The organism is Ancylobacter lacus, assembly GCF_018390635.1.
In the GTDB taxonomy this organism is placed as follows: Bacteria; Pseudomonadota; Alphaproteobacteria; order Rhizobiales; family Xanthobacteraceae; genus Ancylobacter; species Ancylobacter lacus.
In genome coordinates this window covers 374,769-487,380 of sequence record NZ_JAHBGE010000044.1, presented here as the reverse complement: position 1 = coordinate 487,380, position 112,612 = coordinate 374,769, and the positions used below count along the sequence as shown (strand labels likewise).

104 protein-coding genes and 1 pseudogene are annotated in these 112,612 nt (G+C 70.7%); 47 read left to right on the top strand and 58 right to left on the bottom strand.

Annotated features, from left to right (window positions below):
• Positions 1-106: 106 nt before the first annotated feature.
• From KHC27_RS11150 to KHC27_RS11135, 4 genes are all read left to right on the top strand, one after another.
• A complete protein-coding gene (locus KHC27_RS11150) occupies positions 107-1,387 on the top strand; it encodes a winged helix-turn-helix domain-containing protein (protein ID WP_213338905.1) in 1,281 nt (426 codons plus the stop codon).
• Between the two features lie 377 nt (positions 1,388-1,764).
• Entirely contained in the window at positions 1,765-2,604 is an 840-nt protein-coding gene (locus KHC27_RS11145) for an EamA family transporter (RefSeq protein WP_213338902.1), read from the top strand.
• A gap of 42 nt (positions 2,605-2,646) precedes the next feature.
• On the top strand, positions 2,647-4,074 hold the full coding sequence (locus KHC27_RS11140) for an ATP-dependent DNA helicase (protein WP_213338901.1): 1,428 nt from the start codon (positions 2,647-2,649) through the stop codon (positions 4,072-4,074).
• 95 nt (positions 4,075-4,169) lie between these two features.
• Positions 4,170-4,319 (top strand): hypothetical protein, encoded by a 150-nt coding sequence (locus KHC27_RS11135; RefSeq protein ID WP_213338899.1) that lies wholly within the window; start codon positions 4,170-4,172, stop codon positions 4,317-4,319.
• Between the two features lie 91 nt (positions 4,320-4,410).
• Here KHC27_RS11135 and KHC27_RS11130 read toward each other — a convergent pair whose 3' ends face one another.
• Complete coding sequence (locus KHC27_RS11130) at positions 4,411-5,640, bottom strand: acyl-CoA dehydrogenase (RefSeq protein WP_213338898.1); 1,230 nt, start codon at positions 5,638-5,640, stop codon at positions 4,411-4,413.
• A gap of 282 nt (positions 5,641-5,922) precedes the next feature.
• Between KHC27_RS11130 and KHC27_RS11125 the strand changes: the two genes are divergently transcribed.
• From KHC27_RS11125 to KHC27_RS11100, 6 genes are all read left to right on the top strand, one after another.
• The gene (locus tag KHC27_RS11125; protein ID WP_213338897.1) at positions 5,923-7,515 is read left to right on the top strand and encodes an ABC transporter substrate-binding protein; all 1,593 of its coding nucleotides are present in this window, start codon (positions 5,923-5,925) and stop codon (positions 7,513-7,515) included.
• 265 nt (positions 7,516-7,780) lie between these two features.
• On the top strand, positions 7,781-8,791 hold the full coding sequence (locus KHC27_RS11120; protein ID WP_213338895.1) for an ABC transporter permease subunit: 1,011 nt from the start codon (positions 7,781-7,783) through the stop codon (positions 8,789-8,791).
• An 88-nt stretch (positions 8,792-8,879) separates the two neighbouring features.
• Positions 8,880-9,800, top strand: a complete 921-nt coding sequence (locus KHC27_RS11115) for an ABC transporter permease subunit (protein WP_213339040.1) — start codon at positions 8,880-8,882, stop codon at positions 9,798-9,800.
• Positions 9,801-9,805: 5 nt separating this feature from the next.
• Positions 9,806-10,744 (top strand): hypothetical protein, encoded by a 939-nt coding sequence (locus KHC27_RS11110; RefSeq protein ID WP_213338893.1) that lies wholly within the window; start codon positions 9,806-9,808, stop codon positions 10,742-10,744.
• 76 nt (positions 10,745-10,820) lie between these two features.
• Positions 10,821-11,810, top strand: a complete 990-nt coding sequence (locus KHC27_RS11105; RefSeq protein ID WP_213338891.1) for an ABC transporter ATP-binding protein — start codon at positions 10,821-10,823, stop codon at positions 11,808-11,810.
• Positions 11,811-11,819: 9 nt separating this feature from the next.
• Positions 11,820-12,827 (top strand): dipeptide ABC transporter ATP-binding protein, encoded by a 1,008-nt coding sequence (locus tag KHC27_RS11100; RefSeq protein WP_213338889.1) that lies wholly within the window; start codon positions 11,820-11,822, stop codon positions 12,825-12,827.
• A gap of 67 nt (positions 12,828-12,894) precedes the next feature.
• Here KHC27_RS11100 and KHC27_RS11095 read toward each other — a convergent pair whose 3' ends face one another.
• From KHC27_RS11095 to KHC27_RS11080, 4 genes are all read right to left on the bottom strand, one after another.
• On the bottom strand, positions 12,895-13,797 hold the full coding sequence (locus KHC27_RS11095; protein WP_213338887.1) for an energy transducer TonB: 903 nt from the start codon (positions 13,795-13,797) through the stop codon (positions 12,895-12,897).
• Positions 13,794-14,267, bottom strand: a complete 474-nt coding sequence (exbD, locus tag KHC27_RS11090) for a TonB system transport protein ExbD (protein ID WP_213338884.1) — start codon at positions 14,265-14,267, stop codon at positions 13,794-13,796. The genes KHC27_RS11095 and exbD overlap by 4 nt, the downstream gene beginning before the upstream one ends.
• Before the next feature lie 24 nt (positions 14,268-14,291).
• Complete coding sequence (exbB, locus tag KHC27_RS11085) at positions 14,292-15,428, bottom strand: tonB-system energizer ExbB (RefSeq protein WP_213338881.1); 1,137 nt, start codon at positions 15,426-15,428, stop codon at positions 14,292-14,294.
• A 199-nt stretch (positions 15,429-15,627) separates the two neighbouring features.
• A complete protein-coding gene (locus tag KHC27_RS11080; RefSeq protein WP_213339038.1) occupies positions 15,628-17,058 on the bottom strand; it encodes an FAD-binding oxidoreductase in 1,431 nt (476 codons plus the stop codon).
• Positions 17,059-17,239: 181 nt separating this feature from the next.
• On the opposite strand from KHC27_RS11080, the gene KHC27_RS11075 reads away from it, so the two are divergent.
• The 4 genes from KHC27_RS11075 to KHC27_RS11060 all read left to right on the top strand — a co-directional run bounded on the left by KHC27_RS11075 (position 17,240) and on the right by KHC27_RS11060 (position 21,284).
• Positions 17,240-17,641 carry a VOC family protein gene (locus KHC27_RS11075; protein WP_213338880.1) on the top strand — a complete coding sequence of 134 codons (402 nt, stop codon included), beginning with the start codon at positions 17,240-17,242 and terminating at the stop codon, positions 17,639-17,641.
• A 125-nt stretch (positions 17,642-17,766) separates the two neighbouring features.
• Positions 17,767-19,581, top strand: a complete 1,815-nt coding sequence (locus KHC27_RS11070) for an ABC-F family ATP-binding cassette domain-containing protein (RefSeq protein ID WP_213338878.1) — start codon at positions 17,767-17,769, stop codon at positions 19,579-19,581.
• Positions 19,578-20,390 (top strand): TrmH family RNA methyltransferase, encoded by an 813-nt coding sequence (locus KHC27_RS11065; RefSeq protein WP_343210892.1) that lies wholly within the window; start codon positions 19,578-19,580, stop codon positions 20,388-20,390. Before KHC27_RS11070 ends, KHC27_RS11065 begins: the two co-directional genes overlap by 4 nt.
• Before the next feature lie 63 nt (positions 20,391-20,453).
• On the top strand, positions 20,454-21,284 hold the full coding sequence (locus KHC27_RS11060; protein ID WP_213338873.1) for a quinoprotein dehydrogenase-associated SoxYZ-like carrier: 831 nt from the start codon (positions 20,454-20,456) through the stop codon (positions 21,282-21,284).
• A 92-nt stretch (positions 21,285-21,376) separates the two neighbouring features.
• Here the strand turns inward: KHC27_RS11060 and KHC27_RS11055 are convergent, their stop codons facing one another.
• The 11 genes and pseudogenes from KHC27_RS11055 to KHC27_RS11000 all read right to left on the bottom strand — a co-directional run bounded on the left by KHC27_RS11055 (position 21,377) and on the right by KHC27_RS11000 (position 29,980).
• On the bottom strand, positions 21,377-21,670 hold the full coding sequence (locus KHC27_RS11055) for a hypothetical protein (RefSeq protein ID WP_246519866.1): 294 nt from the start codon (positions 21,668-21,670) through the stop codon (positions 21,377-21,379).
• A 278-nt stretch (positions 21,671-21,948) separates the two neighbouring features.
• Complete coding sequence (locus tag KHC27_RS11050) at positions 21,949-22,632, bottom strand: hypothetical protein (RefSeq protein ID WP_213338871.1); 684 nt, start codon at positions 22,630-22,632, stop codon at positions 21,949-21,951.
• A 22-nt stretch (positions 22,633-22,654) separates the two neighbouring features.
• Positions 22,655-23,803: a pyrroloquinoline quinone biosynthesis protein PqqE gene (gene pqqE / locus KHC27_RS11045; RefSeq protein ID WP_213338869.1), complete on the bottom strand. Its 1,149-nt coding sequence runs from the start codon at positions 23,801-23,803 to the stop codon at positions 22,655-22,657.
• Positions 23,800-24,846 (bottom strand): annotated as a pseudogene (gene pqqC, locus KHC27_RS11035) (pyrroloquinoline-quinone synthase PqqC). Before pqqC ends, pqqE begins: the two are co-directional and overlap by 4 nt.
• Positions 24,843-25,760: a pyrroloquinoline quinone biosynthesis protein PqqB gene (gene pqqB / locus KHC27_RS11030; protein ID WP_213339034.1), complete on the bottom strand. Its 918-nt coding sequence runs from the start codon at positions 25,758-25,760 to the stop codon at positions 24,843-24,845. Before pqqB ends, pqqC begins: the two are co-directional and overlap by 4 nt.
• A 51-nt stretch (positions 25,761-25,811) precedes the next feature.
• The gene (gene pqqA / locus KHC27_RS11025; protein WP_213339033.1) at positions 25,812-25,889 is read right to left on the bottom strand and encodes a pyrroloquinoline quinone precursor peptide PqqA; all 78 of its coding nucleotides are present in this window, start codon (positions 25,887-25,889) and stop codon (positions 25,812-25,814) included.
• A 198-nt stretch (positions 25,890-26,087) separates the two neighbouring features.
• Positions 26,088-26,777, bottom strand: coding sequence for a response regulator transcription factor (locus KHC27_RS11020; protein WP_213338861.1), 690 nt, complete (start codon positions 26,775-26,777; stop codon positions 26,088-26,090).
• Positions 26,774-28,405: a sensor histidine kinase gene (locus tag KHC27_RS11015; protein WP_246519806.1), complete on the bottom strand. Its 1,632-nt coding sequence runs from the start codon at positions 28,403-28,405 to the stop codon at positions 26,774-26,776. Before KHC27_RS11015 ends, KHC27_RS11020 begins: the two co-directional genes overlap by 4 nt.
• Positions 28,406-28,526: 121 nt before the next feature.
• Positions 28,527-28,778 carry a histidine kinase gene (locus tag KHC27_RS11010; protein ID WP_213338860.1) on the bottom strand — a complete coding sequence of 84 codons (252 nt, stop codon included), beginning with the start codon at positions 28,776-28,778 and terminating at the stop codon, positions 28,527-28,529.
• Positions 28,779-28,960: 182 nt separating this feature from the next.
• Complete coding sequence (locus KHC27_RS11005; RefSeq protein WP_425514873.1) at positions 28,961-29,416, bottom strand: cupredoxin domain-containing protein; 456 nt, start codon at positions 29,414-29,416, stop codon at positions 28,961-28,963.
• 354 nt (positions 29,417-29,770) lie between these two features.
• Complete coding sequence (locus KHC27_RS11000) at positions 29,771-29,980, bottom strand: hypothetical protein (protein ID WP_213338859.1); 210 nt, start codon at positions 29,978-29,980, stop codon at positions 29,771-29,773.
• Between the two features lie 525 nt (positions 29,981-30,505).
• On the opposite strand from KHC27_RS11000, the gene fae (KHC27_RS10995) reads away from it, so the two are divergent.
• Positions 30,506-31,012: a formaldehyde-activating enzyme gene (fae, locus tag KHC27_RS10995; RefSeq protein ID WP_213338857.1), complete on the top strand. Its 507-nt coding sequence runs from the start codon at positions 30,506-30,508 to the stop codon at positions 31,010-31,012.
• A gap of 246 nt (positions 31,013-31,258) precedes the next feature.
• Here the strand turns inward: fae (KHC27_RS10995) and KHC27_RS10990 are convergent, their stop codons facing one another.
• The 4 genes from KHC27_RS10990 to KHC27_RS10975 are packed head-to-tail and all read right to left on the bottom strand — an operon-like array spanning position 31,259 to position 34,389.
• Positions 31,259-31,978 (bottom strand): ABC transporter ATP-binding protein, encoded by a 720-nt coding sequence (locus KHC27_RS10990; protein WP_213339029.1) that lies wholly within the window; start codon positions 31,976-31,978, stop codon positions 31,259-31,261.
• Positions 31,966-32,787 carry an ABC transporter permease gene (locus tag KHC27_RS10985; RefSeq protein WP_213338852.1) on the bottom strand — a complete coding sequence of 274 codons (822 nt, stop codon included), beginning with the start codon at positions 32,785-32,787 and terminating at the stop codon, positions 31,966-31,968. The genes KHC27_RS10990 and KHC27_RS10985 overlap by 13 nt, the downstream gene beginning before the upstream one ends.
• A gap of 4 nt (positions 32,788-32,791) precedes the next feature.
• Entirely contained in the window at positions 32,792-33,820 is a 1,029-nt protein-coding gene (locus tag KHC27_RS10980; protein WP_213338846.1) for an ABC transporter substrate-binding protein, read from the bottom strand.
• Between the two features lie 8 nt (positions 33,821-33,828).
• Positions 33,829-34,389, bottom strand: coding sequence for a DUF3280 domain-containing protein (locus KHC27_RS10975; RefSeq protein WP_213338845.1), 561 nt, complete (start codon positions 34,387-34,389; stop codon positions 33,829-33,831).
• A 259-nt stretch (positions 34,390-34,648) separates the two neighbouring features.
• Between KHC27_RS10975 and KHC27_RS10970 the strand changes: the two genes are divergently transcribed.
• The 5 genes from KHC27_RS10970 to KHC27_RS10950 all read left to right on the top strand — a co-directional run bounded on the left by KHC27_RS10970 (position 34,649) and on the right by KHC27_RS10950 (position 39,529).
• Positions 34,649-35,887 (top strand): ABC transporter substrate-binding protein, encoded by a 1,239-nt coding sequence (locus tag KHC27_RS10970; RefSeq protein WP_213338844.1) that lies wholly within the window; start codon positions 34,649-34,651, stop codon positions 35,885-35,887.
• A gap of 117 nt (positions 35,888-36,004) precedes the next feature.
• Positions 36,005-36,991 carry a PQQ-dependent catabolism-associated beta-propeller protein gene (locus KHC27_RS10965; RefSeq protein ID WP_213338843.1) on the top strand — a complete coding sequence of 329 codons (987 nt, stop codon included), beginning with the start codon at positions 36,005-36,007 and terminating at the stop codon, positions 36,989-36,991.
• 122 nt (positions 36,992-37,113) lie between these two features.
• On the top strand, positions 37,114-37,926 hold the full coding sequence (locus KHC27_RS10960) for an ABC transporter ATP-binding protein (RefSeq protein ID WP_213339028.1): 813 nt from the start codon (positions 37,114-37,116) through the stop codon (positions 37,924-37,926).
• Positions 37,923-38,771: an ABC transporter permease gene (locus KHC27_RS10955; protein WP_213338841.1), complete on the top strand. Its 849-nt coding sequence runs from the start codon at positions 37,923-37,925 to the stop codon at positions 38,769-38,771. Before KHC27_RS10960 ends, KHC27_RS10955 begins: the two co-directional genes overlap by 4 nt.
• A 23-nt stretch (positions 38,772-38,794) precedes the next feature.
• Positions 38,795-39,529, top strand: a complete 735-nt coding sequence (locus KHC27_RS10950; RefSeq protein WP_246519804.1) for a hypothetical protein — start codon at positions 38,795-38,797, stop codon at positions 39,527-39,529.
• A gap of 4 nt (positions 39,530-39,533) precedes the next feature.
• Here KHC27_RS10950 and KHC27_RS10945 read toward each other — a convergent pair whose 3' ends face one another.
• From KHC27_RS10945 to KHC27_RS10915, 7 genes are all read right to left on the bottom strand, one after another.
• Complete coding sequence (locus KHC27_RS10945; protein ID WP_213338839.1) at positions 39,534-40,133, bottom strand: HXXEE domain-containing protein; 600 nt, start codon at positions 40,131-40,133, stop codon at positions 39,534-39,536.
• A gap of 319 nt (positions 40,134-40,452) precedes the next feature.
• Positions 40,453-40,986, bottom strand: coding sequence for a PQQ-dependent catabolism-associated CXXCW motif protein (locus KHC27_RS22105; RefSeq protein WP_213339026.1), 534 nt, complete (start codon positions 40,984-40,986; stop codon positions 40,453-40,455).
• A 633-nt stretch (positions 40,987-41,619) separates the two neighbouring features.
• Positions 41,620-42,498: a substrate-binding domain-containing protein gene (locus KHC27_RS10935; protein ID WP_213338836.1), complete on the bottom strand. Its 879-nt coding sequence runs from the start codon at positions 42,496-42,498 to the stop codon at positions 41,620-41,622.
• Positions 42,467-43,102: a c-type cytochrome, methanol metabolism-related gene (locus tag KHC27_RS10930; RefSeq protein WP_213338835.1), complete on the bottom strand. Its 636-nt coding sequence runs from the start codon at positions 43,100-43,102 to the stop codon at positions 42,467-42,469. Before KHC27_RS10930 ends, KHC27_RS10935 begins: the two co-directional genes overlap by 32 nt.
• A 266-nt stretch (positions 43,103-43,368) precedes the next feature.
• A complete protein-coding gene (xoxF5, locus tag KHC27_RS10925; RefSeq protein ID WP_213338833.1) occupies positions 43,369-45,174 on the bottom strand; it encodes a lanthanide-dependent methanol dehydrogenase XoxF5 in 1,806 nt (601 codons plus the stop codon).
• Positions 45,175-45,564: 390 nt separating this feature from the next.
• A complete protein-coding gene (locus KHC27_RS10920) occupies positions 45,565-46,542 on the bottom strand; it encodes a quinoprotein relay system zinc metallohydrolase 2 (protein ID WP_213338832.1) in 978 nt (325 codons plus the stop codon).
• Between the two features lie 233 nt (positions 46,543-46,775).
• Positions 46,776-47,174, bottom strand: coding sequence for a c-type cytochrome (locus KHC27_RS10915; protein ID WP_213338831.1), 399 nt, complete (start codon positions 47,172-47,174; stop codon positions 46,776-46,778).
• 267 nt (positions 47,175-47,441) lie between these two features.
• Here KHC27_RS10915 and KHC27_RS10910 point away from each other — a divergent pair, with 267 nt between their 5' ends.
• The 7 genes from KHC27_RS10910 (at position 47,442) to mgtE (ending at position 54,287) form a co-directional block, all read left to right on the top strand.
• Positions 47,442-48,068, top strand: a complete 627-nt coding sequence (locus tag KHC27_RS10910) for an amino acid kinase family protein (RefSeq protein ID WP_213338829.1) — start codon at positions 47,442-47,444, stop codon at positions 48,066-48,068.
• A gap of 10 nt (positions 48,069-48,078) precedes the next feature.
• Positions 48,079-48,645, top strand: coding sequence for a flavoprotein (locus KHC27_RS10905; RefSeq protein ID WP_213338828.1), 567 nt, complete (start codon positions 48,079-48,081; stop codon positions 48,643-48,645).
• A complete protein-coding gene (locus tag KHC27_RS10900; protein WP_213338827.1) occupies positions 48,645-50,090 on the top strand; it encodes a DUF6513 domain-containing protein in 1,446 nt (481 codons plus the stop codon). The genes KHC27_RS10905 and KHC27_RS10900 overlap by 1 nt, the downstream gene beginning before the upstream one ends.
• Entirely contained in the window at positions 50,087-50,653 is a 567-nt protein-coding gene (locus KHC27_RS10895) for a DUF447 domain-containing protein (protein WP_213338826.1), read from the top strand. The genes KHC27_RS10900 and KHC27_RS10895 overlap by 4 nt, the downstream gene beginning before the upstream one ends.
• Positions 50,650-51,366, top strand: a complete 717-nt coding sequence (locus KHC27_RS10890; RefSeq protein WP_343210890.1) for a (5-formylfuran-3-yl)methyl phosphate synthase — start codon at positions 50,650-50,652, stop codon at positions 51,364-51,366. Before KHC27_RS10895 ends, KHC27_RS10890 begins: the two co-directional genes overlap by 4 nt.
• Before the next feature lie 187 nt (positions 51,367-51,553).
• Entirely contained in the window at positions 51,554-52,615 is a 1,062-nt protein-coding gene (locus tag KHC27_RS10885) for an LLM class flavin-dependent oxidoreductase (protein WP_213338821.1), read from the top strand.
• A 280-nt stretch (positions 52,616-52,895) separates the two neighbouring features.
• Entirely contained in the window at positions 52,896-54,287 is a 1,392-nt protein-coding gene (gene mgtE, locus KHC27_RS10880) for a magnesium transporter (RefSeq protein WP_213338820.1), read from the top strand.
• Positions 54,288-54,363: 76 nt separating this feature from the next.
• On the opposite strand, the gene KHC27_RS10875 is transcribed toward mgtE, so the two are convergent.
• The 5 genes from KHC27_RS10875 to KHC27_RS10855 form a co-directional block, all read right to left on the bottom strand.
• Positions 54,364-55,161: a formylmethanofuran dehydrogenase subunit C gene (locus tag KHC27_RS10875; RefSeq protein ID WP_213338819.1), complete on the bottom strand. Its 798-nt coding sequence runs from the start codon at positions 55,159-55,161 to the stop codon at positions 54,364-54,366.
• Positions 55,161-56,084 carry a formylmethanofuran--tetrahydromethanopterin N-formyltransferase gene (fhcD, locus tag KHC27_RS10870; RefSeq protein WP_213338818.1) on the bottom strand — a complete coding sequence of 308 codons (924 nt, stop codon included), beginning with the start codon at positions 56,082-56,084 and terminating at the stop codon, positions 55,161-55,163. The genes KHC27_RS10875 and fhcD overlap by 1 nt, the downstream gene beginning before the upstream one ends.
• A 64-nt stretch (positions 56,085-56,148) precedes the next feature.
• The gene (locus KHC27_RS10865) at positions 56,149-57,813 is read right to left on the bottom strand and encodes a formylmethanofuran dehydrogenase subunit A (protein WP_213338816.1); all 1,665 of its coding nucleotides are present in this window, start codon (positions 57,811-57,813) and stop codon (positions 56,149-56,151) included.
• Positions 57,810-59,063, bottom strand: coding sequence for a molybdopterin-binding domain-containing protein (locus KHC27_RS10860; protein ID WP_213338809.1), 1,254 nt, complete (start codon positions 59,061-59,063; stop codon positions 57,810-57,812). Before KHC27_RS10860 ends, KHC27_RS10865 begins: the two co-directional genes overlap by 4 nt.
• A 5-nt stretch (positions 59,064-59,068) precedes the next feature.
• Positions 59,069-59,449 (bottom strand): 4a-hydroxytetrahydrobiopterin dehydratase, encoded by a 381-nt coding sequence (locus tag KHC27_RS10855; protein WP_213338807.1) that lies wholly within the window; start codon positions 59,447-59,449, stop codon positions 59,069-59,071.
• Between the two features lie 164 nt (positions 59,450-59,613).
• On the opposite strand from KHC27_RS10855, the gene KHC27_RS10850 reads away from it, so the two are divergent.
• The 6 genes from KHC27_RS10850 (at position 59,614) to KHC27_RS10825 (ending at position 65,505) form a co-directional block, all read left to right on the top strand.
• A complete protein-coding gene (locus tag KHC27_RS10850; RefSeq protein WP_343210889.1) occupies positions 59,614-60,642 on the top strand; it encodes a beta-ribofuranosylaminobenzene 5'-phosphate synthase family protein in 1,029 nt (342 codons plus the stop codon).
• 88 nt (positions 60,643-60,730) lie between these two features.
• Complete coding sequence (locus KHC27_RS10845; RefSeq protein WP_213338805.1) at positions 60,731-61,630, top strand: NAD(P)-dependent methylenetetrahydromethanopterin dehydrogenase; 900 nt, start codon at positions 60,731-60,733, stop codon at positions 61,628-61,630.
• A 196-nt stretch (positions 61,631-61,826) separates the two neighbouring features.
• Positions 61,827-62,783: an ATP-grasp domain-containing protein gene (locus KHC27_RS10840; protein WP_246519803.1), complete on the top strand. Its 957-nt coding sequence runs from the start codon at positions 61,827-61,829 to the stop codon at positions 62,781-62,783.
• A gap of 3 nt (positions 62,784-62,786) precedes the next feature.
• Positions 62,787-63,743, top strand: coding sequence for a methenyltetrahydromethanopterin cyclohydrolase (mch, locus tag KHC27_RS10835; RefSeq protein ID WP_213338800.1), 957 nt, complete (start codon positions 62,787-62,789; stop codon positions 63,741-63,743).
• Positions 63,740-64,663 (top strand): RimK family alpha-L-glutamate ligase, encoded by a 924-nt coding sequence (locus KHC27_RS10830; protein ID WP_213338798.1) that lies wholly within the window; start codon positions 63,740-63,742, stop codon positions 64,661-64,663. Before mch ends, KHC27_RS10830 begins: the two co-directional genes overlap by 4 nt.
• Before the next feature lie 17 nt (positions 64,664-64,680).
• Positions 64,681-65,505, top strand: a complete 825-nt coding sequence (locus tag KHC27_RS10825) for a triphosphoribosyl-dephospho-CoA synthase (RefSeq protein WP_213338797.1) — start codon at positions 64,681-64,683, stop codon at positions 65,503-65,505.
• Here KHC27_RS10825 and KHC27_RS10820 read toward each other — a convergent pair.
• A complete protein-coding gene (locus KHC27_RS10820) occupies positions 65,495-66,193 on the bottom strand; it encodes a HisA/HisF-related TIM barrel protein (protein ID WP_213338796.1) in 699 nt (232 codons plus the stop codon). The two genes, KHC27_RS10825 and KHC27_RS10820, sit on opposite strands and share 11 nt — an antisense overlap.
• 32 nt (positions 66,194-66,225) lie before the next feature.
• Between KHC27_RS10820 and KHC27_RS10815 the strand changes: the two genes are divergently transcribed.
• The 3 genes from KHC27_RS10815 to folB are packed head-to-tail and all read left to right on the top strand — an operon-like array spanning position 66,226 to position 68,610.
• Positions 66,226-67,185: an ATP-grasp domain-containing protein gene (locus KHC27_RS10815; protein ID WP_213338795.1), complete on the top strand. Its 960-nt coding sequence runs from the start codon at positions 66,226-66,228 to the stop codon at positions 67,183-67,185.
• Positions 67,182-68,222, top strand: coding sequence for a hydantoinase/oxoprolinase family protein (locus KHC27_RS10810; RefSeq protein WP_213338794.1), 1,041 nt, complete (start codon positions 67,182-67,184; stop codon positions 68,220-68,222). Before KHC27_RS10815 ends, KHC27_RS10810 begins: the two co-directional genes overlap by 4 nt.
• Before the next feature lie 22 nt (positions 68,223-68,244).
• Positions 68,245-68,610, top strand: coding sequence for a dihydroneopterin aldolase (gene folB, locus KHC27_RS10805; RefSeq protein WP_213338793.1), 366 nt, complete (start codon positions 68,245-68,247; stop codon positions 68,608-68,610).
• A 24-nt stretch (positions 68,611-68,634) separates the two neighbouring features.
• Here the strand turns inward: folB and KHC27_RS10800 are convergent, their stop codons facing one another.
• A complete protein-coding gene (locus KHC27_RS10800) occupies positions 68,635-69,621 on the bottom strand; it encodes a LysR family transcriptional regulator (protein ID WP_213338792.1) in 987 nt (328 codons plus the stop codon).
• A 175-nt stretch (positions 69,622-69,796) separates the two neighbouring features.
• On the opposite strand from KHC27_RS10800, the gene KHC27_RS10795 reads away from it, so the two are divergent.
• From KHC27_RS10795 to KHC27_RS10755, 9 genes are all read left to right on the top strand, one after another.
• Positions 69,797-70,822 (top strand): class 1 fructose-bisphosphatase, encoded by a 1,026-nt coding sequence (locus tag KHC27_RS10795; protein ID WP_213338791.1) that lies wholly within the window; start codon positions 69,797-69,799, stop codon positions 70,820-70,822.
• A gap of 13 nt (positions 70,823-70,835) precedes the next feature.
• Positions 70,836-71,711 carry a phosphoribulokinase gene (locus KHC27_RS10790; RefSeq protein ID WP_213338789.1) on the top strand — a complete coding sequence of 292 codons (876 nt, stop codon included), beginning with the start codon at positions 70,836-70,838 and terminating at the stop codon, positions 71,709-71,711.
• Between the two features lie 83 nt (positions 71,712-71,794).
• Complete coding sequence (tkt, locus tag KHC27_RS10785; protein WP_213339022.1) at positions 71,795-73,750, top strand: transketolase; 1,956 nt, start codon at positions 71,795-71,797, stop codon at positions 73,748-73,750.
• Positions 73,751-73,761: 11 nt separating this feature from the next.
• Positions 73,762-74,847, top strand: a complete 1,086-nt coding sequence (gene fba, locus KHC27_RS10780; protein ID WP_213338788.1) for a class II fructose-bisphosphate aldolase — start codon at positions 73,762-73,764, stop codon at positions 74,845-74,847.
• Between the two features lie 109 nt (positions 74,848-74,956).
• Positions 74,957-76,429, top strand: coding sequence for a form I ribulose bisphosphate carboxylase large subunit (locus KHC27_RS10775; RefSeq protein ID WP_213338783.1), 1,473 nt, complete (start codon positions 74,957-74,959; stop codon positions 76,427-76,429).
• Between the two features lie 119 nt (positions 76,430-76,548).
• Positions 76,549-76,971 carry a ribulose bisphosphate carboxylase small subunit gene (locus tag KHC27_RS10770; protein ID WP_213338781.1) on the top strand — a complete coding sequence of 141 codons (423 nt, stop codon included), beginning with the start codon at positions 76,549-76,551 and terminating at the stop codon, positions 76,969-76,971.
• Positions 76,972-77,119: 148 nt separating this feature from the next.
• Positions 77,120-78,049: a CbbX protein gene (gene cbbX / locus KHC27_RS10765; protein ID WP_213338778.1), complete on the top strand. Its 930-nt coding sequence runs from the start codon at positions 77,120-77,122 to the stop codon at positions 78,047-78,049.
• A complete protein-coding gene (rpe, locus tag KHC27_RS10760) occupies positions 78,046-78,726 on the top strand; it encodes a ribulose-phosphate 3-epimerase (RefSeq protein ID WP_213338776.1) in 681 nt (226 codons plus the stop codon). The genes cbbX and rpe overlap by 4 nt, the downstream gene beginning before the upstream one ends.
• A 2-nt stretch (positions 78,727-78,728) precedes the next feature.
• The gene (locus tag KHC27_RS10755) at positions 78,729-79,445 is read left to right on the top strand and encodes an HAD family hydrolase (RefSeq protein ID WP_213338774.1); all 717 of its coding nucleotides are present in this window, start codon (positions 78,729-78,731) and stop codon (positions 79,443-79,445) included.
• 24 nt (positions 79,446-79,469) lie between these two features.
• Here KHC27_RS10755 and KHC27_RS10750 read toward each other — a convergent pair whose 3' ends face one another.
• On the bottom strand, positions 79,470-80,705 hold the full coding sequence (locus KHC27_RS10750) for an acyltransferase family protein (RefSeq protein WP_213338772.1): 1,236 nt from the start codon (positions 80,703-80,705) through the stop codon (positions 79,470-79,472).
• A gap of 261 nt (positions 80,706-80,966) precedes the next feature.
• Between KHC27_RS10750 and pepN the strand changes: the two genes are divergently transcribed.
• Positions 80,967-83,624, top strand: a complete 2,658-nt coding sequence (gene pepN / locus KHC27_RS10745) for an aminopeptidase N (protein WP_213338770.1) — start codon at positions 80,967-80,969, stop codon at positions 83,622-83,624.
• A gap of 67 nt (positions 83,625-83,691) precedes the next feature.
• On the opposite strand, the gene fae (KHC27_RS10740) is transcribed toward pepN, so the two are convergent.
• Positions 83,692-84,231, bottom strand: a complete 540-nt coding sequence (fae, locus tag KHC27_RS10740; RefSeq protein WP_213338764.1) for a formaldehyde-activating enzyme — start codon at positions 84,229-84,231, stop codon at positions 83,692-83,694.
• Between the two features lie 310 nt (positions 84,232-84,541).
• Here fae (KHC27_RS10740) and KHC27_RS10735 point away from each other — a divergent pair, with 310 nt between their 5' ends.
• The gene (locus KHC27_RS10735; RefSeq protein ID WP_213338762.1) at positions 84,542-86,854 is read left to right on the top strand and encodes a PAS domain-containing sensor histidine kinase; all 2,313 of its coding nucleotides are present in this window, start codon (positions 84,542-84,544) and stop codon (positions 86,852-86,854) included.
• A 5-nt stretch (positions 86,855-86,859) separates the two neighbouring features.
• Here the strand turns inward: KHC27_RS10735 and KHC27_RS10730 are convergent, their stop codons facing one another.
• The 22 genes from KHC27_RS10730 to KHC27_RS10625 form a co-directional block, all read right to left on the bottom strand.
• Positions 86,860-89,901, bottom strand: coding sequence for a bifunctional [glutamine synthetase] adenylyltransferase/[glutamine synthetase]-adenylyl-L-tyrosine phosphorylase (locus KHC27_RS10730; protein ID WP_213338760.1), 3,042 nt, complete (start codon positions 89,899-89,901; stop codon positions 86,860-86,862).
• An 88-nt stretch (positions 89,902-89,989) separates the two neighbouring features.
• The gene (locus tag KHC27_RS10725) at positions 89,990-91,390 is read right to left on the bottom strand and encodes a sensor histidine kinase (RefSeq protein ID WP_213338758.1); all 1,401 of its coding nucleotides are present in this window, start codon (positions 91,388-91,390) and stop codon (positions 89,990-89,992) included.
• Positions 91,374-92,054: a response regulator transcription factor gene (locus KHC27_RS10720; RefSeq protein WP_213339021.1), complete on the bottom strand. Its 681-nt coding sequence runs from the start codon at positions 92,052-92,054 to the stop codon at positions 91,374-91,376. Before KHC27_RS10720 ends, KHC27_RS10725 begins: the two co-directional genes overlap by 17 nt.
• A 394-nt stretch (positions 92,055-92,448) precedes the next feature.
• A complete protein-coding gene (locus KHC27_RS10715) occupies positions 92,449-94,020 on the bottom strand; it encodes a Do family serine endopeptidase (RefSeq protein ID WP_213339020.1) in 1,572 nt (523 codons plus the stop codon).
• A gap of 95 nt (positions 94,021-94,115) precedes the next feature.
• Positions 94,116-94,670 carry a cytochrome c-type biogenesis protein gene (locus KHC27_RS10710; protein WP_425514872.1) on the bottom strand — a complete coding sequence of 185 codons (555 nt, stop codon included), beginning with the start codon at positions 94,668-94,670 and terminating at the stop codon, positions 94,116-94,118.
• Between the two features lie 7 nt (positions 94,671-94,677).
• Positions 94,678-96,666 (bottom strand): heme lyase CcmF/NrfE family subunit, encoded by a 1,989-nt coding sequence (locus tag KHC27_RS10705; RefSeq protein ID WP_213338756.1) that lies wholly within the window; start codon positions 96,664-96,666, stop codon positions 94,678-94,680.
• Between the two features lie 10 nt (positions 96,667-96,676).
• Positions 96,677-97,186, bottom strand: a complete 510-nt coding sequence (ccmE, locus tag KHC27_RS10700; RefSeq protein ID WP_213338754.1) for a cytochrome c maturation protein CcmE — start codon at positions 97,184-97,186, stop codon at positions 96,677-96,679.
• A 2-nt stretch (positions 97,187-97,188) separates the two neighbouring features.
• Entirely contained in the window at positions 97,189-98,385 is a 1,197-nt protein-coding gene (ccmI, locus tag KHC27_RS10695) for a c-type cytochrome biogenesis protein CcmI (protein ID WP_213338752.1), read from the bottom strand.
• Between the two features lie 214 nt (positions 98,386-98,599).
• Complete coding sequence (locus KHC27_RS10690) at positions 98,600-99,073, bottom strand: glycine zipper domain-containing protein (RefSeq protein WP_213338747.1); 474 nt, start codon at positions 99,071-99,073, stop codon at positions 98,600-98,602.
• A gap of 83 nt (positions 99,074-99,156) precedes the next feature.
• Complete coding sequence (locus KHC27_RS10685; RefSeq protein ID WP_213338746.1) at positions 99,157-100,533, bottom strand: ATP-binding protein; 1,377 nt, start codon at positions 100,531-100,533, stop codon at positions 99,157-99,159.
• A 6-nt stretch (positions 100,534-100,539) separates the two neighbouring features.
• Positions 100,540-101,211 carry a response regulator transcription factor gene (locus KHC27_RS10680; protein WP_213338744.1) on the bottom strand — a complete coding sequence of 224 codons (672 nt, stop codon included), beginning with the start codon at positions 101,209-101,211 and terminating at the stop codon, positions 100,540-100,542.
• Between the two features lie 62 nt (positions 101,212-101,273).
• Entirely contained in the window at positions 101,274-101,786 is a 513-nt protein-coding gene (locus tag KHC27_RS10675) for a hypothetical protein (protein ID WP_213338743.1), read from the bottom strand.
• Between the two features lie 248 nt (positions 101,787-102,034).
• Complete coding sequence (locus KHC27_RS10670) at positions 102,035-102,733, bottom strand: lysozyme (protein ID WP_213338741.1); 699 nt, start codon at positions 102,731-102,733, stop codon at positions 102,035-102,037.
• A 301-nt stretch (positions 102,734-103,034) separates the two neighbouring features.
• Complete coding sequence (locus tag KHC27_RS10665; protein ID WP_213338740.1) at positions 103,035-104,951, bottom strand: SGNH/GDSL hydrolase family protein; 1,917 nt, start codon at positions 104,949-104,951, stop codon at positions 103,035-103,037.
• 1 nt (position 104,952) lies between these two features.
• Positions 104,953-105,096 carry a hypothetical protein gene (locus KHC27_RS10660; RefSeq protein ID WP_213338739.1) on the bottom strand — a complete coding sequence of 48 codons (144 nt, stop codon included), beginning with the start codon at positions 105,094-105,096 and terminating at the stop codon, positions 104,953-104,955.
• A 22-nt stretch (positions 105,097-105,118) separates the two neighbouring features.
• Complete coding sequence (locus KHC27_RS10655) at positions 105,119-105,301, bottom strand: hypothetical protein (protein WP_213338737.1); 183 nt, start codon at positions 105,299-105,301, stop codon at positions 105,119-105,121.
• A 127-nt stretch (positions 105,302-105,428) separates the two neighbouring features.
• Positions 105,429-105,731, bottom strand: coding sequence for a spike base protein, RCAP_Rcc01079 family (locus KHC27_RS10650; RefSeq protein WP_213338735.1), 303 nt, complete (start codon positions 105,729-105,731; stop codon positions 105,429-105,431).
• A gap of 74 nt (positions 105,732-105,805) precedes the next feature.
• On the bottom strand, positions 105,806-106,507 hold the full coding sequence (locus KHC27_RS10645) for a DUF2793 domain-containing protein (protein WP_213338733.1): 702 nt from the start codon (positions 106,505-106,507) through the stop codon (positions 105,806-105,808).
• A gap of 31 nt (positions 106,508-106,538) precedes the next feature.
• On the bottom strand, positions 106,539-110,456 hold the full coding sequence (locus KHC27_RS10640; protein ID WP_213338731.1) for a baseplate multidomain protein megatron: 3,918 nt from the start codon (positions 110,454-110,456) through the stop codon (positions 106,539-106,541).
• Between the two features lie 23 nt (positions 110,457-110,479).
• Positions 110,480-110,962, bottom strand: coding sequence for an NlpC/P60 family protein (locus KHC27_RS10635; protein WP_213338729.1), 483 nt, complete (start codon positions 110,960-110,962; stop codon positions 110,480-110,482).
• A 3-nt stretch (positions 110,963-110,965) separates the two neighbouring features.
• The gene (locus KHC27_RS10630) at positions 110,966-111,829 is read right to left on the bottom strand and encodes a DUF2163 domain-containing protein (protein WP_213338728.1); all 864 of its coding nucleotides are present in this window, start codon (positions 111,827-111,829) and stop codon (positions 110,966-110,968) included.
• Positions 111,826-112,464 (bottom strand): DUF2460 domain-containing protein, encoded by a 639-nt coding sequence (locus KHC27_RS10625; RefSeq protein WP_213338726.1) that lies wholly within the window; start codon positions 112,462-112,464, stop codon positions 111,826-111,828. The genes KHC27_RS10630 and KHC27_RS10625 overlap by 4 nt, the downstream gene beginning before the upstream one ends.
• Positions 112,465-112,612: the final 148 nt, after the last annotated feature.

The window sequence follows — 112,612 nt, the reverse complement described above, 5'->3', positions numbered from 1 at the left end:
TCTGTGCCCCCCGCCGGCGCCCTGATCGCCAGCGGCCGGGCGCGCCGGCCTTGATGGCGGCGGCCGACTCCCCTCATGCTGCCGGCCCCCGAACCCCGCGGTGCCCATGAGCGATGCCGAAGCCCCCGCCCTGCCGCCGCCGCGCGAAAAACTCTCCGCCCGTGAAGCCCGGCGCGTGGCGCTGGCGGCGCAGGGCTTCGGCAGCGGCCATGCCGGGGCGGGCCGGGTCGCGGAGCCCGCCGGCCACCCTGCCATGCGCCGCATGGTGGAACGGCTCGGCCTGCTGCAGATCGATTCCGTCAACGTGCTGGTGCGCTCGCACTATCTCCCGCTGTTCTCCCGGCTCGGCCCCTACCCCGTGGAGCGGCTCGACGCCGCCACCCGGGGCCGGCGGCGGACGCTGTTCGAATATTGGGGCCACGAGGCCTCGCTGCTGCCGGTGACGCTGTACCCGCTGATGCGCTGGCGGATGGAGCGGGCGGCGCGCGGCGAGGGCATCTATGGCGGCCTCGCCCGCTTCGCCCGCGAGCGGCCGGACTATGTCCGCGCCGTGCTGGAGGAGGTGCGCGCCCGCGGCCCGCTCGCCGCCGGCGAGCTCACCGAAGGCGGCCGGGTCGACGGCGGCAAGGGCGAAGGCGGCTGGTGGGGCTGGAGCGCGGGCAAGCAGGCGCTGGAATATCTGTTCTGGGCCGGCGCGGTGACCACCGCCGAGCGGCGCGGCTTCGAGCGGCTCTACGACCTGCCGGAGCGGGTGCTGCCGGCCGACGCTCTCGCCGCGCCGGTACCGGGCCCGGCGGAGGCGCAGCGCCGGCTGCTGCTCGGCGCCGCCCGGGCGCTCGGCGTCGCCAGCGAGCCGTGCCTGCGCGATTATTATCGGCTCGACGCCGCCGAATCCAGGGCCCGTGTGGCCGAGCTGGTGGAGGATGGCGCGCTGCTGCCGGTGGCGGTGGAAGGGTGGAGCCGCCCCGGCTATCTCGCCGCCGACGCCCGCATCCCGCGCCGGATCGCGGCACGGGCGCTGCTCTCGCCGTTCGACTCGCTGGTGTTCGAGCGGCGCCGCACCCACGAGCTGTTCGGCTTCCACTACCGCCTCGCCTTCTACACCCCGGCCGACCAGCGCGCGCATGGCTACTACGTCATGCCCTTCCTGCTCGGCGACCGGCTGGTGGCGCGGGTCGACGTGAAGGCGGAGCGCGCCGCCGGGGTGCTCGCCGTGCCGGCGGCGCATCTGGAAGCCGACGCCGCCGCCGGGCCGGTGGCCGAGGCGCTGGCCGCCGAGCTGCGGCTGCTGGCGGGCTGGCTGGGGCTCGGCGGGGTGCGGGCCGGCGAGAAGGGCGACCTCGCCGCGCCGCTCCGGGCGGCGCTGGGCGAGGGGTCGTCGGGCTGAGCCGGAACGCGCGCCTCGACGCCGGCGCATAACCGCCGCGGCTAGCGGAAGCCGCCCTCGGCCGGGGTCTCGCTCCATATCCACGGGCCGGCGAGCGGACCGCGCGCCCGCGCCCATCGAGCGGCATTGGCGCGCTCGTTCCGGCGAAGGGTCGTATCCGTGCGGGCGATGTCCGGTCATGAGGCCCCCGGGACGTGCAGCGCGGTTGAGGGCCTGCCGGCCGTCACAGACGCGGCCACATCCCGGCGCTCCAACGCCCAGAAGCCCCGCCTCCCACGCCCGCCTCTTGAGGCCGCACGTCGCCGCCGGGCTTCGGCGCTTGGCGCGGGCGGGGAAATCGACTACGCCGGCACCAGCTTTGTGACAGTTCGGCGACAATGGATTTCACCGTATTCCTGGCGGTCATCGCCGCGGCGGCGATGCACGCCGGCTGGAACGCCATCCTCAAGATACGGCTGGACCCCTTCCTCGCCGTGGTGCTGGTGAATGCGGCCTGCGGCGTCATCGCGCTGCCGGCGGCGCTGTGGCTGGGGCCGCCGGCGCTCCATGTGTGGCCGTGGATCGGCGCCTCCATCGCCATCCACCTGTTCTACTACCTCACCCTGAGCGGGGCCTATCGGCTGGCCGACATGGGGCAGGTCTACCCGGTGGCACGCGGCAGCGCGCCGCTGATGACGACGCTGATCTCGCTCGCCGTGCTGGGCGAGCCGATCGACGCTCAGGGCTTCGCCGGGGTGGCGCTGCTCGCGGTCGGCATCGTCGCCATTGCGTGGCGGGGACAGGGCACCCGGTTCGACCCGAAGGCGCTGCGGCTGGCGCTGGCCTGCGGCGCCAGCATCACCGCCTATACGCTGGTGGACGGGCTGGGCGCCCGGGCGACGGGCAACCCGCATGTCTATTCCGCCTGGCTGTTCGTGATGGACAGCGCGCTCATCACCCTGTTCGGTCTGGTGTGGAAGGGGCCGGCGGCGCTGCGGCCGGCGCTCGCCTTCGTCGGGCCCGGCCTTGCCGGCGGGGCGATGTCGCTGTCGGCCTACTGGATCTCGATCTGGGCGATGACGCGGGCGCCGATCGGGCTGGTGGCGGCGGTGCGGGAATCGAGCGTGCTGTTCGGGGCGGTGATCGCCGTCGTCGTGCTGCACGAGCCGCTGCGGGCAAACCGCCTCGTCGCCGCGGCGCTGATCGTCGGCGGGCTGGTGCTCATCAAGCTGCACTGACCCCGCTCGCAGGCGCGCCGCGGCTGTGCTTCCCTGTCGCCCATGAGCCGATCCGTTCCGAATCAGGGTGCCCGGCCGCCGGCGGATGCCGCCGCGGCGCGCAAGGCCGCCGCCATCCGCAAGGCCCATGCGAGCCTCGAGGCCGCACACGCCGCCGCCCGCGACACCCCCCTGCCCGGCGTGCCGGAGGGCGCCTTCGCCGCGCCGCTGGAACGGCTGAAGCGCGGCACCCCGGTGGTCATGGTGCTCGGCGGCGCGGGCACCGGGAAGACCACCTTCCTCCAGGCGGTGCGGCGGCTCGGTGAGGGCAAGCAGGCCTTCCTCGCCCCCACCGGCGTGGCCGCGCTCCAGCTCGGCGGGCAGACCATCCATTCCTTCTTCGGCCTGCCGCCGCGCCTCATCGACCCCGCCGAGGCCAAGCCCAAGGCGCAGCGCCGGGCGGTGATGAAGCGGCTGGAGCGGCTGGTCATCGACGAGATTTCCATGGTGCGGGCCGACGTGCTGGACGCGGTGGACCGCTGCCTGCGCCTCGCCCGCGAGGACCCCCGCCCGTTCGGCGGGGTGCAGATGGTGCTGGTGGGCGATTTCCTGCAGCTGCCGCCGGTGGTGCCCACGGTGGAGCGGGAGATGCTGGGCCGGCTCGGCTATGACGGCCCCTTCGCCTTCGACGCCCAGGTGCTGCGCGAGGCGGAGGTGGACCGGCTGGCCTTCACCCAGGTGTACCGCCAGGTCGACACCACCTTCATTGCCCATCTCGCCAATCTGCGCGGCGGCCGGCAGGTGGCGGAGGCGGTGGAGGCAATCAACGCCGCCTGCCACCGCGAGCATCGCGACGGCCGGGTGCCGGTGGTGCTGGCGCCCACAAATGCCCGGGTGGACGCCTACAACCAGCGCGGCATGGACGCGCTGCACGATGCCGGCCGCTCCTATGGCGGGGTGAGCGAGGGGGAATTCGACCTCCAGAACGACCGCCTGCCGGTGCCGGAGGCGCTGACCCTGAAGGTCGGCGCCCGGGTGATGGCGGTGCGCAACGACCCGGCGCGGCAATGGGTGAACGGCTCGGTCGGCACGGTGGTGGGGCTCTCGCCGACCAGCGCCTATGTGCGCTTCGACGCCACCGGCCAGCTCTGCGAGATCGAGGCGACGAGCTGGGAGCGCATCCGCTACGACTGGGACGAAACCGGCGGCAAGATCGCCACCAAGGTGGTCGGCTCCTATTCCCAGCTTCCGCTGGTGCCGGCCTGGGCGGTGACGGTGCACAAGGCGCAGGGCCTGACCCTTGACGATGTGCGGATCGACTTCGACGCCGGCACCTTCGCCGCCGGACAGGCCTATGTCGCGCTCTCCCGCGCCCGCTCGCTGGCCGGCCTCTCGCTGGCACGGCCGCTGCGCATCGCCGACATCCGGGTCGACCGCCGCGTCGCCGGCTTCACCCAGGCCTTCGAGCGCGAGGCCGCGGAGAGCGAATAACGTAGACCTTATGTGAAACCTCGGTTTCCACAACCGACGCTTTACATTGATCCATCATCCCGGTAGATTAAGCCGATCTTCACGGGATGCTCGCCATGCGCTCCACCCTTGCCCGCTATCGCGACCGGATCCTGTTCGCGCTCGCCTATGGCATCATCGCGGCGACGGTGGTGTTCGGACACCCGTTCTCCGGCCGGCTGGAAATGCCGTCCCAGCCCGCCGCCAGCACCGTCGCTGCCGAGTGAGCGGGCCGCGCCCGACGCCGCCCGCCCTTCCCTTTTCATCCCGCGCGTAAACGGCTGCGCCGCTCTCAGACCGCACAAGCGGCCGCGCCGCTCAGAAGAAGGCCTGATGCCCGGTGATGGCGCGGCCGAGGATCAGCGCGTGGATGTCGTGGGTGCCCTCATAGGTGTTCACCGTTTCGAGGTTCACCATGTGGCGCATCACCGGGTATTCCGCCGAGATGCCGTTGCCGCCATGCATGTCGCGGGCGAGCCGGGCGATGTCGAGCGCCTTGCCGCAATTGTTGCGCTTCATGATGGAGATGGCCTCCGGCGGCAGCCGGCCTTCCTCGAACAGCCGGCCGATGCGCAGCGCGCCCTGCAGGCCGAGCCCGATCTCGGTGAGCATGTCCGCCAGCTTCTTCTGCACGAGCTGGGTGGCGGCCAGCGGCTTGTCGAACTGCTTGCGGTCGAGCGTGTAGCTGCGGGCGGCGTGGAAGCAGGCCTCCGCCGCGCCCATCACGCCCCAGGCGATGCCGTAGCGGGCGCGGTTGAGGCAGCCGAACGGACCCTTGAGGCCGGCGACGTTGGGCAGCAGCGCGCTCTCCGGCACCTCGACGCCATCCATCACGATCTCGCCGGTGATGGAGGCGCGCAGGCTCAGCTTGTTCTCGATCTTCGGGGTGGAGAGCCCCTTCATGCCGCGCTCCAGCACGAAGCCGCGAATGGCGTCGCCATGCGCGGCCGACTTCGCCCACACCACCATGACGTCGGCGATCGGCGCGTTGGTGATCCACATCTTGGCGCCGGTCAGGCGGTAGCCGCCGTCGATCTTCTCGGCGCGGGTGCGCATGCCGGCGGGATCGGAGCCGGCGTCGGGCTCGGTGAGGCCGAAGCAGCCGACGATCTCGCCGGTGGCGAGACGCGGCAGGTAGGCCCGGCGCTGGCTCTCGTCGCCATAGGCATAGATCGGGTGCATCACCAGCGAGGACTGCACGCTCATCGCCGAGCGGTAGCCCGAATCGACCCGTTCCACCTCACGGGCGACGAGGCCATAGGCGACATAGCCGAGGCCGGCGCCGCCATATTCCTCCGGGATGGTGGGGCCGAGCAGGCCGAGCGCGCCCATCTCGGTCATGATCTCGCGGTCGAAACGCTCGTCGCGGTAGGCGCTGGCGACGCGGGGGGCGAGCTGCTCCTGAGCATAGTCGCGCGCGGTGTCGCGGACCATGCGCTCCTCTTCGGTGAGCTGCCCGTCAAGGTCGAACGGATCGGCCCAGTCGAAGGGCGGCACGCTGCGGGCGGAACGTTCCGGGCTCGCGGCGGCGGAGGGGCTGGCGGTCATGTCGCGGTCTCCCGGCGGATGCCGCGTCGTGGGCGCGGCTGTTGTTGGCTGCCGCGGTTGTAGCCGATCGCCGGCATCGGTGCAGCCCCCTCGGGCCGCCCGCCCGCCTTGCGGGGTTGCCGGTAATCGGGCCGGAACGGCGCGGCTTTAAGACTTTTGTCGGGGGCAGACATATTATTGCGCTGCGACGACGTCCGTGTTTCAGTCGTCAGGGTTGATGCTCCCGCCGGTTAAAACCTGGCCTAAGCCACCGCGGGATCGTCGTTAGAGGGGAATCCGCACATGTCGTTCCTGAAGGCGAAGTTCGCCGCCGCCGCGATTCTGTCGGTGCTGGCGGTGCCGGCCTACGCAAACACCCTGGTCTACTGCTCCGAAGGCAGCCCGGAGAACTTCACCCCGGCCCTGAACACCACCGGCACCAGCTTCGACGCCGCGCGCCCGGTCTACAACCAGCTCGTCGAGTTCGAGCGCGGCACCACCAAGGTGGTCCCCGGTCTCGCCGAGAGCTGGACCGTGAGCCCCGACGGCAAGGAGATCGTCTTCAAACTGCGCAAGGGCGTGAAGTTCCACTCCGGCGTGAACGGCTTCACCCCGACCCGCGACTTCAACGCCGACGACGTGCTGTTCTCCTTCGAGCGCCAGTGGAAGCCGGACAACCCGTATTTCAAGGTGACCGGCGGCGCCTATGACTACTTCAACGACATGAGCATGCCCGACCTGCTCAAGAGCATCGACAAGGTCGACGACTACACGGTGAAGTTCACGCTCAACGAGCCGAACGCGCCGATGCTCGCCAATCTCGCGATGGACTTCGGCACCATCCATTCCAAGGAATATGCCGACTTCCTGCTGAAGAAGGGCACGCCCGAGCAGTTCGACCAGATTCCCGTCGGCACCGGGCCGTTCAGCTTCGTCGCCTACCAGAAGGACGCGGTGATCCGCTACAAGGCCTTCCCGGCCTATTACGAGGGCAAGGCCAAGATCGACAATCTGGTCTTCGCCATCACCCCGGACCCCACCGCCCGCTACGCCAAGGTGAAGAAGGGCGAGTGCCACGTGATGATCGCGCCGAACCCGGCCGACATCACCGCGATGAAGACCGACCCGGCCATCAACCTGCTCTCGCAGCCGGGCCTCAACATCGCCTACTGGGCCTTCAACGTGCAGAAGCCGCCCTTCGACAAGAAGGAGGTCCGCCAGGCCTTCAACATGGCGATCGACAAGGCCGCGATCATCAAGGACGTCTACCAGGGCGCCGGCCAGGCCGCGATCAACCCGATCCCGCCGACCATCTGGTCCTACAACACCGCGGTGAAGGACTACGCCTACGATCCCGAGAAGGCCAAGAAGATGCTGGCCGACGCCGGGGTGACCACGCCGCTCGACATCGACCTGTGGTGGATGCCGGTGCAGCGGCCCTACAACCCCAACGCCAAGCGTATCGCCGAGATGATGCAGGCCGACCTCGCCAAGATCGGCGTGAACGCCAAGCTGGTGTCCTATGAGTGGGGCGAATACCGCAAGCGCATGCAGCAGGGCGAGCACATCACCGGCCAGCTCGGCTGGACCGGCGACAATGGCGACCCCGACAACTTCTTCTTCCTGCTCGGCTGCCCCGCCGCCCGCCAGGGTGGCCAGAACCTCGCCAAGTGGTGCAACAAGGAGTTCGACGACCTCATCAACAAGGCCCGGGTCTCCTCCGACCTCGCCGAGCGCACCAAGCTCTACGAGCAGGCCCAGGTGATCGTGAAGGAGGAGGCGCCGTGGTTCACCATCGCCCACTCCGTGGTCTATGAGCCCATCCGCAAGGAAGTGGTGGACTACAAGGTCAGCCCGTTCGGCCGCCACGAGTTCTACGGCGTCGAGCTGAAGTGACCGCGGCCGGCGCCGGCGGAGAGGGAGCGCTCCGCCGGCGCCGTGCCTTATCGAAACGCCGCCGGCCGCCGCCGCGCTGGAGAGCGTGACGGGAACGCCGGCCGGCGGGTTGCGACCCTATGCCGTCCCATGCCGTGCACGGCCGCCGCCGTGCCGGTCCGACGCCACGAACACCGATCCGCAAAGCCGCACCGCTGCGTCGTCCCGGCATGGTCGCCTGCCGGGCGCCGGGGCCGGCCGAGGCGCATCGCCACCCGGGATGACCATGCTCCGTTTCGTGATCCGCCGCGTCGCGCTGACGCTGCCGACCTTCGTGGCGCTGATGTTCGTCACCTTCATCGCGGTCCGGCTGGTGCCGGGCGACCCGATCGAGGTGCGCACCGGCGAGCGCGGGATCTCGCCCGAGCGCCTCGCCCAGTTCCGCCACGAGCTCGGGCTCGACCGCCCGGTGTGGCAGCAGTTCCTCGATTACGCCAACGGGCTGGTCCATGGCGATTTCGGCGTCTCCATCGTGACCAAGACGCCGGTCCTGCACGAATTCCTCACGCTGTTTCCGGCAACGCTGGAACTCTCGCTCTGCGCGCTGCTGCTGGCCGTGGTCATCGGCGTGCCGGTCGGCGTGCTGGCGGCGGTGAAGCGGGGCGGCGTGCTCGACCATGCGGTGATGGCGGTGGCGCTGACCGGCTATTCCATGCCGATCTTCTGGTGGGGCCTTCTGCTCATCATGCTGGTGTCGGAGAGCTGGGGCCTCACCCCGGTCTCGGGCCGTGTCGACCTCATCAACTACTATTTCGAGCCGGTCACCGGCTTCATGCTGATCGACAGCCTGCTGTCGGACCAGGAAGGCGCGTTCTGGTCGGCGGCGCAGCACCTGATCCTGCCCTCGATCGTGCTCGGCACCATTCCGCTGGCGGTGATCGCCCGCATGACCCGGTCATCCATGCTGGAGGTGCTGAGCGAGGACTATGTCCGCACCGCGCGGGCCAAGGGTCTCTCGCCGCTGCGGGTGGTGGGGCTGCACGCGCTGCGCAACGCGCTGATCCCGGTCGTCACGGTCATCGGCCTGCAGACCGGCACGCTGCTCGCGGGCGCGGTGCTGACGGAGCACATCTTCGCCTGGCCCGGCGTGGGCAAGTGGCTGATCGAATCGATCGCCCGGCGCGACTACCCCGCCCTGCAGGGCGGCATCATGCTCATCTCCGGCATCGTCATTGTGGTGAACCTGCTGGTCGACCTCGCCTATGTCGCCATCAACCCGAGGATCCGCCATGGTTGATGCGCGCACCCCCGCCCCGCTGCCCGCCCACACCCCCTCGCTGGCCGACGAGCGGGTGAACACCGACGACACCGTCGATGCCTCGGGCATGATCCTGCCGCTGGAGGCGGATGCCGGGGCTTCTCCGGTGGAGAGCGTGCCGGCGGAACGCTCCGCCCTCGCCAGCTTCTGGGCCGCCTTCCGGGAGAACCGCGGCGCAGTGGCCGGGCTCGCGGTGGTGGTGGCCATCGCCCTGCTGGCGGTGTTCGCGCCGCTGGTCGCCCCCCATGTGCCGACCGAGCAGTTCCGCGCCCATGTGCAGCAGCCGCCGGTGTGGGCGGCGGGCGGAAGCTGGGCCTTCCCGCTCGGCACCGACGCGCTCGGCCGCGACCTGCTCTCGCGGCTGATCTATGGCGCGCGCATCTCGCTCGGCATCGGCATTTCGGTGATGCTGGTGTCGGTCGCGGTCGGCATCGTGCTCGGCCTCGCCGCCGCTTTCCTGCGCGGCCTCGTCGACACGGTGGTGATGCGGGTGATGGACGTCATCACCGCCATTCCCAGCCTCGTGCTGGCGATCCTGGTGGTGGCGGTGCTGGGGCCGAGCCTGCTCAACACCATCGTGGCGGTGACGGTGGTCTACCTGCCCCGCTATGTCCGCATCGTGCGGGCGGCGGCCCTGTCGGAACTGTCGAAGGAATATGTGGTGGCGGCGCAGGTCGCCGGCGTCGGCCGGCTGCGGCTGATGTTCGTCACCGTGCTGCCGAACTGCCTCGCCCCGCTCATCGTGCAGGCCGCGCTCGGCGTTTCCGACGCCATTCTGGAGGCGGCGGCGCTGGGCTTCCTCGGCCTCGGTGCCCAGCCGCCGACGCCGGAATGGGGCGCCATGCTGGCCGACAGCCGCGAGTTCATCCGCGCCGCGCCCTGGATCGTCACCCTGCCCGGCCTCGCCATCCTCATCACCGTGGTGGCGATCAACCTGATGGGCGACGGCCTGCGCGACGCGCTCGACCCGAAGCTGCGGCGGAGCTGACCGCGATGGCCGCCCCGCGCCCGCCCACGCCGGACGACCCGCGCCAAGGAACGGTGCCGTCTTTCCTGCGCTGGGCGCGGCGGACGACGCGGCGCCTGTGGGACGACAGCCCGGAATGGTACCGTGCCGCCGCGGTGGTGATCGCCGGCCTCTTCCTGGCACTGGTGGTCCTGTTCGCCTTGCTCACCGCGCTCGGCCTGTCCCGCGACACGGCGACCGCGTGGGGCGCGCTGTTCGTGGCCGGCACGACGCTCGCCACCTTCTTCCTCGGCCGGCTGGCGCAGGAGCTGGAGCGGCGCGACCAGCGCGCGGAGGCGCGCATCGATCTCGCCATCGCGCTCTATGCCGAGATTTCGTCGAACCTGCGCCAGCAGCGCCGGGCGCTCACCGCCGCCAGCGTGAGGAAGAAGATCGCGGCCGAATTCGAGGAGCCGCAGCCGCCCGCCGACACCGACGCCGCCCCGCCCGGCCCCGCCGCCAAGGCCGACACGTCCGATCCGATCTTCGCCCAGGCGGTCGAGCACTATGACCGCATCCCGCACGACCGCATCTTCGACGTGGTGCGGTACTACAATCTGAACGGCATGCTGAACACCTCCGGCGACGCGGTCGGCGCCGGGGCGCTGAAGGGCCTGTCGAAGGGCAAGAAGGCGCAGCTTCTGGCGGGCTACTACGAACTCGCCAATGCGACGGACAGCGCCGGCATGGCGGCGCTGGCGAGGCTGCGCCAGTTCGTCGAAGCCCCGGAGGGGCCGCGACGCGCGGTCTGGCTGCCGCCGCTGGAGGCGCCCGCGTTCGAATTCAGGGTGACGGACTTCGCGGCTCTCACCGTGGCGCTGGCCGACACGCCGCCGGACAGCGCGACAACGGCGCGCACGGCCACCGGCTCCCCGGCGCCGGAGAGCGCTGCGGCGACTACCGACCCACCACGATCGGGAGAATAGGGCCTCGCATGAGAACCTCCTGTGTGAAGCAGCCTTCCACGTCATCCTCCATATAGCACGAGAGGTCCCGGATTTCATGACCCTCCTCTCCATCCGCAACCTCACCGTCTCCTTCGCCACCTCGCGCGGGCCGTTCCGCGCGGTGGACGGGGTGGACCTCGATGTCGCCGCGGGCGAGCTGGTCGCCATCGTCGGGGAGTCCGGCTCGGGCAAATCGGTCGCCATGCTGGCGGTGATGGGCCTGCTGCCGTGGACTGCGACCGTGACCGCCGACCGGCTGATGTTCGACGGCAAGGACCTCGCCGCGATGACCCCGCGCGAGCGGCGCCGGATCATCGGGCGCGACCTCGCCATGATCTTCCAGGAGCCGATGTCGAGCCTCAACCCCTGCTTCACCGTGGGCTTCCAGATCGGCGAGGCGCTGAAGACCCATCTCGGCCTCGGCCGGGCGGCACGGCGGGACCGCGCCATCGCGCTGCTGAACGAGGTCGGCATCCCCGAGCCCGAGCGGCGGCTCCGGGCCTTCCCCCACCAGCTCTCCGGCGGCATGAGCCAGCGCGTGATGATCGCGATGGCGCTGGCCTGCCGGCCCAAGCTCATCATCGCCGACGAGCCCACCACCGCGCTCGACGTCACCATCCAGGCCCAGATCCTCGACCTGCTGGTGCGGCTGCAGCGCGAGAACGGGGTGGGGCTGGTGCTCATCACCCACGACATGGGAGTGGTGGCGGAAACCTCGCAGCGGGTCTGCGTGCACTATGCCGGCCAGCAGGTGGAGATGCAGCCGACCGAGGGCCTGTTCCGCGACCCGCACCACCCCTACACCGCCGCCCTGCTCGCCGCGCTGCCGGAGCGGGCGAGCGGGCGCCTGCTGCCCTCCATCCCCGGCGTGGTGCCGGGCCTCGCCGACCGGCCCAAGGGCTGCCTCTTCTCCCCGCGCTGCCGCTTCGCCACCGAGCGCTGCCGCACCGTGCCGCCGCCGCGCGCCGGCGCCGAGCTTGGGCTCGCGCTGTGCCACACCCCGCTGGTCCAGGGCGTGCCGCAGCGCGCCCCGGCCGCGGCCTAGGAGACGACGATGACCCAGCCCGTGCTCGAGGCGGTGAACCTCGCCCAGTCCTATGAGGTCTCCCGCGGCTTCCTCTCCGCCCCCGCGACCGTGAAGGCGGTGGCCGGCATCAGCTTCCGCCTCGCCCCGCGCTCGACGCTGGCGGTGGTGGGGGAATCCGGCTCCGGCAAGTCGACGCTGGCCCGCATGCTGACGATGATCGAGGCGCCGGGCGCGGGCTCGCTCTTCCTCAACGGGGTCGACGTCGCCGAGGCCGATGCCGCCACCCGCCGCCGCTACCGTGGCGAGGTGCAGATGGTGTTCCAGAACCCCTATGGCTCGCTGAACCCGCGCCAGACCATCGGTGCCGCCATCGAGGAGCCGCTGCTGGTCAACACCCCGCTGCCCGCGGCGGAGCGGCGCGCCCGCGCCCTCGACATGATGGCGCGGGTCGGGCTGCGGCCGGAGCACCATGGCCGCTACCCCCACATGTTCTCCGGCGGCCAGCGCCAGCGCATCGCCATCGCCCGCGCGCTGGTGCTGAAGCCGAAGATCCTGGTGCTGGACGAGCCGGTCTCGGCGCTGGACGTCTCGGTGCGGGCGCAGGTGCTGAACCTGCTGGTGGAACTGCAGGAGGGCCTCGGCGTCGCCTATGTCTTCGTCAGCCACGACCTCGGCGTGGTGCGCCACATGGCCGACGAGGTGATGGTGATGTATCTCGGCCGCGCCGTGGAGCATGGCCCGCGCGACGCCATCTTCAGCGCGGCCAAGCACCCCTACACCCGCGCCCTGATGTCGGCGACGCCGATGGCCGACCCCGGCGCGAAGAAGGACCGCATCGTGCTGGAAGGGGAACTGCCCTCCCCGTTCAACCCGCCGACCGGCTGCCCCTTCAACCCGCGCTGCCCGCTGGTGATGGCGCGCTGCCGCAGCGAGATGCCTCCGCTGGAGACCAAGGCCGGCCGCCTCGTCGCCTGCTGGGCGGCGCAGGACACACCCGGCCCCACCCCGATGCGGCGCGAGGCGGCGGCGGCCTGAGGCGCGGCCGGCGCCGCGCCGGCCAGTGACGGCACCCGCGCCGGCCCTGACGGCACACCCAGCCGGCTCAACGCATGGAAAAATTCACCGGCACGGTGAAGGTGAACGGCCCGCCCGCCACCTCCGGCGGCGCCGGCGGGAAGGGCGAGGCCCGCCGCACCATGGCCAGCGCCTCCTCGTCCAGCGAGCCGCTGCCGGAGCCGCCGACCAGCCGCGCGCCCAGCACCCGGCCGCTGCGGTCGATGGTGAAGGCGACGCGGGGCTGGCCCTGCTCCCCCCGCGCCCGCGCCTCGCCGGGATAGCGCTTGTTACGGTTGAGGTGGGCCAGCAGCCGGCTGCGCCAGCTCGCGGCGGTGGCGCGGGCGGAGGAACTGACGCCGGCATTCGGCGCAGCGGCGACATCGGCCCGCGGCGCGTCGATCGAGGCGGCGGCGGAGGTGCGCGGCGCCGGCGGCTTGTCGGCGATCACCTTGGGCTTCTGCTTCGGCTTCTGCGCCGGCTTGGGCCGCGGCTTCGGCCGTTCAACGGGCTTCTCCTCCGGCGCCTCCCTCGGCGGCGTCAGTTCGGCGGCGAGCGGCATGGGCGGGGGCAGCGGCACCTCGATGTTCTCCGCCGGGGTGGGATCCACCTTGGGCAGCGGCTCCTCCACCGGCGGGGTCGGCTCGGGCGGCGGGGCATCCTCGGCCTCGGCCAGCGGGTCCGGCGGCACCTCCTCCGGCGCCTCGTCGGCCTGCTCCATCTGCGGGCCAGGCGGCAGCTCCACCGGCTCGGCGGCGGGCGCCACCGGCAGTTCCGCCAGCTCGATCATGATGGGGGCGGAGGCCTCCGCCGGCATCTCCAGCGGCCGGCTGCCGAGATAGCCGACCACGCCGGCGTGGAGCCCGAGGATCACCACCCCGCAGCCGAGCCAGCGCCCGCCCTCGGCCAGCCGATGGCGCCGGCCCTCCGCCTGCAGCAGCAGGACGCTCATGGCGCCGCCGGGGCGGGACTGCCCGGGCTGGCGGCAGCGGCCGGCGCGCCGGGCACGGCCTCCAGCCCGACCAGCGCGATCTTGAGATAGCCGGCCCCGCGCAGCAGATTCATCACCTCCATCAGGTCGCCATACGGCACCGCCTTGTCGGCGCGCAGGAAGATGCGGGTGTCCCTGTTGCCGGCGGTGGCGGCGGCGAGGGCGGCGGCGAGGCCATCGCGCGGCACGTCCTCATTGCCCAGCGCGAGGCCGAGGTCGCCCTTCACGGTGAAATAGACCGGCTTGTCCGGCCGCGGGTGCGGTTGGGCGGTGGAGGCCGGCAGATCGACCGCCACATCGACGGTGGAAAGCGGCGCCGCCACCATGAAAATGATGAGCAGCACGAGAATGACGTCGATGAAGGGGGTGACGTTGATCTCGTGGTTTTCCGGCAGGTCGTCGCCATCCCCGGTGTGGAGCTTCGCGGCCATGGGTGGGCTCCTTGCTGTGCCGGCCTATTCCGCCGCGGCGGCGCGTAGCCGCTTCTGCACGGCCTGCGCCGTGGTCTCGCGCGCGTCGCGCTCGCGGACCTCGCGCTCCTGCCGCGCCGTCTCTTGCCGCGCCGTGTCCTGCCGCGCCGCGCGCGCCACATCGCGGCGGTCGAGGTCGCGCGAGAGCAGGCGGAGCATCTCGGCGGAGGTGTCGCCGAGCAGCGCGCGATAGCCCGACACCTGCCGGCTGAAATGGTTGTAGATGATCACCGCCGGAATGGCGGCGACGAGGCCGATGGCGGTGGCGAGCAGCGCCTCGGCGATGCCCGGCGCCACCACGGCGAGGTTGGTGGTCTGGGTTTTCGCGATGCCGATGAAGGAATTCATGATGCCCCACACCGTGCCGAACAGGCCGACAAAGGGTGCGGTGGCGCCGATCGTCGCGAGAATGCCGGTGCCGCGGGTGATGCGCCGGCCGGCGCCGGCCTCGATGCGGCCGAGCGAGATGGCGACGCGCTCCTTGATGCCCTCGGCCGGCAGCTCGCCGGAGCGCTGAAGCTCCAGCTCCGTCACCCGCACCATGGCGGTCGCCGGTCCGGCGGCCTCGCCGGTGGCGCGATGGCCGGCCTCCAGCGTGGCCGAGGCCAGCAGGCCGCGCAGCGCCCGGCGCAGGCGGCGCGAGGCGACCATCAGTTCGAGCGACTTGGCGAGCCAGATGGTCCAGGTGACGACCGAGGCGAAGGCGAGGCCGAGCATGACCGCCTTCACCACCCAGTCCGCCGCCATGAACATGCCCCAGGGCGACAGATCATGCGGCAGGGCGATGCCGGGTGTCGCAGCGGCGGGCGCCGGCTCCATCGGCATCGCCGCATCGGCCGGGGCCGGCGCAACCTCCCCGGCGGACCCGGGCGCGGCAGCCGCAGCAGGCGTGGCCGGCACGGAAAGCGCGGGGGGCGCGACGACCTCGGGCGGCACGGAGGCTCCCGGCGTAGCCACCGGGGCGGGCGCGACCGGCCGTGTGGCGGCCGGGGCCGCCGGCGCGGGCGGCTCCGCCTGCGCCAGCGCGACCTGCCCCAGCCCGATCAGCGCCGCCACGGCGAGGATCGCGAGGCCGGGCAAAGGCGAGGAGACGAGCCGCGAGGGCCGGCGGAGCTTGCGCATGAGGATATCCCGTTCCGGGCGTCCGGTGCGCGATCGCGTGCATCAGCGGGCAGCAGGTCGTGCACCGGCACTGTCCAAGTGTCGTGCATCCTTAAACCCGTCCGCCGGGCTGCGACAATATAAAATGCCAGGATTCGATAAATGTAGAATCGTTGAAAAGAACAGAACCTCGCCAAGTACTACATTTTAATTCTTCCAATCATGAGGAAGACTGTTCCTCGGTAAGGATGACCTTTCCGGGATTGAGCAATCCCATGGGATCCATCGCCTGCTTCAGCCGGTGCATCAGCTCCAGCGCAAGCGGATCGGCGTAGTGGGCGAGTTCGTCGCGCTTCAGCCGGCCAATGCCGTGCTCGGCGGCGATGGAGCCGTCCATGTCGGCCACGATGTCGTGGACGATGCGGTTGAAATCCTCCCACAGCGCGAGGAAGGCGGCCTTGTCCATGCCCACCGGCTGGCTGAGGTTGAAATGGATGTTGCCGTCGCCGACATGGCCGAAGGGGCACGGCCGCAGGCCCGGCAGCCGGGCCTCCACCGCCGGCAGCGCCCGCTCCAGGAATTCCGGCACACGGGACACCGGCACCGAGACGTCGTGCTTCACCGAGCCGCCCTCGTGCTTCTGCGCCTCCGACATGTCCTCGCGCAGCCGCCACAGCGCCGCCGCCTGCGCCTCGCTGGCGGCGATCGTGGCGTCCAGCACCTCGCCCGCCTCGAAGGCGGCGCCGAGCCCGGCCTCCATCAGCGCGCCGAGATCGAAGGCGCGGGTCGGCGCCGACAGCTCGGCCAGCACATACCAGGGATACGCCGCGCCGAGCGGGCGCACCGTGCCGCTCATGTGCTTCAGCACGGTTTCCAGCCCGAAGCTCGCCATCAGCTCGAAGGTGGTGAGGGCGTCGCCGGCCTCCTCGCGCAGGCGCTTCATCAGCGCCAGCGCCGCGCGCGGGTCCGGCACGCCGGCGAAGGCGGTGACCCGCTGGGCCGGCCGCGGGAACAGCTTGAGCACGGCGGCGGTGATGATGCCGAGCGTGCCTTCCGTGCCGAGAAAGAGCTGGCGCAGGTCGTAGCCCGCATTGTTCTTGCGCAGGCGCTTCAGCCCGTTCCACACCCGCCCGTCCGCCAGCACCACCTCCAGCCCGAGCACCAGCTCCTTGGCGTTGCCATAGCGCAGCACGGCGGTGCCGCCGGCATTGGTGGCAAGGTTGCCGCCGATGCGGCAGGAACCCTGCGAGGCGATGTGGAGCGGGAACAGGCAGCCCTCGCCCTCGGCGGCGCGGTGGATGTCCTCCAGGATGCAGCCGGCCTCGACCGTCATGGTCATGTCCACCGGGTCCACCGCGCGGATGCGGTCGAGCCGGGTCAGCGACAGCAGCACCTCGCCGAACGGCATCTGCCCGCCGACAAGGCCGGTATTGCCGCCCTGCGGCACGATCGGCACGCCCGCCTCCGCGCAGGCCGCCACAACGAAGGCCACCTCCTCGGTGGAGCCCGGCTTCACCACCGCCGGGGTGCGCCCGGCATAGAGCCCCCGCTCCTCCCGCAGGTGCAGGGCGATGTCCTCCGGCGCGGTGAGCACATGCGCCGGGCCAAGGCGGGCGGCAAGGCGGGCGACAAGCCCCTCGACCGCGCGCATCGCATCGGGCGCAGGGGCGGCAGGCGCAGCGGCGGGCACGGCAGACATGGGGGCATCCGGCATTCGTGGCGACAGGGTTGCGCAGCTTAGGGCCAGCGCGGGCCGAAGTCAGGTGCGCAGGGGAGTTTACGCCGGCGGCCGGGCGGGGAACGATGGGGCCCCCACCGCTTCCGAGGCAGCCATGTCGCTCATCCTCTACACCACCCTCGGCGTCGCCGATCTCGCCCGCGCCACCACCTTCTACGATGCGCTGCTGGCGCCGCTCGGCCATGCCCGCCGCGGCGACGCCGTGCCCGGCTTCGAAGGCTATGGCGCCGACTATGACGACGGGGTCAGCCTGTGGCTGTGCCAGCCCTTCGACGGTGGGGCGCCCTCGGGCGGCAATGGCACCATGGTCGCGTTCCGCGCCCCGGACAGCGCCGCGGTGGACGCCTTCCACCGCACGGCGCTGGCCCTTGGCGGCCGGGATGAGGGCGCGCCCGGCCTGCGGCCGCACTACGGCCCCGGCTTCTATGCCGCCTATGTCCGCGACCCCGACGGCAACAAGCTCGCCTGCGTGTTCCACCGCCACGGGGAAAGCTGAAGGGCGCTCCCCGGCGCGGCCGGAGGCACCACGCGACGGGCGCGGAGGCGTGTTTCCGGGCGCTGCCGCCCGGCCGCCGCGCGCGCCCCCTTGCCCCGGCGCGGCTTTGCCCCTATCCCCCCGCCATGGCTCCTCCCCTTCTGCTTCTCCAGAACATCGCCCTCACCTTCGGCGGCACGCCGCTGCTCGAATCGGCGGAGCTTTCCGTCTCGCAGGGCGAGCGGCTCGGCCTCGTCGGCCGCAACGGCTCGGGCAAGTCGACGCTGCTGAAGATCGCGGCCGGCCTCGTATCACAGGACAGCGGCACCCGCTTCGCCCAGCCCGGGGCCACGGTGCGCTACCTCCCCCAGGAGCCCGACCTTTCCGGCTTCGCCACGACGCTGGCCTATGTCGAGGCGGGCATGGGGCCGGGCGACCCGGAATACCGCGCGCTCTACCTGCTGAACGAGCTCGGCCTCACCGGCGAGGAAAACCCGGCCAACCTCTCCGGCGGCGAGGCCCGCCGCGCGGCGCTGGCCCGCGTGCTGGCGCCCGAGCCCGACATCCTGCTGCTCGACGAGCCGACCAACCATCTCGACCTGCCCGCCATCGAATGGCTGGAGAGCGAGATCACCTCGATGCGCTCGGCGCTGGTGCTCATCAGCCATGACCGCCGCTTCCTGCAGGACCTGACCCGCGCCACCGTGTGGCTCGACCGCGGCCGCACCAAGCGGATGGAGCGCGGCTTCGCCTTCTTCGAGGAGTGGCGCGACCAGGTGCTGGAGGAGGAGGAGCGCGACCAGCAGAAGCTCGCCCGCAAGATCGTCGCGGAAGAGCACTGGATGCGCTACGGCGTCACCGCCCGGCGCAAGCGCAACATGCGCCGCGTCGGCGAGCTGGCGGATCTGCGCGCCCAGTTCCGCGACCACCGCCGCGCGGTCGGCACCATCGCCGTCACCGCCACCGAGGCCGATGTCTCCGGCAAGCTGGTGATGGAAGCCGAGCACATCGCCAAGAGCTATGGCGACCGCGTCATCGTGCGCGATCTCTCCATCCGCATCCAGCGCGGCGATCGCATCGGCATCGTCGGGCCGAACGGCGCGGGCAAGACCACGCTGCTGAAGATGCTCACCGGCGAACTCGCCCCCGACAGCGGCAAGGCCAAGCTCGGCACCAATATCGAGATGGCGACGCTGGACCAGCGCCGCGCCGCGCTCGACCCCAATCGCTCGGTGCGCGACACGCTGACCGACGGGCGCGGCGACCAGGTGTTCATCGGCGGCAACCCGCGCCATGTCATCGGCTACATGAAGGACTTCCTGTTCACCCCCGAACAGGCCGGCACCGCGGTGTCGAAGCTCTCGGGCGGGGAGCGCGGCCGGCTGCTGCTGGCCTGCGCGCTTGCCCAGGCCTCCAACCTGATGGTGCTGGACGAGCCGACCAACGACCTCGACCTCGAAACGCTCGACCTGCTGGAAGAGATGATCGACGACTACGCCGGGACCGTGCTGCTGGTGAGCCACGACCGCGACTTCCTCGACCGCACCGTCACCGCCATCATCGCCTTCGAGGGCGACGGCAACTGGACGGTCTATGCCGGCGGCTATTCCGACATGGTGGCCCAGCGCGGCCATGGGGTGAAGGCCCGGGCGATCGAGGAGAAGGCCGAGCGGGCGGACAAGCCGGCCCCGGCGAGCGCTCCCGCCGCCAGGCCGGCGTCCCGGCGCAAGCTCTCCTTCAAGGAGAAGCACGCGCTGGAGCAGCTTCCCAAGCGCATCGCCCAGCTCGAATCCGACGTCGCCCGGCTCGGCAACACGCTGCACACGCCGAACTTCTACACCCGTGATCCCGCCGGCTTCCAGAAGGCGACCGCCGAGCTGACCCGCACCCAGGCCGAGCTCGCCAAGGCCGAGGAGGAATGGCTGGCGCTGGAGATGCTGCGCGAGGAGCTGGAGGGGTGAGGCCGCTCATCCCCATCGCCTCGCCCGACGATCCGCGCATCGACGCCTACCACGCCATCCGCGAGCGCGACCTCGTCGGGCGGGCCGGCCGCTTCATCGTCGAAGGCCGCACCGTGCTCGACGTCGCGCTGTCGCCGCGCAACCGCTTTCCGCTCGATTCGCTGCTGCTGGCGGAAAGCCGGGTCGAAGCGCTGGCCCCGCTGCTGGCGCAGGCGCCGCAGGACCTGCCGGTCTACACCGCCGGGCAGGCCGTGCTCGACGGCATCACCGGCTTCCACATCCACCGCGGGCTACTCGGCATCGGCCGGCGCGGCGCGGAGGCCGACGCCGACGCCCTGCTGGCCGGGTTGCCGGCGGCGGCGACCCTGCTCGTGGTCTCGGGCGTCTCCAACCACGACAATATCGGCGGCATCTTCCGCAACGCAGCGGCCTTCGGCGTCGATGCCGTGCTGCTCGACACCGCCTCCTGCGATCCGCTCTACCGCAAGGCGATCCGGGTATCGGTCGGCGGGGCGCTGATGGTGCCGTTCGCCCGCGGCGGCGCGGTCGACGCGCTGCTCGATCTCGTGGTGGCGCATGGCTTCACCCCGCTGGCCCTGACGCCCGCGGGCACGCAGGCCCTGTCCGACTGCCGCCCCCCGGCCCGCACCGCCCTGCTGCTCGGTGCGGAAGGGCCGGGCCTGCCGGCGCGCATCATGGAGCGGGCCCTGACGGTGCGCATTCCGATGCGGGGCCATTTCGATTCGCTGAACGTCGCCACCGCGGCCGGCATCGCTCTGCATCATGTGACTGCAATCCACGCGGGATGAGCGTATGATCCGATGGTCAGCGCCCGGCGATCAACGACCGGCGGCGAGGCACCGGAGGACGTCATGCACTACGCCAAGGCCGTTCTGGCCAGCTCTATCCTGGCTCTCACCCTGTTCGCCGGGGTCGGGACCGCCGCCGCCGGCGAGGAAGCCGCCTCCGGCCAGACCTGGCAGGAACTGAAGCCGGACGTGTTCGGCGACCGGCCCATCGCCGACAAGAGCCCGCTGCTGACACTGACCGCCCCCACCCGGGCCGAGGACGCCGCCATGGTGCCGGTCGACGTCGTGGTGGCGCTTCCGGCCGGCGACAGCCGCACGGTGAAGAAGCTCACCCTTATCGTCGACGAGAACCCCGCCCCCGTCGCCGCCACCTTCAGCTTCGGCGGCGAGCGGCGCGACCTCAGCCTCGGCACCCGGCTGCGGGTCAACTCCTATTCCTATATCCGCGCCGTCGCCGAGCTTTCCGACGGCTCGCTGCAGATGACGGAGCGCTTCGTGAAGGCCTCGGGCGGCTGCTCCGCCCCGGCGATGAAGGACGAGGAAGCCGCGCTGCGGAACATCGGCCAGATGAAGCTGAAAGTGGTGGAGAACGGCCAGCAGGGCGACGCCACCCAGGCCACCCGGCTCTCGCGGGTGCAGCTCATGATCCGCCACCCCAACTATTCCGGGCTGCAGATGGACCAGGTGACCCGGCTCTATATCCCCGCGCAATATGTCGACCGCATCGAGGTGAAGCAGGGCGACGAGCTGATCCTCTCCATGACCGGCGGCATCTCGCTGAGCGAGGACCCTGCCCTGCAGTTCTCCTACGAGCCCACCGGCAAGCAGATCCGGGTCGATGCCGCCGACACCACCGGGCGCAACTTCGAGAGCGAACTGAAGCCGGGGAGCTGACGCGCAAGGCGCGCGCCGCGCGCCCGCGACGGGGTGGATGTGGGGCACCCCGCGCGGCGGGCGCGGCGCGCCCGGCCGCGTCCGGCCGGCGCTCAGTAGAAGCAGGTGACTTCTGCCTCCGCCTGCGCCCGGCGCAGATCGGCCACCATGTCGCGGAACATGCCGGTGGCGCGGAACACCTCGGCCTGCTGCCCCGCCACCTGCCCGACCGAGAGGATGGTCTCCGCCTCGACATATTTCTCATAGGGCAGGATGGTCGCGATGGTGTCGATGGAGCAGGAGCACTTCTCCAGCGACAGCCGGGTCTGGCCATTGGCGGCCATACAGGCGAAGACATAGTCCGCCCGGGCGACGGTGGGATAGTCGTTCACCAGCCCTGCCGGCATGGTGACCTGCTGCGCCGGCCGGCTCACCCCCACCGGCAGCGGCTGGCCGGTGGCGGGGTTTGTGGTCGCCAGCGTCGCCGGCGAGGGCGAAGACGACGCCGCTGACGAGGCGCTCGCGCCGCTGTCGCCGGTTCCCGTGGCGGCCGTCTGCGCCAGCGCGCCCCCGGAACTGCCGAGCACCAGCGCGCCAGCGACGATGAGACCCGCGATCCTGCGCATGGACGTTCTCCCTGTTGCTGCCGTCCTTCGCGCCGCCGGGGCGCGGGCGGCGTTTCGTGTTACGGCGCCGGGGCTGCGGTGGTGCTGCCGGAGAGCGTCACCACCGTTTCGATCATCGCGCCGGACTTGTCGGCCTTGGGGGTGACCACCTTCACCTCATAGAGCCCGCCGGGCACCGCCTCGGAGAAGACGAAGCTGTAGCGGCGATTGGCGATCTCCAGCAGCTGCTCCTTGTGCGGGTCGGTGGCGAAGGGCGCGATGTCCAGCTTCCAGGCCGGCACGTCCTTGCCGGCGTAGGAAATGCGGATGTCCTCCGCCGTGCCGTTCATCAGTGCCTCCTTCATCCGGTTGCGGATGTAGAAGGGGCTGCCCTTGGTGAGCTGGGCGATCTCCTTCGCCTCCCGCTCCAGCAGCACGAGCGCCAGCGGATTGCCGAGCGCGACCGGGAAGGGCCCGGCCTCGCGATGCTGGCTTCCCCGGAAGATGTCGACATCGGCGACCCGCTTGGCGGCGTCCTCCGGCGCGGCTTCGATCTTCATCTCCATCTTCTCGTCGAAGCTCTCGCCGAGCGAGGGGTCTGAGGTGGTGTGGCGGTAGCTGTAGGAAAGCGTCGTTCCCGCCGGCAGGGCCGCGAGGAAGGGGGTCTCGAAGAACAGCGCGGCGCCGGTCGGCGCGGCCAGGGCCGCCGCGCCGGAGAGGGAGACGCTGGCCACCACGGCGAGACGGGCGAGAAGGCGACGCATGACGTGAGCTCCGGTCGGCACGTCACGAAGCCCGGTCGGGCTGCAGGTAACGGCGATAGTCGAAAGGCTGCTCCTGCCGGGCGGCGTCCTCCTCGGCGAGCGCGAGAAGATGGGCGTGGAGCGGGGACTTATGGCAGGCGGGATCGGTCTCGGCGGCGTCCCCGGCAATAGCCATCGCCTGGCAGCGGCAGCCGCCCCAGTCGATTTCCTTGCGCTCGCAGCCCTGGCACAGCGGCGGCATCCAGTCCGTGCCGCGATAGGCGTTGAAAGCCGGCGAATCCTGCCAGATCTCCGGCAGGCTGTGGTCCCGCACGTTCCAGAAGTCGAGGCCGGGAATGGTCTCGGCGGCGTGGCAGGGCAGCACCTTGCCGGAGGGGGTGACGTTGAGCGACTGCTTGCCCCAGCCATTCATGCAGGGCTTGGGGTATTTGGCGTAATAATCCGGCACCACCGCGTCGATGGTGAGCACGCCGCGCAGCCGCTCGCGCGCCTTCTCGACGATCTCCAGCGCCCAGAACACCTGCTCGCGGGTCGGCATCAGCGCCGCCCGGTTGCGCAGCGCCCAGCCGTAATATTGCGAATGGGCGATCTCCACCCGCTTGGCGCCGAGCGTCAGCGCCAGCTCGATGAAATCCGGGATCTGGTGGATATTGGCCCGGTGAACCACCGAATTGACGGTGAGCGGCAGGCCGAGGCGCCGCACCTGCGCGGCGAAGGCGAGCTTGCGCTCATGGGCGCCACGGAAATTCGAGACGAGATCGGTGGTCGCCGCGTCCGCCCCCTGGAACGAGAGCTGGACGTGGTCGACGCCGGCGTCGGAGATCGCCTGCAGCCGCTCCGGGGTGATGCCGACGCCGGCGGTGATGAGGTTGGTGTAGAGCCCCACCTTGACGCAGTGCCGGATCATCTCCTCAAGGTCGCGCCGGGAGGTGGGCTCGCCGCCGGACAGATGCACCTGCAGCACCCCGAGCCGCGCCGCCTCGGAGAACACCCGCAGCCAGGTCTGCGTGTCGAGCTCGGCGTTGCGGCGGTCCAGCTCGACCGGGTTCGAGCAATAGGGGCACTGCAGCGGGCAGCGGTGGGTCAGCTCCGCCAGCATGCCGTAGGGCGGCGGCACCGGCGGGCGGGCCAGCGGCGCGGCACCGGTGTCCGGAAGGGTCGCCACGTTCATGTCGCCACCTCCACCATGCCCTTCAAGGCCAGATTGGCCAGGAAGGCGTCCACATCGCCCGCCACCCGCTCGCGGTCGATGGCGAAGGCGAGAATCAGGTCGTCGACGATCGCGTCGATGGTGCGGGCGCCATCCACCCGCCGCAGAATCTCCACCGCCACCGGATCGGGATGCAGCACGCGCTCGGGCGCGAGCAGCACCCACTGCCCGCGCGCCTCGTCATGGCGCAGCCGCACCCCGCGGGCGAGCCGCGGGATGCCGGCGGGGGCGAGTGCGGGCGCCACTCAGGCGCCCTCTCGGGTCGGCGGCGAGGCCGCGCTCGGCACGAACGCTCCGGGATAGGCCATCTTCGGCTCCACATAGGCGAAATACAGTGCGTCGAGTTGCACCCACAGCACGTCGCACTTGAACTCCAGCGCCCGGATTGCCGCATCCTGCTGTTCCGGGGTACGGGCGTGGCGCTTCACATAGTCCAGCGCGAAATCGGCATCGCGCGGCGCCTCGGTCAGGCGCTTGTCGAAATAGGCCAGCGTCTCCTTGGAGACGAAATCATAGTTCTTCAGCATGCCGGCGACACGCTCGCCGATGATGCCGGGCGAGAACATCTCCGTGAGCGAGGAGGCGATGGCTTCCAGCAGGGACTTCTCGCGCACGAAATGGACATAGGCGTCCACCGCGAAGCGGGTGGCCGGCAGCAGGCCGTGCAGCGAGGTGACATAGTCGCGGTCGAGGCCGAGGCCGTCGGTCAGCTTGATCCAGCGGGCGATGCCCCCCTCGCCTTCCCGGTCGCCGTCATGGTCGATGATGCGCTGGCGCCAGGCCCGGCGCAGCTCCGGCTCCTCCATCCGGGCGAGGATGGACGAATCCTTCACAGGGATCATCGCCTGGTAGTAATAGCGGTTCAGCGCCCAGGCCTGGACCTGGCCGAAATCCAGCTCGCCATTATGCAGCAGCTTATGAAACGGGTGAAGGCTGTGGTACCGGCGCTTGCCGACGTCCCGCAGCCGCGCTTCCAGCTCTTCCGGCGAAAGCAATGTTGTCATGGCGTGATCTCCATCCCATCTTCGGCAACTTCCCAACCCGCAGCTTCGACTGCGAGGCGCTCCGGCGATCCTTCGACAAGCGCCGGATTGGTGTTGTTTATGTGTACGAAGATCTTCCGTTTTACTTTGATCTGAGACAAGGCCGCAAGCGAACCCTCGGGGCCGGACATCGCCATGTGGCCCATGCGCGCGCCGGTCTTGGTGCCCACCCCGGCGGCCACCATCTCGTCGTCGCGCCAGACCGTGCCGTCGAACAGAACGGCGTCGGCGCCTTCAAGACGGGCGCGCAGCGCCTCGGTCATGACCGCGCAGCCGGGAATGAACAGCACCCGCGCCGCGCCGTCGCTCAGCTCGACCCCGACCGTCTGCTCGCCCTCGACCGTGGTGGCCACCGCGCCGGAGGCTTCGATCTCGCCACGCTCCAGATAGAGCGCGATCTTGCCGGGCACCGGGAAAATCTCGGCGGTGATGCCGGCGACCACCTCGAACGGGTCGCCAAAGCCGACCGTGCGCCGCTCCACATGCTCGGGCGCCAGAACATCGAACGCGCTGTTGGCGGCCAGCACGCCATGAATGGCGGCAGTGGCATGCAGCCGGAAAGGCTGCGATTCCCGCAGGCTCAGCAGGCCGGCGATGTGGTCGATATCGGCATTGGTGAGAAGAACGGAGGCCACCGGCGAATGTCGGCGGCCATTACGCGGATGCAGGGCCGGGACGGCCTGAATCTGGTGCAGGATCTCGGGCGCGCAATTGACCAGTGCCCAGCGCTCGCCGTCCACGCTGACCGCGACGGATGTCTGGGTCCGCCGCCGAACACGCGGATCACCCTCCCAGGCGAGCGCGCACACCGGGCAACGGCAGTTCCATTGGGGAAATCCCCCGCCGGCTGCCGAGCCGAGCACGAGAAGACGCAGGCGGGGCGTGGAAGCGGGCATGATGCCTTACCAAACGCCCCGCCTCACGCCTCAGAAGTCGGCGGGCATATAGGCGTTGACTTCCATGCCGACGCAGACTTCGACGATGCAGGGGGTCGACCAGGCCATTGTGCTTCCTCCGGTTTGAATGTCTCAGGACCTTACTAAGAAGATCATAAGAGACTGATATCGCCATCGAATTTAATGGGCGACAGTTTTACATTGGTCATTCCGACCGTTCGCGTCAAGAACACCGATGTAATTCTTTTAGGTCCACATTATGCCAGATGCCAATACCGCAGCGCACAAACAACGTGGTGCCGCAGCCTAGGCTACCGGGGCTTCGAACATGAAGCCGCGGCCGCGAACGGTGACGATGAGCTGCTCGCCGCTGCCGACGACCTCGGCCAGCTTGTGGCGGAGATAGCCGACATAGACATCCACCACGTTGAGGGACGCTCCGCCATGACCCGCCCACAGCGCCGCGAAGATGTCGCCGCGGGCCAGCGGCTCTCCGGCGTGGCGCATCAGCAGCGCCAGAAGCTCGACTTCCCGCTCGGTGAGGCGAACCTTCGCATCCCCGACATGGGCCTGGCGGACATCGAGATCAAGGGTCAGGGGGCCGACCGTGAGCTGGCGCACCTCCTCCTCGCCGGTGCTGCGGCGGAGCGCCTGCACCTTCACCCGCGCCAGCAGCTCCTCGAAGGCGAACGGCTTCACGATGTAGTCATCCGCCCCCGCCAGCAGCCCTTCGGTGCGCTCGGTGACGCTGGAACGGGCCGACAGCATGATGATCGGCGCGGTCTGGCCGGCGGCGCGGAGCGCCTTGCACACCTCGATGCCGGAGCGCCCCGGCAGCATCACATCGAGGATGATCGCCTCCAGCGCCTTGCCGTTGGCGGCCTTCAGCGCCTGCTCGCCATCGCCCACCAGCTCGACCTGATAGCTCTCCGAGGAGAAGCCGCGCCGCAGCAGCGAGCCGATATCGGCGTCGTCCTCGACGATCAGGATGGTCATTGGGCAGCCTCCAGCGTGGCATGCGGGATGAGGGCGGGCAGCCGCACCGAGACGCAGGTTCCGGGCACCGGCCCGCCGGGCGCCCCCTCCGCCGCGGCCTCCTGGGCGGTGCGGCTTTCGACGGCGATGGTGCCGCCGTGGCGCTCCACCACCCATTTCGCGAGCGCGAGACCGATGCCGAAGCCGCTGCCCTGACGGGTACCCGAAGCCCCCCTCCAGAACCTTTCGAAGACGTGCGGCAGCTCGTCGCGGGCGATGCCGTCGCCCTCGTCACGCACCGTGATCAGCGCCTCGGCGCCCTCCAGCCCGGCGGTGAGCCGGATGGTGGAACCGGCGGCGGAGTGGCGCAGGGCATTGGCGACCAGCCCCTCCAGCACCTGGCGCAGCCATTCCCGGTCCGCCTCCACCGCGAGGCCCGGCTCGTCCGCCACCGCGAGCGTGATGCCGCGCGCCCGCGCCAGCGGGGCGGTGTCGTCCACCACATCCCCCAGCAGCGTGCCGACCGCGACTTCCCGGCGCTCCAGTTCGATCTGGCCGCTTTCGGAGCGGGCGATCCGCAGCAGGTCCTCGACCCGGCGGTGCAGCCGGCGGGCGCGCGACTGGATGACGACCAGCGCGGCGCGCAGGTCCTCCGGCGTCGGGGTGCCGCGCAGCGTGATCTCCGCCTCGCCGAGAATCACCGTCAGCGGGGTGCGCAGTTCGTGGCTGACATCGGTGAAGAAGCGGCGGCGGGACTGGTCCACCAGCTCAAGCCGTTCATTGGCACCGCGCAGCTCGGCGGTTCGGGCGTCGACGATCTCCTGCAGCCGGCGCTGGTCGGCCATCAGCCGCGCCTCGCGGCGGGCGAGGTGCAGCGCCATGCGGTTGAAGCGGGCCATGGCGAGGCTGAGCTCGTCATGCCCGGTCACGGTGAGGCGGGTGTCGGTGCGCCCGCGGGAAATCTCGGAGGCCGCGGCGGAGACCTCCGCCACCCGGTTGATGAGGGAACGCCCAAGCCGATGATAGACCAGCGCGGAAAGCACCAGCGCGAACAGCACGCCGGCGAGGCTCCAGCGGATAGTGCGCTCCCGCAGCTCGCGCACCGCGGCCTGCGCGCTCTGCGCCTCGGTCCGCTCCTCCTCCATGGCAAGGCCCAGCGGCGGGCCGAAGCCGGCGGCGAACACGTCGAGCGCCACCCGCACCCCGATCTGGCGCTGGGGCGAGATCATCGCCGACTGGACCTGGCGGTCCAGCACCTCGAACTGCGCCCGCAGCCGGGCCAGCGTGCGGCTGCGGGCCGCCATCAAGGTCTGCGGCTCCTCGCCGGACAGCCGCATGACATCCCGGCGCAGCGTTTCCTCGAAGCGCTGGAACGATTCCCGCGCCCGGTCGCGGGCTTTCGGCAGGTTGCCCAGCCCGTCCGGCTGCTGCGACGCCTGCAGCGCGATCAGCGCGTAGTCGCCGATGCGGCCGGACAGGCTGGAGAGCAGTTCCAGCCGCGTCTGCGCCGAGGCAAGACGGTCGACCTCCGCATTGGCGCGGCCGAGCACGCCGATGAGCGCCGCCGCCGACACCGCCGTGACCAGCACGGCGACCGCCAGCAGCAGCGCCATGCGGCCCCGCAAGGAAGAAAGATAGTTGCGCAGCATGCGAACGCGGTCCCGCCCCGCCTCCCCGGCGGGAGGCGATGATTTCACGTCCCGCCCGGCCGCGCACGCTGCACCGCAGCACGAAACGGCCGGCTGGAGGAGGCGGGCGGCCGGGGCGGGCTCAGCCCGAGACCGCCTTCTTGCCGTCGTTCACATAGTCGATGCACTCGTCATATTCCTTCTCGCCCAGCTCCCGCTCCGCGCCTTTCAGCGCCTTCTTGATCTTGTCGAGCGTGGCCTTGGGCGGATTCTTGGCGGCCTCGGCCTTCAGGAACGTGATGCCGTCGCTGCACTGCTTGGCGTCGTCGGCGAAGGCCGCCGTTCCGAGGCCGAGAACGAGGACGGCGGCGGCCGTGGCGAGCGTGCGTGTCATGGGTTTCCTCCGGTGCCCGGCTTCGCCGGTGCGCGTGATGTCCGGCGATGCCGGTGTCGGACGCCCGCGCCCGGCGCCATGACCGGGGGAGCCGGGCGCGCCAGGCAGGGCCTTTTCGGGATGTCGGCGGGGCACCGCGCGGGCGCCGGCACGGCGGCCGGCTCCTGCCGTGCCCCCTCAGGTCACTTCACGGTCAGGGTGCCGACCATGCCCTTCTCTTCGAGGCCCTCGATCCACCATTTGAAGGTGCCGGTGCGGATCGGCACGAACTCGACCGAGATCGTGCCGGCATCGTCGAACTCGAGGTGATGCGGCGCGCCGTAGGGATGTATTTCCAGATGATTGACGACGATCTGGTTGAGCCAGACGTTCCGGAAGAACTCCGGCGCCATGAACTTGTATTCCTTGCCGCCATTCGAGGTGATGTTCAGGCGGTAGGACTTGCCGCCCTCCATGGTGATGTCCTTCACCGGAACGGCGAAGTCATTGCCATTGGTGTCGCCGAGCACGATTTCCGGCAGGTCCTGCCGTCCCTTGGCGAGGTCGATGGCGTGCGAGGGCGCGCCGAACATCAGGGCGGCGCCCAGCAGGGCCGTGAAGATCAGGCCCGTGCGAAGACGGTGATGGCCTCTCGTCATGCGCTTCTCCTTGGCGTCTGTCGGCGTCTTGTCTGACGTCTTGCCGGTGGACGGCGCGCGATCCCGGGCAAACACCGGGAACATGCCGTTCCACGCCGGGAATTATTCCCGACAAAAGCCTAGGTGGACCGTAATATCGTGTCTAGCGAATTGATTCTTATGAATATTTTATCATTTCCGGGCGGATCGCGCGCGAGAGGCGCACGCCGCTGCGGAAGACCCGCGCCACAGGCCGGCGCGGCCCGGCCCGGCGCGGCACCGGGTCGCGGGCGGCAGGGAGTCGGGGCCGGACCGGCCACCGCTCCGTCAGGATCCATGACCGGGGACGCGACACGAAGTCCCGAGAGGGTGGGATCAGATGTCCTTGCCGGCGTCGCCCGGCCGGCCGCAGCGCCACCGCGTGACCCGCCATTTGGGGTGGCTTTCGGACCATTCCGCAATGATGGGCTGGGCACCCATCAGGCACTGCACCGGCAGGCCGACCTGCTCGATGTTGAGGGAGACCGCCTCCTCCTTGCATACGCCGGGAGAGGCAATCAGGCAGATAGACAGGATAAGCTCCATGGCTGGATCCTTTTAGAGTGGACCTGGCTACCCGAGCGTTCTTCCCTAGACGAACGGATGAGAGCAATTGGTATGCCAAGCCGCCACCCCCGTTACGGCGCGGCGGGGGCGCCGGATCGACCGTCCCCGCGGGTTTCGGGCCGGGCGGGGCGGGACTCCATGACGGCACTGCAACATGGAAAGCCGAGCGCCGGTTAAGGAATAGGCGCGCGCTCCGGCCGCATGACTACCGCGTGACCACCGCGCCAAGCCGCGGCCGAACGTCGCGAAGCCGTTCCGATACCGCCGGGGGGCGCCGCCGGGGCTTCATCGAAACCGTGAAGAACGCCGACAAAAGCAGCGCTCGCAACGAAGATTCCCTTGCAGGGAGCCGTGAACCGGAACTAGTCTCCCGCCCGTGACGTGTCGGTCGAGCTATCGGGCCAACCGGTTTGGTGCTTCAAACGCTGCAACAAAGATAGCCGGGACATCAAAGAGAGACGCTTCCTGTCTCTTGAGTGTGCAACCCCGTTTGGGAGGATTTAGATGGCCAAGATCAACAAGGTTCTGATCGGTGAGTCGCTCGTGGGCGACGGCAACGAAGTCGCGCATATCGACCTCATCATCGGACCGCGCGGCAGCGCGGCCGAGAGCGCGTTCGTGAACGCCCTCACCAACAACAAGGACGGCTTCACGTCGCTGCTCGCGGTCGTGACCCCGAACCTGCTCGCCAAGCCGAACACCATCCTGTTCAACAAGGTAACCATCAAGGACGCCCGTCAGGCCGTCCAGATGTTTGGCCCCGCCCAGTATGCGGTGGCGAAGGCCGTTGTCGACAGCGTGGCTGACGGCACCATCCCGGAAGACGAAGCCGACGACCTGTTCATCTCGGTCGGCGTGTTCATCCACTGGGAAGCCGCAGACGACGCGAAGATCCAGCAGTTCAACTACGAGGCGACCAAGGAAGCCCTGAAGCGCGCCGTCAACGGCGAGCCCAAGGCGAAGGACGTCCTCGCGCAGGCCTCCTCCGCGAAGCACCCCTTCGCGGCGTAGATCCGAAGCAACCCTGGGCAGAAAACACCTCCGCCCGCGGCCCCGCCGAAGGGTCTGCTCCAGCGGTTAGCGGCGATCTTTCTCAACAAGTGAGGGCGCATCCGCCCTCGCTTCCGGAAGGAGCGTGGGCGGCCTCGCCGCCTTCGTCGAAGCCGACTCCCAAAGGCCCGGAACCCCGTGTTCCGGGCCTTTTTCATGGCCATCGGCAGCCTCAGGCCGGTTCCGGGAAAAAGCGCCGCCGTCCGCTCAGGGCGCCAGCAGGTCGCCGCGCAGCGCCTCGCCCGCCGCGCCCCGCCGGGCGGCGAGGTCGAGATCGACGGCGAGGTCGCGCCGGATCCGCGCCGGCGGTCCGTCCAGCCGCACGATGCGGCTGCCCAGCTCCACCGCCTCGCGGGTGTCGTGGGTGACGAAGAGCACCGTCGCCGGCCGCCGCGCCAGCAGCCGGCGCAGCAGATCACGCAGCCGGGCCGCGCCGGCCTCGTCCAGCGAGACGAAGGGCTCGTCCATCAGCAGCAGGTCCGGCGCCAGCGCGAAGGCCCGCGCCAGCGCCACCCGGCGCTGCTGGCCGAGCGAGAGCCGCTCGGGATAGGCCTGCGCCTGATCGGCCAGCCCCACCTCCTCCAGCATGGCACGGGCCGCCGCCCGCGCCGCCGCGTCCTCGCCGAGCGGCAGCGCCACATTTTCCTCCACGGTGCGCCAGGGCAGCAGGCGCGGGCTCTGGAAGGCATAGGCGATGCGCGGCGGGCCGGCAGTGCCGAAGCCGATCCGGCCGTCATAGTCGCGGTCGAGCCCGGCGATCATGTTGAGCAGCGTCGTCTTGCCGAGCCCGGAGGGCGCCAGCAGCACCACGAAGGAGAACGGCGCCACCGCAAGGGCGAAATCGCGGTAGAGCACGCGCTCGCCCCCCGCCGGGCCGGGAAAGCGCTTGGCGCGGATGAGAACATCGACTGCCGTCATCGCCGCCAGCGGCCGGCGTGCCGCTCCCAGGGCTGAATGATGCCGATCTCGATGATCTGGACCACCACCGTGAAGGCCAGCGCATAGGCCAGCACGGTGGCGACGTCGAAAAGCTGGAACGCGGTCTGCAGTTCGAAGCCCACCCCATTTGAGCGGCCGAGCAGTTCCACCACCAGCACGATCTTCCAGGTGAGGGCGAGGCCGGAGCGGGCGGCCGCGGCGAAGAAGGGGGCGAGCTGCGGCAGCACCACGTGGCGCAGCGTGCGGCCGCGGCCGAAGCGGAACACCCGGGCCATCTCGTCGAGATCGCGCGAGAGCGCCGCCGCCCCCTCGCGCAGCGTGACCGCGACATTGGGAATCTTGTTGATCGACACCGCCGTCACCGCCGCCGCCTCGGTGAGCCCGAACCAGACATAGCAGAGGATGATGATGACCAGCGCCGGCAGGTTCAGCAGCACGATGAGCCACGGCCCGAACACCCGGTCCAGCGCCGGAGAGCGGCCGAGCAGGATGCCGATTGCCGCGCCGATCGCCATGGCGATGGCGAAGCTGGCGGCGACGCGGCCCAGCGTGATGGCGACGTTGCGCGGCAGGGTGCCGGTCTCGCTGGCGCGCAGGAAGGCGTGCAGCACCGCCATCGGCCCCGGCAGCAGCGGCGAGGCGACGATCAGCGCCGCCACCTGCCACAGGCCCACCAGCAGCACCAGCGAGCCGAGCGTCACGGCGAGCCGGCCGGCGGCGCGGCGGGGGCCGCCGGTCGCGAGGGAGTGCGGTGCCGCCGCGGGCTGCGGCAGGTCGTCCCGCGCCGCTTCGGCCATGGCCTCACACCTTGAGCGGCGCGAACAGCGCGGGATCGAAGCCGGGCTTCGGCCCCACCAGCTCGGCCCCGCCGACGCGGGCCAGCACCTCATAGAGCCGGGCGCAGGCGGCAAGCTCCGCCTCGCCGAAGCCGCCGGGAATGCCGGCGCGGAAATAATCCCGCAGCTTCACGAACTCGGCGTCATCGGCGGCCTGCATCAGCGGACGCAGCCGCTCCCACGCGGTCTCGGAGGTCGCCAGCACCCGGTTCGCCGCCGCGGCGGCCTGGAAGAAGCCGGCCAGCGCCGCCCCCTTCTCCGCCTCGATGCCGCCGCGCCAGACGAAGCCGACCAGCGGCGGGGTCGGCGAAATGCCGAGCCCGGCGATGACGTCCTTGACGTCGAGCAAGCGCTGGAAGCCGGCGGCGTCCAGCCGGGCGGCGAAGGGCCAGAAGGTCAGCGCGGCGTCCACCCGGCCGAGCGCGAGCTGCTGGTTGACCAGCGGCGGCGCGCCATACACCGCCTCGGCGGCGGTGGCGAGGTCGATGCCGGCGCGCTCCTGGGCATAAGCCCGCAGCAGCAGCCAGCTCTTGTCGAGCGCCCCGCCCGCCACCCCGATCTTGCGTCCGGCGAGGTCGGAGAGGCTGCGCACCGGCCCCTTGGCCGCCACCATCAGCGCGCCCAGCGCGTTGGAGAACGGCGCGAAGCGGAAATCGCGGCCCTCATTGCGCAGCCGCAGGGCCCACAGCCAGTCGGTCACGATGAGATCGACGTCGCCCGCCTGCAGCGCCACCGTGGTGGCCTGGCCGGAGGCGAAATCGACCGTTTCCAGCCGCAGGTCGAGCCGGGCGGCAAGGCCTTCCGCGGTGATGGTCTCGACGAGCCAGTTCAGCGTGCCGAACTTCAGCGAGCCGATGCGCAGCGCCGGGGTGCCGGCCGCCGCCGCGAGGCCGCCCAGCGCCGGCAGCAGCGTGGCGCCGGCGGCGCCGGCGAGAAAGGAGCGGCGGCGCAGCCCGGCGGCGCGGTTCGCCACGGAGAGGACAGGAGGGGTCATGGTCGGCATCACGGATTGGCCTGCACCGCCGCCTTGCCGGTCAAGGGCGGGTCGAGCAGCCGGTTGCGCACGAGGTAGGAGACGCCGCGAACCCAGGATTCATCGGTGTTGTTGCGGATGTCGGCGCTGCCGGCCCGCAGCACCTTGCCGGTCGCGACATCGCGGAGCTGGAAATTGATGTTGAGGATGAGGTTGGACACCTTCTGCACCAGCCCGACCACTTCGATGTCGGCGCCGGCCGCGCGGGCGATCGGCAGCTCGCAGCTGTTGCAGTTGCGGAAGGGCGATTCCCGCTCGATCGCCGCCTTCTGCGGGGCGAGATCGACCACGTCGTAGCCGGCGGCGGCGAGCCGCTGGCGCATCTCCGTGGTGATCAGGCCGAGGCGCTGGTTCTGCGCGTCGACGGTGGAAGGCGTGTGGTCGCCGCTGGTGTCCAGCATCTCGAAGTCGAACACCGCCACCCGCGTCGCCGCCCCGGCCCCGGCCGGGCCGGCGAACAGGGCCGGCAGCACCAGCGCAGCGGCCAGCGCAAGCGCGGAGAGCCGGGGCAGACGGCGCATAGGGGTCATCGGCGGGCCTCCCGGCCGTGTTGTCTCGTTGCCGGGATCATACCCGTCCCCCCGACCCCGGCAAGACACGAGGTTCACTTTCCCGTCAGCACCGGGCTGAACTTCACGCGACCTGCGGGAATAATTCCCGCTTATTAAATTCTTATACGATCTCATCTGTTGAACACTTTCTGACGTTTGCTAATCTTCTTCGAGAAATAACGTCAGGTCAGGCCGAAATGACGCCAGACCGGCAAAGAAACGAACGGGACGGACGCCCATGAGACGGATGGTTCACGCGGCGGCGCTTGCCGCCGCGATGGCGGTGACGGTCGCCTCCACCGCCACCTTCGCGCCGGCACTGGCGCAGGAACAGGCTCCCGCGGCCTCCCCCGCCGCGAAGCCGGCCGCCGCGCCTGAACAGACGTTCCGCATCGGGGTGGTGCGGCAGGTGCCGCCGCAGCCGCCATGGATCGCCCCCCTCAGCGCCCCGCCGGAGGACCTCGGCGTCGCCGGCGCCGAGCTGGGCATCCGCGACAGCCTCGCCAGCGGGCGCTTCCTCAAGCTGGACTACACCCTCGCCACCGAGATCGTGCCGACCGAGGGCGACCCGCTGGCGGCCGCGCAGAAGCTGGTGGACGGCGGTGTCACCTTCCTGCTGCTCGACGTGCCGGCGGATCAGCTGCTGCGCATCGCCGACGCGCTGAAGGACAGGGACGTGCTTCTCATCAATGCCGGCGCCCCTGACGACAGTCTGCGCCAGCAGGACTGCCGCGCCAATGTGTTCCACGTCGCGCCCAACCGCGCCATGCTCACCGACGCGCTCGCGCAGTTCCTGATGACCAAGCGCTGGCGCAACTGGTTCCTGATGATCGGGCGCACCGAGGGCGACCGCCTCTACGCCGAGGCGGTGCGCAACTCGGCGAAGAAGTTCGGCGCCAAGATCGTCGCGGAGAAGACGTGGGACTACGGGCCCGACGCCCGCGCCACCGCACAGTCGGAAGTGCCGCGCGCCACCCAGGTCGGCGAGTACGACATCCTCATCACCGCCGACGAGCTCGGCGAATTCGGCGACATCCTGCCCTACAACACCTGGCTCGCCCGCCCCACCGCCGGCACCCATGGCCTGATGCCGCTCTCCTGGCACCCCACCATGGAGAACTGGGGCGCCTCCCAGCTCCAGAGCCGGTTCTTCAAGCAGCACCAGCGGCTGATGCAGCCGCTGGATTTCCAGATGTGGGCCGGCGTGTTCGCCATCGGCTCCGCCGGCATGAAGACCCGCTCCAGCGAGACCGCCAAGGTCCGGGCGCAGCTTCTCGCGCCGGACTACGACCTGCCGGTGTTCAAGGGCGTCGCCGCCAGCTTCCGCCCTTGGGACCACCAGCTTCGCCAGCCGATCCTGCTGACCCACGCCACCAACACCGTCACCCTCTCGCCGCAGCAGGGCTACCTGCACCAGCGCACGCCGCTGGACACGCTGGGCTTCGACCAGCCCGAAAGCCGCTGCAAGCTCAACTGACACGCCGCCGCACGCTGAACTGACCCGCCGCCGCACGCCGAACCGATCCCGGCAGAAGCACCGGAAACACCCGACATCCGCCGCTCCGCCGACGACGCGGCATTCAAGGAGGACACGATGACACGCCGTACCACGCTCAGCGCCGGCCTTGCCCTCGCCGGGCTGCTGGTTGCGCTGGAGGCCGCCCCGGCGCTGGCCGATGGCCGCGCCTTCGTCTCCAACGAGCGCGATCACACGGTCAGCGTGGTCGACCTGACCAGCATGACGCTCATCGAGACCATCAAGACCGGCCGCCGCCCCCGCGGCATCACCGCGAGCCCCGATGGCAAGCTCATCTATCTCTGCGCTTCCGACGACAACCGGGTCGAGGTCTATGACGCGCAGACCTTCAAGCTGGTGAAGACCCTGCGCTCCGGGCCCGACCCCGAGCTGTTCGTGCTCGCCCCCTCGGGCAACCCGCTCTACATCGCCAATGAAGACGACAACATGGTCACCGCGGTGAACGTGGAGAACAACGAGCTGGTCGCCGAAATCCCGGTGGGGGTGGAGCCGGAGGGCATGGGCGTGAGCCCGGATGGCCGCTACCTCGTCAACACCTCCGAAACCACCAACATGGCCCACGTCATCGACACCAAAACCAATGAGGTGGTCGAGAATGTGCTGGTGGATTCCCGGCCGCGCTACGCCCAGTTCAACCATGATGGCAAGCAGCTCTGGGTGTCGTCCGAGGTCGGCGGCACCGTCGCGGTGATCGACCCCGCCAACTGGAAGATCATCAAGAAGATCAGCTTCGCCATTCCCGGGGTGAACAAGGACGCCATCCAGCCGGTCGGCATCCGCATCACCAAGGATGGCTCCAAGGCCTTCATCGCGCTGGGCCCGGCGAACCGGGTCGCGGTGGTCGACACCAGGACGCTGGAGGTGGAGAAGTATCTGCTGGTCGGCCAGCGGGTCTGGCAGCTCGCCTTCAGCCCGGACGAGAAGCTGCTGATCTCCACCAACGGCAATTCCAACGACATCTCGGTCATCGACGTCGCCTCGGAGAAGGTGACGAAGTCGATCGCCGTCGGCCGCCTGCCCTGGGGCGTCGTCGTGGTGCCGTGATCGCGGCGGCCGGTGCCCCCTGGCCCGGCCCTGCCTGCCGCCCGCGCCCGCCCGTCGACGCCGCCTTGCCGGCCGGCGGGGCGGGCGCCATCTTCCCGAGAAGGCCCATGCGGACGCCGCCCATGCAGACCGACCTCGCCGGCACCCAGCGCTCCGCCCTGCGTCCGCCCGAAGGCCCCCCGGCGCTGGCAGTGGAGAACGTCACCCACCGCTTCGGCGAGCGCACCGCGCTGGACGATGTGAGCCTCACCGTGCCGCGCGGCAGCTTCACCGCGCTGCTCGGCCCCAACGGCGCCGGCAAGACCACGCTGTTCTCGCTCATCACCCGGCTCTACGACAACCGCAGCGGGGCCATCCGGGTGCTCGGCCACAATGTGCGGGGCGAGCCGGCGGCGGCGCTGTCGCGGCTCGGCGTGGTGTTCCAGGCCCGCACGCTCGACCTCGACCTCACCGTGCAGCAGAACCTGCTCTACCACGCCACGCTGCACGGCATCGGCTTTCGCCGGGCCCGACAGCGGGCGCTGGAGGTGCTCGCCAGCGTCGGCCTCGCCGACCGGGCGAAGGACAAGGTGCGCCAGCTCTCCGGCGGCCAGATGCGGCGGGTGGAGATCGCCCGCGCGCTGATGCACCGGCCGGAGCTGCTGCTGCTCGACGAGCCCACGGTGGGGCTCGACATCGGCTCGCGCGCCGCCCTGGTGGAGGAGGTGCGCCGCCTCATCGCCAGCGAGGGCATCGGCGTGCTGTGGGCCACCCACATCATCGAGGAGATCCGCCCCGGCGACCGCATCGTGGTGCTGCACAAGGGCCGCATCCGGGCGGAGGGCTCGCATGAGAGCCTGCTCGCCGGCGGCGCGCCGGACCTTTCCAGCGCCTTCCTCGCGCTGGTGGGCGAGGCCCCCTCCCCGTCCGCCACCAGCGTCGGAGGCGAGCCATGAGCTTCCTGCCCGAAACCGGCCCCCGGCGCCTGCCGCTGCGCGGCTATGCCGTGTGCATGGCCGGCATCTGCTGGCGCGAGGCGCTGCGCTTCCTCAACCAGCGCGGCCGCTTCCTCTCCGCGCTGGTGCGCCCGCTGGTGTGGCTGTTCATCTTCGCCGCCGGCTTCCGCTCGGTGCTGGGGGTCTCGATCATCCCGCCCTACGACACCTATATCCTCTACGAGGTCTATGTCGCGCCGGGGCTGATCGCGATGATCCAGCTCTTCAACGGGCTGCAATCCTCGCTCTCCATGGTCTATGACCGCGAGGTCGGGGCGATGCGCATCCTGCTGGTGAGCCCCTATCCCCGCTGGTTCCTGCTGCTCTCGAAGCTGGTGGCGGGCATCTGCGTCTCCCTGCTGCAGGTCTATGCCTTCCTCGCCATCGCCTGGTTCTGGGAGGTGGAGGCACCGCCGGTGGGCTATCTCACCATCCTGCCGGCGCTGCTGCTGAGCGGGCTGATGCTGGGGGCGATGGGGCTGCTGATGTCCTCGCTGTTCCGCCAGCTCGAGAACTTCGCCAGCGTGATGAACTTCGTCATCTTCCCGATGTTCTTCACCTCCTCGGCGCTCTACCCGCTGTGGAAGGTGCAGGAGAGCAGCCTGCCGCTCTACTACCTCTGCCGGTTCAACCCCTTCACCTATGCGGTGGAGCTGATCCGCTTCGCCCTCTACGGCCAGTTCGATCCGATCTCGGCGCTGGTGGTCGCGGCTTGCGCCGCCGTCTTCCTGATCGCCGCCATCATCGCCTATGATCCCTCTGCCGGACTGATGGGCCGCCGCGGCGGACCCGACGCGGCCAAATGACAAGAACTGCCCCGGAGACGCCCATGCCTGCCTTCGCCCGCCACGCGCGCCGCCGCGCGCTCGCCAGCCCTGCGCCCCCGTCCGCATTCGACCCGCCTGCGCGTGCGCGCGGGCCCGCCTCCGGCCTGTCCGCGAGCCGGCCCGGTCCGCATCTTCTCGCCCTCGCCCTCTTCGCGCCGCTGCTGCTGGCCGCCCCGGGCGCGCAGGCCGCCGCGCCCACAGGCAGCCTGTGGCCCTGCATCCAGCCGCGGGTGGACAATCTCGCCGCCGCGCAGATGTGGGACGGCCCGCCGGTCGAGGGGCTGGCCTGGCGCGACGATGCCCGCGTCGCCGATCTGGTGCCGGTGCTCGCCGCCCGCCGCACCCCGCTCGAGGACGCCGACAAGCTGGTGGAGAGCTTCGCCCGCGAGGCCGGCCCGGACAAGAACCAGCGACTCACCTTGCTGTTCGCCGGGGTGTTCGACCAGATCAACAGCCTGCGCAGCCGCATCCTTGCCGGCATCGAGCGCTACGCCCAGCATCAGATCGACCTCTCCACCCGCATCAAGGACGAGAGCCTGAAGCTGGCGCAGGCGAAGAAGGCCGCGGCCAACGACGCCGACAAGGCCAAGGCCGCCGAGCTGGAGAAGGAGATCCTGTGGGACACCCGGATCTACGACACCCGCAGCCAGTCGGTCACCGCGGTGTGCGAGAGCCCGGTGATTCTGGAACAGCGCGCCTTCGCGCTGGCCCGCACGATTCGCGGCGCGATGGACTGAGGGCTCAGGCGGCGCGCGGCCCCAGCCGCGCCAGCCGCCGGCCGATGTGCAGCACGATGGCGGCGTGCAGCGCCAGCGCGAGGCCGAGCCCGGCAAGGTGCGCCGCCGCGCCGGCGGCGGCGCCGACCTCCCACAGCGTCACCCCGCCAAGCGGCAGGAACACCAGCAGCGCGGTGGCGAGGCCGGGATTATACGCCCGCAGCCGCAGCCCGGCGGCGAGGTGGATGACCCCGTTCACCAGCATCGCATAGGGCGCCACCAGCCCTGCCGCCGGGCCGGCCAGCAGCGCGGCGTAGAACGCGGCGAGGTTCAGCCCCCACACCAGCGGCAGGTTGATGACCAGAACCGCGGCGACGCTGAGCCCGTCCCGGCCGCCGAACAGGCGGGTGTTCACGAAGGCGCGGAAGCGGTCGCCCGCATGCTCCTCGACCTGATGCACCATATAGGCGGGGCTGTGCAGCAGGATGAGGAACGCCGCCGCCGGCACCACACCCGCCAGAGCGGGCGCCAGCGCCAGCAGCGCCGCCGCCATGAAGCCGGCACCGGCCACCCAATGGCTGGCCAGCCAGTCGAGCCGGACCAGCCGGCGCCCTGTCGATCCCATCAAAGAGCCCTCCCCCCGCAGCGCGCGCGACGCCCTCGCCCGCCGGTGCGCGCCCATCTCAGCACAAGGCGCGCCGGCGGGGACATTTGACAGGCGAGCGCATGGCGGCGGCCTTGCCGAAGGGGTGCGCCGCCGGCCGGCGGAATGCGCGCCATCGGCGCGCCGGCAAGGGCAACCCGGCATCGGCAACGCGGCACGGGCAACGCGGCACGGGCAACGCGGAATCAGCAACCCCGCATGGGCCGCGTCGGCGGAGAGCGGGCGGCCCCCTTCCTCGCGAGGCCGGCCCGACGCGGCCGAATCGGCCGACCCACCCCGGCTAGGGCCGGGGCGTCGCCCGCTCCAGCGGCAGCCCGGCGGCGGCCCAGCCGTCGCTGCCGGCGGGATACCAGATCACCGCGGTGTAGCCATAGGTGAGGGCGCGCCGCGCCGCATTCCACGACATCCAGCAATCGGTGAGGCAGTAGAACAGCAGCGGCGCCTCGCGCCGGCCGCCGGTGATCTCCTCGAGGCTGCGGCGGAAATAGCCGTCCATCTCCGCATTCAGCACGCCATAGCCGACATTGGCGAGCCAGACGCTGCCGGGAATGTCGTCGCGCGGCTTGTCCCGCCACACCGTGCCGGGCGCGAGATTGGCCGGCTTCACATCGCGCGGCAGCACGTCGACGAACAGCGCGCCCTTCTGCCGCCACAGCGCCTCGGCGGCGGGAGTATCGACCACCCGGGCGCCCTTCAGCGTCGGCGGGGTGGGCGCCTTGAAGTTCTCCATCCGGTAGTCGTCCGGCTCGGCCACCGCGCCGTCGGCGGCATGGGCCGGGGCCAGCGCCAGCAGCAGCAGGGCAAGGCCGGCCATGGCGAGCCAGGCGAGCCGGGTGAGCGGCGAGCCGGCCCCGGCGGCAGCCTCGCCCCCGTGGCGGACGGCAGCGGCTACCGGCCGGGCGCGGCCCGCTGCGGCAGCGGTGCGTTCCGCGCTGCCGGCGCGGCGGCTCGGTTCAGCGCCGGCCCATCCCAGCGTCGTGGCGGCCGCGCGGCGGGCCTGCAGGGCGGTGGCAAGACCAAGCCGCAGAGCGGCATCCGCCGGACCCCGCCCGGCCAGCGGGTTGGCGAGGGGCAGCGTCGGCAGGTGGACGCAGGCGGTGCGAACGCCGAGGGCGTGAGCCCCCGCCCGGCGCAGGGTGGCCGCACGCATCAGCAGGGGACGGGCGGCGTCGGTGGTCGGGTGGGCGTTCATGGCTCCTCCTCCTCGCTCGCGCGCCGGCGGCGCGGCACCCCGCCGCCGCGGCTCGTTCGCCCCGGGCCACCGCCCGCAGGGGCTCCCGGCACAGCGGCCGGCGGACGCGGCGGGTCGGACCCAAGCCGCGCGGGGCAGATCATAACCGCCGCGCCGGCCGGGGCGGACACGCCGCGCGGACGGCACACGCCATCCGCGCGGGACGCGACCGGAACGGCGGCCGATCCCCGGCCCCGGCGTGCCGCCGGGAGCGGCTCAGTTCACCGGCGGGATCGGCTCGTTGCGGTCGTTCAGCAACGGCACGCCGTAGCCCTGCAGGATCGTGTTGATCTCGCTTTGGTTGGCGCTGATGAAGTCGTTGAGCTGATGCTTCCAGTTCAGCTCGCCGGGCCGGATGCCGAAGGTGATGCGGTAGACCATCTGCGGGTCGCCGCGCTCCTTCACCAGCGGCACCACCGCCAGCGGCGCCTCCGAACGCTTGGCGAAATAGCCGCCGATCGGCCCCCACAGGATGCCCGCGTCGATGGCGCCGGAATTGATGTCGGCGATCATCTTCTCCGCCGGGCTTTCGTAACGGCGGTCGACCATCAGCGCATAGGGGCGGGCGAAGCCCATCAGCCCGTTGCGCTGGAGCAGGTCTCCCGGCGGCGAACCGGCGACGACGCCGATGTGCATCCCCTTCAGCCGGGGGTCGCTGAGCGCGTCCACCCCGTCCAGCGGGCCGTCCTTGCGGTAGATCAGCGTCCAGGCGGATTTGTAATAGGGATTGGTGTTGAGCACCGGATCGGCGCCCGCGACATACCCCATCACGATGTCGCACCGCTTGGCGCCGAGCGTCATGCGGTAGAAGCCGGTGGCCTGGGGAAACCAGGTGTAGTCGACCGCCAGCCCGAGCTTGCGGCCCAGCAGCTCCGCCACCTTGTTCTCGAAGCCCTCGCCCTTCTCGTCGGTGAAGGGCATGTTGGCGGGATCGGCACACACGCGCAGCGTGGAGCGATCGACGAGATCCGACACCTGCGCGCGGGCCGGGACCAGCCCGGCCGGCAGCAGGAGCACGAGGCCGAGCAGCGCCGCGCGAGCGGCGCCGGCCCGGCGCCGCGGATCAGTTAGACCGGCCGAAGCACTGGTTTTCATTGGCCCCATACGCCTTCGTCTTGTCCTCGCGCTTGGAGGGACGCTCCCGGCCGAGTGCGCCGTCGGCACGTGCCTTGAGGTAGATGTAGAGGTCGTCGAGGTAGCACATCACGTTCAGGTTCTCGCCGAAGGCGGGCATGACCTGGTCGGCGGTGCCGTGGCCGATGTTGCGCTTGCCGTTCACCACGGTCTCGGTGAACTGCTCATAGGTCATGGTCTTGAGCGAGTTGGCGAGGGCGGGGGCGTAGGACGAGCCCATGCCGTCCGGGCCGTGGCAGACATGGCATTCCGCGTGATAGCGGCGGTAGCCGGAATAGGTGTACCAGTCCATCGTCCCGTCCGGGGCGATATGATAGGTCGGGGTCCCGTCGGGCAGGGTGTACTTGCCGAGATCGTCCTTGGTCGCGGCCTGGCCGCCGACCGTCTTCGCCCCATCCGGCGACACTGCCGCGGCGCCGGTCGCGGCGGGAGCGGGCTGTTCCTGGGCCTTCGCGCCGGCGGCGGGAAGGATGAGGCAGGCGGCGAGCAGGGCGGCCGGCACGATCCGGAGCCGGCGCGTCTGCACCGAGCTGAGGATCGACCGTCCGAAGGCGTCGTTCGTCATGGGGTCACTCCCGGGGGGCACCAGGCCACAGTTGGAATCGAGGTCCGCGGCGGGCAAACCCGCGCACGGCCTGGAACAATTCTAAGAATCTTATAAAGGGCGGCTTCTCGATATGGCGGGGCCTGGCGCACCGGTGTCCGATGGCCAGGCCCCGTCAGTTGCGTCCGTCAGGGGAGGAGCCGCCCGTTGCGGGCAGGCGGCGGGCCCCGTGGGTTCCGTGAAGATCCAGGCGCCGCCCGGCGGGACCGGGCGGCGGGAGAGGCCCGTCAGTTCGGCAGGCTGAAGACGGTGAGCTGGCCGCCGAGGTTGGTGTAGTTGCTGAGAGCGGCATAGCCACCCACCGCACCCAGACCCGCGTTCGGATCGGTCAGGCCCGCGGCGAGGCCGATGCCCGCCCAGCCGCCGACACCGGAGAGCACGGCAATGTACTGCTTGCCCTTGTGCTCATAGGTGGTGACGTTGCCGATGATGCCCGAGGGGGTCTTGAACTTGTACAGTTCCTTGCCCGTCTTGGCGTCAACGGCCTTCAGGTAGCCTTCCAGCGTGCCGTAGAAGACCACGTCGCCGGCGGTGGCGAGCGCGCCCGACCACACCGAGAACGGCTCCTTCAGCGACCAGACGATCTTGCCCTTGGTGTTGTCCCAGGCGATGAAGTTACCCATGCCGCCATGGCTGTTCGGCGCGGGATACATCGACAGGGTGGCACCGACATAGGGCTGACCCGCGGTGTAGCTGACGCGGAACGGCTCGTAGTCCATGCAGACGTGGTTGGTCGGGACGTAGAACAGGCCGGTCTTGGGCGAGAAGGACGCCGGCTGCTGGTCCTTGGAGCCGAGAGCCGCCGGGCAGATGCCCTTGGTGTTCACGTCCTCGCCCTGCTGCTGGGTCGAATACTGCGACACGACCAGCGGACGACCATAGGTCGGGCTGTTCTTGTCCATGTCGACCTTGGTGGCCCAGTTCACCGCCGGATCGTACTTCTCGGCGACGAGCAGCTCGCCGGTCACGCGATCGAGCGTATAGCCGAAGCCGTTACGGTCGAAGTGGGTGAGCAGCTTGCGGGGCGCACCGTTGAACTGCTGATCCGTGAGGATCATCTCGTTGATACCGTCATAGTCCCACTCGTCGTGGGGGGTCATCTGGTAGACCCACTTGGCGACGCCGGTGTCGGCGTCGCGCGCCCACACGGTCATCGACCACTTGTTGTCACCCGGGCGCTGGGCCGGGTTCCAGGTCGAGGGGTTGCCGGAGCCGTAATACACCAGGTTGGTTTCCGGGTCGTAGGAATACCAGCCCCAGGTGCAGCCGCCGCCGATCTTCCACTGATCGCCTTCCCAGGTCTTCAGCGAGGAGTCCTTGCCGACCGGCTTGCCGAGCGAGGTGGTCTTCTCCGGGTCGACCAGGATGTCGCTGTCCGGGCCCATGGAGTAGCCGCGCCACACCTGCTTGCCGGTCTTGCTGTCGTAGGCGGTCACGTGGCAGCGCACGCCGAACTCGCCGCCCGAGATGCCGACGATGACCTTGTCCTTCACCGGCAGCACGGTGGCGGTGTTGGTTTCGCCCTTGGTCGGGTCGCCGTTCACCACCGACCACTTCTTCTCGCCGGTCTTGGCGTCGAGAGCGACCAGGGTGGTGTCAGCCTGATGCAGGTAGATCAGCCCGTTGGAATAGGCGAGACCGCGGTTCACGGTATCGCAGCACATCACCGGGATGACGTTGGGGTCCTGCTTGGGCTCGTACTTCCAGATGATCCGGCCGTCGTCGTTGAGATCGAGGGCGTAGACGATATTCGGGAAGGGCGTGTGGACGTACATCACGTCGCCGATGATGAGCGGGCCGCCCTCATGGCCGCGGAGCACGCCGGTGGAGAAGCTCCAGGCTACCTGGAGTTTGCCCACATTGGCCGCCGTGATCTGATCGAGCTTGGAATACCGGGTGTTGGCGTAATCCCCGGTCTGGATACCCCACTGCTTGGGGTCCTTTATGATGCTGATGAGCCCATCATTGGCCGCGGCGGGCCAAGCATAGGCGGCAGTCGCCAGAAGCACAGCCGCATAAGCAAGCTTGCGCATTATCTATCTCCTCCTGAACGCGTTCCTCCGGGCGCAGCCGACAGTATACCGCCGTCCCGCGTCGGTTTATTTTTGTCGTTTGACGTTCATCTTCAGCAGCGTGTCACGACCGACTGGGGGAGAAGCAGCCGGACTTCACGGGGGCCATCCTGCCCCAAGCTGGTCTACGAACCGAATTCCGGGACGTTTTCGCCTCGAAAAACGTTGAAGCCGAAGATGTAGGGACCCTAGACCGATTTTTAGCAGCGCGCAATAAGAACGAAGGCCGCTTTGTTCTCTTATTATGATTTTGCTGCAGTTGCGAATTGACATTTTGTATACCAGAGAGATTTACTGCGAAATCACTCCGTTCCCGCTGCGTTATCCTCATTGTGCAGCTGCGCTGCCGCCTCACTCCCACTCCAGTTCATGATAGGCGGCGATGGCGTTGCGGGACGCGAATTCGTCGAAAAGCGCCCAGCCGGCGGCCTGAGCGCGCCCGGCCTCGGCCGCCGCCTGCCCCATGGGAACCCCGCCTGCGATCAGGCGCCGCACGTCGTCGCGCAGCGCCTCCAGATAGGCGCGCTCCGGGCCGGCGGCATCCGGCCAGCTCACCCGGGCCGGGCCGTGGCCGGGAATCACCCCCGCCGCGGCGCGCGATTCCAGCGTGTCGAGCTGGCCGATCCAGCCGAGCAGGCTGCCGTCGAGCGTCGGCACATGGCCGACGAACAGCAGGTCGCCCAGGAACCACAGCCCGGTGGCGCCGTCGCGCACGGAAAGGTCGTTGTCGGTGTGCGCGGTGGGGTGAGCCTCCAGCTCCAGCGCGCGCCCGCCGAGATCGAGCGTCAGCGTGGTTTCCACCAGAAGGTCCGGCAGCACGATGCGGGTGCCCTCCGCCTCCGGGCCGAGCAGGCGTTCGGCCTGGGCGAGATAGGTGTCGGCCCGCACCGAGAGCGCGCGCGGCAGCTTGCGATGGCCAACGAATCGCACCCCCTCCCCGGCAAAGGCGGAATTGCCGAGCACGTGGTCGGGGTGCATGTGGGTGTTGATGACGTAGCGCAGCGGCCGATCGGTCACCCGCGCCGCCGCCTCGCGCAGCCGCGCCCCGGCGAGATGGCTGTTGCCGGTGTCGATGATGGCGGCGGCCTCACCGCCGACCACCACGGCCATGTTGGCGATCGCCCCGCCATTGGCCGGCCCCACCAGCTCATAGGGAGCGCGGTAGACATGGATGCCGGGGCCGACCTCCTCCAGCACCATGCCCTCCGGCTGGGCAGCGAAGGCGCAGCCGCAGGGCGAGGCGAAGCGCTCCGCCGCCAGTGCCCCGGTGGCAACGGCGGCGAAGGCCAGAGCCGCGCGGCGGCTGATGGGCGGCAGCATCCGGGGCATGTCGCCTCCGAGCACACAAACAGGCACAGCGACAAGGCGGGGAGGAAGCAGCGGCACTCCCGTGCCCCGCCTCGCACGGGGCGCAGCAGGGGACGGCCTTGGGCGGCCGCGCGCCATCCGCGCCGCCGCAGCCACAAATCAGGCGCCGGCGTTCCGGCCGCCCGCGCCGGGGGCGAGGCCCCTCATGCCCTCAGAGCCGGGGGATCGCCCCCGGCACGGAAGGCCGCCAGCCCTCAGGGCTTCTTGGCGCCGGTCTCGTCATACTGGCCGAGGAAGGCGATCAGGTCGGCGCGGTCGGTGTCCTTCGGAATGCCCGCGAACACCATCTTCACGCCGGGCATGAAGCCCTTCGGGTTGGCGAGGTACTGGGTCAGGATGTCGGCGGTCCACACATCGCCCTTGGCGTTGTGCTCCTTCAGCGTGTCGGAATAGGCGAAATCCGGAACCGCGCCCATCTTGCGGCCGACGATGCCGTTCAGTTCCGGGCCGACCTTGTTCTTGGCGCCCTCGCCGATGGCATGGCAGGCCATGCACTTCTTGAAGACCGTGGCACCCTTGGTCGGGTCGCCGTCGGCCAGCGCGACGGTGGTGCCGAGGGCGAACAGAGCGGAGGCGAGCAGAATGCGGTTCATCGGATCCTTCCTAGGGCAGGTTCGTTGCGTGGCGCCGTCAGCCGCGGCGCTTGAAACCGGGCGCACCATAGCGCCAGTGTTAGAACGATCCTAGACGGCGAAAGGTCCAAGATCGCGGCATCGCCGCCAACTGTGCCTGCTTTCCCACGGGCCTGAACGGTTTCGAAGGTGCGTCATGGCGTCACGAGGCCGATTTTCAGCCAAATCGGACGTGTTTTCCCGCCCCGCCGCGTCGCACCCCCGCCCCGCCCGCGATATGAGGACGCAATGCCCCTGATCCCCCACGCCACGCGCGGCCCCGGTATCGAGGTTGTGAAGCTCGGCGGCAGCCTGATGGGCAGCGGCGGGGTGCACCCCGGGCTGCGCCCGCTGCTCGCCGCCCTCGCCCGCGCCGGCGCGCCGCGTGTGGTGGTCGGCGGCGGCGGCGCGCTGGCGGATGCGGTGCGGGCGCTGCAGCCGCGGCTCGACCTTTCCGAGCGGGCGGCGCACGAGATGGCGATCCTGGCGATGGAACAGACCGCGGTGGCGCTGGCCGATCTCGCCCCCGGCCTCGCCCCCGCCGCGGACGAGGCGGCCATCGCCGCCGCCCATGCCGCCGGCCGGGCGGCGCTGTGGCGGCCGGCGGCGCTGGCGCTGGCGGCCGAGGTGCCGGCGAGCTGGGAGGTGACTTCCGACAGCCTCGCCGCCTGGCTCGCGGTGCGGCTCGGGGCGGCCCGCCTCACCCTGGTGAAGACGGCGCGCGTCGAATTGCCCGACGGGCCGGCGGAGGACTGGGCGGCGGCCGGGCTGGTTGATACCTATCTGCCGGTCGTCACGCGGAATTTCGCGGGCACGCTGCGCGCGCTCTCCATCGGCGACGCGCTGGCGCATTATGCGGCCGACGCCGCGTCATAACGGAACAGCCATGTCGAAAGCGTCAGACACCAAGGCCCACCCCCCCCGCTGGAGCTGGGCGCTCACCGGGTCGGGCCATTTCTTCACCGAATCGATCGAGCTGATCCAGCAGCTCGACGCGGTGGACCTGTTCGTCTCGCGCGCCGCCGACGAGGTGCTGCGCATGTACAAGCAGACCCTGCCCGCCGGCACCCGCCTGTTCAAGGAGACCACCGCGAGCTCGGCGCCGGTGGGGCGGTTCTACGAGGGGCTCTACCACACCCTCATCGTCTCGCCGGCCTCGGCGAACACGGTGGCGAAATGCGTCTACGGCATTTCCGACACGCTGGTGACGAACTGCTTCGCCCAGGCCGGCAAGTGCCGGGTGCACTGCATCGTTTTCGCCTGCGACACCGCCCCCGAGATGATCACCACCGCGCCGAAAGGCCCGGTGCCGGTCTATCCCCGCCGCATCGACCTCGAGAACACCGCGCGGCTGAAGGAATTCGACGACACCACCGTGGTCGAATCGGTGGAGGAGCTGCGCGCCGCCATTGCCGCGCGCCAGCTCGCCCTCGCCGGCCGGGACCCCGGCTGATGGCGGAGGGAGACGGCGCCGGCCCGCCGCGGGAGAAGGTGGCCTTCGTCACCGGCTCGCTGGCGGAGCCGCGTCTCAGCCGCATCGCCGAGGAGCTGGCCGACGAGCGGCTGGAGCCGGTCGTCGTCAATGTCGGCGTCAAGGTGGCGGCGCTGATGACGCCGGAGATCGTCGAGCGCCGGCTGAAGCTGCCGGCCGGCACCGACCGGGTGCTGCTGCCCGGCCGCTTCAAGGGCGATATCGAGCGGCTCGCCGCCTTCTTCGGCGTGCCCTTCGCCCGCGGGCCGGAAGAAATGGCCGACCTGCCGGACTATTTCGGCCAGCAGCGCCGCGCCGTCGACCTCAGCCGGCAGGATACGGCGATTTTCGCGGAGATCGTCGACGCCACCGTGCTGGATGTGCCGGGCATCCTGGCCAAGGCCCGCGCCCTCGCCGCCGACGGGGCGGACGTGATCGACCTCGGCTGCCTGCCCGCCACCCCCTTTCCCCACATGGAGGCGGCCATCGCCGCGCTCCACGCCGAGGGGCTGAAGGTCAGCGTCGATTCGCTGGAGCCGGAGGAGCTGGTGCGCGCCACCCGCGCCGGGGCGGATTTCCTGCTCAGCCTCAACGAGGCCACGCTCGACATCGTGGACGAGGGCCCGGCGGTGCCGGTGCTGATTCCCACCCGGCCTTCCGACCTCGATTCGCTGCTCAGGGCCATCGCCGGCTGCCGGGCGAAGGGGCGGGCCTTCTATGCCGACCCCATCCTGGAGCCGATCCATTTCGGCTTCACCGCCTCGATCGAGCGCTACGCGGAGTTGCGCCGGCGCGAGCCGGACATCCCGATCCTGATGGGCATCGGCAATGTCACCGAGCTGACCGACGCCGACACCACCGGCATCAACGCCATTCTCATGGGCATCATCTCCGAGCTGCGGCTCAACGCGGTGCTGGCGGTGCAGGTGAGCCCGCATTGCCGCACGGCGGTGCGCGAATTCGACCGCGCCCGGCGCGAATTCTTCGCCGCCCGCGAGGCCGGTGCGCTGCCGCAGGGCTTCGGCGGCGGGCTGATGGCGCTGCGCGAGCGCAAGCCCTACGCCACCACGCCGGAGGATGTGTCCCGGCTGGCCGGCGAGGTGCGCGACCGCAACTTCCGCATCGACGTGACCGAAGCCGGCGTGCACATCTACAACCGCGACGGCCACCACCGCGCCACCGACCCGTTCGACCTGTTCCCGAAGCTCGGGGTGGAGAATGACGGCTCCCACGCCTTCTATCTCGGCGTGGAGCTGGCGCGGGCGGAAATCGCGCATCTGCTCGGCAAGCGCTACGCGCAGGACGAGCCGTTGCGCTGGGGCGTCGCCGGGGCCACCGCCGCCAGCGCCGAGGAGGCTCACCGTTTGACATTCAAGGACGCGGGCTCGACGCTCCGCGCCGCACGCAGGAAGGCCGAAGAGACGTGATCCGCGAGACCATCGTCACCACCCGCTCGGCGGCGGGGGACTCCCACATCGCGCCCATGGGGGCGACGGTGATCGAGGGCGGCTATCTCCTGCAGCCCTTCCGCCCCTCGCGCACGCTGGACAATCTGGCCGCCACCGGGGTGGCGGCGGTGAATTTCACCGACGATGCCCGGATGTTCGCCGGCTGCGTCACCCGGCGCTGGACCGATTTCGCCCTCGCCCCGGCCCGCGAGATCGACTGCCCGCGGCTCGGCGCCGCCCTCGCCCATGACGAGGTGGTGGTGGAGCGCCACGAGGACGACGGCCAGCGGGCGAAGTTCTTCTGCCGCGTGGTCGCCAGCGCCAACCACGCCCCGTTCAAGGGGCTGAACCGCGCCCGCGCCGCGGTGCTGGAAGGCGCCGTGCTGGTGAGCCGGCTGTCCCTGCTGCCGGACGAGAAGATCGACCGCGAGATGGCCTATCTCGCCATCGCGATCGAGAAGACCGCCGGCGAGGAAGAATGGGAGGCCTGGCACTGGCTGAAGGAAGCGGTGGCCGAGCATCGCCGGAGGCGGGCCTCGTGAGCGCGCGCAACCGCCTGCTGGCGAGCGTCGCCGACCTCGCCGAGATGGAGGTCGCCCGGCTCGGCGGCGCCGACATCGTCGACCTCAAGCAGCCCGCCTTCGGTGCGCTCGGCGCGTGGGGAGCGGACGCGCTCACCGCCGCGGTGACGCTGTGGTCGGCCTGGGGCGACACCCGGCCGATGCTGAGCGCCACCGCCGGCGACCAGCCCATGGTGCCCGCCATCCTGCGGGAGGCCGCCACCGGCATCGCCCGCACCGGCGTGCCGATGGTGAAGGTCGGCATCTTCGACTCGCCCCGCGCCGCCGACTGCATCGACGCGCTGGCCCCGCTCGCCGCGACCACCCGGCTGGTCGCGGTGCTGTTCGCCGACCAGTCGCCGGATTTCGGGCTGATCCCCCTGCTCGGCCGCTGCGGCTTCGCCGGGGTGATGCTGGACACCGCCGACAAGCGGCTCGGCCGGCTGACGCTGCATCTTGACGCGCTGACCCTGTCGCAGTTCGTCGGCGAGGCCCGCCGCCACGGCCTGCTCACCGGCCTCGCCGGCTCGCTGCAGGTCGACGACATCGCCCCGCTGGCGGCGATCGGGGCGGACTATCTCGGCTTTCGCGGCGCGCTGTGCCGCGGCGGGCGCACCGGGGCTCTGGACCCCGCCCGGCTGCTGCAGGTGCGCACCCGCCTCGCCACCACCCCGGAGGGCGAGGCACGGGATTAGGCCCCGGCCCGCCGGCCTCCTCCCGCCCCTCCCCGCCCCCTCCCCTTGCAAAAGCGCAGGGGTTGCCGCGCGGCGATGCCGACGGCGCCGGCTTTGCGCGGGCGGCGGGACCGCCTAGATCAGGCGGCAACGGCGCCCGGGCGCGCACCCGTCCGCGCACCCGTCCGCCGCACCCTGGGAGGCTTCCATGGAACTGGGCGTCTACACCTTCGCCGATATCGGCACCGATCCCGCCACCGGGCGGGCCATGCTGCCCTCGAAGCGGCTGGCGAACCTGATGGAGGAAATCGAGCTGGCCGACCAGGTCGGGCTCGACGTGTTCGGCCTCGGCGAGCATCACCGCGCCGACTACGCCCTCTCCACCCCCGCCGTCGTGCTGGCCGCCGCCGCCTCCCGCACCCGTTCCATCCACCTCACCAGCGCGGTGACGGTGCTCTCCTCCGACGACCCGGTGCGGGTTTTCCAGGAGTTCACCACGCTGGACCTCCTCTCCGGCGGGCGCGCCGAGATCATGGTGGGGCGCGGCTCCTTCATCGAATCCTTCCCGCTGTTCGGCTACGACCTCAACGACTATGACGAGCTCTTCTCCGAGAAGCTGGAGCTGCTGCTGAAGCTGCGCGCGGCCGGGCTTGCCCAGGCGCCGGTGAGCTGGCAGGGCCGCCACCGCGCCGGGCTCGATAACGTCATGGTCTACCCGCAGCCGGAGCGCGAGCTGCCGGTGTGGATCGCGGTCGGCGGCACGCCGCAGTCGGTGGCGCGGGCGGGGGCGCTCGGCCTGCCGCTCGCCATCGCCATCATCGGCGGCCAGCCCCGCCGCTTCGCCGGGCTGGCGGAGCTGTACCGCGAGGCCGGGCGCCGGGCGGGGCAGGACCCGGCGCGGCTGAAGCTCTCCATCAACAGCCACGGCTTCGTCGGCGAATCGGCGCGGGAGGCGGCCGACGCGCTGTTCCCCGCCTATGCCGAGGTGATGGGCCGGATCGGCCGCGAGCGCGGCTGGCCGCCGCTGAGCCGCGCCCAGTTCGACGCCGGCACCGGGCCGGAGGGCCACCTGCTGCTCGGCACCCCGGAACAGGTCGCCGAGAAGATCGTGGCCCAGCACGGCTTCTTCCGCCACGACCGCTTCATGCTGCAGTCGAGCCTCGGCCCGGTGCCGCACCGCGAGGCGCTGCGCTCGATCGAGCTGTTCGGCACCCGGGTGGCGCCGCTGGTGCGGCGCGCGCTCGGCACGCCGGCGGCTTCCGCACCGTGATACCCGCCCCGCGCGAGACGCCGCGCCGCCACACGTGACACAACCTCGGCTTGACAGCACCGCCGCCCGGGTTCAGTGAACGCGCATGACGGCACGGCCTCCCGGCGGGAGGCCACCGTTTCCCCAGACCGAAAAGCCCCCCAACCCCGATGTCCAGCGACAGTACCAGTCGATTGTCCCGGCCGCAGGCCGCGGGCGCAGCGCTCCGGGTGTCAGGGCAGACCTGAGGCCTCGGCTCGCCGCCTCCCGCCGCCACGGGCGGGACGGAAGGAGAGCCGAGATGGAAGAGATCCGGGACCCGGAGGACAACCTCCGCGAGCGCGACGAGCCGGTGGACGCGGCCGCCCTTGCCGCCGAGCTGGCCGAGGAACACCCCGCCGACATCGCCGAAGCCCTCGACGAGCAGGAGCCGGAGACCGCCTCCGCCGTGCTCGCCAGCCTGCCGCACGAGCGCCAGGTCGAGGTGCTCGACCTGCCGGACTTCGAGCTGTCCAGCGACCTCATCGAGGCACTGCCGGTCGAGGAGGCGGTGCACCTCGTCGCCGCCATGTCCGCCGACCGCGCCGCCGACCTGTTCCGCTGGATGGAGGAGCCGGCGCGCTCCCACCTGTTCGCCCGGCTGCCGCCGGAGACCCAGGCCGAGCTCTCGCGCCTGCTGTCCTACCCCCCGCACACCGCCGGCAGCCTGATGACGACCGAGTTCGTCACCGTGCCGTCGAGCTGGACGGTGGGCGACACCCTCGCCCATATCCGCGCGATCGAGCGCACCCGCGAGACCATCTACGCCATCTATGTGCTCGATCCCGTCAGCCACCGCCTGCTGAAGGCGGTGACGCTGCGCCGCCTCATCATCGCCGACCCGCAGCAGCCGATTCTCTGGGCCGCGCCCTCGCACGACCCGATCACCGCCGACCCGCTGATGGACCGCGAGGAGGTGGCGCGGCTCATCTCGAAATACGACCTGCTCGCCGTGCCGGTGGTGGACGCCAGCGGGCATGTGCTCGGCATCGTCACCGTCGACGACATGATCGACGTGATGATCGAGGAGACCACCGAGGACGTGCAGAAGTTCGGCGGCATGGAGGCGCTGGACGAACCCTATATGGAGATCGGCTTCTTCAGCATGCTGAAGAAGCGGGCGGGCTGGCTGTGCGTGCTGTTCATCGGCGAGATGCTGACCGCCAGCGCCATGCAGCACTTCGAGGACGAGCTGGAGAAGGCGATCGTGCTGACGCTGTTCATCCCGCTCATCATGAGCTCGGGCGGCAATTCAGGTTCGCAGGCGACCTCGCTCATCATCCGCGCGCTGGCGCTGCGGGAGGTGGAGCTGTCCGACTGGTGGCGGGTGGCGCTGCGGGAAATTCCCGCCGGCCTCGCGCTGGGCAGCATCCTCGGCCTGCTCGGCATGGTGCGGCTGGTGGTGTGGCAGCAGATCGGGATCTTCGACTACGGCCCGCACTGGGTGCTGGTGGCCTGCACCATCGGCGCGGCGCTGGTCGGCATCGTCACCTTCGGCTCGTTTGTCGGCTCGATGCTGCCCTTCATCCTGCGCCGGCTCGGCTTCGACCCCGCCAGCGCCTCGGCGCCCTTCGTGGCGACGCTGGTGGACGTCACCGGCCTCGTCATCTATTTCAGCGTCGCGCTCGCCATCCTCGGCGGCACGCTGCTGTAGGCCCGGCCATGAAGGCCCGGCGGCGCCGGGCCTTTCTCCTCAAAGACGGGGCGGGGCCCAGCCGCGCCGTTGCCCGTCACACCACCAGCACCTCGCCCTGCCCGCCCATCAGCGTGTCGCCGACGAGGCGGCGGGCGTGGGTGGCGGCGCCGATGAAGGCGCCCAGCTCGGGCACCCGGCGGCTCATCAGCCGCAGGGCGACGAGGTCGTGGCTGCCGGTGTCGGCGAAGCCCGCCGGCAGTTCCGGCACCGCATGGGTGAAGACCGTGCCGCGCTTCATGCCGCGGCCGAGGCGCGGGCCGATGCTGCCGCCCACCGCGACGGTGCCGGCGATCATGTCGGTCGCCAGCCCCTCGCCGGCGTCGCCCGCCACCACGATCAGCCCGCCGCGCTGGCGCTCGCCGAGCAGGGCGCCGGCGGAGCCGTGGATGGCGAGCACACCGCCCGACATGCCGCGCCGCGAGCCGGAGGAGGCAGCGCCGGCATGGTCGCCGGCCGCCCCGTTCAGCTCGATGCGCCCGCCCGACATCTCCGCGCCGAGATAGGCCCCGGCCGCGCCGGAGATGCGCAGCACCCCGCCGCTCATGCCGAGCCCGGCCCAGGCGCCGACCACGCCGTCGACGATGATCTCGCCCGAAGCCAGCCCGGCGCCGACATGGTCCAGCCGCTCGTCGCCGATCTCGATCAGCAGCACGCCGTCCGGCCCGCCCTCGACGAAGAACAGCTCCGCCAGCGCCACCCGGCCGCCGCCATAGGGCACGGCGAGCTGCTCGGCCTCGCGCAGCGACAGCGTGGCGAGGGCGGCGGGCGTCACGCCGGAAAGGTCGGCCCGGGCCGCCAGCGGCGCCCGCGGCTTGAGGTGAAGTCCGGCCATCACAGAGCCTCCGTCACGAGGGGGGAGCCCGCCATGATCTCGCGCAGCTTGAAGTGGAAGGGGCCGAGATTGCCGCCGTAATTGCCGGCGTCGATGGCGATCACCCCGCCCGCCGCGCCGATGCGGCACACCGCCTCGATGCCGGCGCGGGTGCAGGCCGCCACCGCATCGAAGCTCACCCCGTCGATCACGATCTCCATCACCGAGCCGACCTCGGGGGTCAGCGCGCTGTCCACCGTGCCGTAGAGCGTGGGGCAGTAATGGTGGTTGGTGGAGGCGAACAGGCCCTTGTACTTCGAGCCGACCTTGGAGCCGGAGCGCACCACGCCGCCCGGGAAGGGCAGGATGTTGCCCTCCACCTGCGACATCGCCGCCACCGCTGCCTCGGCCGCCGCCAGCGCCTCGCCGCGGGAGCGGGCGAGAATGAGGAAATTGCCGCCGCCGACGCCTTCCACCGAGCCGGTGTCCTCGTCGCAGACGAACTCGCCCTCCATCACCGGCACGCGCCAGAAGCGCTTGCTGTCGATCTTCTTGGAAATCTGGTGGCCGTCGCCGAAATAGCGGATGGTCTTGGCCAGCGGCACCCGCTTGCCGGTCTCGATGCCGGCGAAGCAGGCGGTGGTCGGGCAGGTGAGCACGCACTGGCCGAGCCGCAGCGGCACCACCTTCTTCAGCGAGCCGAAATCCATCGCGAAGATGAGGATGGAAACGCCGGGGCGCCCGTCGGGCGTTTCCTCGGCGGGAACGACGCGCTCCACCGCGGCCTCGCAGCCGCAGCCGATGACCGAGGTGGCGAAGCCCGTCGTGGTGCGGCCGGCGATCAGCGCCCATTCCGGCGTGTCGGCGGTGATGATCAGCCGGGTGCCGACCATGGGAAAGGCTTCGGCGAAGCTGTCGCGGATGTCGACGCCGTTGATGATCATCGGGCGGATTCCGTCGCGGCCCCGTGGCGGGGCGCGGGCTGGGAGAGGAAAACGGGGCGCGGGCTCACAGGCTCGTCCCCTCGCATGTCAGGATGGTCGGCCCGGCGCCGCCGCGCAGCTCGCCGTCGGCGATGCGGAAATGCTTCGCCTTCAGCCCCACCGCCTCGTCGAACCAGCGCTCCATGTCCTTTTCGATGCCGCGGTCGAATTCCGGCCGGGCGACATGGGTGGTGCCGGCGACGGTCTCGACGATCTCGCCGTCCTTCACCACCAGCCGGCCGTTCTTGAAGACGTAGCGGGCCCTGGAGAACATCTTCTCCCGGTCGGAATCCTCGGTGTGCACCACGACGTCGCCGACCCCGCCGGGGGCGAGGTGGCCCTTGTCGGTGAGGCCGAGGATGCGGGCGGGGGCGGCGCGGGTGAGGATCGCCATCTCCTCCAGCGTGTATTCGCGGGTGATGCTTTCGAGGATGGTGTGGCTGCGCGCCGCCTTGTGCAGGGTGGCGAGCTGGGCGTTGCGGAAATCCCGGTCCATCAGCAGCCGCATCAGGTGGGGATAGGTGGTGAAGGGGCCGCCATTGGGGTGGTCGGTGGTGAGGAAGATCCGCCAGGGGTCCTCCACCAGCAGGAACAGCTCCAGCCCGATCGCCCATTGCAGCGCGTTGACGAAGTTGCGGTCGCGGTATTCGAACGGCACCACGCCGCAGGCGGCGTCCAGCTCGATATCCATGCCGATCGACTTTTTCGGCGAGGCGAAGGCGCGGTTGCGGTACTGCGACATGTAGTCGGCCGAGGCGGTGATGGTCTGGCCGAACATGACCTGCCCCACATCCACCGAGATGTTGGGGTGGGCGTTCACCATCTCGGCGATGCGCGCGGCCGAGGAGGAGAAGCGGCGGTCGCCCTCGGTGCCGTAGGAATGGAACTGGAGATGCGTCAGGTGCAGCCGGCGCCCCTCGGCGGCGAGGATGGTGGCGAGGGTCGTCTCGTCATTGCCGGGAATGCCGAGATTGCAGCCGTGCAGGTGGATCGGGTGCGGCAGGCCGAGCTCGGTCACCGCCCGGATCAGCGTCTGCAGCACGGTGCGCGGGGTCACGCCGTAATGGGGATTGCCCTCGTCGAGGTTCATCCGCCGGGCGTTGAACTTGAAGGCGTTGATGCCGCCGGGATTGACGATCTTGATGGCGAAGGCCTGGGTGGCCTCGATCATCCAGCCGACATAGGCGTTGATCTGCTCCTGCTGCGCGCCCGCCGCCATCAGCCGCAGCAGATAGTCGTCATTGCCGAGCACGAGATAGGCGCCGGTGTCGAGATTGGGGATGTCCGCCATCTCGAGATGGGCGCCACGGGCATTGGCGCCCACCATGGCCGGCTCGAACACGGTGGTGTAGCCAAGCTCGGAATAGCGGCAGCCGGTGGCGTGGGCGCTGGGCGAGGCCCGCCCGCCGCCGCAGCCGCAGAAGGCGCCGGGCAGCTCGGGGTAGGCCCGGCGGTCCTCCTGCATCAGCAGGCGGGCGAGGTTCATCTTGCCGCCGGCGATGTGGCTGTGCAGGTCGATGCCGCCGGCCAGCACGATGTCGCCGCCGAGGTCGTATTCCTCGGCGGGCAGGTCGGTCGGGGTCACCAGCCGCCCGTCATGGATCTCGACGGTGCGGGTGGCGCCGGTCGCCACCCCGTTCTCGCCCGTGGTCGGGTCGAGCACCCGCCCGCCGGTCAGCCGAACTCTCATGGCGCGTCTCCTGCAACAAGGCGCACAGCCTCGGCGACGCTGGGCAGCGTCGCGACGCGCAAGGCGCCGAGCGGCAGGCTCACGATGGAATCCATGCGGTACACCGTTCCGGCATGGTCGATGCCGGGGGTGCCCACGGGAATGAAGACCTCCGGCGGCCGCGCGAAGCGCGTCTCCGGATGGGCGAAGGCGATGACCTTGCCGGCGAAGTCGGGCGGCGGCTCCGGCCGGAAGGCGGAGACCCACACCAGCACGTCGGCATCCTTCAGCGCCGCCTCGGTGGAGAACAGCGCGGGGTCGTGCTCCGACACCTGGCCGCGGATGGCGGTGCGCAGGGGATAGCCGAGCCGCCACAGCAGAAGCTGGTTCACCCCGATGATGTTGTCGCGGCCGCCGAGCGGGAAGACACCGGCGCGGGTGGTGAGGTTCAGCGCGTCGACCAGCGCGGTGGCGCGCTCGGCGATGAGCGCGCCGTCCGCCAGCGTCGCCCCGTTCCAGGTGACGACGGCATAGGCCGCCCCGGTGAGGGCGGCGGCCGCCGCCGCGAGGTCCGCCGCCGCGACGCCGCCGACCGTTCCGCCCGGCAGGGTGCGGCCGCGGGCGAGCCCGACGATCGCCTCCAGCGCCGCCACGAGGTCGTCGGCCGGCAGGTGCACGGTCTCGGCGCCGCCGAGCTGGGCACGGGCCTTCTCGCCCGGCGCCTCGCCGAGGAAGATCACCTTGCGGGAGCCGGCGAAGAGCGGGGACGCCGGCAGCAGCCGCTCGAACAGCCGGCCGAAGCTCGCGGTGGGGTCTTCCCCCACCACCAGCAGCACGTCGCAGCGGTTGCGGACCTCGGCGAGGGTGGTGGCGAGCCAGCCGGTGCGCTGGACCGCGGCATAGTTGCGGAACAGCCCCTCGGAAGCGGCGTGGTCGAGCACCCCGCCGAAGCGGGCGGCAAGCTCCAGCACCGCGCGGCCGCCGTCGATGTCGACGCCGAGCCCGGCGAAGAGCGGGGCGCGGGCGGCGGCGAGAATCGCCCGCGCCGCCGCGACCGCATCGGCCTCACTGGTCACCTCACCATACTGACTGCACTGCGGCTCGCGGGCGTCCGCGCGCCGCAGGAACAGCCGCGCCGCCTCCGGGCAGACGGTATCCCGCGCCCGCACGGCGCTGCCGTCGGTCTCGATCGTCAGGTCGTCGCAGCCGAGGCCGCAAAACCCGCAGACGACATCCCGGACGATGTGGGGAGCGCTCTCAATCTCGGTCATGGCGGTCAATCATACTTGATGTAAGCAAAGCGCAGATCCCCGCGCGGTGTTCCCTCGAGCGCGCTGCCCGGCTCCTCGCCCGGCTGCCAACCCACGACATCTTCTATCTTTTTCGCGAGCTGGAAATCCCGCTCGGTAATGCCCTTCACGTCGTGCGAGATGAGCCGCACCTCGACCCAGGCATAGGAGGCTGTGATGTCGGGATGGTGCCAGGCTGCCTCGGCGAGGTGGCCGACGGCGTTGATCACCATCAGCGTGCCTTTCCAGCTCGAGGTGCGCCAGGTTCGGCGGATCCAGCCATCCTCCAGCCGCCACTTCGGCAGCTCGGCCGCGAGACGGGCGGCTATCTCCTCGTCGCTGAACGTCTTTTTGGGATCGACCGCCACGGCGCCACCTCCTCCCACGGGTCCTCGCCCGTTCTGGCGCGGGCGGAGTCGAGGGATTCGGTAGCACGGCGTCCGCCGCCACCGCAAACGCCGTGACCGTGCCGCCCGGCGACCGCTTGTCCCCGCAACCGCGCTGGCCTTACCATGGCGGTGAGGAAACGCCCGTGAACAACACAAGACTTCCATTCGACGCGGCCCGCGACGAAGGCGGCCCCACCGCGGTGCGCATCAGCGCGCCGGGCCGCCTGCATCTTGGATTTCTCGACCTCTCCGGCACGCTCGGCCGCCGCTTCGGCAGCCTCGGCGTGACGCTGGAGCGGCCGGCGACCATCGTGTGCCTGCAGAAGGCCGACCGGCTGGAGGCCAGCGGGCCGGATGCCGACCGGGCGCTGGCGGCGGTCGAAAAAGCCGCACGTGCGTTCGGGCTCGACCCGGCGGTGCGGGTGACGGTGGAAGCGGCGCTGCCGCCCCATGCCGGGCTCGGCTCGGGCACCCAGCTCGGCCTCGCCGTCGCCACCGCCCTCGCCATCCTGCGCGGTCGCGACCTGTCCGCCCGCGACCTCGGCCAGGCGCTGGCACGCGGCGCCCGCTCGTCCATCGGAATCGGCGCCTTCACCCAGGGCGGCGTAATCCTCGACGGCGGCAAGGCGGTGGGCACCGGGGCGGGCGACGCCCCCCCGCCGATCCTCTCCCGGCTCGCCTTTCCGGAGGACTGGCGTATCCTGCTGGTCTACGATCACGCCCATCGCGGCCTCAGCGGCAGCGCCGAGGTGCAGGCAATGGAGCAGCTCCCTCCCTTCGCCGACACCCTCGCTGGCCACCTCGCCCGCCTCACCGTCATGAAGGCGCTGCCGGCGCTGGCGGAAGGGCAGGTGCGACATTTCGGCGAAGCCGTGGGGGAAATGCAGAGATTGCTCGGTGACCACTATGCGGGCGCACAGGGTGGCCGCTATACGAGCCCCGATGTCGCCGAGGTCATGGAGTGGATCGAGGCGGCCGGCGTTTGCGGCGTCGGCCAGAGCTCCTGGGGTCCCACCGGTTTCGCCATCGTCGGCTCGCCCGACGAGGCGGAGCGACTGATCGGCGAGGCGCGCGTCCGTTTCGGCGCGTTGTCTCACCTGGCTTTCGACTGCGTTCGCGGCAGCAACGCCGGCGCGCGGATCGAACGGCTTGCCTGCTACGCGCAGCGCTGAGCGGCGGTTTGGCGAAAGCCCGCGTCGCTATCCTTCTCCCGCCAACGAGGCCGCAACGGCCCGAACCTACCTAGGAGAATGAAACGACATGGCGGACAAAGCTCCGATCCTCCACATCGTCACGCCGCTTTCCCACGTCAGCCCGTTCGACGTGAACATGGCGGTCGACGCCGGATACGCCACCATCCTCCCCTATTCCCGCGTGAAGCTGGAGGAGATGATGGACCTGACGCAGGACATGATGTTCTCGCGTCCGCCCGACCACGCCTCCCGCACCGGCCTGTTCATCGGCGGCAAGGACGCCAGCCTTGCCCTCGACATGGCCAAGGAAGCCAGCAACGCGCTGTTCCCCCCGTTCCAGATCTCGGTCTTCGTCGACCCGGCGGGTTCCTTCACCACCGCTGCGGCGATGATCGCCAAGGTCGAGGAGAAGATCGCCGGCCGCCGCGAAGGCGGGCTGAAGGGCGCCAAGCTGCAGGTCTATGGCGCGACCGGCGTCGTCGGCGGCATCGCGGCGGTGATCGCGGCGCAGGCCGGCGCCGATGTCACGCTGGTGAGTCATCGCGACCTCGACGGCGTCCGCCTGAAGGCGGCGGACTTCAAGGTGCGCTTCGGCGTCGATCTCTCGAGCGCAACCGCGCGCAACGACGCGGAGAAGCACGCCATCCTGCCGGAGGCCGAAATCGTGCTCGCCTGCGGCAAGGCCGGCGTCCAGATCCTGACCGAGGATCACCTCGCCTCCGCCAGCCGGCTGCTGGTGGCCGCCGACGTCAACGCCGTTCCCCCGCCGGGCATCGCCGGTGTGGAAGCCCATGACGATGGCAAGCCGATCAGCGGCCAGGCGGTGGGCATCGGCGCGCTGGCCATCGGCCATGTGAAGTACCGGGTCCAGCACGAGCTGCTGAAGCAGATGCGCGTCACGGATACGGCGCTGAATATCGGGTTCGAGGATGCCTTCAGGCTTGCAAGGTCGCTCCTCGCCGCGTGAGGCTCCGGCACCGGACAGCCTTCCCACCCTCGTCGTCGCGGGCATCTCTGCCCGCGGCCTCGCGGCTGCGGCGCGCCGCGCGGGATACCGTCCGATCGCGCTGGATCTGTTCTGCGACCAGGACACACGGGAACTCGCTGCGGACGCCGCCCTGGTGCGTCGCCGGGGCGGGTTTTCGTTCGACTCCGATGATTTCATGGCGCAGCTCACGGCCCGTGCCGCGCCGGGACTTCCGGTCGTGCTCGGCTCGGGTTTCGAGGAGGCGCCCGATCTCGTCGCGCGTATCGCGCGGGACTTCGACGTCGTGGGCAACGGACCGGACCAGCTTTACCGTCTCAAGGACCCGGTCGCCCTCACCACCCTGCTCGCCTCGCTCGCCATCCCACATCCTCGGCTCTTCCCGGACGGAGCACCGGCAGGCACGGCGGCGCTGGAAAAGCGGATCGGCGGTTCCGGCGGCTGGCATGTGACACCGGCGGAGCGGGCCCGCGGGCCGGGCTGGTACCTGCAGGAGCGCCTCCCCGGCGATCCCGTCTCCGCGCTGTTCCTGGGCGACGGCACGCGGGCGCGGCTGCTCGGCTTCTCCCGGCAATGGGCGAGCCCAACGGCCGGGGCGCCGTTCCGCTACGGCGGCGCTGCCGGGCCCATCGCCGTGCCGGAGGTAATCACGCGCGAGGTGACCCAGGCGCTCGACGCGCTGGTTGCCGCCGCCGGTACGGTGGGCCTGATGAGCGCCGACCTGCTGCTCACGGCGCAGGGCTGGAACCTGATCGAGATCAACCCCCGGCCCGGCGCCACGCTGGACATCTTCGACCATGCCCCGCTGCCGCCGCTGCTCCGGCTTCATCTCGACGCCTGCGGCGGCAGGCTGCCGGATATCGCGCCCTTGATGCCCCGTCCGGGCCGCCCCGCCCATGCCGCCGCCGTACTCTATGCCCCGCAGGCGATCGGGATTGGCCACGATCCGCTGCCCGCCTGGACCGTCGACCGGCCCGCGCCGGGCACGCGCATCGAGGCGAACGACCCGCTCTGTACCGTGCGCGCCTCGGCCGACACCGCCGAGGCGGCGCGCACCGCCGTAACCGAACAGATGGACGAACTGTGGCGTGCGCTCCGGCGCAGCCGCCGCACCGCCGCAGCCCAGGAGACCTGACCCATGAGCGACCCCCGCCCGAGCGTAGCCGCGCTTTCCGCGCCTCTCATCGACGCCCTCGTCGCCCAGGCCGGCCCGCTTCGGCTCGGCGTGAGCCGCAGCCCCTGCGGCGCCCGCATCATCGATGCCGGCATCGCGGCACGGGGCGGCATCGAAGCCGGCCGGCGCATCGCCGAGATCTGCCTCGGCGGCCTCGGCTCGGTAGGCATCGCGACCAGCGGGCGCTTCGCACGCTGGGGCACCATGGTGACGGTCACGACCGCCGACCCGGTCCTCGCCTGTCTCGGCAGCCAATATGCCGGCTGGAGCTTGTCCGAAGGTGATTTCTTCGCCCTCGGCTCGGGTCCCGGCCGCGCGCTCTGGGCGAAGGAGAAGCTGTTCGAGGAACTTGCCTACAAGGACAGCGCCGACCATGCCGGGCTGGTACTGGAAGTGGACAAGACACCGCCCGACAGCCTCGTCGCCCGCATCGCCGAGGAATGCGGCATCGCGCCGGAGAAGCTGACCCTCATCCTCACCCCCACCAGCAGCCTCGCCGGCACCGTGCAGATCGTGGCGCGCGTGCTGGAGGTCGCCCTGCACAAGACGCATGCCCTGCATTTCCCGCTCGACCGCGTCGTCGACGGCATCGGCAGCTCGCCGCTGCCCCCGCCGGCACCGGACTTCGTCGCCGCCATGGGCCGCACCAACGACGCCACGCTCTATGGCGGCGACGTCCAGCTCTTCGTCACCGGCCCGGAAAGCGAAGCCCGCGAGCTCGCCGAGGGGCTGCCAAGCTCGTCCTCGCGCGACCATGGCCGCACCTTTGCCGAGATCTTCACCGCCTATAAGGGCGATTTCTATGCCATGGACCCGATGCTGTTCAGCCCGGCCCGGGTCACGGTGACGGCGCTGGAGACGGGGCGCAGCTTCACCTTCGGCGCCTTCCACGACGACATACTGGAACGGTCCTTCGCATGAGCCATTCGCCCCTCGAGCGCCGCGCCGACACCGTCGTCATCTTCACCGAGGATGCCGACTGGCACACCCGCACCCTGCGCCGCGCCATCGAGCGCGAAGGCCTCGACGTGCTGGTGCTCTCGCTGAACGACTGCGGCTTCGCGATCGGCGAGACCCCGCACGGCCTGCTCATTCCCGGCCTCGACGGCCGGCTGCCCGCCGCTGCCTTCATCCGGGTGATCGCCAAGGGCACGACCGAGCAGATCACCATGCGGCTCGGCGTGCTGCATGCGCTGCGTGAACTGGGGGTTAAGGTTATGAACGACGCCCGCGCCATCGAGCGCTGCGTCGACAAGAGCATGACCAGCTTTCTCATCGGCCGGGCCGGCCTGCCGACGCCGCGCACCTTCGTCCGCGAGGATCGCGCCGCCATGCAGGCGCTGGTCGACGAGGCGCCGGCCGACAGCGTGCTGAAGCCGCTGTTCGGCGCCCAGGGCAAGGGTATCCGCCGCATCGAGCCGCGGCAGCCCCTGCCGGAGCCGGAGAAGGTCGGCGGGGTCTATTATCTGCAGGACTTCGTCGAGGGCCGCCAGAGCGGGGGCATGTACCAGGACTGGCGCGTCTATGTCGTGGGCGGCCGGGCGGTCGCGGCGATGATCCGCCGCTCGGAGCGCTGGATCACCAATATTCATCAGGGCGCTGCCGGCGAGCCGGCGCCGATCGACGGCATCGCCGCCGCCTATGCCGTGCGCGCCACTGCGGCGGTAGGCGCCGACTATGCCGGGGTCGACCTCATCGAGGATGCCGCGGGCGGCTTTTCCGTGCTGGAGGTCAATTCCATGCCGGCGTGGAAGGGCCTCCAGCGCACCACCGAGATCGACGTCGCCGCCACGATGGCCCGCCACCTCGCGACGACCCTCAACCGCGCGCCAGCCGCGTGAGCCGACCGATCGCGCCCATGGACGCCGCCGCGATCGAGACCCGCTTCCTTGCCTCCTGCCATGAGGAGCTGGACGCGCTGAAAGCGGGGAACGTCCATCGCTTCAGCGCCGGGCATGGCATGGAGGTCGCGCATTTCCAGGCGGCGGCTGCGGCCGCGGCACCCCGGCTCTGCACGCCGGGCGCCCGCGTCGGCGAGCGGATCGAGGCGGCGGTGGAGGCCTCCGTCGCGGCCACCGGCCTCAACACCAATCTCGGCATCCTGCTGCTGTGCGCGCCCCTCGCCGCCGCGGCCGAACGGGGCGGCGCGCTGCGGCCGGCTCTCCGGGCGGTTCTCGACGGGCTCTCCCGGGAGGATGCCGCCGCAGCGTTCCGCGCCATCACCCGCGCCAATCCCGGCGGGCTCGGCCGCGCCGCCGAGCACGACGTGGCCGCCCCGCCCAGCATCACGCTGCGCGAAGCGATGGCGGTGGCGGCGGAGCGCGACCGGATCGCCCGGCAATATGCCGGCGGGTTCGACGACATCTTCGAGATCGGGTTGCCCCGCCTCACCGCCGTGCCCGTCGACGCGCGCGCGGAAGCTGCGCATCTGCGCTTCATGGCGGCCTTTCCCGACAGCCATATCCTGCGGAAGTTCGGGCCAGAGGTTGCCCGCGAGGTGCAGGCCGAGGCGGCGCAGATCGAGATGACCGTGCCGTGGCACAGCCCGGCGGAGCAGCGACGCGCGCCGCTCGCCGCCTTCGACGTGGCGCTAAAGCGGCGGGGGCTCAATCCCGGCACCAGCGCCGACCTCACCGTCGCCAGCCTGTTCGCCGCGCGTCTTGACGGGCTGATCAGCCCATGAAGCGCCGCAGCGTCGCCGCGTCCAGCCGCCCGTCGTGAAGCGCGCTCGCGAGCAGCACCCCGGCGGCGCCGGCCTCCGCAAGGCGGTCGAGATCGGCTGCCGTGCGCACGCCGCCGGCGGCATGAACCCGGCGCGCGCCGGCCTTAGCCAGCACCTGCGCCAGCCGGGCGTGATCGGGGCCCTCCTGCGAGCCGACCCGCGCCAGCGTCATCACGATCAGCTCCGCCGGCCAGAGGGCGGTCGCCTCGTGGACCTCTTCGGGGCCCATCCGGCCGGAAGCATCGTGGTCGAGCGACAGAATCACGCCTTCTTCCGCCAGCACGGAACGCGCCGCCGCGATGTCCGCCAGCGCCTCGGTGCCGACCACGGGCTGCCCCAGCCCCTCGGCCCGGCGCCGGGAGATGCGGGCCGGCGTCGCCTCGCCCGCGTCGACCAGAAGCCTCAGCCCGGGGAAGCGACCTCGCAGCGCGCCGATGACATCATCGTGCCCGCCCGTGCCGCGGATGGCGTCGAGATCGGCGATGTAGAGCGTGCGGAAGGGAGCCAGCCCCAGCAGCGCCGCCGCCACGTCCATCGGTTCGGCTCCCGTACAGAGCGGGGTCTCGATCGGGCGGTAGGCGTGCCGTTCGCCACGGCGGGCGTGCACGACGACCCCTCCCATCAGGTCGAGCACAGGTATAAGTTCCACGCCCTTGTTCCCTCTCCTGAATGGATGATCCGATGCTCGTCTTCGTGTGCGAGACGGTGACCGGCGGTGGCTTTGCCGGCCCCGAGCTGCCGGCCTCCCTGATAGCCGAAGGCGCACTGATGCGCGATGCGCTGATTGGCGATCTGGAGGACCTGCCCGGGGTACGGGTGGTCACGACACACGACGACCGTCTGCCGCCCCCGCCGCGCGGGCAGAGCCGGCCGGTGAAGGCCGGCCCCGCCGCCTGGGAAATGTGGGCCGAGCTTGCGGCCGAGGCGCATTGCTGCTGGCCGATCGCACCGGAAACCGGGGGTGAACTCGCTGCGCTGGTGGCGCTGATGCGCACCGTGAACGCGCGCGTCATCGCCTGCGACGCGGCGACGCTGGAGATCGGTGCGAGCAAGCTGGCGACGTCGCAACGCCTCGCGGCGGCCGGCGTGCCGGTGGTGCCGACCTGGCGGGCGGGCGAAGTGCCGGCGGATCATCCCGGCCCCTTCGTCGTGAAACCGGACGACGGTGCCGGTACCCTCCTCACCTTCGTCGTCGCCACGCCGCCCCGGCCGAGCTTCACCGGCGGCGTGGTCCAGCCGCTGGTCGAGGGCGAGGCCTGGAGCCTGTGCGCGCTGTGCCAGGGCGGGCGCAGCCATGTGCTCAGCGTCAACCGGCAGAATGTGGTCCGCACCGAGGACCGCTTCATGTTCCACGGCGTCACCGTGGGGGTAGAGCCTCCCGATTCGCGCCTCGAAGCCCTCACCGCGCAGATCTTCGCCGCCCTGCCCGGCCTGCATGGCCTCATCGGCATCGACTACATCGAAACACCCAAGGGACCTGTCGTGCTGGAAATCAATCCGCGGCTGACGACCTCCTATGTCGGGCTGCACCGCGCCCTCGCCATCAATCCGCTGGCCTTCGTCGCCGAGCTCATCCGCGACGGCGCGGTGCCTGACCTGCCGCATCTGCCGCTCCCCCGGCCGGTCGAGGTGACGCTGTGAAGGGCGTCGTCCGGCTGGGCTGGGATGTCGGCGGCGCCCATGTAAAGCTGGCCGCCTTCGGCAAGGATGGCCGGCTTAAGGCGATCCGGATCGCGCCCTGCCCGGTCTGGCGGGGGGAGGAGCATCTTGCCGGGGCGCTGCGCACGCTGCGGGCCGAATTCGAACCCGGCGTCGCGTCCGCCGTCACCATGACCGCAGAGGTCGCCGACCTCTGGCCGGACCGGCATGCCGGCGTCGTCGGCACCACCGCCCTGCTGATGCGCGAGCTGGCCGGAGGGCCGCTGGCGATCTTCGCCGGGCCGGAAGGCTTCGTGCCGCCGGAGACCGCCGCCGCCCATTCCGCCACCATCGCCTCGGCGAACTGGTACGCCACCGCCGCCGTGCTTGGCCACCTGCTGCCGGAGGGTGTGCTGCTCGATATCGGCTCGACCACCACCGACATCATTCCCTTCGGCGAGGGTCGGGTGGCGGCGCGCGGCTTCACCGATGCCGAGCGGCTGGCCAATAACGAACTCATCTATACCGGCGTGGTCCGCACGCCGGTGATGGCAATGGCGGCAGAAGCCCCCTTCGCTGGAAGGTGGACCCCGCTCGCCGCCGAACTGTTCGCCACCAGCGCGGATGTCCACCGCCTCACCGGCGAGCTGGCCGAGGAAGCCGACCTGCATCCGACCGCCGATGGAGGACCCAAGACCCAAGAAGCGAGCGCCAGGCGGCTGCTGCGCATGGTGGCGCAGGATCTTTCGCCCGCCACCCAGCCACGGGCGGTGCGGCTGGCGCGGCATCTGGCGGAGGCGCAGACCGGACGAATCAGCGCCGCGCTCGACTGCGTGCTGTCGGCCATCGCCTTCGAGCCGGAGCTGATCGTCGGCGCCGGCGTTGGCCGCTTTCTCGCCCGAAAGCTCGCCGAGCGACGCGACCTGACCTATCTCGATCTCGGCGAGGTGCTCACCGATGATGCCGCGCTGGGCCGGGATGCGGCGGACTGCGCGCCCGCCGTCGCGGTCGGCCTGCTGTCCGCCGCCCTGTCTTCCTGATATCCTGAGCGAGTATTCCTGAATGTCTGACCGTGTCTTCCTTCGCGGAATCGAGCTTTTCGCCCATCACGGCCTTTACCCGGAAGAAGCCAAGCTGGGGCAGCGCTTCGTCGTCGACATCGACTGGTGGCTGGATGCTCATCCCGCCGCCTCGCATGACGATTACGACGAGACGGTGGGCTACCAGGAGGTGTTCGAGACGGTGACGCGCGTATCCGGGGAGCGTCGCTTTCACATTCTCGAGGCGTTCGCCGAGGCCATAGCCGCGGCCGTTCTGGCGCGGTTCGCCCGGGTGGAAAAGGTGCGCGTCGAGGTGCACAAGCCGGGTGCCCCGATCGCCGGGGTGTTCCGCGACGTCGGCGTCGAGATCATCCGAAGCCGGAGCTGACGAACGGCGGGAGGCGCGGACAGCTCAGTTCTTCGCCCCCTTGCGCCGCACCACCGGCGGGTCTTCGCTGCCGTCGGCCTCACTCGGCAGGCGCAGGCCCGGCGACACGGGCTTCGGCAGGAATTCCGATCCGCGACGGGCGAGAAATTCGTTGAGTGCCAGAGCCGGCGGGGTCAACCGCTTGGCCGAGCGCTTCACCACGAACCACTGCCGGACCACGGGCAGCCCCTCGACGTCCAGCAACGCCAGACGGCCATTCGCGACCTCGTGCGCAACCGTATGCGCGGAGATGAAGGAGAGCCCGAGCCCGGCCATGACCGCCTGCTTGATGGTCTCGTTCGAGCCGATCTCCATGCCGATCCGGGTTGAAACGCCCGCCTCCTGAAAGAAGCGTTCCATGAGGTTGCGCGTGCCGGAGCCCGGCTCGCGAACCAGAAAGGTCGAGCCGGCGAGGTCCGCCGCGACGATCCGCCGCCCCAGCAGCGGGTGGGTGACCGGGGCGATGATGACATGGGGATGGGCGCCGAGCAGGGCCTTGTCGACCTCGATGTCGACCGGCGGGCGCCCCATGATGGCGACGTCAATGGCGTCGTTGCGCAGGGCGGCGACGATGTCCTCGCGATTGCCAACCACCAGCGCCACGTCGACGCCCGGGTGCAGCCGGGCAAACACGCCGAGCGCATTGGGCGCGAAATACTTCGCGGTGGACACGATGCCGACCGAGACGCGCCCGGCATCAAGCCCTTTCATGGCGTCCAGCGCAGCATTGCAGTCGGCAAGCGCGCGCTCCATGCGGGCGACGGCGGCCAGAACCTCGCGGCCGGCATCGCTGGGCTGGAAGCGATCGCCGGCGCGATCCAGCAGCGGCAGGCCGAGTTGTTCCTCGAGCAGTTGCACCTGCATCGTCACCGCCGGCGGCGTGACGTTCAGCACCTTGGCCGCGGCCGTGACCGTGCCGGTCTCGATCACGGCGGCAAGCGCCCGAAGCTGCTTCAGCGTGACGTTCCGCATGGGCGCTACCTTCAGTCGAATTTAAAATTTACAAAAGAATATTCGAATTTCCTTACGCCGCCAAGTCAGGCACAGTAGCGTCAATAAAAGGCGTCCGCCGCTTCGGGTCCCCTCCCGAAGGCTCACGGAAACGACACGCCAGAAGGTCAAAGACCTCCACATCTGGGGAAACGCCGTGACACACACAACATTGCAGGACCACCTGTCGAGGTGGGCCGGTGCCGACTCCCTGCGCCAGGGAGTTGCTGAGACCGTTCAGGCTCTGGCCGGCGCCGCCGTCACTATCGCCGAGCTCATCGCCGCTGGCCCGCTGGCCGGCGCGATGGCCAAGGTGCGCGGTTATCATGAGGACGGCGACAGCCAGAAGGAACTGGACGCCGTCGCCGACCGCCTCGTCGCCGACGCGCTGCGCCTGGCGCCCGTCGCGGTGCTGGGTTCCGAGGAGGCCGACGAGCCTCTGGCGCTCTCGCCCAACGGCACGCTCGCCGTGGCGGTCGACCCGTTGGACGGCTCGTCCAACATCGACACCAACATCTCGGTCGGCACGATCTTCTCGATCCTGCCGCACAACGGCCCGAACTCGCTGCTGCAGCCGGGCAACCGCCAGCTCGCCGCCGGCTTCTTCGTCTACGGTCCCCAGACCAGCCTGGTGATGACCGCGGGCGACGGCACGCAGGTCTTCGTGTTCGACCGCGTCTCGCGCAAGTTCGTGCTGGCGCATGAGCGGGTCGTCATTCCGGCCGAGACCGCCGAATATGCGATCAACGGCTCCAACCTGCGGCACTGGGACGGCGCCATCCGCAGCTATGTCGAGGACTGCCAGGCCGGCGCCGAGGGCCCGCGCGGCAAGGACTTCAACACCCGCTGGGTCGCCTCGATGGTGGCGGAAGCCTACCGCATCCTGATGCGCAGCGGCGTCTATCTCTACCCCGGCGACGCCCGCAAGGGCTATGCCAACGGCCGGCTGCGGTTGGTCTACGAGGCCAACCCGATCGCCTTCGTCGTCGAGCAGGCGGATGGACGCGCGACCGACGGCCACCGGCGCATTCTGGAGATCATCCCGAGCAAGCTGCACCAGCGCATCCCGCTCGTGTTCGGCTCGCGCGCGGAGGTCGAGCGTATCGCCCGCTACCAGATCAACTCCGCCGGCCTTCCCGAGCGCTCGCCGCTGTTCGGCAAGCGCGGCCTGCTGCGGGCCTGAGGGGACCGGTTTCATGTCGATCCATCATCCAATCATCTCCGTCACCGGCTCGTCCGGTGCGGGCACGACCTCGGTGCGCCGCATCTTCGAGCAGATCTTCCGCCGCGAGGAGGTTGTCGCCGCTTACATCGAGGGCGACGCCTTCCATCGCTACGACCGCTTCGAGATGAAGCGCGTCATGTCCGAGGAGGCTTCGCGCGGCAACAACCACTACAGCCACTTCGGGCCGGACTCGAACCTGTTCGAAGAGCTGGAGGAGACGTTCCGCTCCTACGCCGCAACCGGCACCGGCCGCACCCGGCACTATATCCACGACGACAAGGAGGCGCAGGAATTCGGCAGCCCGCCCGGCACCTTCACCGGGTGGGAAATGATCCCCTCGCCGACCGACCTTCTGTTCTATGAAGGCCTGCACGGCGCGGTCATCAGCGGCAATGTCGACGTCGCCCGATACGCCGACCTGAAGATCGGCGTCGTCCCTGTCATCAATCTCGAATGGATTCAGAAGATCCATCGCGACCGCGCCCATCGCGGCTATTCGACGGAGGCGGTGACCGACACCATCCTGCGCCGCATGCCGGATTACGTGAACTATATCTGCCCGCAATTCGCGCAGACCGACATCAACTTCCAGCGCGTGCCGACGGTCGACACCTCGAATCCGTTCATCGCCCGCTGGATCCCGACGGCCGACGAATCGATCGTGGTCATCCGCTTCAAGAGCCCCCGCGGCATCGACTTCCCCTACCTGCTCTCGATGATCCAGGGCAGCTGGATGTCCCGGGCCAATTCCATCGTGATCCCGGGCGGCAAGCTCGACATCGCGATGCAACTGATCCTGACGCCGATGATCCTGAATCTCGTCGAAAAGAAGCGGCGCGCCGCGTGAGCCCGGAGGACACCATGCTGACCAAGACCACCGTTCCGGTCCTGTGCCCGCAGGACGGCGCAACCGAAATCCCTTACGGCGACATGGCCAATGCGCTGCGCGCCCTCACCATGGACGCCGTCGAGAAGGCGAAGTCCGGCCATCCCGGCATGCCCATGGGCATGGCCGACGCTGCCACCGTGCTCTTCACCCGCTTCATGAAGATCGACCCGACCCGGCCCGACTGGGCAGACCGCGACCGCTTCGTGCTCTCGGCTGGCCATGGTTCGATGCTGCTCTACTCGATCCACCATCTGCTCGGCTATGCCGACATGGACATCGAGCAGATCAAGCGGTTCCGGCAGTTCGGGTCCTCGACGGCGGGCCATCCCGAATATGGCCACACGCTCGGGGTCGAGACCACCACCGGCCCGCTGGGCCAGGGCCTCACCACCGCGGTCGGCATGGCGCTGGCCGAGCGGATGATGAATGCCCGTTACGGCGACGAGATCGTTGATCACTTCACCTATGTGATCGCCGGTGACGGCTGCCTGATGGAGGGCATAAGCCACGAGGCCATCGACCTCGCCGGGCACCTGAAGCTCGGCAAGCTGATCGTGCTGTGGGACGACAACGGCATTTCCATCGACGGCGCGACCTCTATCTCGACCTCGATGGATCAGCTCGGGCGCTTCGAGGCGGCGGGCTGGGACGTGTTCCGCATCGACGGCCACGCTCATCACGCGCTGATCGACGCCATCGCCAAGGCGCGCAATTCCAAGCGCCCGTCGCTGATCGCCTGCCGCACCACCATCGGCTACGGCGCGCCGACCAAGGCCGGCTCCGAGGCGGTGCATGGCGCGCCGCTTGGCGCCGCCGAGATCGAAGGTGCGCGCGACCGGCTCGGCTGGCACTACCCGCCCTTCGAGGTGCCCACCGGCATCCGCGCCGCCTGGCAGAAGATCGCCGAGCGCGGCCGCCTCGCCCGCGAAGCCTGGGAGGACCGCCTCGCCATCTCGGAAAAGCGCGATGCCTTCCGCGCCGCCCTCTCGGGCACGCTGCCGGCCGCCTTCGACGAGGCCCTGCTCGCCCATAAGCGCACCCTTTCCGAGACGGCGCCGAAGGTCGCCACCCGGAAGTCCTCGGAAATGGCGCTCGGCGTCATCAACACCGCCACCGAACTGACCGTCGGCGGCTCGGCCGATCTCACCCACTCGAACCTGACCATCACCAAGGGCCTCGGTTCGGTGACGCCGGGCAAGTTCGGCGGGCGCTACATCCACTACGGCATCCGCGAGCATGCGATGAGCGCTGTGATGAACGGCATCGCGCTGCACAAGGGCTTCATCCCCTATGGCGGCACCTTCATGGTGTTCTCCGACTATGCGCGTGGCGGCATCCGGCTCTCCGCCCTCATGGGCCAGCGCGTCGTCTATGTGCTGACCCACGATTCGATCGGCCTCGGCGAGGACGGGCCGACCCACCAGCCGATCGAGCATCTGGCCATGCTGCGGGCGACGCCGAACCTCAACGTGTTCCGCCCGGCCGACGCGGTCGAGACGCTGGAAGCCTGGCAGCTCGCGCTGCAGTCGGAGGCCACGCCCTCGGTTCTGGCGCTTTCCCGCCAGAACCTGCAGACCTTCCGCACCGAGCACACCGACGAGAACCTCACCGCCCGGGGTGCCTATGTCGTGCGCAAGCCGGCCCGCCGGCGCGACGTCACGCTGATCGGCACCGGTTCGGAAGTCGAGATCGCGCTGAAGGCGGCGGATCTGCTGGCCGCACGCGGCGTCGATGCCGCGGTGGTCTCGATGCCGTGCTGGGAGCTGTTCGAGCAGCAGAGCGACGAGTATCGCCGGCAGGTTCTCGGCACCGCCCCCCGCGTCGCGGTGGAAGCGGCGGCCCGCATGGGCTGGGACCGCTGGATCGGCGAGCGCGGCCGCTTCGTCGGCATGCTGGGCTTCGGCGCCTCGGCGCCCGCCCCCGAACTCTACGCCCATTTCGGCATCACCCCCGAAGGGGTCGTCGATGCCACCTGCGAACTGCTGACCTGCGCCTGAGGAGACAGAACATGGCCCGCATCACCCTTCGCCAGCTCCTCGACCATGCGGCCGAGCAGGGCTACGGCGTCCCCGCCTTCAACATCAACAACATGGAGCAGGGCCTCGCGATCATGGAGGCGGCCCATGCGGTCGATGCTCCGGTGATCATGCAGGCAAGCCGCGGCGCCCGCTCCTATGCCAACGACATCATGCTCGCCAAGATGATCGAGGCACTGTCGGAGATGTATCCGCACATTCCGCTGTGCATGCATCAGGACCACGGGAACAACGAGGCGACCTGCCTCTCGGCGATCCAGCACGGCTTCACCTCGGTGATGATGGACGGCTCGCTGAAGGAAGACGCCAAGACCCCGGCGGACTACGACTACAACGTCGCCATCACCCGCCGCGTCGTCGACGCCGCGCACTGGGTGGGGGCCTCGGTCGAGGGCGAACTCGGCGTGCTCGGCTCGCTCGAGCACGGTGCCGGGGAGCAGGAGGACGGCCACGGCGCCGAGGGAGCGCTCTCCCACGACCAGCTGCTGACCGACCCCGACCAGGCCGTGGACTTCGTCGCCCGCACCAAGGTGGACGCCCTCGCAATCGCGATGGGCACCTCGCACGGCGCCTACAAGTTCTCCCGCAAGCCGGATGGCGACATCCTCGCCATGAACGTGATCGAGGAAATCCACCGCCGCCTGCCGAGCGTCCATCTCGTGATGCACGGCTCCTCCTCGGTGCCGCAGGCGCTGCAGGACCTCTTCAACGCCTCCGGCGGCGAGATGCCCCAGACCTGGGGCGTGCCGGTGGAGGAGATCGTCCGCGGCATCCGCCACGGCGTGCGGAAGGTGAACATCGACACCGACTGCCGCCTCGCCATGACCGCCCAGTTCCGCAAGGTCGCTCAAGCCAACAAGGCCGAATTCGACCCGCGGAAATTCCTCAAGCCCGCCATGGACGCGATGCGTGACCTGTGCCGGGAACGGTTCGAGCAGTTCGGCACCGCCGGGCAGGCCTCGAAGATCAAGGTCCTGCCGCTCGCGGCGATGGCCAAGCGCTATGCCAGCGGCGCGCTCGATCCGGTGATCGGCGGCACGCGCGCAGCAGCGGAATGAGCTGATCCCCTCCCGAGCGAGGGGCACCAACGAACGACATGAAACGCCGAAAGCAGACCGAGGCGCCAGCGTGGCTGAGCGTCAACGGGAAAGCCATGGGAGCTGAATGATGACCACCACCGCCCTCGAGACCAAGACCGCCGAGAAGAAGCGCGACCGCTACAGCGCCGGCGTGATGGAATACCGGAAGATGGGCTACTGGCAGCCCGACTACGAGCCGAAGGACACGGACGTCATCGCGCTGTTCCGCGTCACTCCCCAGGACGGCGTCGATCCGATCGAAGCCTCGGCGGCGGTCGCCGGTGAAAGCTCGACCGCGACCTGGACGGTGGTCTGGACCGACCGCCTGACCGCCTGCGACAAGTACCGCGCCAAGTGCTACCGGGTCGACCCGGTGCCGAACACCCCCGGCTCCTGGTTCGCCTACATCGCCTATGATCTCGACCTGTTCGAGAACGGCTCGATCGCCAACCTCTCGGCGTCGATCATCGGCAATGTCTTCGGGTTCAAGCCGCTCAAGGCCCTGCGCCTCGAGGACATGCGGCTGCCGGTCGCCTATGTGAAGACCTTCGACGGCCCCGCCACCGGCATCGTCGTGGAGCGCGAGCGGCTCGACAAGTTCGGCCGCCCGCTGCTGGGCGCCACGGTGAAGCCGAAGCTCGGCCTCTCCGGCCGCAACTATGGCCGCGTGGTTTATGAGGCGCTCAAGGGCGGCCTCGACTTCACCAAGGACGACGAGAACATCAACTCGCAGCCCTTCATGCACTGGCGCGAGCGCTTCCTCTACTGCATGGAGGCGGTGAACAAGGCGCAGGCCGCCACCGGCGAGGTGAAGGGCACCTACCTCAACGTGACCGCCGGCACGATGGAGGACATGTACGAGCGCGCCGAGTTCGCCAAGCAGCTCGGCTCCAACATCATCATGATCGATCTGGTGATCGGTTACACCGCCATCCAGTCAATGTCGAAGTGGGCGCGCAGGAACGACATGATCCTGCATCTGCACCGTGCAGGCCACTCGACCTACACCCGGCAGAAGTCGCATGGCGTGTCGTTCCGCGTCATCACCAAGTGGATGCGCCTCGCCGGCGTCGACCACATTCACGCCGGTACCGTGGTCGGCAAGCTCGAAGGCGACCCCTACACCACCAAGGGCTATTACGACCTGTGCCGTGAGGATTTCGTGCCGCAGAACCTGGCGCACGGCATCTTCTTCGACCAGCCCTGGGCCTCGACCCGCAAGCTGATGCCGGTGGCCTCGGGCGGCATCCATGCCGGCCAGATGCACCAGCTCATCGACCTGCTGGGCGAGGACGTGGTGCTGCAGTTCGGCGGCGGCACCATCGGTCACCCGATGGGCATCCAGGCCGGCGCGCAGGCCAACCGCGTCGCGCTCGAGGCGATGATCTTCGCCCGCAACGAAGGCCGCGACATCCTGAGCGAAGGCCCGGAAATCCTGAAGGCCGCTGCCCGCCACTGCATGCCGCTGAAGCAGGCGCTCGATACGTGGAAGGACGTCACGTTCAACTACACCTCGACCGACACGCCCGACTTCGTGCCGCAAGTCACCGCGGCCGAATGATCCCGGCCTCCCGGATCGCCATCGCGATCCGGGACCGCCAGCCCGAGCGACATCTCACCTGCAACCGAACCCCGACGTGGCGACCGCCCTTCCGGGGATGACGAGAGCGAGACACCACCATGCGTATCACCCAGGGCGCCTTTTCCTTCCTGCCCGACCTCACCGACGAGCAGATCGCCAAGCAGATCCAGTACTGCATCGACAAGGGCTGGGCCGTGAACATCGAGTTCACCGACGACCCGCACCCGCGCAACACCTACTGGGAAATGTGGGGCATGCCGATGTTCGACGTGAAGGACGCCGCCGGTGTGCTGTTCGAGCTGAACGAGTGCCGCAAGACCTATGGCGGCCGCAACTACATCCGCGTCACCGCGTTCGACTCCACCCACACCTGGGAGTCGGTGCGGCTTTCCTTCATCACCGACCGCCCCGCCGAGGAGCCCGGCTTCGCGCTCGACCGCCAGGAAGTGGATGGCCGCAACGTGCGCTACACCACCCGCTCCTATGCCGCGATGTCCCGCCCGGAGGGCGCCCGCTACTGAGGCGGCGGGGCGCGCTTCCCCGGCGCCCTTCCCTTCATGACCCCCACTGGTTCGCTCGCCGACCCGTTCCTCCCCGGCAGCGAACGGACCGGTCCGGGAAACCGCGCCCCGGACCGGTCCTTTTTCTTCACCCACGGGAGCCGATGACATGGACGCCCCCACCAAGACCACCAGCGACGCCGTCGACCTGCAGGCGGAATTCACCGCATCGGGACTGGCGGATGTGTTCGACGAACTCGACCGTGATCTGGTCGGCCTCGTGCCCGTCAAGCTGAGGCTGCGCGAGATTGCCGCGCTCCTGCTCGTCGACCGCGCCCGGGCGCGGTTCGGGCTCTCCGCCATCAGCCCGACGCTGCATATGAGCTTCACCGGCAACCCCGGCACCGGCAAGACGACCGTTGCGCTGCGCATGGCCGAAATCCTTCATCGGCTCGGCTATGTCCGCAAAGGTCATCTGGTCACGGTCACCCGTGACGACCTCGTCGGCCAGTACATCGGCCACACCGCGCCAAAGACCAAGGAAATCCTCAAGAAGGCGATGGGCGGTGTGCTGTTCATCGACGAGGCTTACTACCTCTACCGTCCCGAGAATGAGCGGGACTATGGTCAGGAGGCCATCGAGATCCTTTTGCAGGTGATGGAAAACCAGCGCGATGACCTCGTCGTCATCCTCGCCGGCTATGGCGACCGGATGGAGCGCTTCTTCACCGCCAATCCCGGCTTCCGTTCGCGCGTCGCCCACCATATCGATTTCCCGGACTATTCAGAACGGGAGCTCTACGCCATTGGCGGCCGCATTCTCGACGGAATGAACTACACGCTGAGCCCGGAGGCGGAGGAAGCACTCACCCGTTATATCGCCATCCGTGCGAAGCAGCCGCACTTCGCCAATGGCCGCTCGATCCGCAACGCGCTGGACCGCGCCCGGCTGCGCCAGGCCAACCGGCTGTTCGCCAGCGGCCGCCCGGTGACGGTCGAGGACCTCACCACCATCGCCGCCGAGGATATCCTCGCCAGCCGGGTGTTCTCCGGCGGCATCGACAGCTACCCGCCGATCCGCACGGAGAGTGCCGCATGACCTTCCCCCTGATCGCCCCCTCGATGCTGGCCAGCGACTTCTCCCGCCTCGGCGAGGAGGTGCGCGATGTCGTGGCCGCCGGCGCCGACTGGATCCACCTCGACGTGATGGACGGCCATTTCGTGCCGAACATCACCTTCGGACCGGACGTCATCAAGGCGCTGCGCCGCCACACCGACAAGGTGTTCGACGTGCATCTGATGATCGCGCCGGTGGAGCCTTATCTCGAAGCCTTCGCCAAGGCCGGCGCCGACATCATCACCGTTCAGGCGGAAGCCACCGACCATCTCGACCGCTGCCTGCAGGTCATCCGCGGGCTGGGCAAGAAGGCGGGCGTGGCGCTGAACCCTGCGACGCCGGAAAGCGTCGTCGCCTATGTGCTCGACAAGGTGGATCTCATCCTGCCCATGACGGTCAATCCCGGCTTCGGCGGGCAGGCCTTCATCGGCGACGTGCTGCCTAAGGTGGAGCGTCTGCGCGCCATGATCGGCAACCGGCCGATCCATCTGGAGATCGACGGCGGCGTCAATCCGGAGACCGGGGCGCGCTGCGTCGCGGCCGGGGCCGACGTGCTGGTGGCAGGCTCGGCGGTGTTCAAGGGCGGCATCGAAGGTTATCGCGCCAACATCGCCGCCATCCGTTCCGCCGGCGAGCAGGCCGGGAAAAAGGCGGCCTGACCATGCGGGCGGAGGGCATCATCTTCGACGTCGACGGCACCCTTGCCGAGACGGAGGAGGTGCACCGGCAGGCGTTCAACGAGACCTTCGCCCGCTTCGGCCTCGGCTGGAACTGGGACCGGACTCTTTATCGCCGGCTCCTGGACGTGACGGGCGGCAAGGAGCGTATCCGCGCCTTCGTGGCGGGCGACGACCCGCCGGATGGCGACCGGGCGCTGGACATGGTCGCCGAACTCCATGCCGCGAAGAATACGCGTTACGCCGAACTGGTGGCCGGGGGTGCGGCCCGGCTGCGGCCGGGCATCGCCCGCCTGATCGAGGAGGCCCGGTCGAGCGGGGTTCGCCTCGCCATCGCGACGACGACCAGCCTTCCCAATGTCGAGGCGCTGCTGGATGCGGCTTTGGGCCCCGGGGCGGCGCGCCTGTTCGACGTGATCGGCGCCGGAGATGTGGTGCCGGCCAAAAAGCCGGCGCCCGACATCTACCGTTACGTCCTCGATGAGCTGCGCATGCCCACCTTCGCCTGTGTCGCGGTGGAGGACTCCCGGAACGGTCTCGATGCGGCCCGGGCCGCCGGTCTCCCGACGCTGGTGACACCGAGCCTCTACACCCGGCACCAGACCTTTCCCGGGGCCATGGCGGTGGTGCCGGACCTTGAGACACCCCCCGTCTCGCTCGCCACCCTCGCCAAATGGCGCTCGGCCGACAGCGGGTGGTGACGCCGGCCCCCCGTGGCAGCACGATCAGCCGCCGCTGCGGCGCTCCTGCGTCACCGGAACCGGCACCAGCGCGCCAACGGCGCGCGGCGTGCGGCCGCGCGGCACCTCGAACCGCTTCGCCAACCGGCCGAAACGGCCGCGCCACGGCTGTTCCACCACCCGATAGGTCAGCGAGGCCAGCGCCAGCGTCGCCAGCAGCACCGCGGCGAGCAGAAGAACCCAGGCTGCGGGATGACCGAGATCGTAGAGCTGCTTGGCGTGGCCGTTGACCAGCACCTCCTGCCGCAGCGAAGTGCCCGTCACCTGCCCATAGAGCCACAGGCCATAGCCGGCGAGCAGCAGCACCGGCATGTGCACCATGTAGATGGAATAGGACCAGCACCCGAGCGCGCGCAGCGGCGCGACCTTCAGCAGGCGCGAGAGGGTGCCACCCTCCCGGGCGAACACCAGCACCGCTCCGCCGAACACCAGCGGCGCCAGCAGGCTCGTCACCCGCACCTCGTCCGGCCCGTCGCCCGCCATCACCACGAACACCGCCACCACGACCAGCGCGGCGATCTCGACCAGCCCCGCCGCCGGCAGCGGCTTGCCGCGCATGGCGGCATGCACGTGCTGCACCACCACCCCTGCGAAGAAGCCGGCGATGCAGCGCACGAGGCCGAAATCGGCGGTCGAGTTCATATAAGCCGGCGCCGCCAGCAGCAGGACCAGCAGTGCCGCGACGACCAGAACCAGCGCAGCGCCGAGCAGCCGGCGCCCGGCGAGCGCCGCCACCAGCGCGAACAGGATGTAGGTGTAAAACTCCGAGCCGATGCTCCAGGCCGGGCTGTTCCAGGCATTGCCATAGAGCCCCACCGAATTCAGCAGCACGGCGTGCAACAGCAGCGCCAGAAGCGAGTAGTTTCCCTGATCCGCCCGGGCCGCGAAGGTCTCGGGGTGGAGCCCGATCACGTTCATCGCCATGACGCCCAGCATCATGGCGAAGAGCACGGCGCCGTGAAGCGGCCAGAGCCGGCCGAACCGTCGCAGGATGAAACCACCGATCGCGCGCGGGCTGTCGAGCCGGTGGCGATAGGCGTGGGCGACGACGAAGCCGGACAGGACAAAGAAAAAGTCCACAAAGAGATATGCGTTCTCGATAAACGCGTTCCTGAGATGTTCGGCGTTTATGATAAAACAGAAATGATAGATGACGACGAGAAGGGCACAAAGACCGCGCCAGGAATCAAGTGCTTCAAACCGTTCAGGAGCGAGCCTCATCGACGTTGCCCTGTCTACCGTCGCCATGATTTTGCCGCTCGTCGCACGATGCAGCGTCTGCCTAACGGCTGTTGCTGCGACAGGTTCCACGACTGGGGGGAAGCACGCGGTGAGACGGCACCTCGGATCGCCGCAAAACGGCCGGCCCACGCGCCACCGCCCCGCCGCGCACGGGGGAAGAGCAGACCGAGCCCAACAGCCAATGTTGCAAGCTGATCGGCGCGTGCTCTAAGGGTCAGGAGATGCCGTGGGAGTGAGCCGATGCCGCGCCAAGCCGAGCCCCAACCCGTCCGCCTCGTCGACTACCGCCCGCCGGACTGGCTGGTCGACACGGTACATCTCGACGTGCGGCTGGACCCGGCCCAGACCCGCATTCGCTGCCGGCTCGGCCTGCGGCCCAATCCCGCGGGGCGGCCGGACGCCCCGCTGATCCTCGACGGCGACGAGCTCACGCTGGAGCGCCTGACGCTCGACGGTGCCGATCTCCCTGCCGGCGCCTACGACGCCTCCCCTTCGCGCCTCACCCTCCACGCCCCGCCGCGGCGGCCGCTGTCGCTGGAGGTCGAGACAGTGGTCGACCCCTCCGCCAACACAAAGCTCATGGGCCTGTATCGCTCCAGCGGAACCTACTGCACCCAGTGCGAGGCCGAGGGCTTCCGCCGCATAACCTATTTCCCAGACCGGCCCGACGTGCTCGCGGTCTACACCACCCGCATCGAGGCGGAGATGGAAGACGCCCCGGTGCTGCTCGGCAACGGCAATCCGGTCGAGGCCGGTCCCATCCCCGGCACCAGCCGGCATTATGCGGTCTGGCACGATCCGTGGCCGAAGCCGTGCTATCTCTTCGCCCTCGTCGGCGGCCGGCTGGACCGCATCACCGAGCCCTTCGTCACCGCCTCCGGCCGCACCGTCGAGCTCGGCATCTATGTCGAAGCCGGCAAGGCCGACCGCACCGCCTATGCGATGGATTCGCTTAAGCGCTCGATGCGCTGGGACGAGGAAGCCTTCGGGTGCGAATACGACCTCGATGTCTTCAACATCGTGGCCGTCGCCGACTTCAACATGGGCGCGATGGAGAACAAGGGCCTCAACGTCTTCAACGACAAATACGTGCTGGCCAGCCCGGAAACCGCGACCGACGCCGACTACGCCAATATCGAGACGATCATCGCCCACGAATATTTCCACAACTGGACCGGTAACCGCATCACCTGCCGGGACTGGTTCCAGCTCTGCCTCAAGGAGGGCCTCACCGTCTTCCGCGACCAGGAGTTTTCCTCCGACCAGCGTTCCCGCCCGGTCAAGCGCATTGCCGATGTGCGCCTGCTGAAGAGCCACCAGTTCCCCGAGGATGGCGGCCCGCTGGCGCACCCGGTGCGGCCGGACACCTATCGGGAGATCAACAACTTCTACACCGCCACCGTCTATGAGAAGGGCGCCGAGGTGGTGCGGATGCTGAAGACCCTGCTCGGGCCGCAGGGCTTCCGCGCCGGCATGGATCTCTATTTCGAGCGCCACGACGGCGACGCCGCCACGGTCGAAGATTTCCTCGCCTGTTTCGCCGACGCGACCGGCACGGACCTGACCCAGTTCGCCCTGTGGTACGCTCAGGCCGGCACGCCGGAGGTGAAGGTCGACACGAGCTGGGACGCCGAGCGCGGCATCTTCGAGCTGCTCGTCACCCAGAACGTGCCGCCCACCCCGGGCCAGCCCGTCAAGAAGCCGATGGTCATCCCGCTGTCGGTCGGCCTGGTCGGGCCGGACGGCGCCGACCTTCCGGCTGTGCCGGAAGAGGGTAGCGCCGGAGCCGCCGCGCCCGGCGTCCTGGTGCTGCGGGAGCCGGCGCGCCGCTTCGCCTTCCACGGCATGACCGCCCGGCCGGTGGCATCGTTGAACCGCGGCTTCTCCGCGCCGGTGCGGCTTTCGAGCGACCTCAGCGCCAACGACCTGATGTTCCTCGCCCGGCATGACAGCGACCCGTTCAACCGCTTCGACGCCGCCCAGACGCTCGCGCTCGGTCACCTCGTCGCCGCGACCCTCGCGGTGCGGGCCGGCATAAAGCCATCGGAGCCCGGCTCCCTCATCGAGGCGGCCTCCTCGGCGCTGGCGGACACGTCGCTTGATCCGGCCTTCGTCGCCCAGGCGCTGGCGGTGCCTTCCGAAAGCGACATCTCCCGGGAGATCGGCCGCGACGTCGACCCGGACGCCGTGCATGCCGCCCGCCGCAGCCTGCGCCGGGCGCTCGGCGCCGCCCTCGCGCCCGTCCTCGTCTCCACCTATGAACGACTCGCCATTCCCGGCCCCTACTCGCCCGATGCCGCTTCCGCCGGGCGCCGCGCGCTCAAGAACACCTGCCTCGACCTGCTCGCGGAAGCGCACGCCGGCGACGGCATTGCCCGCGCCGAAGCGCTTTACCGCGCCGCCGACAACATGACGGACCGCTTCTTCGCCCTCTCCATCCTCGCCCACACCGCTCCGGTGGAGCGCGAGCCGGCGCTGGCCGACTTCTACGAGCGCTATCGCAACGATCCGCTGGTCATCGACAAGTGGCTGGCGCTGCAGGCGCAGATCGCCGAGCCGCAGACGCTGGAGCGGGTGCGGGGCCTCACCGCCCACCCGGCCTTCTCGATGGGCAATCCCAACCGGGTGCGGTCGCTGATCGGCAGCTTCGCGACGGCCAACCTCACCCAGATGCACCGGCCGGACGGCGCCGGCCACGCCTTCGTCGCCGACACCGTGCTGACGCTCGACCGCCGCAACCCTCAGGTCGCCGCCCGCATGCTGGCCGCGTTCAAGAGCTGGCGCTCGCTGGAGCCGGTCCGCCGCGCCTCCGCCGAGGCGGCGCTGAACCGCATCGCCGGGCAGGAGGGATTGTCGCCCGACGTCTCGGACATCGTCACACGGTCGCTGGCCGGCTGACCGGGTGACGGCGCCGCCGCAACCCGGCGCGGGAGCTCCCGCAGGAGCCCCCGCCGCGACGGCAGCCTCAGTACTCGATGACGCCATCCAGCGCGTAGTGCTTGATGGTCTTGCGGTTGGCGATCAGCTGGTCGACCGTCGGCTCGCCCTTGAGAGCCCGGTCGATCGCGATCTTCATCGCCTCATACTGGGTGCGATACAGGTCGGCCTGATCGAGGTTGGGGTCTTCCGCGCAGCGCGGATCGAGCCACACCATCACGATCATGCAGATCTCGTCCGCCAGCTCCTTCGGCAGGATGCCCTCGGCGAGACAGTCGACGATGGCGTCGCCGATCGCGCCCTGCACCACGCCGCCCAGGAGATTGACGTATTCCGCGCTCTGGATGGTGACCTTGGTGGTCATCATCGTGGCGGGCCGCACCATCTGGTTGAGATCGCGCACCACGAACATGCGGGTGTGCCCCTGGACCTGACCCATCATGGCCGCGAAGGCATGGCCGGCCGGGCCGCGGACGGAGCCGATCAGCACCTCGGGCATGGCGTCGGTGTACTGCCCTTCGGCGGCCAGAACGGTGGCTTCACCGGTGCGGAACCAGATGTCGGACATGAGCTGCTCTCCTGATGGGACCCTGCGCATAGCATCCCGTTCCGCGCCTCGTCCACCGACCGAGGCGCGTCATTCGCGCATGGCGCACTGCAAAAAAATCTGCAGCGCGCTCCCCCTGACGCAACCCCTTGATCGCACGGGGATGACGACTCCGGGAGGGCTGTGGGTCGTTACCAGATCCTTAACTTGACTCCCCTAGGACTCTGGACACGCACCCTGCGATTCGATTCAAATCGGTCCGATTCGGAGAGATGCGGCACGTCCCTCCGTTCGTATCGGGGCATTCAGGACTTTGAGGGGGGAGCCAGCGATGGCACGCGCCAACGCTGCTGACGCGTCCGCGCGCGTCCAGGCCATGAGAGGCCTGGCACGCTCGGTAGCCAAGCCCGCCTATCAAAGGCTGGTGGAGGCAGAGCCGTTTCTGCGGCGCGCGGTTCCAGCGCTGATCGTCGCCTTCATCGCCATCGTCGCGGTCGCGTCGGTGGTACAGATTCGCGCCTATCGCACCCAGGCGCTCGCCGACGCCAAGGACCAGCTCGGCCTGTTCGCCCTCGCGACCGCCAATGGCATCTCCGTCGCCAACTTCCCCGCCGCGGCCGCCACCATGCTGCGCGAGGGCCTGCCGCCCCGCGCCGGCGAGGCCGGCCGACGCTATGCCGTGGCCGATCGCAATGGACGCATCCTCGCCACCGATGACGGCGCCCCGGAGAGCGCGGAGGCCGCAGCGGCGCTGCTGGCAAGCTCGCAAGCTCTCGTCGTGTTTGCTGAAAATGCGGGCGTGCTCGACGTCACCTTGCCCGACGGCACCCCCGCCATCGCCACCGTGCGCAATCTGGGACCCGCCCCCGGGCAGCTCCTCGCGGTCCAGCCCATCGGTGCGGCGCTGGCGAACTGGCGGTCCGACACGATCCTCACCGTCACGCTGCTCACCACCACCGGCGGCGTGCTGCTGATCCTCGGCTTCGCCTTCCATTGGCAGGCAAGCCGCGCCCGCGAGGCGGACGGCATCTACGACACGGTGCGCGAGCGGATCGACACCGCGCTGAACCGCGGGCGATGCGGCCTGTGGGACTGGGACATGGGGCGCGGCCGGATGTTCTGGTCGGACTCCATGTTCGAGATGCTCGGCCACGACCCCCGCGACGAACTCATTTCCTTCGGCGAGGTCGCCTCCCTCGTCCATCCCGACGACGTCAGCCTCTACGACATCGCCAAGGAGATCGCCGACAAGCCGGGCCGCAGCATCGACCGGGTGTTCCGCATGAAGAACGCGGCCGGCGAATGGCTCTGGCTGCGCGCGCGCTGCGAGGTGGTGCCGCAGGCCAATGGCGAGGCGCCGCATCTTGTCGGCATCGCCGTCGACGTCACCGAGGAGCGCCGTCTGGCGGAACGCACCGCCACCGCGGATATGCGGCTGCGCGACGCCATCGAAAGCATTTCCGAGTCCTTCGTGCTGTGGGACAGCGCGAACAACCTCGTCATGTGCAACTCGAAGTTCCAGACGCTCTACAACCTGCCCGACGACCGCGTCGTGCCCGGCACACCGTTCGAGACCGTCGCGGCCCTCGCCCGCCAGCCGGTGGTCCGCATCCCGCTGAAGTCGGAAGACCGGCCGGAGGAAGGCGCGCGTTCGTTCGAGGCGCAGATCGAGGGCGGCCGCTGGCTGAAGGTGGCGGAACGCCGGACCAAGGATGGCGGCTTCGTCTCGGTGGGCACGGACATCACCGCGCTGAAGCGTCACGAGGAGCGGCTGATGGAGAGCGAGAAGCGCCTGATGGCGCTGGTCGCCGACCTGCGCAAATCGCAGCAGACGCTCGAATTCCAGGCGCAGCAGCTCGCCGAGCTGGCGCAGAACTACGCCGACGAGAAAACCCGGGCCGAGCAGGCCAACCGGGCCAAGTCCGAATTCCTCGCCAATATGAGCCATGAGCTGCGCACCCCGCTCAACGCCATCATCGGCTTCTCCGAACTGATGGAGAGCGGACTGTTCGGCCCGCTCGGCTCCGACAAGTACAACGAGTACTGCCGCGACATCCGCGACAGCGGGCGCTACCTGCTCGACGTCATCAACGACATCCTCGACATGTCCCGCATCGAGGCCGGCCGCGTGCGGCTGGCGCTGCAGCTGACCCGGCTCGACGAGGTGCTGAAGGACGCGCTGCGCGTCATGTCGGTACGGGCCGAGGAGAAGCGCATCGCCGTCGTGTCCGAGATCGAGGGCGAGGTGAAGATCGAGGCGGACAAGCGGGCGCTGAAGCAGATCACGCTGAACCTGCTGTCGAACGCCATCAAGTTCACCCCCGAGAATGGCCGCATCGCGGTGCGGGCCCGGCTCTCGAACCAGTCGGCCCTGCTGGTCATCGAGGATTCCGGCATCGGCATCCCCCGCGCGGCGCTGGTGAAGATCGGCAAGCCGTTCGAGCAGGTGGAAAGCCAGTTCACCAAGACCCACAAGGGCTCCGGGCTGGGGCTCGCCATCGCCAAGTCGCTGGTCGAGCTGCATGGCGGCACGATGCGGATCCGCTCCTCGGAAGGCGCGGGAACCACGGTCGTGATCCGCATGCCGATCTCGGCCCGGCCCGGCCGGCACCCGCGGGCGCTTGACGTCGACGCGGCGGAGTAACCCGCTCAGGCCCGCCGCCGCCGGCGGACGGGAGCGTCCACGATCAGCAGCCGTTCGAACACCGCGCGCACCTGCCGCTGGGTTTCGAACAGATGGGCCTCCAGCGTCGCGAAATCCGGCAGCGCACCCGCCCGCGCCAGAAGCCGGCGCAGGGCCGGGCTGGCCCCGGCGGGATCGAACGGGCCGGAGACGGACAGGCGCAGGATCTGCGTGAGGTCGTGCATCAGCCGGCAGGCATCGCCCAGCATCTGCCCGTCATGGGCATCCAGCAGCCCGACGCGGGCCGCTGCGGCAATCACCCGCGCGGTCGAGGTGTCCACGATCTCGGGATGGGTGGCGGCATGGGCGAGCACGAGGAACTGGGCGAGGAACTCGACGTCGATCAGCCCGCCCGCGGCGTATTTCAGGTCCCACGGCTCGGCTTCGCCCTTTTCGTCAGCGATGGCCCGGCGCATGTCGACAATGTCGGCGGCAAGGCGCGCCGGATCGCGCCGGCGCCGCAGCACCTGCGCGATCGCCGCCTCCACCGCCGCGCGGAAGGCCGGCGGTGCCCACACCACCCGCGCCCGGGTCAGCGCCATGTGCTCCCAGGTCCAGGCCTCCTGCGACTGGTAGGCGACGAAGCCCGGCAGCCGGGTCGCGACCGGGCCGGAACGCCCGGAAGGACGCAGCCTCAGATCGACCTCGTAGAGCTGGCCGGCATTGGTCGGCGTGCTCAGCGCGCTGATGAGACGCTGGGTCAGCCGGGCGAAATACTGGGCACCGTAGAGCGGGCGGGCGCCGTTCGATTCCGGGGCGGCCTCGTCGAAATCGTAGAGCACGATCAGGTCGAGATCGGAGCCGGCGGTCATCTCCCGCCCGCCGAGCTTGCCCATGGCCAGCACCGCCACCGCCGCGCCGCGGATGGTGCCGTGCGCCTCCTCGAAGCGGGCCCGCACCGCGGCGCCGAGGCCGCGGATGATGATGTCGGCGAGGCGGGCGAAGGCTTCCCCGGCCTGCGCCGCCGGCAGGGTGCCGGAGAGAATCCGCACCCCGATCAGCACATGGTGCTCCTGCCGGAAGCGGCGGGCCCGGTCGAGCAGGTCCTCCTCGTCCTCCGCCCCGGCGAGCAGCCGCGCCAGCCGCTCCTCCAGCGCCGGCCGATCCGGCAGGGCGCCGAAGAAGGCGGGATCGAGCAGCGCGTCGATCAGGCTCGGGCGGTGCGCCAGCATCTCGCCGAGCCGCGGGGCGGTGCCGAGAATGGTGGCGAGCAGACGCACGAGGTCGGGATGGCGGACCAGCGCCGAGAGCAGCCGCAGTCCCTCGGGAAGCTCCTGGAAGAAGCGGTCGGCCGCCCGCAGCGCGCCATCCGGGTCGCCGCCGCGCGCGATGGCGTCGAGCAGCAGCGGCACGAGGCCGGCGAGATGCTCGCGCGCCGCCGGCGTCTTCAGCGAGTGGTAGCGCCCCGCCAGCCAGCCGCGCACCAGCGCGCTGGCCGCCACCGGCTCGGCATAGCCGAGGCGGTGCAGCGTCGCGAGCGTCTCGCGATCGTCGGCGGCAGCGGGAAATTCCAGCCGCCCCTCCACCGCCGCGCGGGGCGGGGCGTCCTCGAACAGGCCGGCATAGTGCTCCTGCACACGCAACAGATGCGGCATCAGGGCCGCGGTGAAGGAGGCGAGGTCCGGATATCCCATGAAGCGGACGAACCGCTCCAGAGCCTCGCCCTCCTCCGGCAGCGCATGGGTCTGCGCATCCGCCACCATCTGCAGCCGATGCTCGACGCGGCGCAGGTAGCGATAGGCCTCCGTCAGCTCGTCCCGGGCCGCCGCGCCGATCCAGCCGGCCCCGGCGAGCAGGGCCAGCGCCTCGAGCGTCTGCGGCGTGCGCAGGCGCGGCTCGCGGCCGCCGGCGATCAGCTGCTGGGTCTGGGCGAAAAACTCGATTTCGCGGATGCCGCCGCGCCCGAGCTTCACATTGTGGCCTTCCACCGCGATGGAGGCATGGCCGCGAAAGGCGTGGATCTCCTGCTTCATCGCGTGGACATCCGCCAGCGCGGCGTAATCCAGCGAGCGGCGCCAGACAAAGGGGGCAAGCCGCCGCAGGAACTGGTGGCCCAGCGCGAGGTCTCCGGCGACGGGCCGGGCCTTGATGTAGGCCGCGCGCTCCCAGGTCGCGCCCTCGCGTTCGTAATAGTCCAGCGCCGCCTCGGTGGAGAGCGCGATCTGGGTGGAGGCGGGGTCCGGCCGCAGCCGGAGGTCCACCCGGGCGACATAGCCGTCGGCGGTGCGCTCCTGCAGCAGCTTCACGAGCTGGCGGGTGAGCCGCACGAAGAAGGGCGCGGCCTCCGCCCCCTCGGCGAGCGGCGCCCGCTCGGCGTCGTAGAGCACGATCAGGTCTATGTCGGAGGAATAGTTGAGTTCGCCGGCGCCATGCTTGCCCATGGCAAGCACGACATAGCCGGCGTCTTCGCCATCGGGCCGCAGGGTGCCCGCCGCCCGCGCCTGCCGCAGCAGATAGGCGACCGCCGCGGAAACGGCGAGATCGGCACTTGCGGTGAGCGCGCCGGTGACCGCCTCGAGGTTGAACACCCCGCCAATGTCGGCCAGCGCCACGGTGAGCGCGGTTTCCGCGCGCAGCGCGCGCAGGGCCCGCATCACCGTCTCCTCATCCGCGGCCTCCTCCACCCGCCGTCGCGCCACGTCGCGGGCGGCGGCGAGGACGGCGCTTGGCTCGTCGCCCAGCACGCGGAGCAGCCGAGCCGGGTCGAGGCGGATCAGGTCGGTCAGGAACGGGGCATTCTCGGCGACGCCTTCCAGCAGGCGCCGCACCGGCGGGGTGGCCCTGAACAGGGCGGCGAACCCGGCACGGGTGGCGGTGTCGCCGCCGGCCAGGGCGTCCTTCAGCAGCCGGGCCGCCTGCCGGGGATGAAGCACGGCCGGGGCTTGCCTCACCCGGGCGGCGAGCGAGCCGGAGGCCGGCACCCCGGAAGCGTCCCCGGCCGTCGCCGAAGGCGCCGCGCCATCCCGCTTCCGTGCCTCTGCCGTCCCGGATCGCCGCCGCTCTGCCATCGATTCCCCTCGCCTCATGTTACAATAATAAGGCACATTGCTTAAAAACTGTGCCTTATCTCGCAAACGATGGGCAGCGCGGATCGGTTCACCCGGCAGGGTTCTCCAACGGCAGGAGGATCACGACGCGCAGTCCCGGCGCATTGTCCTCAAGGACGATGCTGCCGCCATGGAGGTGCACCACCGCCGCCACCAGCGACAGGCCGAGGCCGGAGCCCGGGCGCGAACGGCTCGCCTCCAGCCGCACGAAGCGCTCCAGCACCCGGACCCGGTCCGCCTCGGGAATGCCGGCACCCTGGTCGGCGACGACGATGCGGGCCTGTTCGCCCACCCGCTCCGCCACCACCCGAACGGTGCGCGAAACGCCATCGGGCGTATCGGGACAGCAGTACTTGATGGCGTTGTCGACGAGATTGGAGAGCGCCTGGCCGATCAGCTCGCGCACGCCGCGCACCATCAGCGGCCCCTCGGCCTCGACCACGAAGCCGAGCCCCTTCTCCTCCGCCAGCGGCTCGTACAGCTCGGCGACGCTGGAGGCCGTCTCCGCGAGGTCGAACGGCACCATGCCCGCCCGGGCCTGCCCCGCCTCCGCCCGCGCGATCATCAGCAGCGCGTTGAAGATGCGGATCAGGTTGTCGGACTCCTCGATGGTCTGCTCGGTGGCGGCGCGCCACTGGGCATCGGTTGTGGCGGTCCGCAGGGCATCCTCGGCGCGGTTGCGCAGCCGCGTCAGTGGGGTCTTGAGGTCGTGGGCGACATTGTCCGTCACCTGCTTCAACCCCGCCATCAGCGCCTCGATGCGCTCCAGCATGGCGTTGAGGCTGAGGGCGAGGCGGTCGAACTCGTCGCCGGTCCCCGCCACGGCGAGCCGGCCGGAGAGATCGCCGGTCATGATGGTCTCGGAGGTCGCCGTCATCTGGTCGATGCGCTTCAGCACCCGGCGGGTGACGAACAGCCCGCCCGCGACCCCCATCAGCACCAGCACGACGAGGCCCCACAGCGCCGGACGGATGATGATGCGGCGCAGTTCCTCGCGCTCGACCACGTCCCGCCCGATCAGGAGGCGGAACTCGCCGGGAAGGAAGACGACCTTCACCAGCGCCCGGCTGGTGTGCCCGCCCGATTCCTCCGAGCGGACATAGTCGATCTCCTTCCAGCCCTCGCTGTCCATGAAGCTCAGCGGCAGGTTCAGCACGTTGCCGGCGAGGTTCTCGCCGGTGAAGGTGGTGAGGAGATAGAGCCCGGCGCCCGGCTGGCGGGAGCGGCGGCCGACGATGCTCGCCAGCCGGTTGATGCCGCCGACGCGGTACTGTTCCGCGAGGATCTGCGCCTCGTTCTCGATCGCCTCGGTGGCCTGGCTGATGACGAGGCGCTGGGTGTGCCAGCCGAGATAGGCGATGACCGACGCCGCGAAGATGGCGAAGGCGACGAGATAGGCCGCGATCAGCTTGAACGCGGTGGTCCGCAGCAGCCTACCGAGCGCCGTCACGGATGACATACCCGGCGCCGCGCACCGTATGGAGCAGCGGGGGCTCGAAACCCTTGTCGATCTTGGAGCGCAGCCGCGAGACGTGGACGTCGATCACGTTGGTCTGCGGGTCGAAATGATAGTCCCACACATTCTCCAGCAGCATGGTGCGGGTCACCACCTGCCCCGCATGGCGCATGAGATATTCCAGCAGGCGGAATTCCCGAGGCTGAAGCACGATCTCCTGCCCGGCGCGGGTGACGCGGTGGGCGAGACGGTCGAGTTCGAGATCGCCGACCCGGTACAGCGTGTCGGTGGCCTGCGGGCCGCCGCGCCGCACCAGCGCCTCGACCCGGGCCAGCAGCTCGGAAAAGGCATAGGGCTTCGGCAGGTAATCGTCGCCGCCGGCCCGCAGCCCGGTCACCCGGTCGTCGACCTGGCCGAGCGCGGAAAGGATGATGGTCGGGGTCTTGTCGCCGCGCGCCCGCAGCTCGGCGATCAGCGCGAGGCCGTCGCGGCGGGGCAGCATGCGGTCGACGATGAGCGCGTCGTAGCCGCCACCCAGCGCCAGCGTCAGGCCCTCGTCGCCGTCCGCCGCGTGATCGACGACGTAGCCGGCCTCGCGGAAGGCCTTGCGCAGGTAATCGGCAGCGGCGCGGTCATCCTCGACGACGAGCAGGCGCATGATGTCTTCTTCGGCGTTCCGTTTTACACCGCCACGCCCGAACGCGAGATCGTCGAGGGTGAGGGTCGAAAAGGCGGGTTCCTGGGTCATGACCATGTACGCCATTTTCGCCGGGCCGCCTATCGGGGGCGGAACGACCCGCGCTGGGGTTTTCAACAGCGGCACGGGGAGCCCCTGAGGGACTCCCCGCGCGCCATCGGACCGACCGCAGCCTTCTGGGGGCGACGGGACAGGGAGCGGCCGGAACCGACCGACGGGCTGCAGGCAAGGGGCAAAGCCGCAGCCCGAGGATCAGGGCCGACCGGAGGGGGAATCCGGTCGGCGGGGGCCGGCCGCCGCCGGGGGAAGCGGCGGCCGGGAGGACAGGGCCGGAGGTCGGCCACCGAGGCCGGGATCAGCCGTTCGACTTGCCGAGCGAGATCGCGACGAAGCGCGTGCCCTGGTCGGACTTCACCCGCATCAGCACCGCCTTGCGGTTCTCCTTGCGGGCCTCGGCGAGGCCGGCGCGGACGTCGGCGGGGGTCGAGACCGGCTTGCCGGCGACGTCGAGGATCACGTCGCCTTCCTTCAGGCCGCGATCGGCGGCCGGGCCGTCGGGATCGACCTGGGTGACGACCACGCCCTCATTGCCGGCGCCGGCGACACCCTTGGCGGGCGCCAGCGAGAGGCCGAGGCGCGGCACGTCGCGGTCGGCCTTCTGCTCGGCGCCGCCGCGCTCGCCACCCTCGTTGGAGGCGACATCGGTCGGCAGCTGCTCCAGCGTCACCGCCACGGTGGTCGGCTTGCCGTCGCGCAGCACGCTGAGCTGCACCGTGGTGCCCGGCTTCTTCTGCGCGATCTTCCGCGACATCTCGCGGGCGTCCTTCACCGCGTCGCCGTCGATGGCGGTCACGACGTCGCCCGCCTTGAGGCCGGCCTTGTCGCCCGGGGTGCCGGGCTGGACCTGGGCCACCAGAGCGCCGCGGGCGTCGTTGATGCCGAGAGCCTCGGCGACCTCGTCGCTGACCGGCTGGATCTGTACCCCGACATAGCCGCGGGCCACCGATCCACCGGACTTCAGCGCGTCGACCACCTGCGAGACGGTCTCGGAGGGGATGGCGAAGGCGATGCCGACATTGCCGCCCGAGGGCGAGACGATGGCGGTGTTCACGCCGATGACCTCGCCATTGAGGCCGAAGGTCGGGCCACCGGAATTGCCGCGGTTGATCGGGGCGTCGATCTGCAGGAAGTCGTCATAGGGGCCCGAGCCGATGTCGCGGCCACGGGCGGAGACGATGCCCGCGGTGACGGTGCCGCCGAGGCCGAAGGGATTGCCGACCGCGACCACCCAGTCGCCGACGCGGGGGGCGGAGGAAGCGAGCTTCACCCACGGGAAGTCCGCCTTGCCGTCCACCTTCAGCAGGGCGACGTCGGTGCGCGGATCGGTGCCCACCACCTTGGCGGTGTAGGTCTTGCCGTCGGTGGTGGTGATGTCGACCTCGGAGGCGTTGTCGACCACGTGGTTGTTGGTCACGACATAGCCGTCGGCCGAGATGAAGAAGCCCGAGCCCTGGCCGACGACACGGCCATGGCCGCCGCGCGGGCCACGCTCGCCGCCGGGCGCGCCGGGGCCGCCGGGGCCGAAGCCGAAGCGGCGCATGAAGCGCTCGATCTGCGGGGGCACGTTCTGCGGGCCGGCCTCGTCGTCATTCGAGGCCATCTGCTCCGGCTCGTCCTTCTTCACCTTCACGCTGACCACCGCGGGCGAAACCTTCTCGACGATGTCGGCGAAGGAGAAGGTGCCGGTCGGCTGGCTGGTGGTGATCTGGGCGAGCGCCGGGGTGATGGCTTCGGGCAGGACCAGGGCGCCGACCGCGCCGCCGGCGAGGGCCAGGGTGAAGACACCGGCCAAGAGCCGGTTGCGGCTGCGACGCAGCGTGGAGGAGGTCTCGGTCGCGGGGGTCTGCGAAGTGGCGTTGCGCGGCATGGGGTGGTCCTCGTTGGTCACTGGCTGCCATCGGTTTCAAGCAGCGTTGACGAGGACACTAGGGAGGCGCGCCTTAACGCAGTCTGGCGGGGGGGTTAAACTTTTGTAAGGTCGCGCGCCGGTTCGGTCGGCTCGGAATCAGGAGCGCCCGCGGCGGCGTCCGACGCCACGAGGGCGCGCAGGCGCGCCTCTTCTTCCCCGCTCAGCGGCACGGTGGCCGAGGGCATCCGCCGCCGGGCCAGAACGATGATGCCGATGCCGCCCGCCGCCAGCACGAGGAAGGGGGCGATCCACAGCACGACGTTGGCGCCGTGCAGGGTGGGCCGCATCAGCACGAACTCGCCATAGCGGTCGACCAGATAGTCCAGCACCTGCTGGTCGCTGTCGCCGGCCTTCAGCCGCTCCCGCACCAGCACCCGGAGATCGCGGGCGAGCGGGGCGTCGGAATCGTCGATCGACTGGTTCTGGCACACCATGCAGCGCAGCTCTTTCGAGAGCACGCGCGCGCGCGCTTCCAGCGCCGGGTCGGCGAGGACCTCGTCGGGCTGCACCGCAAGGGCGGGCGGCACGGCGGACAGGCCGACGCCCGCCAGCCACGCCAGCAAAGCGAGACGGCGGAGCAGGCCGCGGCGATGGGGCATCATGCGCATGGCCGCCTCACTCCGCCGGGCTCGGGGCCGGCACGCGACGCGCCTTCGCCGGTCGCGGCGCCCCCACCCGCAGCCGGCGGTCGGAGAGCGAGAGCACGCCGCCCAGCGCCATGACCACCGCCCCGAGCCAGATCAGCGTGACCAGCGGCTTCCAGTAGGCGCGGATGCCGATGCCGCCATTGGCGAGCTCATCGCCGAGGCTGACATAGAGCTGGCCGAAGCCGAAGGTGCGGATGCCCGCCTCGGTGGTCGGCATGTTGCGGGCGAGGAACAGGCGCTTGGAGGAGGTGACGGTCCCGCGCTCGACCCCGCCCTCGCGGATGCGGAAGACGCCCGCCACGTCGCGGTAATTCGGGCCGGTGCGCGGCTCCATCCGCTCCAGCGTCAGCTCGTAGCGGCCGACCGAGATGGTGCCGCCCGGCTGGATGCCGGCGATGCGCTCCGAGCTCCAGCTCGTCTCCGCGACGATGCCGAGCAGGCAGATGCCGATGCCGGCATGGGCGAGCGCGGTGCCGAAGGCCGCGCGCGGCAGCCCGCGCAGCCGCGCCCAGGCGGTTGCCGCCGGCACGCGGCCGACCCCGGCCCGCTCGGCGAGATCGGCCACCGCCCCCAGCATGACGAAGGCGGCGAGCCCCACCCCGACCGGCGCCAGCGCCGGCCCGCCATGTTCGGCATAGGCGACGCCCAGCCCGATCACGATGGCGAGGCCACAGGCCAGCATCAGCCGCTGGGCGACGCCGGCGATGTCGCCGCGCTTCCACGCCAGCAGCGGGCCGAACGGCATGACGGCGACCACCGGGAGCATCAGGGCGCCGACCGTGAGGTTGAAATAGGGCGGCCCCACGGTGATCTTGGCGCCGTTCCACGCCTCCAGCGCCAGCGGGTAGAGCGTGCCGACGAACACCGCCGCCGCCGCCGCGGTGAGCAGCAGGTTGTTGAGCACCAGCGCCCCCTCGCGCGAGACCGGGGCGAAGATGCCGCCCTGCCGCAGCAGCGGCGCGCGCAGCGCGAACAGGAACAGCGAGCCGCCGATGAAGGCGACCAGAATGGCGAGGATGAACACTCCGCGGCGGGGATCGGTGGCGAAGGCGTGCACCGAGGTCAGCACGCCCGACCGCACGAGGAAGGTGCCGAGCAGCGACAGCGAGAAGGCGAGGATCGCCAGCAGCACCGTCCACACCTTCAGCGCGTCGCGCTTCTCCATCACCACGGCGGAATGGATCAGCGCGGTGCCGGCGAACCAGGGCATCAGCGAGGCGTTCTCGACCGGGTCCCAGAACCACCAGCCGCCCCAGCCCAGCTCGTAATAGGCCCAGTAGGAGCCCATCGCGATGCCGACGGTGAGGAAGGCCCAGGCCGCCAGCGCCCAGGGCCGCACCCAGCGCGCCCAGGCGGCGTCGATGCGCCCGTCCAGCAGCGCCGCGACGGCGAAGGCGAAGGTGATGGAGAAGCCGACATAGCCGAGATAGAGCAGCGGCGGGTGAACCGCGAGGCCGATGTCCTGCAGGATCGGGTTGAGGTCCTGCCCCTCCACCGGCGCCGGGCTCACCCGCAGGAAGGGGTTCGAGGTCAAGAGGATGAACAGCAGGAAGGCGACCCCGATCGAGCCCTGCACGCCCAGCACATTGGCCTTCAGCCGGGCCGGCAGATTGGTGCCGAACAGCGCCACCATCGCCCCGAACAGCGCCAGCACCAGCACCCAGAGCAGCATCGAGCCCTCATGGTTCCCCCAGGTGCTGGTGACCTTGTAGAGCAGCGGCATGTCGGAGTGGGAGTTCTGGTAGACGTTCAGCACCGAGAAGTCGGACTGCACATAGGCCGCCACCAGCGCGGCGAAGGACAGGCTGACGAAACCGGCGAAGGCCACCGCGAGGGTGGGACCCACCCGCATCAGCGCCGCGTCGTTGGCCCGCGCGCCCCAGATCGGCAGCACGGTCTGCAGCAGCGCCACGGCGAGCGCGAGGACGAGGGCGTAATGGCCGGTCTCGGGGATCATGGCGTTCGCCTCACTGTGCGCTGCTGGTGGGACCCGGCACGGCGGGAGGCGTGGCGGGAGGCGTGGCACGCGCGGGAACGCCGCCCTCCCCTTCCTGCCAGACGCCCTGCTTCTTCAGTGCCTCGACCACTTCCTTCGGCATGTATTTCTCGTCGTGCTTGGCGAGAACGGTGTCGGCGCGGAAGCCGCCATCCGGCTCGAGCGTGCCCTCGGCGACCACGCCCTGCCCCTCACGGAACAGATCGGGCAGGATGCCGACATAGGACACCGGCACGTCGGCGCCGCCATCCGTCACCACGAAGCGCACATGGGTGCCGTCCTGCCGGTCCACCGAGCCGGCCTTGACGAGGCCGCCGAGCCGCAGGCGGGTGCCCGGCGCGGGGTGCTGGGCGGCGATGTCGCTGGGCGAGCGGAAGAACACGATGGTGTCGGAAAGCGCAAACAGCACCAGCCCCGCGGCGATGCCGAGCACGCCGAGCGCGCAGGAGATCAGCAGCAGGCGGCGGCTCTTGCGGGTCATGGTCAGCTCCCCAGTCCCAGTTCCTGCGTCAGCGCGTCGATGCGCTGGGTGGCGGCGGGGTCGGCGGTGAAGGCCCGGCGGGCATCGCCGGCAGCCGCCTTCGCCTTTTCCGGCTCGCCGAGCACGTTCCACGCCCGCACCAGCCGCAGCCAGCCCTCGAGGTCGTCGCCATTGGCCTGAAGCCGGGTCGCGAGCCGCTCCACCATGCCACGCACCATGGCGGCGCGCTGCTCCGGCGTCATCGCCGCGGCATTGGCGACATCCGCCGCGTCCGGCCCCGGCGCCGGCGGCGCGGAAGCGCCCGCCGCGGCGGGAGGCGCGCCGGCGGGCGGCGTGGCGGCGGGCGGCTGGCCCGCCGGGGCCTCGGCGTCCGTGCTGGCGAGCCGGTCGAGCGCGGCCTTCACCATGGGCAGCCACGGCGCGTCGGCGGGGGCGCCGGCGACCAGCCGGCTCCAGCGGTCGATCGCGTCCTGGCGGCGGCCGTCCTGCGCGGCGCCGAGCCCGAGATAATAATTGGCCTTCACCGACGTGGGATCGAGCGCCAGCGCCCGCTCGAACGCCTTCTGCGCGTCGGCGGTGACGACACCGCCGGCCAGCGCGGTTTCCGCTTCGCCGAGCCCGGTCTCGCGCGGCGCGCTGGGGCCGAGCAGCCGGATCGCGGTCTCCCACGCCCGCACCGCGTCCTCCAGCCGGCCGACGCGGTAATAGATCGGCGCGACCACCTCATAGCCCCGGCCGTCATCGGGATTGGCTTCCAGATGGCTCTCCACCCGGCGCACCAGCACCGCGATGTCGGCGGTGGCGGGATCGGCCGAGAGCCGGGCCGACAGCGGCTGGCCGGGCAGATCGGGCGAGCCGAGGCCGACATAGAGCCCGCCAGCGATCGCCGGCACGCCCACCAGCGCCACCACGGCGGCGATGCGTCGGCGGCGGTCCGAGGCGGTGGCGACGGTGCCTCTTCCTTCGTCGGCGGCGCGCAGCATGCGGCGGGCGATCTCGGTGCGGGCCGCCTCGCCCTCGCGCGCACCGATCAGCCCGGCGCTGCGGTCGCGCTCGATCTCGTCGAGCTGGTCGCGATAGACCGCGAGATCAGCCTGCCGCTCGTCGGCGCCCGCCAGCGCCGCCCCGGTGCGCAACGGCCAGAGCACCGCCAGCACGGCGGCGCCGGTCATCACCGCGAAGATCAACCACAGCGTCATCGATGTCCCTCTGATGGGCTGAGGTAGCCGACCGCGCGTCCCGCGCCAATCGCCAAGGGCGCCGCACCGGCCGCCGCAGTGTCACAGTGGCGCGAGCGCGGCGTCCGCTGCGGGGAAGCGCCGCACCCCGGAACGAAAACCCCGGCCGCGAGGGGGCCGGGGTTCGCATCCTGCGGTACCGCGCCGGGTCGGCCCCGGCGGCGCGAGGCGGGAATCAGCCCTGAACCGGGGTCCAGGTGCCGTCCGGATTGCGGCAGGCGGTGCCGCGGGCGGTCTGCGGCTGGCCGTTGATGTAGATGGTGTGGGTGAACTCGCGGCAGCGCGGCGACGGGCCGCGGGCATAGGCCGGGCCGGCGACGATGGTGCCGTAATTGCCGCTGTCGCCGCGCCAGCTCACCGGGGCGCCGGGGGCGCCGCTCTCCAGCGCCTGCTGCTCGGCCTGGGCGGCGCGGTTGCGGTCTTCCTGGTCGAGCGCGTTGCCGATCATGCCGCCGATGAGGCCGCCGACGCCGGCACCGATCAGCGTGCTGGTGGCGGTGTGGCCGGCGAGCTGGCCGATGACGCCGCCGGTGATGGCGCCGATCGCCGCGCCGCCGGTGGTCTTCGGACCCATGGTGGAATTGGTGGACGAGCAGCCGGCGAGGGCAACGCCGACGAGACCGACGGCAACGAACTGATAGGCGCGCATGAAAAGCCTTTCCCCAACGGGCGGTATGTCGTGTCACCCTGGCACAAAGCCGACGATTCGGGCGAAACCTTGGCTGGCGGCCCTCACGCCGCCGGAAGCCGCACGATACAGCGCAGCCCGCCAAAGGGCGAGGTTGCCAGCGTGAACCGGCCGCCATAGATGCCGACCAGCTCGCTGACGATGGACAGGCCGAGCCCGGAGCCCGGCATGGTCTCGTCCAGCCGCTTGCCGCGCTTCAGCGCCTCAACCCGCTGTTCCTCGGTGAGGCCGGGGCCGTCATCGTCGATGATCACCTCGAAGAAGGCCCGTTCCCCCAGCCCGGCGGGCGGCAGGCTCACCGCCACCTCGACCAGCGAGCGGGCCCATTTGCAGCCATTGTCGATGAGATTGCCGAGCACCTCCTCGAGGTCCTGCCGCTCGCCGCGGAAGCGGACGCCGGCGGCGACCTCGGTTTCCACCTCGATGCCGCGGCCGCGGTGAATCTTGCCCAGCGTGCGGGCGAGCGCCTCCACGATCGGCGCCACCTCCTCCACCGTCGCCACGACCTGTACCCGCGCCGCCATGCGGGCGCGGTCGAGATGGTGGGCCACCTGCGCCGCCATGATGCCGGCCTGCTCGTCCACCTTGGCGGCGAGCGGATCGACCCCGACGCTCTTGGCCGCCTCGTTGCGCAGCACCGCGATGGGCGTCTTCAGCGCGTGGGCGAGATTGCCGACATGCATGCGGGCCCGCTCCACGATCTCGCGGTTGCTGTCGATCAGCGCGTTGACCTCGCCGACCAGCGGCGCGATCTCGACGGGAAAGCGGCCGTCCAGCTTCTCGGCGGTGCCGGCCCGCACCGCGGCGAGACCGGCGCGCATGCGCTTGAGCGGGCGCAGGCCGAACCGCACCTGAAACAGCAGGGTGAGGAGGAAGGCGGCGGCGAGCACCGCGAAGGTGAGGGCGAGCGCGGTGTTGAAGCCGGCCGCCTCCTCCTGGATTTCCGCCGAATCCGCCGCCACCGCGACGACATAGCGCCCGTCCTCGCCGAGATCGACCAGCCGCTCGATCAGCCGCAGGTGCTGGCCGGCGGGTCCTTCGGCATAGCCTTCGCGCAGGCCGCTGACATCGGCCGGCGAACCCTGGTCCAGCAGCAGCGGAAGGTTGCCCTCCGGCAGCGAGCGCGCGGTCTTGTACTGCCGGGCCGGTCCGTCGATGCGGGTGATCTGCCAGTACCAGCCCGAGAGCGGGAAATCGAACACCGGGTCGCCCAGCGTGGTCGGCTCCGGCATGGTCCGCGCCGGGGCGTTGGCGACATCGGCGACGATGGTCTTGAGGTAGACGTCCAGCCGGCGGTCAAAGGCGCGCTCCACCGCCTCGCGGTAGATCGAGGCGAGCGCCAGCGCCACCACGAGCAGCACCGCCACCATGACCACGGTGGCGGAGACGAACAGGCGTACCGCGAGCGAACCGGGGCGCATCCGGGGTCAGCGCGAACCGTCCGGCACCGCCAGGAGATAGCCGAGGCCGCGCACGGTCTGGATCACGTCGATGCCGAGCTTCTTGCGCAGCCGGCCGACGAACACCTCGATGGTGTTGGAATCGCGGTCGAAATCCTGGTCGTAGAGATGCTCGACCAGCTCGGTGCGGGACACCACACGGCCGGCATGGTGCATGAGATAGGCCAGCAGGCGGTATTCGTGCGAGGTGAGCTTCACCGGCCGGCCGTCGACGCTCACCCGGCCGGAGCGGGTGTCGAGCGCCACCGGCCCGCAGGAAAGCTCGCTGGCGGCATGGCCGGTGGCCCGGCGCAGCAGCGCCCGCACCCGCGCCAGCACCTCCTCCATGTGGAATGGCTTGGCGACATAGTCGTCGGCGCCGGCATCGAAGCCCTGCACCTTGTCGCTCCAGCGGTCACGGGCGGTGAGGATGAGCACCGGCATCTTGCGCCCGTCCCGCCGCCAGGATTCCAGCACGGAAAGCCCGTCGAGCTTGGGCAGGCCGATGTCGAGCACCACCGCGTCATAGGGCTCGTTCTCGCCGAGATAGTGGCCCTCCTCGCCGTCGAAGGCGCGATCGACGGCATAGCCCGCATCGGTCAGCGCCTCATAGATCTGGCGGTTGAGATCGGGATCGTCCTCCACGACGAGCAGGCGCACGTGCTTTCCCCCACAGATCACCGAAAATGCCGACGGGAGAATGCCACCGCGCGCGGCGGATGTCAGGTCGGGGCGGGATACCACGACGCGGCGCCCCCGCCCGCCGCCTCAGCGGCAAGCTGGTGAAGGCCAACCGAGATGGTGACGAAGTGCGGCCGCCGGGGCGGCCTCGCCAGCCGGCTGCCGCTCAACCCGCTGAAACTGGCGAGCCGCACGGCGGGAGGCAGGAGGGCAAGACCGCTCACCTCCCAGAAGCCGAAGCAGGGTGTGTCGGGATCCGCCGGGTCGAGCGTCGTGTAAGGGCGCACCGAGGGATCGGGGTGCAGCCCGCGCCGCTTGTCCGCTGGCACGAATCCCGCGAAAGTGGAACAGAAGATGCGCCCGGCCAGTCCATCGGGATCACCGTAACCGGAGGTCGCAACGACGAAGACGTCGATGCCGGCTCCGTATTCCTGCGCGAGATCGGGAAAGAAGTCGGTATCACGGGTGCCGAAGGCCACCCGCCCCCGCTCCGCGCATACGGCAAGGGCCGAGGTCAGGTGGACCGCCGGTACCGGGGCCAGCACCGCGCGCATCACGAACCTCCACCTTCTACCAAGGGTTTGCCGGCGAAGGCTTGCAGCTTCGGGTCGCCCGGGCAAGGGTCGCGGCCGGGCCACAGCCCCTGCGCGACGCGAGGCCGCGCCTCGCGGACGGACAGCCATATGGGTGTGTTTCCGCAATGACGAGGCGGCGGGAACCCCCGCACGGCCTGACGGCGGAATTCCCTTGCCTGGGTCGCGCGCCGCCGCCACCGGAAGGACGGCCGCGGATGCCCTCCGCCTCACGCCAGCCCGGCCTCCTGCCGCGCCTTCTGCCAGACCCCGACCAGCGTGGTGGCCGCTCCCAGCAGGGAGAGCGCGACGAAGAGATGCTGGAGAAGCGCGGAAGCGCTGGCGAAGGGCAGCAGCTGCTCCGCCGCCTCTGTCGCGCCGGTGCCCACCAGCCCGGCCAGCGTCGCCGCCGCGCCGTGGCCGGCCAGCCCGTCGACCTTCGGCGCCGGGACCGGCTCGACATATTGCGAGGCCACGAAGGCGCCCTTCGCCCATAGCCCAGCTTCGGCCGCCCGGCGGTTGGCGAGGCCGGGCAGCGCCTTGCCGCCGGCCCTGGTCCATTTGGCCAGCTCCCGCGGCACCGCGCCATGATCGCCCGCATTGAGCTTCTTCAGCAGCGTGGACCGGGCGAAGTTTGCCGGCCCGACATTGTAGACGAAGGACACCAGAGCCGCGAACTGGTTGTCGGTCAGCGGCACCGTGACCGCCGCCTCCACCGCCGTCTCGAACCGGGCGAGATCGCGGCGCAGCAGCTCGGCGGCCTCCGGTTCGGTGAGGGTGAGGCCGGGACGGACGGCGGGCGGACCGGCGGCGTCGGTGTGACCATAGCCGATGCTCCAGATCCCGGCGGGATCGCGATAGGCGGTGAGGCGCAGCCCCTCCCATTGCCGGATAAGGGCGAGACCTTCCTCATTGACATGGCGCGCCATGGGTAGCTCCGCAGCGATGATGGAAAAGAAACCGGCGCGCTCGGGCGAGCCGAGCCGCGCGGCAGGCATCCCCCCTCGGCCGGGACGGCGGGGCCCACGCCCCGCGCCGGGGCGTGGCGACGGTCCGCCGCGGCGTAACAAGGGCAGGTAAGGAAACACGAACGGGACGTTCGTTCGAACGGCCCGGCACCGCGAGCGATGCCGCGCCCCAGCCAACCCGCCGGATCGCGCCACAGCCACGGCGAAGGAAGGGGCCGCCATGGGCCGCGACCTCGCCAGGCCGGCAGCTCCGACGCCAGCCTTACAGCCCGGCGGCGACCAGCCGGTCAGCCATGGCCTTGTGACCCGGCGTGGTGGGGTGGACACCGTCATCGGTGTTGCGGGTCCCGAAAAGCGCCGTGGCACCGGAAAGCGTCGCCGTCGCCGCCGACGACAGGGTCACGGTGGTCGCATTGACGACGGCCGAAATCTGCACCGGCGAGGACATCGCCCCCGAAACCCAGATGCGCTTCCACTGGTCGCCCGCCGCGAAGGCCGCGGTTGCCGAGGTGAGCGTGGTCGAGCCGATGGCGGTCACGGCGTCGGTCACCGTCCGCAGGTCGAAGGGCGGCTTCCACTTGCCGGTGGCGAGGTCCTCGACCGCCGCAGCGCTGTCCACCACTTTCGCCAGTGGGTGCCCCGTCTCTCCGGCGCGGATCGCGGTCGTGGACCCCACAGGCGCCGCCGCGCCAGCGATGATCGGGGCGCCGTCCCTCAGCCAGACGTTAACGCCCGACCGAACACCCTCCGAGCTGCTGAGCGTCTGCCCGGCAAGCGTCATCCAGCCATCGGCGGCCGCGGCCGGGCGCGGCGTCAGGGTCGTCTGCCACACAGGGATGCCCTGCGACGACACCAACCCCCAAAGAGTGATGTAGTCCGCCTGCATCTGGGCTGTGGTGCGACCCGCTCCAGGGTCGTTGACGCCGTGCTGGCAGATAAAGAGAGTCGCCGCCTGGCTGATGATCTGCCCGCGCATCGTGAAGTTCAATGCCGCCTGCTGCAGCCGTTCGCCCGGCCTGGAGACGCGGACCCAGCCATAGCGGTTGTTGATGGCGCGCACGATGAAGCCGCCGTCATTGCCGGCGGAGATGTCCTGGTCTCCCTGTCCCGTGGCAATGGAGTCGCCAACGAAGGCCACCGAACGGGTACCGACAGCGGGATTGCCGAAAACGGCGCTCGGTCCGTACGAGGTGGTGGAGAGATTGGCGATGGTGCCGCTGGTGGTGAGATCGCTGCTCAGCGTGCGACCGCCTCCGCTCATACCGAGGATGTTGGTGGACGCGGTGGAGCCCACCGCATAGCCGAGCGGCCATTTCATTCCGACGCCGGCGACGCTGACATAGGTGCGCGTCCAGAACTGGGTTCCCGGCGGTATGGCGATCATGATGTCGTCGCTGTCCAGCACCTGCCCGCCGGTCAGGGTGACGCTGCCCGCCCCAGACCACGTCACCGGCGTGAAGGTCCCCGCGGGATATTCGATCGACGCCTTGACGGCGATCGCATTCGGCCCTGCCACCTCGGAAGGGGTCGTGGTGTCAAGGTAGCCGTTGAAATAGCGCAACCGCATCCGGCCGCCATGCGCCACCGTCATGTAGTGCGGGCGGCGATAAGTGGCGGAGATGTCCGAGCCGGTGGTGGTGTAGAGGCCGCTGTGGTTGGCGTCGGCAATGGTGGCGACCGCCTTCCAGCCCGAAACCACCGCGAAGCTGTAGGCCACCGGCAGGACGCGGGCATGGACCTTGTAGGAGTTGCCGACCGGCGTCGAGAGCGTCGCGGTCCACACGCCGGCGCTGTTCGCGGTGGTCGTCAGCGTGGTCGCGGTACCGCCGGAGCTGACCACCACGACCTCGACCGGGGCGCCGGGCGGAGCCGACCCGGTCAGGGTCGGCGTGGTGTCGGTGGTCAATCCATCCACCACCACCGTGTCGCCGGAGACACCGCTGACCGGGGCGGCGAGAAGCTGGCGCCAGCTGGTGTTGTCGGTGCCGTCGACGAGCTGGTAGGCGATGCCCTCGCTCGCCACGAACACCACCATGCCGACGGCACGGCGGCGGTCCGGCAGGGCGTTCCGGACGGCAAGATCGGCGACGGTCTTCCAGCCGCCGACATGCAGCGCCGTGATGGCGGCGGACAACGCGCTGTCGCTCTCCCCGGGGGAGACGATGTCGATGGTGGCCATGTCAGGCGGTCTCCAGGGTGAGACGCTGCGTGCCGAGCGTCAGGAAGCTGCCCGCGAGCAGCAGGCCGCCATAGCCGTCGACGGAGGCGCCGGCCGGGCTCTGGTGGGTGGCGAGACCGAGATCGATCCCGAGCGAGAGGGGCATCCGAGCCTCCTTGGGTGACGGCTCAGACCGGGCCGACGCCGACGCCGGCGCCAGCGCCCGTCAGCCTCTCCGGCTCGACCCGGGGCAGGATCGCGCCGGCCGGCGCATCGGCGGACGACCTGATGATGGCGGTGCCGGAAGGGGCGGTCGGGAAGGCGTCGGAAGCGGGGGCGGAAAGGCTGGCAAGGCAGGAGAGTTCGCTCATCTGGTTATCCCTGGCGTTGTCCGGCCGAACCGGCGGAACGTCGCACAATTCCTGATTGCATGTCGGGGCGGCCGCGCCGGTTCGACGGCGGGCCCGCCGGGGGACCGGCCGCGAAGGGGGCGCGGCCTCAGTCGATGGTGTGGATCGTCAGGCCCGCCGTGGTGCCGGTGCTGAACACGCGGCGCACGAGGAACGGCAGCACGCTCGCCTGGCCCGCCGGCAGCGGCAGCGTCAGCGGCGCATCGTCCTCATTCGCGATCGGCAGCAGCCGCACGCTCGCCGTCGCCCCGGCGGGGACGAAGACGAGCAGGCGGGCATAGCGGGGCAGGTCCTCGGTGTCGCTCGGGCTCACCGGGGCGCCGCTGCGCCCGAGGCTGACCGGCGAGACCGAGACGCCCTGCCAAGGGTCCTTGCGGGGGTCGTAGGGCATCGGAATCTCCTGAGGGAATGAGTCGGCGGCACCCGCGGGCCGACCGGCCGGCGGCACGGGCGCGGTGGGACCGTTCACGCGGACGGCGCCTCGAAGGCGAGGAAGCTGAGGGCGAGCCGCACGCGGCCCCCGGTGAAGCCGCCGCCCGCCGCCGTCACCAGCAGCGGCGTCGCGGCGTAGAAGGCGCGCGGCCCGATCACGCCGATATTGGTGCTGCCGGCGGCGATGCCGAGGCTGCTGCCGAACATGCCGGGCTCGCCGGCAATGCCGACACCGTAGGAAGCCGCGCCGGTGATGGCGGCCACCGTCCGGCTCGCCACCGCGAGCACGAGCGCGCGCTCGGGAATGGCGAGGCCCGCCGCCGTGGCGGCGCCGGCCAGCGTCACCTCGGCTTCCGCGACCCGCAGCGCCACCGCCCCGCCGAGCGGCCCCGCCGCCAGCGTGTCGCGCCACGCCGTGCCGTCATGGACGAGGGTGAGCCGCTCGGCGGCGACATGGGCCCGCCAGCCGGCCCGGGGCAGGAGAAAGCGCCAGCCGTCGCCGTCGAACAGCGCGATCGTCCCGGCCCGGCCGGCGAAGGCCCCGCCCGCGCCCGCCGCCACCAGATGGCGGTCGCCGGCGGCGGGGGCCTCGGGCGGCACGGTACGGTCGCGGTCGAGCACGGCGAGCTGGGTCAGCGCGTCGAGGGCGACCAGCGCCTCGTTATGGGTGACGTGCTTCTGCGCCTGGGCGGCGGCGAGCAGCGGCAGGCCGAGCAGCGGGGTGGTGTCGGTCATGGCGGATCCTTCGACATCGCCTCGCGCCGGGTCAGGTCGCGAGCGTCACGGCGAGCGCGGCGCCCGCTCCCGCCACCGGCGAGAGCTGGGCGATGCGCAGCGACAGGTTCGGTTGCGGGGCGCCGAAATCGGCGATCTCCTCGGCCGCGGCGTAGAGCAGCGTCGGCGCCGCGGTCTCGATCCGGCGCAGGGTCGCGCCGCCGGGGCCGAGAATGTCGACGCGGTAGGCCTCGGCGGTCTCGCCGAGCGGAACGTCGGCGCCATCCCAGCCGTCGCCGCCGAGCCGGGTGCGGCGGGTCCAGCCGAGCCGCACGCCCTCCCCGCCGCGCCGCGCGCGGGCCTGCACCGGGGCGAAGGGCAGCAGCGCCCGGGCGCTCACCGTGCCGTCCAGCGCGGTGACGGCGGTGTCGCCATGGTCGCGGTCGGCCCGGCCGACCCGCAGCGCCAGCGCCCGGCCGACGAGGTCGGTGCCGGCCGCAACCGTGGCGAGATTGCCGTCGAGCCGCACGAAGCGGCTGCCGGAAGGCCACGGCGCGGCGGCGCGCGCCTCGGTGCCGAGCTGGCCGCGCAGCAGGCCGGAGAGCCGCCAGCGCCGCGCGCCCACCAGCTCGGCGTCGGTGAACTGGATCACCTCCACCGTGCCGTCGGGGTCGAGGAGCGCCGCCGCATTGGCGCCGCCCAGCACCGCCTCGGCGCTGGCACCGGCGAGTAGCCCGCCGAACAGCTCGACCTCCAGGCTCGCCGCGCGCTGCCAGCGCCAGAGCGGGCCGGCGGCGAGGCCGGACGCCGTCAGTCCCATCACCGAGGGCGCGGCCAGCGTCGCCGCCCGCTCGAAGCTCGCCCCGTCCACCGCCCGCCACACCGCCAGCCGGCCCGGCCAGGGCGCGGCGAAGGCCGCGACATGAGCGAGCGGCAGCGGATCGGCGGAGGCCAGCGCCGGCAGCGCCAGCAGCCACGCTTCCGGCGGCCCGGACGGCGCGGGCGCGGCGACGGCGCCGCGGCCGCTGCCGCGCACCGCGACATCGAACACCGCGGGGTCGACGCTGCGCGCGGTGACGGCGCGGCTCTCCGCGTCCTCGATGCCGGTGATCTCCAGCAGCCGGCTGCGGCCGTCGCGCTCCAACCGCACGATGTCGCCCGGCTCCAGCGCCAGCCGCGAGGGCGGCAGCGCGAAGCTTGCCGTCTCCCGGGTCGCCCACAGGTCCTGCAGCCACATCTCGGCGGCGGCCTGCATCACCCCCTGATGGGTGACGACGGCGAGGTCGGCGCCGGCCTCCTCCCGCGCCGCCCCGGCGAGGCGGCGGGAGGCGCAGGCCGCCTGCCGGTAGTCCGCCAGCGCGTCGAGAAAGCCGAGCGTCACCGCCCGCGGCAGTTCGCTCTCGGCGCCGCGCACCAGCCGGAGCGCGGGGTCGCTGCCCGCCGCCACGAGGTCGTCATCGGTCAGGCTCGCGACCGGGGGGCCGCCGCGCGCCATGACCACCAGCGCGCCGTCGCGCTCGGTGAGGTCGAAGGCGAAGGCGCGGGCGAGCGGTTCCAGCGCCGCCCGCACGCTGGTGGGGCGGTCGACGACATAGCCGTCTACCACCCCGCGCAGCCCCCGCGCCGACAGGGCGACGCCGGAATCGGCGGCGAGGGTCCGCACCAGCTCCTCCAGCGGCGCGGCGCCGAGCCGCCCGCCGAGCCAGTGGCCGGACCACCAGTTCGCCCCGTCCGCCCACACCTCCTGTGCCAGCGGGAAGGCCGGCCAGGGCCGCGCGTCCCAGGTCCAGCAGAACAGCGCGGCCGGGTCGGCCATCCGGCCGCCGGGCAGGCCGGGCGCGGGCGGGTTCACCCCGTCGGTGGCGAAGGCATCGAAGCTCGCTTCGAGGTGGCGGCGCTGGATCAGGTCGTCGCGCGCGCCGTTCGAGAAGGGCGGCAGCCCGTTCTCGACCGATTTCGGGTCGGGAAAGGTGCTGGGCCGGTTGGCGCCCTTGTCCACCGCGGCGCAGCCGATCTCGGTGAGGCGCACCGGCTTGGAACCGGGCACCCAGCCGGTCGGGGCCGGCTGCCGCACCCCGGCCACCCGCTCGTGATGGGCATTGCTCCACCAGCCCGCGAGGTCCTTGGCCCGGAACACCCAGGGCTCGCCATAGGCGCCGTCGGTGATCGGCAGGCGCTGCTGGGCGAGCCGGCCGGCCTCGTCGGCATAGTACCAGTCATAGCCCTCGCCGCCCGCGACATTGGCCGCGAGATAGGCGCGGTCATGGATGGCGGGCGCCAGCGCGGCGTCGAGATGGCCGCTGCCGTCGCGCCAGTCGGCGAGCGGGGGATACCAGTCGATGCCGACCGCGTCGATCGCCGGGCAGGCCCAGAGCGGGTCGAGCGGGAAGCGCAGCTCCGCCCCGCCCTCGCGGACATGGGCGCCATATTCGGTCCAGTCCGCCGCGTAGGTCACCACCGTGCCCGCCCCGACCATCGCCTTGACGTCGGTGGCCAGCGCCACGAGCTGGGCGGTGGCGGGATAGACGCCGGGGCCGGAACGCACCCGGGTGAGCGCGGCCATCTCCGAGCCGATGATGAGGCTCTCCACCCCGCCGGCCAGCGCGGCGAGCTTGGCGTAGTGCAGCACCATGCGGCGCAGGCTCCATTCCGCCGGCCCGGCATAGGCCGGCAGCCCGCCGGAGACGCCGAAATCGCCCGGCACGGCGCGGCCGAACAGCGCCGCCACCTGCGCCCCCGCCGCCGCGGTGCCGTCCGGCGAGCCCGCCTGCCCCGGCGCGGGGTGGCAGGTGATGCGGCCGCGCCAGGGATAGGCCGGCTGCGCGCCCGCCCCGCTCCACGGGTCCGGCAGGGTGTTGCCTGCGGGAATGTCCATCATCACGAAGGGATAGAGCGTCACCTTCAGCCCACGCGCCTTCAGGGCGGCGATGAGGTTCAGCACCGCCGCGTCGGACGGGGTGCCGCCATAGGCGGCGGCGCCGTCGTAGCGGCTGACCAGATGCGCGGTGGCGCGGTCCTGCCCGGCCACCCGCCAGGGCGCGAGCACCCCGTTGGCCCGGGTGGTCTTGTCGCGGCGGTCGACCCCGGGGCGCACGGTGCAGGCGCCGGCGCGCAGGTCGTCGCCGAACCACGCCACCACCAGCGCCACCCGCTCCAGAGAGGGGCAGGCGGCCAGCATCTGGTCGAGCGCGGTTTCCACATCGGTGTCGGCGGTGGTGACGTGGCGGTTTTCCGCCTCGTAGCTGCCGGCCCCGGCGGCGCGCACCACCTCGCGGGTGTCGTAGCCGAACTCGGTGGCGCCGGGGATCAGCGTCAGCGCGCGGATGCGCGGTTCGAGATCGCCGATGACCCGCTCCACCTCCACGCTCACCTGCGGCAGGCGGTTGCCGTAATCGGCGAGCGGCAGCCGCTCGAACACGACATAGGCGAGGCCGCGATAGGCCGGGGCGTTGCCCGCGCCCTCCACCGCCTCGATCAGCCCGTCCGGCGCCTGGGTCGCGCCGCCATGGTGCAGCCGCACGGTGAGGCCCTGCTGGTCCAGCTCGTCGCCATCCACCCAGATCCGGCCGATCCGGCTGATCGGCCCCTCGCACAGCCCCACGGCGAAGGAGGCGTAATAGCTGTAGGTCGTCGTCGTCGTGGAACCGCCGCCGAGGGCGGAGCCCTTGCCGCCGGAGGACTGTGTGGCGGTGGAGACCACCTCCTCCACGTCCCGCGCCCAGATCACCTGGCCGGACAGCCGGGCGCGGCCGTAGAGCCGCGGCATCGCCGCGCCCTCGGTGGAGGTCATGTTCTGCATGTCGCCGAGGCGGGGACCTTGCCGGGCGGTGTTGCCGCTGCCGCCGAGCAGCGCGTTGTCGAGGATCGCGCCGCCGAGGCCGCCGGCCGCGCGCCCCGCCAGCGCCCCGACCGGGCCGAACAGCGCGCCGCCGAGCGACGCGCCGGCCGCGCCGAGCAGGAGTGTCGCCATGGTCGTTCTCCGTTGCGGGGGGATCAGGCGCCGGGGAAGGCGAAGGCGAAGGCCAGCCGCCGGCGCCACCACGGCGCGAGACTCACCTCGGCGACGGCGGCGCCGTCATGGGCGTGGACCATGCGGTTCGGCGCGGTGAGGATCGCGGCGTGCTTGGCCGGCAGGTGCGCCCGCCAGCGGAACAGCAGCACGTCGCCCGGCGCCGCCGCCTCCGGCGCCACCGGCACGAGGTGGCGCAGCCCGGCCGCGGCGAGCTGCTCGGCGCGGGTGGCTTCGGCCCAGTCGGGAGCATAGGCCGGCAGCGGCTCCGGCTCGGCGCCGATCACCGCCCGCCACACCCCGCGCACCAGCCCGAGGCAGTCGGCGCCCTCGCCCTTCAGCGAGGCGCGGTGGAGATAGGGCGTGCCGATCCAGCCCCGCGCCTCCGCCACCAGCGCCGCGCGGAGGGACGCGGAGACGGCGGGAACGGGCGAAGCCGCCGGCGGGCGCACGGGGTCGCCGGCCATGGCTCAGCCCCCCGCCCGCGCGACCTTCAGCACCCGGTCATTGCCCGGCATGTGCGGAAAGCCGCGGAAATTGACGCTGTTGCCGAAGCGGTCACGGCAGGTGGCGAAGCTCTTGTCGCAGCCGGCGGTGACGCGGAACGCATCCTCCGCCGCCAGCGGCTCGGGCGGGCGCTGCCACAGCTCCAGCCGCGCCACGCCGGCGTCGAGCCGGTGGACCTTCACCTCGGTGGCGAAGCCGGCGCAGGCGCCGCCGGTGAAGACCAGCCGCCCCTGGGTGAACACGCCGGAGGCGAAGCCTTCCAGCCCGGTGGCGCGAAAGCCGCCCTCCCCGTCCGGCTGCACCACCCGGCCGAAGCCGGTGCGGCCGGGCGCGGCGAGATCGACGCCGCAGCGGGCATCGCCGAGATCGGCGTCGCAGCCGGCGGTGAAGCGGCGGCCGCGGGTCTCGTTGAGCCGGTCGGCCTGTGAGCGCAGCTCGGCGGCGAAGACGCCGTCCTCCCGGCGCACCTCGCCGATGCTCCCGCGCCGTAGCCGCACGAAGCTGGCGGGGTTCGACCAGTCCACCAGCAGCAGCTCGGCCTCGGCGCCGTCGACCCGGCCGGCGGCGAGATCGGCCTCGCTCAGCGCGTCCGCGGAGAGCGCGGCGGAAAGCTCCGAGCCGTCCACCGCGAAACCGAGCGCGGCGCGACTTTCCGTGCCGGCGACGCCGCCAGCGGCGCGGAACAGGGTGCCGTCCACCGTGAGGTCCTCGTCATGTTCGGTGAGGCCGAGCACCACCCCGTCGGTGCGGGTCAGCCGCCAGCAGCGCGCCAGCGTGGTGGCGCCGGTGGCGAGCCCGGCGGCGAAGGCAGGCGGCAGCGTCCTCACGGGCGTATCTCCAGAATGGGAATGCGGGGAATCTCGCCGGCCTCGAAGGCGGAGAGGTTCACCTCGAGAAAATCGGTGTCGAACCGCACCGGCACGTCGAACAGGAAGCCCGCCGTCACCGCCGCGCCCGGCGGCGGCAGGTGGCCGGGGGCGAAGCGCACCACGCCCTCGGCGGGATCGAGGGAGAAGGCGCCCGGCGCCGCCTCGGCCCCGCCCACCGCCACCCGCACCGTGCCGGCGACCGGCTTGGCGATGGGGCGGCGGTAGGGCGCGTGGGCGCCGCCATAGGTCTTGGCCAGCGCGAAGGCGGCGGTGGCGCCGTCGCCAACGCCCAGCACCTGGTCCAGCGGCCCCGGCGCCATCCCCGGCGCGGCGGAGCCGTGGTCGAGCCGGTCGCGCCAGCGGAAGCCATAGAGCCGGCCGCGCCGCTCCTCGAAGAAGGCGACCACGGCGGCGAGCTGGGGCAGCGAGCGCACGCCATAGCCGGCATCCCAGCGCCGGCGGGAATGGGCGAGCCGGGTGTTGCGCTCCTCGCGCCCGGTGGCGGTGGTGACGATCTCGGTGACGCGCTCCGGCCCGCCCGCCGCGCCCAGCGCGACGTCGAGCGGAAACAGCGCCTCGTGAAAGGCGGCCATGGCGGCTCCTCAAGGGCGGGCGGTGGAACGGAGGGACGGCGAAGGGCCGGGCGTGGCCGGCATGTGGCGGACCGGAGCGGCCGGCGGCCGTTTCCGGCGGAACGCCGCGCCGCCCTCACAGCCCGCGCTGGCCGCACGCGGCGGCCGG

Bases quoted from the DNA above. Each gene is read 5' to 3' on its own strand.
- KHC27_RS11150 (WP_213338905.1), top strand. From the start codon at position 107: ATGAGCGATGCCGAAGCCCCCGCCCTGCCGCCGCCGCGCGAAAAACTC.
- KHC27_RS11145 (WP_213338902.1), top strand. From the start codon at position 1,765: ATGGATTTCACCGTATTCCTGGCGGTCATCGCCGCGGCGGCGATGCAC.
- KHC27_RS11140 (WP_213338901.1), top strand. From the start codon at position 2,647: ATGAGCCGATCCGTTCCGAATCAGGGTGCCCGGCCGCCGGCGGATGCC.
- KHC27_RS11135 (WP_213338899.1), top strand. From the start codon at position 4,170: ATGCGCTCCACCCTTGCCCGCTATCGCGACCGGATCCTGTTCGCGCTC.
- KHC27_RS11130 (WP_213338898.1), bottom strand. From the start codon at position 5,640: ATGACCGCCAGCCCCTCCGCCGCCGCGAGCCCGGAACGTTCCGCCCGC.
- KHC27_RS11125 (WP_213338897.1), top strand. From the start codon at position 5,923: ATGTCGTTCCTGAAGGCGAAGTTCGCCGCCGCCGCGATTCTGTCGGTG.
- KHC27_RS11120 (WP_213338895.1), top strand. From the start codon at position 7,781: ATGCTCCGTTTCGTGATCCGCCGCGTCGCGCTGACGCTGCCGACCTTC.
- KHC27_RS11115 (WP_213339040.1), top strand. From the start codon at position 8,880: ATGATCCTGCCGCTGGAGGCGGATGCCGGGGCTTCTCCGGTGGAGAGC.
- KHC27_RS11110 (WP_213338893.1), top strand. From the start codon at position 9,806: ATGGCCGCCCCGCGCCCGCCCACGCCGGACGACCCGCGCCAAGGAACG.
- KHC27_RS11105 (WP_213338891.1), top strand. From the start codon at position 10,821: ATGACCCTCCTCTCCATCCGCAACCTCACCGTCTCCTTCGCCACCTCG.
- KHC27_RS11100 (WP_213338889.1), top strand. From the start codon at position 11,820: ATGACCCAGCCCGTGCTCGAGGCGGTGAACCTCGCCCAGTCCTATGAG.
- KHC27_RS11095 (WP_213338887.1), bottom strand. From the start codon at position 13,797: ATGAGCGTCCTGCTGCTGCAGGCGGAGGGCCGGCGCCATCGGCTGGCC.
- exbD (WP_213338884.1), bottom strand. From the start codon at position 14,267: ATGGCCGCGAAGCTCCACACCGGGGATGGCGACGACCTGCCGGAAAAC.
- exbB (WP_213338881.1), bottom strand. From the start codon at position 15,428: ATGCGCAAGCTCCGCCGGCCCTCGCGGCTCGTCTCCTCGCCTTTGCCC.
- KHC27_RS11080 (WP_213339038.1), bottom strand. From the start codon at position 17,058: ATGCGCGCGGTCGAGGGGCTTGTCGCCCGCCTTGCCGCCCGCCTTGGC.
- KHC27_RS11075 (WP_213338880.1), top strand. From the start codon at position 17,240: ATGTCGCTCATCCTCTACACCACCCTCGGCGTCGCCGATCTCGCCCGC.
- KHC27_RS11070 (WP_213338878.1), top strand. From the start codon at position 17,767: ATGGCTCCTCCCCTTCTGCTTCTCCAGAACATCGCCCTCACCTTCGGC.
- KHC27_RS11060 (WP_213338873.1), top strand. From the start codon at position 20,454: ATGCACTACGCCAAGGCCGTTCTGGCCAGCTCTATCCTGGCTCTCACC.
- KHC27_RS11055 (WP_246519866.1), bottom strand. From the start codon at position 21,670: ATGCCGGCAGGGCTGGTGAACGACTATCCCACCGTCGCCCGGGCGGAC.
- KHC27_RS11050 (WP_213338871.1), bottom strand. From the start codon at position 22,632: ATGCGTCGCCTTCTCGCCCGTCTCGCCGTGGTGGCCAGCGTCTCCCTC.
- pqqE (WP_213338869.1), bottom strand. From the start codon at position 23,803: ATGAACGTGGCGACCCTTCCGGACACCGGTGCCGCGCCGCTGGCCCGC.
- pqqA (WP_213339033.1), bottom strand. From the start codon at position 25,889: ATGGCCTGGTCGACCCCCTGCATCGTCGAAGTCTGCGTCGGCATGGAA.
- KHC27_RS11020 (WP_213338861.1), bottom strand. From the start codon at position 26,777: ATGACCATCCTGATCGTCGAGGACGACGCCGATATCGGCTCGCTGCTG.
- KHC27_RS11015 (WP_246519806.1), bottom strand. From the start codon at position 28,405: ATGCTGCGCAACTATCTTTCTTCCTTGCGGGGCCGCATGGCGCTGCTG.
- KHC27_RS11010 (WP_213338860.1), bottom strand. From the start codon at position 28,778: ATGACACGCACGCTCGCCACGGCCGCCGCCGTCCTCGTTCTCGGCCTC.
- KHC27_RS11005 (WP_425514873.1), bottom strand. From the start codon at position 29,416: ATGACGAGAGGCCATCACCGTCTTCGCACGGGCCTGATCTTCACGGCC.
- KHC27_RS11000 (WP_213338859.1), bottom strand. From the start codon at position 29,980: ATGGAGCTTATCCTGTCTATCTGCCTGATTGCCTCTCCCGGCGTATGC.
- fae (WP_213338857.1), top strand. From the start codon at position 30,506: ATGGCCAAGATCAACAAGGTTCTGATCGGTGAGTCGCTCGTGGGCGAC.
- KHC27_RS10985 (WP_213338852.1), bottom strand. From the start codon at position 32,787: ATGGCCGAAGCGGCGCGGGACGACCTGCCGCAGCCCGCGGCGGCACCG.
- KHC27_RS10980 (WP_213338846.1), bottom strand. From the start codon at position 33,820: ATGACCCCTCCTGTCCTCTCCGTGGCGAACCGCGCCGCCGGGCTGCGC.
- KHC27_RS10975 (WP_213338845.1), bottom strand. From the start codon at position 34,389: ATGACCCCTATGCGCCGTCTGCCCCGGCTCTCCGCGCTTGCGCTGGCC.
- KHC27_RS10970 (WP_213338844.1), top strand. From the start codon at position 34,649: ATGAGACGGATGGTTCACGCGGCGGCGCTTGCCGCCGCGATGGCGGTG.
- KHC27_RS10965 (WP_213338843.1), top strand. From the start codon at position 36,005: ATGACACGCCGTACCACGCTCAGCGCCGGCCTTGCCCTCGCCGGGCTG.
- KHC27_RS10960 (WP_213339028.1), top strand. From the start codon at position 37,114: ATGCAGACCGACCTCGCCGGCACCCAGCGCTCCGCCCTGCGTCCGCCC.
- KHC27_RS10955 (WP_213338841.1), top strand. From the start codon at position 37,923: ATGAGCTTCCTGCCCGAAACCGGCCCCCGGCGCCTGCCGCTGCGCGGC.
- KHC27_RS10950 (WP_246519804.1), top strand. From the start codon at position 38,795: ATGCCTGCCTTCGCCCGCCACGCGCGCCGCCGCGCGCTCGCCAGCCCT.
- KHC27_RS10945 (WP_213338839.1), bottom strand. From the start codon at position 40,133: ATGGGATCGACAGGGCGCCGGCTGGTCCGGCTCGACTGGCTGGCCAGC.
- KHC27_RS22105 (WP_213339026.1), bottom strand. From the start codon at position 40,986: ATGGCCGGCCTTGCCCTGCTGCTGCTGGCGCTGGCCCCGGCCCATGCC.
- KHC27_RS10935 (WP_213338836.1), bottom strand. From the start codon at position 42,498: ATGAAAACCAGTGCTTCGGCCGGTCTAACTGATCCGCGGCGCCGGGCC.
- KHC27_RS10930 (WP_213338835.1), bottom strand. From the start codon at position 43,102: ATGACGAACGACGCCTTCGGACGGTCGATCCTCAGCTCGGTGCAGACG.
- xoxF5 (WP_213338833.1), bottom strand. From the start codon at position 45,174: ATGCGCAAGCTTGCTTATGCGGCTGTGCTTCTGGCGACTGCCGCCTAT.
- KHC27_RS10920 (WP_213338832.1), bottom strand. From the start codon at position 46,542: ATGCCCCGGATGCTGCCGCCCATCAGCCGCCGCGCGGCTCTGGCCTTC.
- KHC27_RS10915 (WP_213338831.1), bottom strand. From the start codon at position 47,174: ATGAACCGCATTCTGCTCGCCTCCGCTCTGTTCGCCCTCGGCACCACC.
- KHC27_RS10910 (WP_213338829.1), top strand. From the start codon at position 47,442: ATGCCCCTGATCCCCCACGCCACGCGCGGCCCCGGTATCGAGGTTGTG.
- KHC27_RS10905 (WP_213338828.1), top strand. From the start codon at position 48,079: ATGTCGAAAGCGTCAGACACCAAGGCCCACCCCCCCCGCTGGAGCTGG.
- KHC27_RS10900 (WP_213338827.1), top strand. From the start codon at position 48,645: ATGGCGGAGGGAGACGGCGCCGGCCCGCCGCGGGAGAAGGTGGCCTTC.
- KHC27_RS10885 (WP_213338821.1), top strand. From the start codon at position 51,554: ATGGAACTGGGCGTCTACACCTTCGCCGATATCGGCACCGATCCCGCC.
- mgtE (WP_213338820.1), top strand. From the start codon at position 52,896: ATGGAAGAGATCCGGGACCCGGAGGACAACCTCCGCGAGCGCGACGAG.
- KHC27_RS10875 (WP_213338819.1), bottom strand. From the start codon at position 55,161: ATGGCCGGACTTCACCTCAAGCCGCGGGCGCCGCTGGCGGCCCGGGCC.
- fhcD (WP_213338818.1), bottom strand. From the start codon at position 56,084: ATGATCATCAACGGCGTCGACATCCGCGACAGCTTCGCCGAAGCCTTT.
- KHC27_RS10865 (WP_213338816.1), bottom strand. From the start codon at position 57,813: ATGAGAGTTCGGCTGACCGGCGGGCGGGTGCTCGACCCGACCACGGGC.
- KHC27_RS10860 (WP_213338809.1), bottom strand. From the start codon at position 59,063: ATGACCGAGATTGAGAGCGCTCCCCACATCGTCCGGGATGTCGTCTGC.
- KHC27_RS10845 (WP_213338805.1), top strand. From the start codon at position 60,731: ATGGCGGACAAAGCTCCGATCCTCCACATCGTCACGCCGCTTTCCCAC.
- KHC27_RS10840 (WP_246519803.1), top strand. From the start codon at position 61,827: ATGGCGCAGCTCACGGCCCGTGCCGCGCCGGGACTTCCGGTCGTGCTC.
- mch (WP_213338800.1), top strand. From the start codon at position 62,787: ATGAGCGACCCCCGCCCGAGCGTAGCCGCGCTTTCCGCGCCTCTCATC.
- KHC27_RS10830 (WP_213338798.1), top strand. From the start codon at position 63,740: ATGAGCCATTCGCCCCTCGAGCGCCGCGCCGACACCGTCGTCATCTTC.
- KHC27_RS10825 (WP_213338797.1), top strand. From the start codon at position 64,681: ATGGACGCCGCCGCGATCGAGACCCGCTTCCTTGCCTCCTGCCATGAG.
- KHC27_RS10815 (WP_213338795.1), top strand. From the start codon at position 66,226: ATGCTCGTCTTCGTGTGCGAGACGGTGACCGGCGGTGGCTTTGCCGGC.
- folB (WP_213338793.1), top strand. From the start codon at position 68,245: ATGTCTGACCGTGTCTTCCTTCGCGGAATCGAGCTTTTCGCCCATCAC.
- KHC27_RS10800 (WP_213338792.1), bottom strand. From the start codon at position 69,621: ATGCGGAACGTCACGCTGAAGCAGCTTCGGGCGCTTGCCGCCGTGATC.
- KHC27_RS10790 (WP_213338789.1), top strand. From the start codon at position 70,836: ATGTCGATCCATCATCCAATCATCTCCGTCACCGGCTCGTCCGGTGCG.
- tkt (WP_213339022.1), top strand. From the start codon at position 71,795: ATGGCCAATGCGCTGCGCGCCCTCACCATGGACGCCGTCGAGAAGGCG.
- fba (WP_213338788.1), top strand. From the start codon at position 73,762: ATGGCCCGCATCACCCTTCGCCAGCTCCTCGACCATGCGGCCGAGCAG.
- KHC27_RS10775 (WP_213338783.1), top strand. From the start codon at position 74,957: ATGACCACCACCGCCCTCGAGACCAAGACCGCCGAGAAGAAGCGCGAC.
- KHC27_RS10770 (WP_213338781.1), top strand. From the start codon at position 76,549: ATGCGTATCACCCAGGGCGCCTTTTCCTTCCTGCCCGACCTCACCGAC.
- cbbX (WP_213338778.1), top strand. From the start codon at position 77,120: ATGGACGCCCCCACCAAGACCACCAGCGACGCCGTCGACCTGCAGGCG.
- rpe (WP_213338776.1), top strand. From the start codon at position 78,046: ATGACCTTCCCCCTGATCGCCCCCTCGATGCTGGCCAGCGACTTCTCC.
- KHC27_RS10755 (WP_213338774.1), top strand. From the start codon at position 78,729: ATGCGGGCGGAGGGCATCATCTTCGACGTCGACGGCACCCTTGCCGAG.
- KHC27_RS10750 (WP_213338772.1), bottom strand. From the start codon at position 80,705: ATGAGGCTCGCTCCTGAACGGTTTGAAGCACTTGATTCCTGGCGCGGT.
- pepN (WP_213338770.1), top strand. From the start codon at position 80,967: ATGCCGCGCCAAGCCGAGCCCCAACCCGTCCGCCTCGTCGACTACCGC.
- fae (WP_213338764.1), bottom strand. From the start codon at position 84,231: ATGTCCGACATCTGGTTCCGCACCGGTGAAGCCACCGTTCTGGCCGCC.
- KHC27_RS10735 (WP_213338762.1), top strand. From the start codon at position 84,542: ATGGCACGCGCCAACGCTGCTGACGCGTCCGCGCGCGTCCAGGCCATG.
- KHC27_RS10730 (WP_213338760.1), bottom strand. From the start codon at position 89,901: ATGGCAGAGCGGCGGCGATCCGGGACGGCAGAGGCACGGAAGCGGGAT.
- KHC27_RS10720 (WP_213339021.1), bottom strand. From the start codon at position 92,054: ATGCGCCTGCTCGTCGTCGAGGATGACCGCGCCGCTGCCGATTACCTG.
- KHC27_RS10715 (WP_213339020.1), bottom strand. From the start codon at position 94,020: ATGCCGCGCAACGCCACTTCGCAGACCCCCGCGACCGAGACCTCCTCC.
- KHC27_RS10710 (WP_425514872.1), bottom strand. From the start codon at position 94,670: ATGCGCATGATGCCCCATCGCCGCGGCCTGCTCCGCCGTCTCGCTTTG.
- KHC27_RS10705 (WP_213338756.1), bottom strand. From the start codon at position 96,666: ATGATCCCCGAGACCGGCCATTACGCCCTCGTCCTCGCGCTCGCCGTG.
- ccmE (WP_213338754.1), bottom strand. From the start codon at position 97,186: ATGACCCGCAAGAGCCGCCGCCTGCTGCTGATCTCCTGCGCGCTCGGC.
- ccmI (WP_213338752.1), bottom strand. From the start codon at position 98,385: ATGACGCTGTGGTTGATCTTCGCGGTGATGACCGGCGCCGCCGTGCTG.
- KHC27_RS10690 (WP_213338747.1), bottom strand. From the start codon at position 99,073: ATGCGCGCCTATCAGTTCGTTGCCGTCGGTCTCGTCGGCGTTGCCCTC.
- KHC27_RS10685 (WP_213338746.1), bottom strand. From the start codon at position 100,533: ATGCGCCCCGGTTCGCTCGCGGTACGCCTGTTCGTCTCCGCCACCGTG.
- KHC27_RS10675 (WP_213338743.1), bottom strand. From the start codon at position 101,786: ATGCGCGCGGTGCTGGCCCCGGTACCGGCGGTCCACCTGACCTCGGCC.
- KHC27_RS10670 (WP_213338741.1), bottom strand. From the start codon at position 102,733: ATGGCGCGCCATGTCAATGAGGAAGGTCTCGCCCTTATCCGGCAATGG.
- KHC27_RS10665 (WP_213338740.1), bottom strand. From the start codon at position 104,951: ATGGCCACCATCGACATCGTCTCCCCCGGGGAGAGCGACAGCGCGTTG.
- KHC27_RS10660 (WP_213338739.1), bottom strand. From the start codon at position 105,096: ATGCCCCTCTCGCTCGGGATCGATCTCGGTCTCGCCACCCACCAGAGC.
- KHC27_RS10655 (WP_213338737.1), bottom strand. From the start codon at position 105,301: ATGAGCGAACTCTCCTGCCTTGCCAGCCTTTCCGCCCCCGCTTCCGAC.
- KHC27_RS10650 (WP_213338735.1), bottom strand. From the start codon at position 105,731: ATGCCCTACGACCCCCGCAAGGACCCTTGGCAGGGCGTCTCGGTCTCG.
- KHC27_RS10645 (WP_213338733.1), bottom strand. From the start codon at position 106,507: ATGACCGACACCACCCCGCTGCTCGGCCTGCCGCTGCTCGCCGCCGCC.
- KHC27_RS10640 (WP_213338731.1), bottom strand. From the start codon at position 110,456: ATGGCGACACTCCTGCTCGGCGCGGCCGGCGCGTCGCTCGGCGGCGCG.
- KHC27_RS10635 (WP_213338729.1), bottom strand. From the start codon at position 110,962: ATGGCCGGCGACCCCGTGCGCCCGCCGGCGGCTTCGCCCGTTCCCGCC.
- KHC27_RS10625 (WP_213338726.1), bottom strand. From the start codon at position 112,464: ATGGCCGCCTTTCACGAGGCGCTGTTTCCGCTCGACGTCGCGCTGGGC.